Origin of the sequence: Moraxella sp. VT-16-12, from assembly GCF_002224245.2 — a bacterium.
Taxonomy (GTDB): Bacteria; Pseudomonadota; Gammaproteobacteria; order Pseudomonadales; family Moraxellaceae; genus Moraxella.
Window position 1 is genome coordinate 57,672 of sequence record NZ_NKHK02000005.1, and the last position, 115,343, is coordinate 173,014.

100 protein-coding genes and 1 pseudogene (1 of these 101 only partly in view) are annotated in these 115,343 nt (G+C 44.7%); 28 read left to right on the forward strand and 73 right to left on the reverse strand.

Annotation, left to right across the window (positions count from 1 at the left end):
• Positions 1 to 1,209, forward strand: the 3' portion of a protein-coding gene (panF, locus tag CEW93_RS05735) for a sodium/pantothenate symporter (RefSeq protein WP_089539493.1). The gene continues 216 nt to the left of window position 1, outside the view; the window shows 1,209 of its 1,425 coding nt (coding positions 217–1,425); the start codon falls outside the window, past its left edge; its stop codon occupies positions 1,207 to 1,209.
• 16 nt (positions 1,210 to 1,225) lie between these two features.
• Here panF and CEW93_RS05740 read toward each other — a convergent pair whose 3' ends face one another.
• The 6 genes from CEW93_RS05740 to CEW93_RS05765 form a co-directional block, all read right to left on the reverse strand.
• Entirely contained in the window at positions 1,226 to 1,735 is a 510-nt protein-coding gene (locus CEW93_RS05740; RefSeq protein ID WP_089539494.1) for a hypothetical protein, read from the reverse strand.
• Positions 1,732 to 2,487, reverse strand: coding sequence for an ABC transporter ATP-binding protein (locus tag CEW93_RS05745; RefSeq protein WP_089539495.1), 756 nt, complete (start codon positions 2,485 to 2,487; stop codon positions 1,732 to 1,734). The genes CEW93_RS05740 and CEW93_RS05745 overlap by 4 nt, the downstream gene beginning before the upstream one ends.
• Before the next feature lie 9 nt (positions 2,488 to 2,496).
• Positions 2,497 to 3,498: an iron chelate uptake ABC transporter family permease subunit gene (locus CEW93_RS05750; RefSeq protein ID WP_089539496.1), complete on the reverse strand. Its 1,002-nt coding sequence runs from the start codon at positions 3,496 to 3,498 to the stop codon at positions 2,497 to 2,499.
• Between the two features lie 8 nt (positions 3,499 to 3,506).
• Positions 3,507 to 4,034 carry a hypothetical protein gene (locus CEW93_RS05755; protein WP_089539497.1) on the reverse strand — a complete coding sequence of 176 codons (528 nt, stop codon included), beginning with the start codon at positions 4,032 to 4,034 and terminating at the stop codon, positions 3,507 to 3,509.
• An 8-nt stretch (positions 4,035 to 4,042) separates the two neighbouring features.
• Positions 4,043 to 5,032: an ABC transporter permease gene (locus CEW93_RS05760; protein WP_370511939.1), complete on the reverse strand. Its 990-nt coding sequence runs from the start codon at positions 5,030 to 5,032 to the stop codon at positions 4,043 to 4,045.
• A gap of 201 nt (positions 5,033 to 5,233) precedes the next feature.
• Positions 5,234 to 6,232: a siderophore ABC transporter substrate-binding protein gene (locus CEW93_RS05765; protein ID WP_089539499.1), complete on the reverse strand. Its 999-nt coding sequence runs from the start codon at positions 6,230 to 6,232 to the stop codon at positions 5,234 to 5,236.
• A gap of 251 nt (positions 6,233 to 6,483) precedes the next feature.
• Between CEW93_RS05765 and CEW93_RS05770 the strand changes: the two genes are divergently transcribed.
• Positions 6,484 to 7,569, forward strand: coding sequence for a YjgN family protein (locus tag CEW93_RS05770; protein ID WP_089539500.1), 1,086 nt, complete (start codon positions 6,484 to 6,486; stop codon positions 7,567 to 7,569).
• 4 nt (positions 7,570 to 7,573) lie between these two features.
• Positions 7,574 to 8,578 (forward strand): M48 family metallopeptidase, encoded by a 1,005-nt coding sequence (locus CEW93_RS05775; RefSeq protein WP_186727906.1) that lies wholly within the window; start codon positions 7,574 to 7,576, stop codon positions 8,576 to 8,578.
• Between the two features lie 31 nt (positions 8,579 to 8,609).
• Here the strand turns inward: CEW93_RS05775 and CEW93_RS10985 are convergent.
• The 21 genes and pseudogenes from CEW93_RS10985 to sdhC all read right to left on the reverse strand — a co-directional run.
• A pseudogene (locus CEW93_RS10985) lies at positions 8,610 to 8,729 on the reverse strand (UDP-glucose 4-epimerase GalE); the annotation flags it as partial.
• Positions 8,730 to 9,025: 296 nt separating this feature from the next.
• Entirely contained in the window at positions 9,026 to 20,380 is an 11,355-nt protein-coding gene (locus CEW93_RS05785) for an Ig-like domain-containing protein (protein ID WP_089539503.1), read from the reverse strand.
• A gap of 133 nt (positions 20,381 to 20,513) precedes the next feature.
• Positions 20,514 to 21,548: a UDP-glucose 4-epimerase GalE gene (gene galE / locus CEW93_RS05790; protein ID WP_089539504.1), complete on the reverse strand. Its 1,035-nt coding sequence runs from the start codon at positions 21,546 to 21,548 to the stop codon at positions 20,514 to 20,516.
• Positions 21,549 to 21,583: 35 nt separating this feature from the next.
• Positions 21,584 to 22,864, reverse strand: coding sequence for a UDP-glucose 6-dehydrogenase (locus CEW93_RS05795; protein WP_089539505.1), 1,281 nt, complete (start codon positions 22,862 to 22,864; stop codon positions 21,584 to 21,586).
• 15 nt (positions 22,865 to 22,879) lie between these two features.
• A complete protein-coding gene (gene pgi, locus CEW93_RS05800) occupies positions 22,880 to 24,505 on the reverse strand; it encodes a glucose-6-phosphate isomerase (RefSeq protein WP_089539506.1) in 1,626 nt (541 codons plus the stop codon).
• 1 nt (position 24,506) lies between these two features.
• Entirely contained in the window at positions 24,507 to 25,370 is an 864-nt protein-coding gene (locus tag CEW93_RS05805) for a UTP--glucose-1-phosphate uridylyltransferase (RefSeq protein WP_089539507.1), read from the reverse strand.
• 11 nt (positions 25,371 to 25,381) lie between these two features.
• Positions 25,382 to 26,491, reverse strand: a complete 1,110-nt coding sequence (locus CEW93_RS05810) for a Stealth CR1 domain-containing protein (RefSeq protein WP_089539508.1) — start codon at positions 26,489 to 26,491, stop codon at positions 25,382 to 25,384.
• Positions 26,492 to 26,840: 349 nt separating this feature from the next.
• Positions 26,841 to 30,659, reverse strand: a complete 3,819-nt coding sequence (locus tag CEW93_RS05815) for a CDP-glycerol glycerophosphotransferase family protein (RefSeq protein WP_089539509.1) — start codon at positions 30,657 to 30,659, stop codon at positions 26,841 to 26,843.
• A gap of 60 nt (positions 30,660 to 30,719) precedes the next feature.
• The gene (locus CEW93_RS05820; protein ID WP_089539510.1) at positions 30,720 to 31,904 is read right to left on the reverse strand and encodes a DegT/DnrJ/EryC1/StrS aminotransferase family protein; all 1,185 of its coding nucleotides are present in this window, start codon (positions 31,902 to 31,904) and stop codon (positions 30,720 to 30,722) included.
• A gap of 22 nt (positions 31,905 to 31,926) precedes the next feature.
• On the reverse strand, positions 31,927 to 33,390 hold the full coding sequence (locus CEW93_RS05825) for a nucleoside-diphosphate sugar epimerase/dehydratase (protein WP_089539511.1): 1,464 nt from the start codon (positions 33,388 to 33,390) through the stop codon (positions 31,927 to 31,929).
• Positions 33,391 to 34,136: 746 nt separating this feature from the next.
• Entirely contained in the window at positions 34,137 to 34,784 is a 648-nt protein-coding gene (locus CEW93_RS05835; protein WP_089539513.1) for an ABC transporter ATP-binding protein, read from the reverse strand.
• A gap of 5 nt (positions 34,785 to 34,789) precedes the next feature.
• The gene (locus tag CEW93_RS05840; RefSeq protein WP_089539514.1) at positions 34,790 to 35,587 is read right to left on the reverse strand and encodes an ABC transporter permease; all 798 of its coding nucleotides are present in this window, start codon (positions 35,585 to 35,587) and stop codon (positions 34,790 to 34,792) included.
• The gene (locus CEW93_RS05845; protein ID WP_089539599.1) at positions 35,580 to 36,695 is read right to left on the reverse strand and encodes a hypothetical protein; all 1,116 of its coding nucleotides are present in this window, start codon (positions 36,693 to 36,695) and stop codon (positions 35,580 to 35,582) included. Before CEW93_RS05845 ends, CEW93_RS05840 begins: the two co-directional genes overlap by 8 nt.
• Positions 36,696 to 36,705: 10 nt before the next feature.
• On the reverse strand, positions 36,706 to 37,845 hold the full coding sequence (locus tag CEW93_RS05850) for a polysaccharide biosynthesis/export family protein (RefSeq protein WP_186727907.1): 1,140 nt from the start codon (positions 37,843 to 37,845) through the stop codon (positions 36,706 to 36,708).
• A gap of 214 nt (positions 37,846 to 38,059) precedes the next feature.
• Entirely contained in the window at positions 38,060 to 39,505 is a 1,446-nt protein-coding gene (gene lpdA / locus CEW93_RS05855) for a dihydrolipoyl dehydrogenase (RefSeq protein WP_089539516.1), read from the reverse strand.
• Positions 39,506 to 39,575: 70 nt separating this feature from the next.
• Entirely contained in the window at positions 39,576 to 40,787 is a 1,212-nt protein-coding gene (gene odhB / locus CEW93_RS05860) for a 2-oxoglutarate dehydrogenase complex dihydrolipoyllysine-residue succinyltransferase (protein ID WP_089539517.1), read from the reverse strand.
• 67 nt (positions 40,788 to 40,854) lie between these two features.
• Complete coding sequence (locus CEW93_RS05865) at positions 40,855 to 43,713, reverse strand: 2-oxoglutarate dehydrogenase E1 component (RefSeq protein ID WP_089539518.1); 2,859 nt, start codon at positions 43,711 to 43,713, stop codon at positions 40,855 to 40,857.
• A gap of 478 nt (positions 43,714 to 44,191) precedes the next feature.
• A complete protein-coding gene (locus tag CEW93_RS05870; RefSeq protein WP_089539519.1) occupies positions 44,192 to 44,902 on the reverse strand; it encodes a succinate dehydrogenase iron-sulfur subunit in 711 nt (236 codons plus the stop codon).
• A gap of 67 nt (positions 44,903 to 44,969) precedes the next feature.
• The gene (gene sdhA, locus CEW93_RS05875) at positions 44,970 to 46,823 is read right to left on the reverse strand and encodes a succinate dehydrogenase flavoprotein subunit (protein ID WP_370511941.1); all 1,854 of its coding nucleotides are present in this window, start codon (positions 46,821 to 46,823) and stop codon (positions 44,970 to 44,972) included.
• A gap of 39 nt (positions 46,824 to 46,862) precedes the next feature.
• On the reverse strand, positions 46,863 to 47,222 hold the full coding sequence (gene sdhD / locus CEW93_RS05880; protein WP_089539521.1) for a succinate dehydrogenase, hydrophobic membrane anchor protein: 360 nt from the start codon (positions 47,220 to 47,222) through the stop codon (positions 46,863 to 46,865).
• Entirely contained in the window at positions 47,222 to 47,611 is a 390-nt protein-coding gene (sdhC, locus tag CEW93_RS05885; RefSeq protein WP_089539522.1) for a succinate dehydrogenase, cytochrome b556 subunit, read from the reverse strand. The genes sdhD and sdhC overlap by 1 nt, the downstream gene beginning before the upstream one ends.
• Before the next feature lie 517 nt (positions 47,612 to 48,128).
• Between sdhC and gltA the strand changes: the two genes are divergently transcribed.
• Complete coding sequence (gene gltA / locus CEW93_RS05890) at positions 48,129 to 49,406, forward strand: citrate synthase (protein ID WP_089539523.1); 1,278 nt, start codon at positions 48,129 to 48,131, stop codon at positions 49,404 to 49,406.
• A gap of 133 nt (positions 49,407 to 49,539) precedes the next feature.
• Positions 49,540 to 50,874, forward strand: coding sequence for a beta-ketoacyl-ACP synthase II (gene fabF, locus CEW93_RS05895; RefSeq protein ID WP_089539524.1), 1,335 nt, complete (start codon positions 49,540 to 49,542; stop codon positions 50,872 to 50,874).
• Here fabF and CEW93_RS05900 read toward each other — a convergent pair.
• The 18 genes from CEW93_RS05900 to grpE all read right to left on the reverse strand — a co-directional run bounded on the left by CEW93_RS05900 (position 50,871) and on the right by grpE (position 65,182).
• The gene (locus CEW93_RS05900) at positions 50,871 to 51,677 is read right to left on the reverse strand and encodes a PP2C family serine/threonine-protein phosphatase (protein ID WP_222432725.1); all 807 of its coding nucleotides are present in this window, start codon (positions 51,675 to 51,677) and stop codon (positions 50,871 to 50,873) included. The genes fabF and CEW93_RS05900 overlap by 4 nt on opposite strands.
• A complete protein-coding gene (locus CEW93_RS05905) occupies positions 51,620 to 52,096 on the reverse strand; it encodes a hypothetical protein (RefSeq protein WP_089539526.1) in 477 nt (158 codons plus the stop codon). The genes CEW93_RS05900 and CEW93_RS05905 overlap by 58 nt, the downstream gene beginning before the upstream one ends.
• 9 nt (positions 52,097 to 52,105) lie before the next feature.
• Positions 52,106 to 52,630 (reverse strand): hypothetical protein, encoded by a 525-nt coding sequence (locus CEW93_RS05910; RefSeq protein WP_089539527.1) that lies wholly within the window; start codon positions 52,628 to 52,630, stop codon positions 52,106 to 52,108.
• Positions 52,631 to 52,729: 99 nt separating this feature from the next.
• Complete coding sequence (locus CEW93_RS05915) at positions 52,730 to 53,920, reverse strand: CynX/NimT family MFS transporter (RefSeq protein WP_089539528.1); 1,191 nt, start codon at positions 53,918 to 53,920, stop codon at positions 52,730 to 52,732.
• Positions 53,921 to 54,016: 96 nt separating this feature from the next.
• Positions 54,017 to 54,283: a (Na+)-NQR maturation NqrM gene (nqrM, locus tag CEW93_RS05920; protein ID WP_089539529.1), complete on the reverse strand. Its 267-nt coding sequence runs from the start codon at positions 54,281 to 54,283 to the stop codon at positions 54,017 to 54,019.
• Positions 54,284 to 54,435: 152 nt separating this feature from the next.
• Positions 54,436 to 54,606: a hypothetical protein gene (locus CEW93_RS10795; protein WP_186727908.1), complete on the reverse strand. Its 171-nt coding sequence runs from the start codon at positions 54,604 to 54,606 to the stop codon at positions 54,436 to 54,438.
• Positions 54,599 to 56,032, reverse strand: coding sequence for a cell envelope integrity protein CreD (gene creD / locus CEW93_RS05925; protein WP_089539530.1), 1,434 nt, complete (start codon positions 56,030 to 56,032; stop codon positions 54,599 to 54,601). The genes CEW93_RS10795 and creD overlap by 8 nt, the downstream gene beginning before the upstream one ends.
• A gap of 103 nt (positions 56,033 to 56,135) precedes the next feature.
• Positions 56,136 to 57,596 carry a two-component system sensor histidine kinase CreC gene (creC, locus tag CEW93_RS05930; RefSeq protein ID WP_186727909.1) on the reverse strand — a complete coding sequence of 487 codons (1,461 nt, stop codon included), beginning with the start codon at positions 57,594 to 57,596 and terminating at the stop codon, positions 56,136 to 56,138.
• On the reverse strand, positions 57,590 to 58,309 hold the full coding sequence (locus tag CEW93_RS05935; RefSeq protein ID WP_089539532.1) for a response regulator: 720 nt from the start codon (positions 58,307 to 58,309) through the stop codon (positions 57,590 to 57,592). Before CEW93_RS05935 ends, creC begins: the two co-directional genes overlap by 7 nt.
• An 84-nt stretch (positions 58,310 to 58,393) precedes the next feature.
• The gene (locus CEW93_RS05940; RefSeq protein ID WP_186727910.1) at positions 58,394 to 58,585 is read right to left on the reverse strand and encodes a zf-HC2 domain-containing protein; all 192 of its coding nucleotides are present in this window, start codon (positions 58,583 to 58,585) and stop codon (positions 58,394 to 58,396) included.
• 44 nt (positions 58,586 to 58,629) lie between these two features.
• Positions 58,630 to 59,223 (reverse strand): sigma-70 family RNA polymerase sigma factor, encoded by a 594-nt coding sequence (locus tag CEW93_RS05945; RefSeq protein WP_089539534.1) that lies wholly within the window; start codon positions 59,221 to 59,223, stop codon positions 58,630 to 58,632.
• Between the two features lie 89 nt (positions 59,224 to 59,312).
• Positions 59,313 to 60,053 carry a DUF2063 domain-containing protein gene (locus CEW93_RS05950; RefSeq protein ID WP_089539535.1) on the reverse strand — a complete coding sequence of 247 codons (741 nt, stop codon included), beginning with the start codon at positions 60,051 to 60,053 and terminating at the stop codon, positions 59,313 to 59,315.
• A gap of 2 nt (positions 60,054 to 60,055) precedes the next feature.
• Complete coding sequence (locus CEW93_RS05955; RefSeq protein ID WP_089539536.1) at positions 60,056 to 60,964, reverse strand: DUF692 domain-containing protein; 909 nt, start codon at positions 60,962 to 60,964, stop codon at positions 60,056 to 60,058.
• A 19-nt stretch (positions 60,965 to 60,983) separates the two neighbouring features.
• Positions 60,984 to 61,370, reverse strand: coding sequence for a rhodanese-like domain-containing protein (locus CEW93_RS05960; RefSeq protein ID WP_089539537.1), 387 nt, complete (start codon positions 61,368 to 61,370; stop codon positions 60,984 to 60,986).
• Between the two features lie 63 nt (positions 61,371 to 61,433).
• On the reverse strand, positions 61,434 to 61,808 hold the full coding sequence (locus tag CEW93_RS05965; RefSeq protein WP_089539538.1) for a hypothetical protein: 375 nt from the start codon (positions 61,806 to 61,808) through the stop codon (positions 61,434 to 61,436).
• Positions 61,809 to 62,044: 236 nt separating this feature from the next.
• Positions 62,045 to 63,970, reverse strand: a complete 1,926-nt coding sequence (gene dnaK, locus CEW93_RS05970) for a molecular chaperone DnaK (RefSeq protein ID WP_089539539.1) — start codon at positions 63,968 to 63,970, stop codon at positions 62,045 to 62,047.
• Between the two features lie 178 nt (positions 63,971 to 64,148).
• A complete protein-coding gene (locus tag CEW93_RS05975) occupies positions 64,149 to 64,649 on the reverse strand; it encodes a hypothetical protein (RefSeq protein ID WP_143822762.1) in 501 nt (166 codons plus the stop codon).
• A gap of 2 nt (positions 64,650 to 64,651) precedes the next feature.
• Entirely contained in the window at positions 64,652 to 65,182 is a 531-nt protein-coding gene (grpE, locus tag CEW93_RS05980; protein ID WP_089539541.1) for a nucleotide exchange factor GrpE, read from the reverse strand.
• 128 nt (positions 65,183 to 65,310) lie between these two features.
• Between grpE and rlmB the strand changes: the two genes are divergently transcribed.
• The 3 genes from rlmB to CEW93_RS05995 all read left to right on the forward strand — a co-directional run bounded on the left by rlmB (position 65,311) and on the right by CEW93_RS05995 (position 68,900).
• Positions 65,311 to 66,129, forward strand: coding sequence for a 23S rRNA (guanosine(2251)-2'-O)-methyltransferase RlmB (rlmB, locus tag CEW93_RS05985; RefSeq protein ID WP_089539542.1), 819 nt, complete (start codon positions 65,311 to 65,313; stop codon positions 66,127 to 66,129).
• 179 nt (positions 66,130 to 66,308) lie between these two features.
• Positions 66,309 to 67,910, forward strand: a complete 1,602-nt coding sequence (locus CEW93_RS05990; RefSeq protein ID WP_089539543.1) for a carbon starvation protein A — start codon at positions 66,309 to 66,311, stop codon at positions 67,908 to 67,910.
• A gap of 129 nt (positions 67,911 to 68,039) precedes the next feature.
• On the forward strand, positions 68,040 to 68,900 hold the full coding sequence (locus CEW93_RS05995) for a hypothetical protein (protein WP_143822763.1): 861 nt from the start codon (positions 68,040 to 68,042) through the stop codon (positions 68,898 to 68,900).
• Between the two features lie 12 nt (positions 68,901 to 68,912).
• Here CEW93_RS05995 and xerD read toward each other — a convergent pair whose 3' ends face one another.
• Together xerD and tusA are read right to left on the reverse strand one after the other, a co-directional pair.
• Positions 68,913 to 69,845 (reverse strand): site-specific tyrosine recombinase XerD, encoded by a 933-nt coding sequence (gene xerD / locus CEW93_RS06000; protein ID WP_089539545.1) that lies wholly within the window; start codon positions 69,843 to 69,845, stop codon positions 68,913 to 68,915.
• Between the two features lie 8 nt (positions 69,846 to 69,853).
• On the reverse strand, positions 69,854 to 70,090 hold the full coding sequence (gene tusA, locus CEW93_RS06005) for a sulfurtransferase TusA (RefSeq protein ID WP_089539546.1): 237 nt from the start codon (positions 70,088 to 70,090) through the stop codon (positions 69,854 to 69,856).
• Positions 70,091 to 70,173: 83 nt separating this feature from the next.
• On the opposite strand from tusA, the gene CEW93_RS06010 reads away from it, so the two are divergent.
• Complete coding sequence (locus tag CEW93_RS06010; RefSeq protein ID WP_089539547.1) at positions 70,174 to 70,788, forward strand: HEAT repeat domain-containing protein; 615 nt, start codon at positions 70,174 to 70,176, stop codon at positions 70,786 to 70,788.
• Position 70,789: 1 nt separating this feature from the next.
• Here CEW93_RS06010 and CEW93_RS06015 read toward each other — a convergent pair whose 3' ends face one another.
• From CEW93_RS06015 to recN, 4 genes are read right to left on the reverse strand one after another with little or no spacing between them, the layout of a single operon-like run.
• Positions 70,790 to 71,242 carry a hypothetical protein gene (locus tag CEW93_RS06015; protein ID WP_089539548.1) on the reverse strand — a complete coding sequence of 151 codons (453 nt, stop codon included), beginning with the start codon at positions 71,240 to 71,242 and terminating at the stop codon, positions 70,790 to 70,792.
• Positions 71,239 to 71,730: a Holliday junction resolvase RuvX gene (gene ruvX, locus CEW93_RS06020; RefSeq protein WP_089539600.1), complete on the reverse strand. Its 492-nt coding sequence runs from the start codon at positions 71,728 to 71,730 to the stop codon at positions 71,239 to 71,241. Before ruvX ends, CEW93_RS06015 begins: the two co-directional genes overlap by 4 nt.
• A gap of 11 nt (positions 71,731 to 71,741) precedes the next feature.
• Positions 71,742 to 72,299 (reverse strand): YqgE/AlgH family protein, encoded by a 558-nt coding sequence (locus tag CEW93_RS06025; protein WP_089539601.1) that lies wholly within the window; start codon positions 72,297 to 72,299, stop codon positions 71,742 to 71,744.
• 7 nt (positions 72,300 to 72,306) lie between these two features.
• Positions 72,307 to 73,983 (reverse strand): DNA repair protein RecN, encoded by a 1,677-nt coding sequence (gene recN / locus CEW93_RS06030; protein WP_089539549.1) that lies wholly within the window; start codon positions 73,981 to 73,983, stop codon positions 72,307 to 72,309.
• Positions 73,984 to 74,146: 163 nt separating this feature from the next.
• On the opposite strand from recN, the gene CEW93_RS06035 reads away from it, so the two are divergent.
• The 6 genes from CEW93_RS06035 (at position 74,147) to CEW93_RS06060 (ending at position 79,586) form a co-directional block, all read left to right on the forward strand.
• The gene (locus CEW93_RS06035) at positions 74,147 to 75,064 is read left to right on the forward strand and encodes a LysR family transcriptional regulator (protein WP_089539550.1); all 918 of its coding nucleotides are present in this window, start codon (positions 74,147 to 74,149) and stop codon (positions 75,062 to 75,064) included.
• Between the two features lie 325 nt (positions 75,065 to 75,389).
• Positions 75,390 to 75,641 (forward strand): hypothetical protein, encoded by a 252-nt coding sequence (locus CEW93_RS06040; RefSeq protein WP_089539551.1) that lies wholly within the window; start codon positions 75,390 to 75,392, stop codon positions 75,639 to 75,641.
• A 198-nt stretch (positions 75,642 to 75,839) separates the two neighbouring features.
• Positions 75,840 to 76,958: an RNA-guided endonuclease TnpB family protein gene (locus CEW93_RS06045; protein ID WP_089539552.1), complete on the forward strand. Its 1,119-nt coding sequence runs from the start codon at positions 75,840 to 75,842 to the stop codon at positions 76,956 to 76,958.
• A 177-nt stretch (positions 76,959 to 77,135) separates the two neighbouring features.
• Positions 77,136 to 78,332, forward strand: a complete 1,197-nt coding sequence (locus CEW93_RS06050; RefSeq protein ID WP_089539553.1) for an amino acid aminotransferase — start codon at positions 77,136 to 77,138, stop codon at positions 78,330 to 78,332.
• A gap of 113 nt (positions 78,333 to 78,445) precedes the next feature.
• Positions 78,446 to 78,979, forward strand: a complete 534-nt coding sequence (locus CEW93_RS06055) for a hypothetical protein (protein WP_143822764.1) — start codon at positions 78,446 to 78,448, stop codon at positions 78,977 to 78,979.
• The gene (locus CEW93_RS06060; protein WP_089539555.1) at positions 78,972 to 79,586 is read left to right on the forward strand and encodes a hypothetical protein; all 615 of its coding nucleotides are present in this window, start codon (positions 78,972 to 78,974) and stop codon (positions 79,584 to 79,586) included. Before CEW93_RS06055 ends, CEW93_RS06060 begins: the two co-directional genes overlap by 8 nt.
• A gap of 12 nt (positions 79,587 to 79,598) precedes the next feature.
• Here the strand turns inward: CEW93_RS06060 and CEW93_RS06065 are convergent, their stop codons facing one another.
• Complete coding sequence (locus CEW93_RS06065; RefSeq protein ID WP_089539556.1) at positions 79,599 to 80,222, reverse strand: PH domain-containing protein; 624 nt, start codon at positions 80,220 to 80,222, stop codon at positions 79,599 to 79,601.
• A 451-nt stretch (positions 80,223 to 80,673) separates the two neighbouring features.
• Between CEW93_RS06065 and rpmI the strand changes: the two genes are divergently transcribed.
• The 6 genes from rpmI to CEW93_RS06095 all read left to right on the forward strand — a co-directional run bounded on the left by rpmI (position 80,674) and on the right by CEW93_RS06095 (position 86,782).
• Positions 80,674 to 80,868: a 50S ribosomal protein L35 gene (gene rpmI / locus CEW93_RS06070; RefSeq protein WP_089539557.1), complete on the forward strand. Its 195-nt coding sequence runs from the start codon at positions 80,674 to 80,676 to the stop codon at positions 80,866 to 80,868.
• A 14-nt stretch (positions 80,869 to 80,882) separates the two neighbouring features.
• Complete coding sequence (gene rplT / locus CEW93_RS06075; RefSeq protein ID WP_089539558.1) at positions 80,883 to 81,239, forward strand: 50S ribosomal protein L20; 357 nt, start codon at positions 80,883 to 80,885, stop codon at positions 81,237 to 81,239.
• A 190-nt stretch (positions 81,240 to 81,429) separates the two neighbouring features.
• Positions 81,430 to 82,812, forward strand: coding sequence for an oxygen-independent coproporphyrinogen III oxidase (hemN, locus tag CEW93_RS06080; protein ID WP_089539559.1), 1,383 nt, complete (start codon positions 81,430 to 81,432; stop codon positions 82,810 to 82,812).
• 116 nt (positions 82,813 to 82,928) lie between these two features.
• A complete protein-coding gene (pheS, locus tag CEW93_RS06085) occupies positions 82,929 to 83,966 on the forward strand; it encodes a phenylalanine--tRNA ligase subunit alpha (protein WP_089539560.1) in 1,038 nt (345 codons plus the stop codon).
• Positions 83,967 to 84,068: 102 nt separating this feature from the next.
• Positions 84,069 to 86,465 (forward strand): phenylalanine--tRNA ligase subunit beta, encoded by a 2,397-nt coding sequence (gene pheT, locus CEW93_RS06090; protein ID WP_089539561.1) that lies wholly within the window; start codon positions 84,069 to 84,071, stop codon positions 86,463 to 86,465.
• A 23-nt stretch (positions 86,466 to 86,488) separates the two neighbouring features.
• Complete coding sequence (locus CEW93_RS06095; protein WP_089539562.1) at positions 86,489 to 86,782, forward strand: integration host factor subunit alpha; 294 nt, start codon at positions 86,489 to 86,491, stop codon at positions 86,780 to 86,782.
• Positions 86,783 to 86,829: 47 nt separating this feature from the next.
• Here the strand turns inward: CEW93_RS06095 and CEW93_RS06100 are convergent, their stop codons facing one another.
• The gene (locus CEW93_RS06100; protein ID WP_089539563.1) at positions 86,830 to 88,608 is read right to left on the reverse strand and encodes a DEAD/DEAH box helicase; all 1,779 of its coding nucleotides are present in this window, start codon (positions 88,606 to 88,608) and stop codon (positions 86,830 to 86,832) included.
• A 408-nt stretch (positions 88,609 to 89,016) separates the two neighbouring features.
• Here CEW93_RS06100 and CEW93_RS06105 point away from each other — a divergent pair, with 408 nt between their 5' ends.
• Genes CEW93_RS06105 through mutM form a run of 3 tightly spaced genes read left to right on the forward strand, consistent with a single transcriptional unit; the run spans position 89,017 to position 93,105 of the window.
• Complete coding sequence (locus tag CEW93_RS06105; protein ID WP_089539565.1) at positions 89,017 to 91,392, forward strand: bifunctional (p)ppGpp synthetase/guanosine-3',5'-bis(diphosphate) 3'-pyrophosphohydrolase; 2,376 nt, start codon at positions 89,017 to 89,019, stop codon at positions 91,390 to 91,392.
• Between the two features lie 37 nt (positions 91,393 to 91,429).
• Positions 91,430 to 92,278: a hypothetical protein gene (locus tag CEW93_RS06110; RefSeq protein WP_089539566.1), complete on the forward strand. Its 849-nt coding sequence runs from the start codon at positions 91,430 to 91,432 to the stop codon at positions 92,276 to 92,278.
• 14 nt (positions 92,279 to 92,292) lie between these two features.
• On the forward strand, positions 92,293 to 93,105 hold the full coding sequence (gene mutM, locus CEW93_RS06115) for a bifunctional DNA-formamidopyrimidine glycosylase/DNA-(apurinic or apyrimidinic site) lyase (protein ID WP_089539567.1): 813 nt from the start codon (positions 92,293 to 92,295) through the stop codon (positions 93,103 to 93,105).
• 1 nt (position 93,106) lies between these two features.
• On the opposite strand, the gene CEW93_RS06120 is transcribed toward mutM, so the two are convergent.
• From CEW93_RS06120 to CEW93_RS06185, 14 genes are all read right to left on the reverse strand, one after another.
• Positions 93,107 to 93,826: a nitroreductase family protein gene (locus tag CEW93_RS06120; RefSeq protein ID WP_089539568.1), complete on the reverse strand. Its 720-nt coding sequence runs from the start codon at positions 93,824 to 93,826 to the stop codon at positions 93,107 to 93,109.
• A complete protein-coding gene (gene tatC, locus CEW93_RS06125) occupies positions 93,823 to 94,542 on the reverse strand; it encodes a twin-arginine translocase subunit TatC (protein ID WP_089539602.1) in 720 nt (239 codons plus the stop codon). The genes CEW93_RS06120 and tatC overlap by 4 nt, the downstream gene beginning before the upstream one ends.
• Positions 94,543 to 94,589: 47 nt before the next feature.
• A complete protein-coding gene (locus tag CEW93_RS06130; protein WP_089539569.1) occupies positions 94,590 to 95,063 on the reverse strand; it encodes a twin-arginine translocase TatA/TatE family subunit in 474 nt (157 codons plus the stop codon).
• A gap of 6 nt (positions 95,064 to 95,069) precedes the next feature.
• Positions 95,070 to 95,294, reverse strand: a complete 225-nt coding sequence (gene tatA / locus CEW93_RS06135) for a Sec-independent protein translocase subunit TatA (RefSeq protein WP_089539570.1) — start codon at positions 95,292 to 95,294, stop codon at positions 95,070 to 95,072.
• 45 nt (positions 95,295 to 95,339) lie between these two features.
• The gene (gene hisIE / locus CEW93_RS06140) at positions 95,340 to 96,098 is read right to left on the reverse strand and encodes a bifunctional phosphoribosyl-AMP cyclohydrolase/phosphoribosyl-ATP diphosphatase HisIE (RefSeq protein WP_089539571.1); all 759 of its coding nucleotides are present in this window, start codon (positions 96,096 to 96,098) and stop codon (positions 95,340 to 95,342) included.
• A 235-nt stretch (positions 96,099 to 96,333) separates the two neighbouring features.
• The gene (gene mraY, locus CEW93_RS06145) at positions 96,334 to 97,443 is read right to left on the reverse strand and encodes a phospho-N-acetylmuramoyl-pentapeptide-transferase (RefSeq protein WP_089539572.1); all 1,110 of its coding nucleotides are present in this window, start codon (positions 97,441 to 97,443) and stop codon (positions 96,334 to 96,336) included.
• Between the two features lies 1 nt (position 97,444).
• Positions 97,445 to 98,941, reverse strand: a complete 1,497-nt coding sequence (gene murF / locus CEW93_RS06150) for a UDP-N-acetylmuramoyl-tripeptide--D-alanyl-D-alanine ligase (protein WP_089539573.1) — start codon at positions 98,939 to 98,941, stop codon at positions 97,445 to 97,447.
• Positions 98,942 to 98,949: 8 nt separating this feature from the next.
• The gene (locus CEW93_RS06155; protein WP_186727912.1) at positions 98,950 to 99,372 is read right to left on the reverse strand and encodes a PIN domain-containing protein; all 423 of its coding nucleotides are present in this window, start codon (positions 99,370 to 99,372) and stop codon (positions 98,950 to 98,952) included.
• Complete coding sequence (locus CEW93_RS06160; RefSeq protein WP_143822765.1) at positions 99,362 to 99,577, reverse strand: hypothetical protein; 216 nt, start codon at positions 99,575 to 99,577, stop codon at positions 99,362 to 99,364. The genes CEW93_RS06155 and CEW93_RS06160 overlap by 11 nt, the downstream gene beginning before the upstream one ends.
• A gap of 63 nt (positions 99,578 to 99,640) precedes the next feature.
• The gene (locus CEW93_RS06165) at positions 99,641 to 101,167 is read right to left on the reverse strand and encodes a UDP-N-acetylmuramoyl-L-alanyl-D-glutamate--2,6-diaminopimelate ligase (protein ID WP_089539576.1); all 1,527 of its coding nucleotides are present in this window, start codon (positions 101,165 to 101,167) and stop codon (positions 99,641 to 99,643) included.
• 11 nt (positions 101,168 to 101,178) lie between these two features.
• Positions 101,179 to 103,164, reverse strand: coding sequence for a penicillin-binding protein 2 (locus CEW93_RS06170; protein ID WP_089539577.1), 1,986 nt, complete (start codon positions 103,162 to 103,164; stop codon positions 101,179 to 101,181).
• Positions 103,161 to 103,526, reverse strand: a complete 366-nt coding sequence (locus tag CEW93_RS06175) for a cell division protein FtsL (protein WP_089539578.1) — start codon at positions 103,524 to 103,526, stop codon at positions 103,161 to 103,163. Before CEW93_RS06175 ends, CEW93_RS06170 begins: the two co-directional genes overlap by 4 nt.
• Positions 103,523 to 104,494 (reverse strand): 16S rRNA (cytosine(1402)-N(4))-methyltransferase RsmH, encoded by a 972-nt coding sequence (gene rsmH / locus CEW93_RS06180; RefSeq protein ID WP_089539603.1) that lies wholly within the window; start codon positions 104,492 to 104,494, stop codon positions 103,523 to 103,525. Before rsmH ends, CEW93_RS06175 begins: the two co-directional genes overlap by 4 nt.
• A gap of 80 nt (positions 104,495 to 104,574) precedes the next feature.
• Positions 104,575 to 105,396, reverse strand: a complete 822-nt coding sequence (locus tag CEW93_RS06185) for an FKBP-type peptidyl-prolyl cis-trans isomerase (protein WP_089539579.1) — start codon at positions 105,394 to 105,396, stop codon at positions 104,575 to 104,577.
• 203 nt (positions 105,397 to 105,599) lie between these two features.
• On the opposite strand from CEW93_RS06185, the gene ykgO reads away from it, so the two are divergent.
• The 4 genes from ykgO to CEW93_RS06205 all read left to right on the forward strand — a co-directional run bounded on the left by ykgO (position 105,600) and on the right by CEW93_RS06205 (position 107,855).
• Entirely contained in the window at positions 105,600 to 105,740 is a 141-nt protein-coding gene (ykgO, locus tag CEW93_RS06190) for a type B 50S ribosomal protein L36 (RefSeq protein WP_062500454.1), read from the forward strand.
• A 218-nt stretch (positions 105,741 to 105,958) separates the two neighbouring features.
• Positions 105,959 to 106,360 (forward strand): hypothetical protein, encoded by a 402-nt coding sequence (locus tag CEW93_RS06195; protein WP_089539580.1) that lies wholly within the window; start codon positions 105,959 to 105,961, stop codon positions 106,358 to 106,360.
• Positions 106,361 to 106,576: 216 nt separating this feature from the next.
• On the forward strand, positions 106,577 to 107,410 hold the full coding sequence (gene asd / locus CEW93_RS06200) for an archaetidylserine decarboxylase (RefSeq protein ID WP_089539581.1): 834 nt from the start codon (positions 106,577 to 106,579) through the stop codon (positions 107,408 to 107,410).
• Positions 107,391 to 107,855, forward strand: coding sequence for a hypothetical protein (locus tag CEW93_RS06205; RefSeq protein WP_089539582.1), 465 nt, complete (start codon positions 107,391 to 107,393; stop codon positions 107,853 to 107,855). The genes asd and CEW93_RS06205 overlap by 20 nt, the downstream gene beginning before the upstream one ends.
• A 6-nt stretch (positions 107,856 to 107,861) precedes the next feature.
• Here the strand turns inward: CEW93_RS06205 and CEW93_RS06210 are convergent, their stop codons facing one another.
• The 6 genes from CEW93_RS06210 to CEW93_RS06235 all read right to left on the reverse strand — a co-directional run bounded on the left by CEW93_RS06210 (position 107,862) and on the right by CEW93_RS06235 (position 115,285).
• Positions 107,862 to 108,737, reverse strand: a complete 876-nt coding sequence (locus tag CEW93_RS06210; protein WP_255503976.1) for a pseudouridine synthase — start codon at positions 108,735 to 108,737, stop codon at positions 107,862 to 107,864.
• 17 nt (positions 108,738 to 108,754) lie between these two features.
• Positions 108,755 to 109,411, reverse strand: coding sequence for a lysophospholipid acyltransferase family protein (locus CEW93_RS06215; protein ID WP_089539605.1), 657 nt, complete (start codon positions 109,409 to 109,411; stop codon positions 108,755 to 108,757).
• Between the two features lie 2 nt (positions 109,412 to 109,413).
• Complete coding sequence (gene parE / locus CEW93_RS06220; protein ID WP_089539583.1) at positions 109,414 to 111,312, reverse strand: DNA topoisomerase IV subunit B; 1,899 nt, start codon at positions 111,310 to 111,312, stop codon at positions 109,414 to 109,416.
• Positions 111,313 to 111,928: 616 nt separating this feature from the next.
• The gene (locus CEW93_RS06225; protein ID WP_089539584.1) at positions 111,929 to 112,567 is read right to left on the reverse strand and encodes a histidine phosphatase family protein; all 639 of its coding nucleotides are present in this window, start codon (positions 112,565 to 112,567) and stop codon (positions 111,929 to 111,931) included.
• On the reverse strand, positions 112,564 to 114,837 hold the full coding sequence (gene parC / locus CEW93_RS06230) for a DNA topoisomerase IV subunit A (protein WP_089539585.1): 2,274 nt from the start codon (positions 114,835 to 114,837) through the stop codon (positions 112,564 to 112,566). The genes CEW93_RS06225 and parC overlap by 4 nt, the downstream gene beginning before the upstream one ends.
• 112 nt (positions 114,838 to 114,949) lie before the next feature.
• Complete coding sequence (locus CEW93_RS06235; RefSeq protein WP_089539586.1) at positions 114,950 to 115,285, reverse strand: zinc ribbon domain-containing protein YjdM; 336 nt, start codon at positions 115,283 to 115,285, stop codon at positions 114,950 to 114,952.
• Between the last annotated feature and the right edge of the window lie 58 nt (positions 115,286 to 115,343).

Genomic DNA, 115,343 nt, shown 5'->3' on the forward strand with positions numbered 1-115,343 from the left:
TACGGCTTAGGCTGGGTACTACTGTCCATGATACAAATACCTGCCATTTGGCTGACACTTGGCACACTCGGCAAAAAGTTTGCCATACTAGCACGCCAAACAGGCAGTATCACCATCAATGATTTGCTCTTTGCTCGCTATCAAAACAAAGTGGTGGTATGGCTGGCTTGTGTCTCTTTATTATTGGCGTTTTTTGGCATGATGGTGGTGCAGTTTATCGGAGCAGGTCGGCTTTTGGAAGCCACACTCGGTCTGCCTTATGCGTGGTCGGTGGCGGTTTTTGCACTGGTGATAGGGCTTTATACTTTTATTGGGGGCTTTCGTGCGGTGGTTTTAACCGATACGGTACAAGGATTGGTCATGCTGGTGGGGGTTGTGCTGTTATTAGGTGGTACGCTTGTTGCCACAGGTGGCATTGATAACGCCATGAACACCTTACACACCATTGACCCACGCCTTTTGACGCCCACAGGTGTTGATGACAAACTCTCGGCAACTTTCATGCTGTCATTTTGGGTGTTGGTGTGCTTTGGTTTGATTGGTCTGCCCCATACTGCCGTGCGTGCGATGGCGTATAAAGACAGCAAATCTTTGCACCACGGCATCTTGGTTGGCACAATGGCAATGACGGTGCTTGTGTTGGGCATGCACCTAGCAGGCGTGCTGGCTCGTGCGGTCGTACCAGAGCTTGATGTGCCTGATAAAGTCATTCCCACACTGATGATGACAGTACTACCGCCTGTGGTGGCAGGGGTATTTTTAGCCGCACCAATGGCAGCGATTATGTCGTCTATTGATTCCATGCTCATTCAATCATCAAGCACGCTGATTAAAGATTTGTATTTATCCATCAAACCTGACGCCATTGGCAATGAAGCCAAAATCAAACGCTACTCCACAGGCATTACCCTTGGTTTTACGGTCATTTTGGCAATCGTTGCCATGCTCAATCCGCCTGAGATGCTCATTTGGCTTAATCTGCTGTCCTTTGGTGGACTGGAAGCCACATTTTTATGGGTGCTGGTGTTTGGATTATATTACAAAAAAGCCAATGCCACAGGGGCGATTTGCTCTATGGTGGCAGGACTGATGAGTTATGTCATCATTGCTTATTTTAAAATATCACTGTGGGATTTGCACGCTGTCGTACCTGCGTTAGTGATTGGCTTGGTGGGGTTTTTGGTGGGCAATGTGGCGGGCAAAAGATAGGTTTACAAAACCGCCATCAGCCTGACAGCTCTTTTAATCTTTTTATAAAATTATCATCGGCTTGGCTGTGGGGGATATAAAGCACTTGATTATCGCTAACCAATTTAATAAAACTGATGGTTAAAATTGGGTCATTATCATACAAGAACCAATGTTTTTTAACTTTAAAATCCCAATCCGCCACGATGGGATTTGTCATGCTGATTTTTTGATAAAGAAAATTTTTGCCAATCAATGTATTATCCATCACACCAATTTGTTGAAAAGATTTGACACCATAATTTTTCATTAAACATATATTTTCATACAAAAGTGGCAATGTAATCACCACAGGTGGCAAATAATAAGTAGCAATATTCAAACCAAACAGAGAAATGCTCCACGCATTTGCAGTAAACACATAATAAGAAAAAAAGCACACTTGAATTAAACAAAGCATTGTTGTGATATAAATTCTTTGTAGTCGCTTTTTAAAAACATGACTGATGGCAAATTCATAAAACACCGCTTGTTGAGATGTCATCATACCGTATCCACAATAATTGGTTTATCATTGTGCATCAAAACCGTTACATCCACATTATATAACAGCTTCATATTTTGTGCTGTCAATACGTCTTTTGGTGTGCCAACAGACACCACTTGACCGCTTTTCATCATCACCACCGTATCGGCAAATTGGGACGCTTGGTTGATGTCATGTAGCACGATGACCACCGTTTTGCCATGATTTGCCAGCACTTTCATCTGTCGCATGAGCCGTCCTGCATGATACATATCAAGGTTGTTAAGCGGTTCATCAAGCAAAATATAGGGCGTATCTTGACACACCACCATCGCAATCAGCACTCTTTGACGCTGACCACCTGACAAATCAGACAAAAATCGGTTTGCCAATGGCTCTAATTCAAAAGCAGTTATCATTTCATCAACTTTGTCTTTATCCGCCTGCACAGGTCTGCCCTGATGATAAGGGTAACGTCCAAACATCAAAAGCTCATGCACCCTTAGGCGACCTTGAATGTGGTTTTCTTGGGCAAGCATGGCGACCACTTTTGCCATGTCGCTGTCAGTGGCGGTGTTGATGTCGTGATTATCAAAACTGATGTTGCCTGATTGCAGTGGATTCATGCGAGACATCAGGCTAAATAACGTACTTTTGCCCGCACCATTTGCTCCGATAAGTGCAATGATTTGTCCTGTGGGTAGCTCAAAGCTGACGTTTTTTAAAATGGGTAACTCACCAATCGTGTGGCTGACATTTTGTACTTTTATCATCAATCGCCCCTACTGTCTTTTTGTTTTGTATTGTGTAAAAATAAGCAGCAAAAATGCCACGCCACCAAACAGCTCAATCACCACTTCAAGCACGCCTGCCATTTTAAACAAATGCTCAAACACCGCCTGCCCCACAATCAATGTACTGCTGGCAATGAGCGTTACCAAAATCAGTCGTTCACCATGAGCCATTTTGGTGCAAAAACGGTTGGTCAAAGCACACACAAGCAAACCAAAAAAAGTAACAGGACCAACCAAAGCGGTCGCCATAGACACCAATAACGCAATGGTTATCAAAATGCCAAGCGACAGCTGACGATACGGCACGCCAAGCGAGATGGCACAGTTTCTGCCCAGCAGTAGCACGTCCAAGGCAAAACGTTGCCGCCACACATAAATAAACGTTGCCACCGACAGCACCACAGCCACCATCAGCAGATTAATATTAACCGCCGTAAAACTGGCATAGCTTTGGGCTTGCACAGTAACAAATTCATCAGGATTTATCATGCGAGCCACCATATATGACAAACTGCGAAACAAAATCCCAAATATCACCCCCACCAAAATCAGCCGTGTCAAATCCTGATTGTGCTTGGTAAACAAAAAGCGAAACATCAGTACCGACATCACCATCATGACGGCAACTTCAAAAGCAAATTTACCCACCGAAGGCATGGTTACATAACTGACCATGCCCAAAAAAAACAACATCAGGCTTTGAATCAGCACATACAAAGCATCAAAACCCAACAGGCTTGGTGTCAAAATCGGATTGTGCGTGAGTGTTTGAAACAACATCGTGGACACGCCCACCGCATAGCCCACCACCAAAAAAGCGACCAGTTTGCGTGTGCGTAGTGGCAAAGCAAAATCCCAGCTTGTAACATTTAAGGTCAGATATAACACACAACCAATCAGCAAAACAAGGCTTGCAATGAGTATGGGGCGAGCAGTCAGCCGTGCCAACCACAACGATAAAAAATTAGGGGTAATATCTTGATTTGTCATGTGTCATGTTACCAATTTTGCAAAATAATTTCATCAATTTGCATGGGTTTGTCTGGCAAAACCAGCATGGGTTGCCAATTTTGCAAATCTGGCATCTGTCTGTCAAATACACCATCGCCCAAGCTATAAGCCATAGCCACCAAAATGCTCTGCGATTTGACAAAATCAGGTGATAGGGCTTGGACGTTTTGGGTGATTTGACGTATGATTTTTTCGTCTATTTTTTTATCAAAATCAAACCAAACACGGCTTTCGCCCTTATCATTCAATGCTAAGATGACAAAGCCTTGATTGACATAATCGCTTGGCAAGTTATCAAATTGGACATCAATGATGTTTTGTACATTACTTAAATGACGAGACAACAAAGAGGCTTCCAATACTCGCTTGCTCACAAGCTCATCAGGCTGTAACAGCATGACATACTGCATTTTATTTACGGTCATTTGTCTTGTTAAAGATGATTGTGCTATGTTGGCATGGCATGACAGCCCAAAAGTAACAAGCACTGCCACAAGAATGATACGCCACTTCATCACGCCCCCTATTTCGCTCTTGATAACAACCACAAAAACAGTGCCGACCCCAGCACGCCAAACACCACATAGACAGGAATCTCAAAAGGATAACGTATCACTCGCCCAATAATATCACACAATAGCACGCAAGATGAGCCAAGCAAGGCCACCGCAGGCAAAGACACCCGCAAACGGTCGCCCACCAAACGGCTGATGATGTTTGGCACAACCAGTCCCACAAAACTAATCGCCCCCACCGTAATCACCACCACCGCACTTATCATCGCCACCATGGCAATGGCAAGCCACATCACGGCATTTTTATTGACCCCCAAGTTTTTGGCAATGCCATCACCCAGCCCAATGATGGTCAGCCTATCTGCCATGACATACGCCATCACCGATAAAATGCCAACCAACCATAAAGTCTCATACCTGCCAGCCAGCACACTTGAAAAATCACCAAATCGCCACACTGACAACATTTGCACCGTCTCAGTTTGATATGCCAAAAACAGCGTCAATGAGTCAATAATCCCCCCAAAAACAATCCCCACCAAAGGTATCATCAAAAAATCAGTTGGTGGCAAGCGTTTAATCAGTTGCATAAATATCATCATGCCAACAAATGCCATGACGGTCGCCACGCTCATTTTACCCAGCATGGGCAGTGTTGGCATGTACAAACTTGTCAGCAAAATTCCCAATACTGCCGACTGTGTTGCCCCCACCATGGACGGCTCAACAAAGCGGTTTTTAAGCACCACCTGCATCATCATACCAGCAATCGCCATACTCGCCCCTGTCAATATCAACGCAAGCGTACGTGGCAGACGGCTGACAAAAAACAACTGCAAACTATCATCTGTGCTATCAAAAAGTTTCGCCCACGAAAAATCTGCCACGCCCACCGAAATACTGATGATAATAAGCAGTAGCAAAAGCACAAACGCACCAAGATTGACAAAACTTGGGGCAAGACCGTGTGGCGATAAACTCGCTGTCGTTGTGGTCATGAAGAGCATTTCCTTGGGTTTACGATGGGATTAAACACCCAACCATCATGCTAAAATGAATCTTTATTTTGGCGTTTTATTAACGGATAAGGCTTTAATAAATATGGTGATTGGTTGGCAAATCTTTATCAGTTTATCCTACAAACACACAAAAGGCGAATATCATGTTCATTCGCCCTTGATGTTCATCACCACAAAAGATTAGTTGGCAGATTTGGCATTAAATGCGTCTGCAACAATTTTGGTGTCTTTTAGCCATTGATAATAACCACCAAACGCCAAATAAGAATCTGGGCTGACATAGACGATTTGGTTGTTTTTGTAGGCTTTGGTGTTGTGCATGAGTGGGTTGTTTAACACTTCTTTGGCAGACACCCCTTCTTCACCAACAGCAGATGTGCGGTCAAGCACAAACAGCCAATCAGGGTCTACTTTTTGTAGATACTCAAAACTGATGGGCTGACCGTGGCGAGCTTCTTGGATATTTTCGTCCGCCATTGGAATGCCAAAGGTGGTGTGCAAATAGCCATAGCGGGAGTTTTTGCCATAAGCACTCATTTTGTTGCCGTTAATCAAAATCGCCAAACCATTACCCTTACCTGCAACGGCTTTTTTGACTTCTTCAATGGCACTGTCTATCTCAGCTTGGGCTTTGGTGGCTTCGGCTTCCTTACCAAAAATACGCCCAAAATCCGCCAGTTGCTGTTTGCTAGACTCATAAACATTATTGGTGTCAATGGTTAAATTATAAGTTGGGGCAACTTTGGCAAGCTCGTCTATTTTTTCTGCCATGCGACTGCCCACAAAAACCGCTTGGGGTTTTAGGGCGTGCAGGGCTTCTAAATTTGGCTCAAATAGCGTGCCAACAGGCGTACCATCTGGCGTGCCGTCCGCTTTTAGATTGAGCATGGCAATGCGTTCTGCCGTCATCTCCGCCGATGGCATTCCCTGTACCGCCACACCCAGCATCTTTAAATTTTGTAAAGCGGTCATGTCATACACAGCAATCGGCATGGGATTGGCGGTGATTTCTTGGTCGCCTGTGGCGGTTTTGATGGTCAGCTTGTCATTGGCAGTTTTGCCATCAGCAGAAGATTGGGGAGTGGTTTCGGCAGGGGTTTGGGTGGATTGGTTGTTGCAGGCGGTTAATGACAGCCCCAAAACAGCCACCAAACCCAAACTTAATGCGGTTTTTTTCATGATGTTTCCTTGTTAAAACTGGTCTTGTATTTTAGATGACCATCATACCACCTAAAACCAAATCATCGCATTATAGCAAAAGCAAGGTTTTTTTTCAATGGGAATGAGAATTTTTATATTTTAAAAACATTGTTTACCATAAAAACACAAAACCGCTTGTTTTTCAATCAGTTGCTAATAAAAAACGTTTTCTTTTTAATACATTTTTGATACAATGGCGAAATATTTTAGTATTTACAATCATTCACATCATGACCGACATCCATCTATCCAAAAGTACGCCACCACCCATAAATCCCTACCACACACCCCATCACGAGCCTAGTGTGCACGATTTTTATTTTTATGGCACAGGCACAGAGTATTTTAAAATATGGATTGTAAATCTGTTGCTCACCATCATTACGCTGGGGATTTATTCACCGTGGGCAAAAGTGCGTCGGCTGCGTTACTTTTATGGCAACACCCAAATTGATGGACAGGCATTTGATTTTACTGCCAACCCCAAACGCATTTTGGTTGGGCGATTGATTGCTCTTGGGATTTATTTGCTCATTACAGTGCTAGGGCGGTTCTCACCCGATGTGGCAGTGGTAGGCTCACTGATTATCTTTATCATCATGCCTTGGATTATGCGTTCTACCTTGCGATTTCGGGCAAGAAATAGCCAATATAACAACGTATCTTTTGCTTTTGAAGGCTCGCTTGGGTCAGCATATCTCATCATGCTCGCCTTTATCGCAATATTTTTTAGCAGTGGTCTGCTTACTCCTTGGGTGTGGTGGCTGTTTAAACGCTATCAGTTTGACAACACCTATTTTGGGCGATTAAAATTTAACTTCAACACCAGCATTTGGGACATTTATAAAGCCACGATTGTCCCCATACTGCTACTTATCATGGTATTTGTGGCAGGTGTGCTGCTATTTTTGGGAGTGGGTACAACTGGTGAGAATAATGACGCTGTTCTTGGCTCGGTTGTTTGGATAATGATTGGGGGGTTTTATTTTGCTACCTTATTGGTGCTGCCACTCATGCAAGGCTATATCCATCAGGCGATTTGGAGCAAACTGACACTTGGCGATAATGGGTTTGAGCTTGTTGATTTTAGCCCTTTAAAATTTGCACTTATCCAACTGACCAACTACATCGCCATCGTGCTAAGCTTAGGACTGCTTTACCCTTGGGCGGTTGTGCGTATGCACCGCTACAAAGTTGAAACACTAAGTCTGATTGCTTATGATAATTTTCATGCCATGACCACGCCAAGCGTTGAAAATGTCTCACCACTTGGCGAAGAGATTGGTGATGTGTTTGATTTTGATGTGTCGTGGTAAAAATATGATGGAACAACACACAAAAATTCGCTACTTTGATGGCAAAACCAGCACCGCTCATGTTGCTCATATCACGCCTGTTTATTATCAAGGCAAGGTAGATGGCTTTATTGTCAGCTATCTTGGGCATGAAAAACGCCATTTTAACAAAGACTGCGAATATTTACCTGCGGTGGCTGGCTCGCCCCATGTCCTGATGATGAAAGATGGGGCTAGGATAGAATTTATCGGCGATGTGCCTACATGGTTGGAACTTGACAATCATTCGCTATTTACCAAAATCTCACACATGGAAAATCGCTGGACGTGGATTGGTGCCAGCGTCATTGTGGTGTGTGTATTTGTGTTTGGTATGTTTAAATTTGCCATACCCTTGGCATCACACCACATCGCCCAACAACTGCCTGCTGATACCTTGATGACGGTGGGCAAACAAGCCGAAAGCTATGTGATGGACATGACCAAGCCTAGCACCCTACCCAAAGCTCGCCAAGATGATATTATCGCCTTGTATGATAAGCTAGATGGCAATCCAAAAGCCAAAGTCATCGTGCGTGGTGGGGGCGAGATTGGTGCAAACGCTCTTGCCATTCCCAATAATACCATCATCATCACCGATGAGCTTATCAAGCTGACTGATGATGACAACCAAATTCTGGCGGTACTGGCTCACGAACAGGGGCATTTGGTACATCGCCACAGCCTAGAACAAGCCATCAACAGTCTAGGTGTCAGCGCGCTAATTGTGGTCATCACAGGTGATATGTCTGATATGCTGTTGACCTTACCTGCCTTACTGACCACCGCCAGCTACTCCCAAAAAGCGGAGATGGAAGCGGATAAATTTGCCATTGATGAGCTAAAACGCCTAAATATTTCGCCCATTCATCTTGCCAATTTCTTTAAAAAAATGCAAGAAACAAACGGTGGCGATGAAGGACATTGGTCAATACTTTCAACTCACCCCCAGATAGATAAAAGAATCGAGCAAGCTCATCAGCATCAGTAAAACGCCAATTTAGCAGTTTTGATAAACATCATCAAGACGAATAACCCCTTGGATTTTGACTTTGCCAACGCCATGTGTCCACACACATACGTTCAATGTCAAACTCAGCCGTCCAGCCAAGCAAGGTTTTGGCTTTGTTAGTGCTGGCAAATACGTTCTATACACTGTATCATGTGCCAGCCAAGATTTATTGGCAACAAACCATCGGGCTGCTTCAATAAAACTTATCATCAATTCATTGTTTGTTCTCTGATGTCATCAGTAAATTTTTTAATATGGCAGATTGACCATACTTCGCCATTGCTTGCTTTTGCTCACACCATTTTGATTGATAAACACAAAACAATGATGTTTTTAGTTGTTATTTGTTTTTAATAAAACAGTCATCATTTATCAAGTGGTGAGTTGAAGTTGAATTTTTGGTTATCAACATGACACTGATACAAGCTAGATAATGTTGTTATCTTTATCCACATAGAATGGGTGATTATTATTTGTATCATCCCAATAGATGTGGCGGTCAAGGTCATCTTTTTTATCAGCTTTGTCATTAAAATCACCCAAACCATCATTATTATTAACAGCAACATCATTGTCTGCAATAAATAGCTTGTCTGTGGCATCTTCTATCAAATCAGACAAAGTGTTTTTAGTGATGTCAGCCGTGTGATTGCTTGAATTTTGCATTTGATTACCATAACTTTGGGCAGTTGTGCCACTCAAATCAGCCACACCCACATCAAAATTCATCCCATGACTGACCAAGCTTGATAAAGTTACAAAATCAGTAGTATCGCTAATATTTGTTGATGTATGGTCAATGCTACTAGTGGCTTTGTCCGCACCTTGCTTGGCATGAATGCTTATGGGGTTGCTTTGCATATTAAGCACATCAGCACCCAGATTTGTGCCATAAGCAGTTACTGCGTCTTGAATTGGTTGTAAAGCGGTTTGATTGCCAGCAGCAAAACCATCAGGCATATCTTTATCATTTTCAAGATTGTCAAGGTTAAGTTTAGACTTCTTAGCAAGCAAAAACTTGGTATCGGTAACACTTTTTTCTGACACAGCTACAATAGTTGCAGTTGCATCAACCAATAGCGCATGAGTGTTGGAGACGGTGGAGATGTCCTTACCATTACTGTCGTATTTGGCAACGATAAGATCAAGTTCACGCACAAAACTAGCACCCGCACTATCAGTAACTTCAATGGCAAGAGCAACCTTTTTTTCGTTAGCATCATCAATACTAATACCATCTTTCAGCTTTAACACACCAGCAACGATCTCGAAACGCTCATCGCTGACTCGATAAGTGAAGGTTTCGCCGGGGTCGGGGTCGTGCACGCCGAATTTGCCGATAACATGCCCGGGCGTTTCGTCGGCGATGTAGTTGCCCCGAACGTACGCCCATTGCGGGGCGTGGTTGGGCTGCGGGCTGCCGACGGGGTTGGTTTCGGCGCTGGTGACGCTCTCTTTTTCGTCTGCGCCGTCGGTAAATTCGACGTGCACGCTGATGCGCTTGCCGTTGTTGGCATCGGTGAGACGGTAGCTGCGGCTTGTGGCGCCGTCAATGGCTTTGCCGTCGGCCCGCCATTGGTAGCGCACGTCGGCGGAGACGATGTCGCCGTCGTAAACGTGGGCGGTGAGGGTTTCGCCGCTTTTGACCAGGCCGCGGATAAAGACGTCGGCTTTGTAGTCGTTATTGCGAACGATGTTGTTTTGACCGAGGTTTTCGATGCCGCCGCCTTCGATGAGCTTGCCGTGTTCGGTATAACCGTGCGGATAGCCGCCGCCGTAGATGGTGTTGTTTTCGACGACGATGTCGCGGCTCATGTCGTCCAGACGCAGTTTGCGGATGCCGCCGGTGGGTCCGCCGGCGACGTTGGCGTAGTGGATGGTGTTGCCCGCCACGCGCCCGCCTGCCAAACCGCTGATCCAGATGCCGTCGCTATTGCCGGTGAAGGTGTTGTCTTCAACATTGATGTTTTTGGTGACGGTGTCGGCATGGGCTTTGCCGTAGTTGGTGTCTTTGCGGTTGAACTGGCTACCTGAAACCACGACGCCGAAGCCGGTGTTGCCTTCGAAGCGGTTGCCGCGGATGTCGATGTCGGTGGTGCTGCGGCCGGGGTTGGGCTCGACGTCGATGCCGGATTGCGGCATATGGCCGCTGGTGTTTTTGAACACGGAATCCAGCACTTTCACGCCTTTGGCATCGGTGATTGACAGGCCCTGGCGGCGGTTGTTGTCGGCCACGACGTTGTAGAAGGTGACGTTCTGGCTTTGCGGATCGGCGCCGCTGTTGATGCCGACGTAGAAGCCGTCGCCCCAGAAGTCTTTGGCGGTCACTTTTTCGATCACCACGTCTTTGGAGGAGATGACGCGCACGCCGTAGCCGTATTGCCCGGTGAGACCCTTATGCTGGTCGCGTTCGCCGATCAGCGTACCGCCGATGAGATGGGCGTTGTCGGCTTTGTAGAAGGTGATGAGGTTGTAGCGCTCCTGATCGGTGGGAATGGCTTTGAGCACGGTATCGTCGGCAAGCTTCAAGATAACGTTGGGCTTCATCATCAGCCCGCTCGGGTAGTTGCGCGACAGGCTGTGCGGCCCTTGTTGCGCCGTGGCGTCAATCATATAGGTGCCGCCCGGCATTTCCACCACGCCGCCGCCCTGCTCGGCCACGGCATCGATGGCTTTCTGGACGGCGAGGGTATCGTCGGCCTTGCCGTCGCCTTTGGCGCCGTAAGCGGCGTCTTTGACATTGGCGACGAAATCCGTGGTCGGCTTGGGCACATGCACGCCAAGTTTGCCGTCCCCCGGTGGATTGGGAGCGGGCGGTGTGGGCGGGGTGCCGATATTGGGATTGTCTTTCACGGCGACGCTAAAGGGTTTGCTCAGTTCGTTGCCGGCGCGGTCGGTGGCAGTGATGGTGAGGTCGATATTTTGTTCTTTGCCATAGTCCAGCGTTTCTCCGCTTTTGAGCTTGAGGTGGCCATAGGCATCGATTTCAAAGCGGTTGTCGCTCACGGTGTAAACATGATCGTCGCCGCGGTCGCCATCCACGGTGCGCACGCGGCCTGCGCTGGCGCCTGCCTGGCCTTCGTCCACCAACAAGGGGCGGTCGGCGCGGATGTCTGTGGGCGCGGCGTTGTTGGTCAGGCTGTCGATGGGCAGGGTGGGTTTGCTCACCGCGGTTTCGGTTTGTTTGCTGCCGTCGGGGAATTCCACGCGCACGCTCAAAGATTTGCCGCTGTCTTCGGGGCGGATGGTGTATTCGCGGTTTGTCGCTCCTGCAATGTCTTTGCCCTCAATCTGCCATTGGTATTGGATGAACCGGGCAAGCGGCACGCCGTCGCCGTCTTCCACCTGGGCAAAGACGGTGGCGCCGGTTTTGAGCGCGCCTTTGACATAAACGGCGGCGTGGGTTTGGTTGTCGGCGGTGGTGATGTTGTGGCTGTCGACGCCAGTATTTTGCGCCTCGCTGCGCATTTTGCCGCCGTACATCACGTTATCGTGGATATGGACGTCGCGGGTGGCATAGGTTTCGATGTCGAAATAGGGAATGCCGCGGCCGTCATCGTGAATGGTATTGCCCGCCACTTCGCCGCCTTTGAGGCCGTTAAGCTTGATGCCGTCGCGGTTGCCGTGAAGCTGGTTGTTGAGGATGCGCACGTTTTCGATCACTGCATCGCCGTTGGCAGAAACGATGATGCCTTCGGCAGCGTTGTTTTCAAACACGGAATCGATGATTTCCACATTGGTCACTTTGCCGGGGACTTTCGTCTCGCCATCCGGACCGACCACCGGCGAATGCGCGCTGGGATTGGGTTCGATATCGATGCCAGCCTGCGGCGACACGCCGAAGGTATTTTTGAAAGTGGAGCGGATGACATTGATATTGTCGCCGTTGGTGATCGACAAGCCCTGGCGGGTGTTGTTGTCGGCGGTCACGTTGTAGAACACCACGTCTTTCGGCGTAGGTTCGCGGTACTTGTCGCGTCCCAGATAGAAACCATCAGTGAGGAAATCCTTACTGGTGACATTTTCAATCACCACATTGCGCACCGAATACATCAGCACGCCGTAACCGCTGCCAACCGCGCCACTGTCGCGCGTGCCCTGCAAAGAGCCGCCGAGAATATGGCTGTTTTCCACATCGCGCAGGCGGAAAATGACCGAATTGCTGCCCGTCTGCTGATTGATGTCGGCCTGCATCAAGGTATCGTCCGCCATGCGCACGGTGACGTTGCTGCGCAGATGCACGCCTTTGAGACCGTCAATGCGGTAAGTGCCGCCGGGAATATCCACCACGCCACCGCCCTTCTCGGCAGCGGCATCAATGGCTTTTTGGATCGCGGCGGTGTCATCGGTTTGCCCGTCGCCTTTCGCGCCGTAGGCAGCGTCTTTGACATTGGCGATGAAGTCGGTGGCGGGTTTGGGCACATAGACGCCGAGTTTGCCGTCGTTGGGCGGTGTGGGCGGATTGGGTGCGGGATAGTTGGGGTCGTCTTGGACTTGTAAAGTAAAGGTTTCGCTGTATTTTTCACCGCCTTTATCGGTGGTAGTGATTTCCAGGGCGATGGTTTTTTCCTGCGCGAATTCGACTTTGACGCCGTCTTTGAGCTTGAGGTTGCCCTGGGCATCGACTTCAAAGCGCTGGTCGTTCACGGTATAGGTGTGGCTGTCGCCTGCATCGGGATCAACGGTGGCGAGTTTGCCGATCACCGCGCCGGCCTGGTTTTCAGGTAGCCTGTCGGCAGAGAGTGTGATGTCGGTGGGGGTTTGGTTGCGGATGTTGTCCACCGGCGGTGTGGCGTCGCTTTCGGCGCTTTCCGTTTGCCCCGCGTTGTCGGTAAAGCTCACTTTGACGGTGAGGGTTTTGCCGCGATCGGCGGCACTCGGCGTATAACGCGCCGCCGTTGCGCCGCCGATGGGCACGCTGTCGGCCAGCCATTGGTATTGCACATTCGCGGCTTTGCTGGTGCCGTTGCCGTCATAAAACTGCGCGGTGAGTTCTTCGCCGTTTTGCGCGTTGCCGCGGATAAAGACTGCGGCTTTGAATTGGTTGTCGGCAATGGTGTTGCCACTGGTGTCGCGCGGCATGATGGTACCGCCGTAGAGGGTGTTGCCAGTGATCTCCACGTCGCGGGTGGGGCGCGGATCGGGGTTTTTCACGGCATGATAATCGCCGTTGTAAAGACGGATGCCGCCGGAGTCATGATGATGGGCGTCGGGGTCGATGTGGATGGTGTTGCCTTTGATGCTGCCGCCTTCGAGACCGCGCAAGATGATGGCGTCGCGCGGGTTGCCGCTTAATGTATTGTTTTCAAATACAACATTTTGCACGCGACTGCCCGCCGAGTTGTTCGCCACCAAAAAGCCAATGTGGTTATCGAGGAACTGGTTGCCGCGGATTTCCACGTTGCTGACGTCCTGCCCTGCATTGGGTTCAAGATCAATGCCCGCGCGCGGGTCGGTGCCATCGGTATTTTGGAAGATGGAGTTTAGAATTTTGATGTTTTTTCCGTGGGTAACGCTCAGTCCTTGGCGGCGGTTGTGATCCGAGGTGACTTGATAGACGGTAACGTTTTCGTTTTGCGTGGGGTGGGTGCTGTCTTTGCCGAGATATATGCCGTCGCCCCACATGTTTTTGAGGGTAACGTTTTCAATGGTGATATTGGTGGCGGCCATCAAGCGAATGCCGTGTCCAGCTTCGCCGTCGATGCCGGTGTGTGTCTCGCGATCGCCCTCCAGCGTACCGCCGATGATGTGGGCGTTGTCCACATTGCGGAAACGGATGAGATCGTAATGGGTTTCGCCGTTGGTGATGGCTTTCAGTACGGTGTCGTCTGTCAGACGCAAAATCACATGGCTTTTCATATGCAAGCGATTATTGACGGCGTCCACCATATAGGTGCCGGCCGGAATCTCGACGATGCCGCCGCCTTTTTCGGCCACGGCATCGATGGCTTTTTGGATCGCGGTGGTGTCGTCGCTTTGCCCGTCACCTTTGGCGCCGAACTCTTTGGCATTGGCGATGAAATCAGTGATCGGCTTGGGGACGTGGACGCCGAGTTTGCCGTCATTCGTGGGCGGATTGGGCGTGCCGGCAATGGGCAGGGTCGGCACTTCGTATTCGGTGGTTTCGCGCACGCCGCCGTCTTTGTCGAAGCTCGCTTCCACGCTGATGCGTTTGCCCGCGTCTTCGGGACGCACGGTGTAGGTCGCGGCGGTCGCGCCATTGATAGGCTTGCCGTCGGCGAGCCATTGATAGCCCAAGTTGCGCGGCGCGCCGTCGTCGTTGTGCACTTCGGCGGCAAGCGTCGCCCCTACTTTGTTTTCTCCGCGCACAAAGGCTACGGATTCAAAGATGTTGCCCGAAACGCTGTTGTTTTGCCCGGCATCGATGATGCTGCCGGTTTTTACGGTGTTGCCGGTAACGGTGTTGTCATGGCTGTTCGCGTTCAGCGCCAGCGAGTGCTGGCTGCCGTAGTACCAGCCTTTGCCGATGTCGCTGATGTGGTTGTTGGTGATGGTGTGGCCGCCGGTGTTGTTGACCACGATGCCCGCGCCGCCGGTTTTGATGGTATTGCCGTCGATGACAATGTTGCGGATGTCGGCGTTTTCAACGTCCGCCCTCTCCAGCAAGGCGATGCCGTAGCCGGTGTTGTTGTCGAATGTCGAGTTTTTGATGGTGACGTTGCTCACCTGTTGCTGGCTTTCCGGCTCAATGTCGATACCGGCCATCGGCGGCGTGCCGCCCTGTCCGCCGGTGTTTTTGAAGGCGGAATCCTCAATCAGCACTTTGTCGGCAGAGGTGATCGAAATGCCCTGGCGGCGGTTGCCGTCGGCAGCGAGTTGATAGATGGTGACGTTTTGGCTAGGCGTGCGCGGCAGGCTGCCGCTGTCGCTGATGTGCACGGCATCGCCCCAAAATTCGCGTGCGATGACCTTCTCAATGACCACGTTTTTGGCGCTGGCAATCTTGATGCCCGAGCCCCATTCGCCTTGGTCATTCAAATGGCTGTGGCGGTCGCCCCGTAAAGTACCGCCCATGATGGCGACGTTTTCGGCGTTGTAAATATTGAAAATATCGTAGTGCTTCTCGCCATTGGGGATGACTTGCATCACCGTGTCGTCCGCCATGCGGATGATGACGTTGCTTTTCACCTGCAAACCGGAAGTGCGAGGCACATCGCCCGGCCCGAGCACGCTGGTCGCCGCGCCGTTAATCATATAGGTGCCCGCCGGAATCTCGACGATGCCGCCGCCCTTGGCAGCCACGGCATCAATGGCTTTTTGGATCGCGGCGGTGTCATCGGTTTGCCCGTCGCCTTTCGCGCCATAGGCAGCGTCTTTGACATTGGCGATAAAATCAGTGGCGGGTTTGGGCACATAGACGCCGAGTTTGCCGCCGTTGGGGGCGGGGTATGTGGGATCGTCTTGGACGTTGAGCGTGAAGGTTTCTTGATAAGACGCGCCGCCTTGGTCGGTGGTGGTGATGTTGAGCTTGATGTTCGGTTCTTGGGCAAAATCGACTGTTTCACCGGCTTTGAGCTTGAGATTGCCCTGGGCATCTACTTCAAAGCGTTGGTCGCTCACGGTGTAAGTATGTTTGTCGCCTTGATCGGGGTCGGTGGTGGTCAGTTTGCCCACAATTGCGCCCGCTTGGTTTTCAGGTAGCGTGGTGGCGGAAAGGGCAATGTCGGTCGGCGCTTGGTTGGGTGTCGGTTGCGGTGCGGGATAGTTGGGATCGTCCTGCACGTTGATGGCGAAGGTTTCGCTGTATTTTTCACCGCCTTGATCGGTGGTGGTAATTTCCAAGGATATGGCTTTTTCCTGCGCAAATTCGACTTTGACACCGTCTTTGAGCTTAAGATTGCCTTGGGCATCGACTTCAAAGCGGTTGTCGTTTACCGCGTAAGTGTGGCTGTCGTTTGCATCGGGATCGACGGTGGCGAGTTTGCCGACAATCGCGCCCGATTTGTTTTCAGGTAGCCTGTCGGCGGATAAAGTAATGTCGGTGGGGGCATGGTTTTGCGGCGTGGGTGCAGCATCGATGACGAGTTCGAGGTTGGCAAGTTCGTTGGGGTTGTCGGCAAGATCGACAAAAGCATCATCGGCCACGGTCACGCTGGCTTTGCCTGCTGCGCCTGCGGTGAAGGTGGCAGTGAACGTTTTGGCATCCACTTGGCGGAAGTTGGAGAGCGTGCCGCCTTGGACGATGACATCATCAGCAGTGAAGCCTTTGACGGCTTCGCTGGCTTTGAAAGTGAGCTGGGTGCTGCTGCCGGGCATCAACATGGACGGCGTGGCGCTGATGGTAAGCGTCGGCGCGGTAGTGTCGGCAGCGGGTGGCGGCGGTGCGGGCGTGTCTTCGGTAACTTGGGCGGTGGCGGCGCTGGTCGGCGCTTCCAGATATTGTGTGCCATCGCTGAATTTGGCGCGCACGGTGATGGATTTGCCTTTATCCGCATCAGTCAAGGTGTAGGTTTGCGCGGTTGCACCGTCAATCGGGCGGTTGTCGGCATACCATTGATAGGTGATGCCGTCTGCGGGCAGTCCGTCGGCATCGGCGGCTTTGGCAGTGAGCGTGGCGCCCACTTTCGCTTCGCCTTCGATGGTGATGGTGCTGTTACCCAGATGCGGGCGGCCTATCCAGGTCAAATTACTTTTTAATAACGGGTTTAGCGTTTCTATTACCACGCCGTTGCCATGATAAGTACCCGCCGAATGCATGATTTTGCCGTTGCCGATGTAAATCGCCGAGTGGTAGACGTTCATGAAGAAGTTGCCGCCGGTACCTGCACCTTCGGGGTCTTGCTTGGAGAAGAAGAGAATGTCGCCGACGCGGTAGTTTTCTTCGCCGCCGCTCTTGCCGTTATAAAGGGCGACCTGGTTTTTCCAGTACATCCATTTGAGCTGGGCGTTGGCGCTGTAAGGGCCTTTGTCGCCTTGGGGTTTATCTTGGAAGTCGATGCCCCAGCCGTAGGAGGAGGTGTTTTGGTTGTTGGCATAGGTGGTGTCTTCGAATTTCCAGCCCGCCATAACCATATTGATAAAGGCCGAACAAGTGATGGCAAAGGCTTCTTTGCCACTTGGTGTTTTCACCATTTTGGGCGTACCCGAAACGTAAAGCGGCGTTTCACCATTGCCGTCCCAGACGAGTTTGTCGCCGGCATCGAGGTAGGTTGTCGCCACTTGCAGCATGGCTTTGGTATTGGCGGCGCTGTTTTCGACGGGCAGAGTGTAGTCATCAAGCTGCGGCAGGGCGTATTTGCCGTTGGCAAGGGGTACGGCGACGCGGTTCAACAGCCCTTGTGCCGCATCGGGCAGGGTGTCGCTGATAGTGTAGCGGATGCCAATGTTGTCGTTGACGTGGTTGAAATCGGTGATAAGCGCTTTGTCGTCGGCTTTGAGCGGCGCAGCCATGAGTTCGGCGATATTGGCGAAGACGTGCACATTGTCGCCTTGCACGGGAGCAGTGGCATCACTGGTGACATCTTCGGAGAAGTTTTCGCCGTCTTGATAGATGACGCGCACACTGATGGTTTTGCCTGCGTCTTCGGAGCGCACGGTGTAGGTGGCCCGGGTGGCGCTTGTAATTGCTTTGCCGTCGGCAAGCCACTGGTATTGCACAACGCCAGGTACGCCGTTGTCGTCGGTGATGCTGGCGCTGAGGTTTTCGCCCACTTTGGGCAGGCCGTTGATGACGACGTTGCCCGGCACGGAGAGCGGTATGCGCAGGCCGGTTTCAGCGTTCTGGTTGAAAGCGAGATCGGAAAATGCGCCGGCGGCAACGCGAATATCGCCACTGCCGACACCGGTGTAGGTAGCGGTGTAGGTGGTGGCGTCAACCTGGACGAAGTTGTCGATACGGCCGTTATTCACTTGAATATCATTGGCAGCGAAATTCTGCACGGGTTCGCTGAGTTTGAAGGTGAGCTGCGCGCTTTCGCCCTTGCCGGTGAGGAAGGGTTTGTCGGCGCTGATGGTGAGCACGGGGGCTGTGGTGTCCGGTGTGTTGTCGTTGCCGTCATTGAGACGTAATGTACCGCTCTCGCTGATGTTGTATTCGGAGGCGTTTTCCGCACGCACTTCACTGCCATTTTGCAGGGCGGAGGCGGCAATGCGGATGATGCCGCTTTGTGCATTCAGTGTGATGCCCGCAGGAGGATCATTTCTGAATTGCCAAATGTGGCGGCTGCTGTCGAAGTAGGATTCCATGCTGTGTGCAGTACCGCTTTCGTCGTGAAAATGCACGGTGAGCGCTTGCGTACCGGCTTGCGGCGTAATCACGGCGCTGCCTTTTTCACTGCCGGCTTCCAGTTGCGGCGGCGGGGGAGGATCGTTGTCGGAAATGGCGGTGACGGTGCTGTTTTCTTGCGCGTCAATTTTCGCGCCTTGTGCGTTGGCAATTTCCACGCGGAAGGTTTTGCCGTGGGCAAAGCTGTTGTTGTCCAGCGTGGGGATTTGCAGAGTGGTGCTGTCTTCTCCGGCGGGGATGGTAACAGTGTACGAGGTGGCCTGTACGTCGCTGCCGTTGCTCTTCTCATGTACGACGTGCACGGTGAGGGTGATTGCCTGCTGGGCGGGTTTATCGAGCACCAGATTGTAAGCGGCGGACTGCCCTTCTACAACTGCCACATCACCGCGCAGTGAAACCGTCGGCACATCGGCGGGCAGCGGCGGTGCATCTTTAATGGACAAAGCAAGTTCGGAAGCCTTGTCATTCTGGTTCCACGCCAGATCGGAGAATGTGCCGGGGGCGACGGTGAGGCTTGCCTGCCCAGCTTTGTCTGCGGTGTAGGTGGCGGTGTAGGTGGTGTCGTCGACTTTGGTAAAGCCGCTGAGCGAGCCATTTTTGACAACAACATCATTGCTCTCGAAATTCTGCACGGGTTCGCTGACCTTGAAGGTCACCAGCGTGCTTTCTCCAGCGAGCAGATCGCTTTTGGCAATGCTGATGGTCAGGGTCGGCGGGGTGGTGTCAGCAGGTTCGGCAATAGGTGCAGTAGCGATACTGACAAGCTTCTCAATATTACCTGCATTATCCTTATAAGTGGCTTGAACACTGATGGTGGCATCTTTGTCATCCATGATAAGAACATAAGTGTTGCCCGTTGCCCCCTGAATGGCTTGCCCACCTCTAAACCACTGGTAAGCGATAGAATTTGGGACACCATCACCATCAGCAACCGTAGCAGTTAGGGTTTGACCAACTTTAAGGGCGCCTTGTATGTTAATGACACCCACTTGATTGAGCTGGGGAGCCGGCTGAATATCATCACTTATGCCATTTCGGTGATCTTTGGCATAATCTTTTAGGGCAACGCCAGCACCGGCAACAGCAAATGCACCAACAGCAAAAGGAGTGAGACTTATTTGCGTTGAGATGGCACTAGAAACCCACCAAGGGCTAGGCATGGCAAAACCACCCAAGGCATGACCTTGAATGGCGTTATCATCCAAATTAGTAATATAATCAACAACTTCGGCGCTATCAGGAATATAGTAATAATATTGACTGTTTTCAGCAAAACCGACAAGTCCAGTATCATCATAATTATAAAAGCCTTCAATGATCACATCAGGGCTGTGTGCCATATCATAAGTATAGATATGCAAATCTTTACCCCGACGCTGAGCAATGATGTAGTCAGGAGCATGATTGGTTTGGGGATTTAATAGTTCATAATTAACCTGCGGAATGGCTCGAATGATGTGGGGAGTATTCGCTCTTGTGGGAATGGTTTGACTGTGGATTAAGGCTTGATTATTGTGAATGTTAATGGTGAGCATGGGGCAACCTTAATTAATATTTTGGCAATATACTTATTGTATTACTGCAAGAATCATGCCTTTATCAAGTGGATTCACCCACCGTCAACACCTTTAAATATCAGGATTTAAGCGTTTTTGCCTAGGTCTAGGTCTAGTTTGAATGATAACCCTGTGGATTTTGACTCTGCCAACGCCATGTGTCCACACACATACGTTCAATGTCAAACTCAGCCGTCCAACCAAGCAAGGTCTTGGCCTTATCAGCACTGGCATAACATGTGGCAATATCCCCTGCTCGTCTTGGAGCAATCACATAAGGCACGTTTTGACCAGTGGTGCTGACAAAGGCACCAACTAGCTCTAACACACTGGTGCCATGTCCTGTGCCCAAATTTATCGGCTCAAAGCCAAAGGCAGACGTTTGTTTGGCGATATATTCAAGCGCCTTAACATGCCCTTTTGCCAAATCCACCACATGAATATAATCACGCACCCCCGTGCCATCAGGCGTGTCATAATCATCGCCAAACACAGAGAGTTTTTCAAGTTTGCCCACCGCCACCTGCGAGATATAAGGCATTAAGTTGTTGGGAATGTCGCTTGGGTCTTCGCCAATGGTGCCTGATGCGTCCGCCCCAATGGGATTAAAATAACGCAAGCTGATGATGTTCCATGATGGCACACGCTCCGATTTTGCCAAGTCTTCTAAAACATACTCCACTGTGAGCTTGGACTGCCCATAGGGGTTAGTGCAAGAGCGTCTGGCGGTCTCCACAATCGGCAACATCTCAGGGTCGCCATACACGGTGGCTGATGATGAAAAGATGAAGTTTTTGACACCAAAGTCTGTCATCACTTCTAAAAGATTGAGCGTGCCTGATACATTGTTTTGGTAGTATTTTAAGGGCTTTGCCACGCTTTCGCCCACCGCTTTTAAACCAGCAAAATGTATCACCCCAAAAAACTCATGCTCGGTAAATACTTGGGTTAGGTGCGTTTTGTCTAGCACATCACCCTTAATAAAGGCGATTTTTTGATCAACAATCTGCTCCACTCGCTCTATCGCCACAGGGCTAGAATTGGATAAATTGTCATACACCACTGGCTCAAAGCCTAATTTGATAAGCTCAATCAACGTATGTGAGCCAATATAACCCGCCCCACCTGTTACTAAAATTTTTTTCATGGTTATCCCCTTGTCCGTTTGCGTGGGCTGGCGTGTCAATTTTTTCGCCCAATACCAATATAATCGCCCGTCAAGCACGCCACATCATCATCAGATAAGATATTTTTGGCATCAAAGATTGGCACGCTTGCTTTATTTAACTCATGAACGTCAGGTTTAGCCAGCCCTGACCAGTTAATGATAAACAAACCATCAACATCTGCCAAGGCTTGATATGGATCATCTGTCAGATGAAATAGCGGCTCATCGCCATAACGTGCCTTTAACTCAAAGGTGGTTTGATTGGCATAAACCACTGTCTTGATTTGATACGACCACAACAGTGCCAATAGTGGGTGAATGGCACTGCCTGTGCTAATCCCTGCCCCACTACGATAGCCCGCCCCCCAAATCAGCACTGTTTTATGCTCAATAAAGCCATTAAAATATCGCCAAAATTTACGAAAAATCAGCTCTTTTTGATCTTCGTTAATTTGCATCACCGCATCAAGCACATGCGATTTGACCGCTTGGTCATCAAATTGGTGTTTTAATAAGTCAAGCTCACTCGGCAAACTTTTGCCACCAAAACCCCAGCCTGCCCCCAAATAGCTATGTCCCACACGGCTGTCCGAGCCTATGATGCGTTCTATGTCTTTGATGTTGATGTTTTCTTTATCAGCAAGACGTGCCATTTCATTCATAAACGACAAACGTGTGGCAAGCTGTGCCATGATGGCGGCACGGGCAAACTCTATGGTCTTGATGGGGGCGATTTGATGGGTTGTTGCTTGGGATTTTAAAAAGGAGAGTATCTCACATTGCCCCACGCTGTTTGGGGTTTTTTCGCCAATCAGCACCAAGTCCGCTTGATAAAAACTGCTAAAATTTGCTCCATCTTTCATAAACACAAAGGGCAAATAATACACCCATTTACTAATGAATTTATCGGCAAATTGTTGTATGCGACCCATCGCCCCAATGCCACTAATAATGACTTGGGTGTGTGGGTTATCCACAATTTTGGCAATCAACGCCAGCTCATCACAAGTGCTATGCTCGTCAATAAACACCCATAATAGCTTGCCTTGGGCGTTTTGACAAAACGCAATCACTTCATCACGATGGTGTTTGGGATAGGTGGTGATTTTGTCCTGACGATAAAGCGACCAAAGTGCGTGGATTTGGCGGTCAAACTGATAATGTGCCAAAGTATCATCAAGGGCATCAGGCAAGGCTAAAAAATGTACGGCTTTATGCAAACTGGCAAGCAAAATCCCTGCGTTAATCGCTTCATGATTTGCCCCAATGATATAAATGTCGTGATAATTTTTCATAACGTGTCCACATGGTTATTTGGCAGTTTTGGCTTTTATCTTGGTAAGCAAAGTGCAGGTTGATGAATCAAAACCGCTCACATCATCACCTATCAAGGCATCATACACCCGATTTGCCATCACTTTGCCAATCTCCACACCCCACTGGTCAAAGGGATTAATTTGCCACAATACGCTCATCACATAGACTTTATGTTCATACAAAGCAATCAAAGACCCCAAAGTTTTGGGGGTCAGACTATCAAGTAACAAGGTGGTGGACGGCTGATTGCCACGATACTGCTTAAATTTGGCAAATTCATCGTCATGCTGATAAGATGCTGGCAAAGCGTGGTTGCCAAACGCCAACACTTGGCTTTGAGCCAGACAATTTGACAAAGACAGCTCATGCTGATAGGACAGATGGGCATAGGCAGTTTGCCTGTCATCATAGCGACGAATTGGTGTGATAAAATCACAAGAAACTCGCTGCGTGCCTTGGTGCAAAAGCTGATAAAAAGCGTGCTGAGCGTTTGAGCCAATATCTCCCCACAAAATCGGACAAGTGGCATAATCTACCTGCTCGCCCGCCCTATTGACGGATTTGCCGTTGGATTCCATTTCAAGCTGAGTCAAATAGCTGGGAAAATGGCTAAGCCTACCATCATAAGGTAAAACAGTGTGAGCATTGATTCCCAAAAATGTGCTGTTCCACACACCAATCAGTCCAAGCAATACGGGCAGATTTTGAGTAAAATCTGCGGTGGCAAAATGCTTATCCATGTCATTTGCCCCAGTGAGCAGCTCATAAAAATTTGCCATACCAATTTTAATGGCAATGGCAAGTCCAATGGCTGACCACATAGAAAAACGGCCACCCACCCAGTCCCACAATAACAGCTGATTGTTTTTATGAATGCCCCACTGGCTCATCTTATCAGGACGAGTGGAAATGCCAATAAAATGACGGCGTAAAATGGCGTCTTGATTATCGCAAGCGGACAACAGCCAACCCAAAGCAGTTTTGGCATTGGATAATGTGTCAATCGTCCCAAAAGACTTGGATGAAATGATAAACAGCGTGGTTTGCGGACTGAGTATTTTTAATAACCCATCAAGCTGGGTGCCATCCATATTGGAAACAAAATGCACACGAATGCTTGTGTCCGCCCACTCTGATAAGGCGGTGGTCGCCATCAAAGGCCCCAAATCCGAGCCACCCACACCGATATTGACCACATCTGTGATGGCATGTCCTGCAAAACCACGCCATACGCCTGTGCGGATACGGCGAACCATGTCATCGGCACGAGCCAAGCTGTCATGTACTTGGACGTTGACATCCATGCCATCAACCATCAGTGGTGTGTCTTTGGGGCTACGTAAAGCAGTGTGTAGTGCGGGGCGATGTTCGGTGTCATTGACCTTTTCACCCATCAGCAGAGCATGAATTTTGGCGGACAACTCATAGACGTTGGCAAGCTCAATGAGTTTGGCAAAAATTTTATCATCTATGGCCTGTTTGCTAAAATCCATATAGATGTCGCAGGCAGAGGCACTAAATTTTTGTCCACGCTCGTCATCATCAGCAAACAACTTGGTCAAAGTCTGATTATTTTGGGCAAGTGTCTGTAAGGCTTGCCAAAGCCGGCATTTATCCATGTCAAATCTCTTTGCCAAGATGCTTGGCAAAATACATAAACGCCTGCATATAAGTTGTCATGTCGCCAGCATCAAAGCTGTTGCCCTTTAAGGTAACCACGTCCATGCCCTGCTCACTAATGAGTGCATCAATAGCATCGGTCAGCTGAATCTCACCACCCACGCTTGGTTTGGTTTTTGCCAAAAAGTCAAAAATCCTTGCTGAAAACACATATCGCCCCACCACCGCCAAATTGGACGGTGCAACCTCCAAAGATGGCTTTTCTACAAAGCCAAGCACATCAAAAGACTGATTGGTATCTGATTTTTGTATGGTGAGTTTATCGTTGAGCTTAGCAATGCCGTATTTATGCACTTCACTATCCGCCACAGGGTCAACCAAAATCTGGCTACGCCCTGTTTGGGTAAATTGGCTTAACATATACGCCAAATTATCCACCCTAAAATCTGTGTTAAAAGGGTCAAGCACCACATCAGGCAGCAGTACGACAAAAGGATTATCACCAACCACGCTTGCTCCTTGTAATACCGCATGCCCTAGCCCCAAGGGCTTGCCTTGACGCACACTGATGATACGCACACCCTCTGGTAAAAAGTTCAGACTGTCCGCTAAACTGTCTTTACCTTTACTGCGAAGCTGACTGTCAAGCTCGGCATTGATATCAAAATAGTTTTCAATCGCTTGCTTTTGGGCATGATTAACAAGCACAATGTTTTTAATACCAGCACGTACTGCCTCCATAACCACATAATGAATGGCAGGTTTATCACCTAGGGGCAACATCTCTTTGGGCACTGCCTTTGACAGTGGCAACATACGTGTACCAAAACCTGCGGTGGGGATGATAGCGTGGGTGGGGGTCATGGCGCACTCTTTTAAACAGTATAATATTTATTCAAAAATTGAATGAGTTTTTCTTTGTAGTCAGGAATTTGACTATTATTATCAACATAAAAATCATTGGCGCAAAACGAATGTGGTAATAAACTCTCATCTTGTTGCTTCAATAATTTATCATAACAAGTCAAGGCTGTTCGTGAACGAATATTAAAATAATAACAAACATCTATCTTTTCTACCGATTGTTGTTGACAATACATCAGCCATGGCACAAGAAAAGTTGCCATATTTAAATCGTTATTAGTACGAAATTTATTCGGTAAAAACCGCACAATCTCTTCTTTAAACATTGTCCACGCTTGTTCATAAGCACTCTTTTTGAGGGGATAGTAAGTATGCACTAAGGTATTATCAATCTTGATAGGAAATTGGTTTTGAAGTAACGATTGGACACTCATGCAGGCACTAAGTGTGGGGGTGTCCAATCCTCTTTTTTGTATATCACTTAGCCTCTTAGCGGATACAAAAAGCGATGCTACGCCATTGGCTGAGAAAAAATGTGATTTTTTTAGTGGCTTAGCCACAAAAACATCATCATTAAAATACAAAAAATTCTCAGATAATTCTGGGATACGATATAAAAATGCTTCGATTACATGAGAATTAAATGTGGGCAAATATTGCCCATCAATAATTTGATGATGAAAAACTAATATTACATCCTGAAAGCCACCAATCCATTTAGGCACTTGATTATCTGTAACTAGATAAATATTTCGTATCCATGGCATATTTCTTTGCACAGATTTAATGGAATAGTATAATTCATCATGATTTTCAAATCGTGCGTCATTAGTAGCAAATTTCCCCAATGATTGATGATTGTTTTCATAAATTGATTTATGAAATTGATATCTTTCTTGCCACAAAGGATCGGTATTATCAACCCAAGTGTAAACCACATCTACTGGACATTCCTTAGATGAAAAAACCCTACTATCCTGCTCACCAAGCAGAGTTGCAACTTCTTTATTTTTACTCATTTGCAACTCTGTATGCGTAAAAGGATATCGCTTATCAAAGTAGTCCCTAAAAAATATGCCGGGGGTTTTGATAAGTTTTCTTATCTTACGCCAAATTTTCATGCTATCATATATCGCCAAATGCGTTTAAAAGGAATTGAAGTTATCACCACTTCATATAGATGATTCAACATCCCTGATTACTATTTACTACAATTGCCAACTCAATTATCAAAATACCACTAATATACCCATCTCTCATTCTAGAACAAAAACAAAACTAAAGTAGCATAAGACATTTAAGCCAACAAGCTTTGTCAAGACGCCTTATATCACTTAACTGTGATTGCAATACACTCATCAAGCATCACCTTCAACGTTATTAGACACTAAAGATGATGCACCTGATTAACAGCACAACCGCATAATTCAAGTGTTCAAACAACCAAAAATATCAAAAACTCAGATGCTTTTAAGACGATACCTGCATATCAAGCAGTTTTTGTAGATTGCGTTCTTTATTTACATTAGGAAATACAGCGACCATGCCACGGTAACATTGTTCTGCCAATACCCTATCCCCCACCACCAATGCAATTTCTGCAACCAACTCCCAATAGTCATAACCATCATCCACCTGTGGCTTACGAATCAATTGATATGCCTGATCAATCAATGCCATACGATAATGCGCCAAAACAATCATAGGTGCAAACTTTGTCATTTGCTCACTACGCATTCGCTGAGTCACTGTTAAAATTTCCCGCCATGCACCACACTGTGTAAACATCGTGATACACAACTCAAGCAATACTTCATCACTCACAACAACATCAAAATCACCATTAAGATAGGCAGTAAACGCATCCATGCGTTTTAAGTGGCACAGTGACTTTAAATAATTCAGCACATCATTAGGCATCAGCATTGCGCCCATTTGTATGAGAATATCACTATGCTCCACACAATAGTGATAGCTTGCCTGCGCATAATCCATCTGAGCACTCACAACATGACTGGCATAGTCTTTACTTGTCAAACAGGCATTATGCCTTCTAATGTAATGGTAACAAGCTGCGTACGCTTCATCCTGTATGGATGCCATGGCGGCAATCAGTTGTGGCTTATATAATCGATGCTCATCCTCTGTCCACACAGAATGCAGAATAGATTCATCTATTAGCTGGCAAACAGAAGCATAGTCTTTTTCAAGCAATGCACTAAAGACATCAACTAATATTTTTACCTTCTTATTCATTACAGTGCCATCTATCAAGTTGTGATATTGCTTTAAAAATGCATCATTATCACCCACATAGGCACAGCCTAATAAGTACAACATTACATCACTTATCTGTTTGGGTTTGTTTTTAGAAAAATAAGCAATAGCCGATTGATAGTCCTGCAACCAGAAGTTTGCTTTTATCATCCAATATGTTTGCTCTTTTTGAGATAAACCTGATGTAGGCAAATACTCCATTAGCTTTTGATATTTGCCCTGCATATACATCGCTTGAGCGATCTCAGTAGTGCTCTGTTCTTCCTGCTGCATCAGCAATTGCTCTAAAAGCATCCATTCCTGATTGTCTTTTGCATAGCCCAAAGCTTCTGCGATGAAGTCATTACCATCTATCGATACACCAGCTTTAGGACTATCTAGTGCGGTAATAGCCTGGTATACACGTTCACAGTTTTGACAGTCACGATGTGCGAAAGTATTGTCTAAGCGCGCCTGATATTCAGGCAGTGCCTTGCCATTATTTTTTAAGATTGCCTCTAAATCTGCAAGTAGCGCAGATTCATTATACGATACAGCTCCAAAGCCATGAGTTTTATAATCAAAATACCCTCTTTGCCATTGTTCAGAAAAAAACTCATCAAAATCAAACTGATAATACAAAACTGCCTTACCTAAATAACCCATCTCAAATGCAACGCTTGAATAATCCGTAATCATTAAATCTGAGGTCTGGAACAATGTTTGAATACTTTCATCGGAACTGGCTTGCCATATTTTAATATTTTTCGGCAATTTAAACTGATCTAAATAGGTTTCTACATTTTTATGGGGAGCAAACACAATTTCATACTGATAAGTCTCAATCAGTCGCTGCAATGTCTCACTGACCAAAAATGATCGCCATTTCTGTGCATACTCAGATGCCATAAAGTCAGGATTTCTCAAAAATACCCCATGTGTCGTATCATACCTGCCAAGTAAGTATTTACGCCAAGTTGGCATCACTACAATGCGCTTAGTATTTTTCACATTCCCTGCTAAAAGCACATCATGCCGTGGAAATCCCGTTAATTTAATCTCCTTTTTCCCATATTTATAATGATTATCATCTCCTGCAATAGATTGATATTCATCATGTGTGGACACAATCATCAGCGTCATGTACTGAATCTTTGAATTATACCAAGCATATAAATCGTTTTGGGTGACACCATGCGGCAAAAAAACGAAGTCTTTTCCAACCAACCCTTTATCGCCAAAATAGTCCACAATATAATCATCAATATGGGAGCTGATGATTTTTGCACAGTTCTTTAATTCAGTCTCAAAGTGCACCGACCCAAAATCCAGCAACTGAAAGCCTTCTGCTTTCAATCTATCCCAATCATGGGAACTTCTACGCAGTGCAAAATAGGCAGGCTGCGCTGGATGCTGGGTCATTAAATAACGATAGAAATGCTCAGCATTATCATCCGCCTGAACATCTCGATCCATAATAATCCATGTATTATTTTTTACTGGATATTTAAAAAGTTTTGCATAGTAATTCTTAATCTCAGTGGTCTTAATAGGTGTACGAACGTGCTGACCCGCGAAACCTATCTTAGCTTTATTACCATCTATCGCCACTGAAATATCGCCATCATCAGACAAAGGCAGCCAATAGCGATACTCATAAATAAAAGTGTGCTCTAAAAAATTATGACGCAGAATTTTTTTATGTGTTGGCTGCACTATACTATCATGGTCAAAAAACATCGCATGACTGTCTTTTGGTGCAAAATAATATATCAGAACCTCATTTTTTACCACATCGTATTTTTCAACATACGCAATCTGCCTATCCTTGTTAGGTGCTTGATTTTTATATAAATTTAGCATCCCTGACTTTTCATAAAACCATGTGCCTGCAAGACTAAAAGCATCAATGGCATCTTCATCAATATAACTAAAGACTTCTTTCAATAAGGACACATAAGTGTCTTTTTGTGCCTGACTAAGAAAATTTAACGCATCATGCTTATTTACAATACCTTTTATTTGCCAAATATGGTAATACATCACTGAGTTTTGGATAAATTTTGGAACATAACCTAGCGCTTCTTTATAATTCTTTAATGTCTGTAGGCAACCATAACGTAGCACCTCATCATAGCCTGAGGGTTTCGCCCAGCCTGTATCCAGCGTACTGCTACCATCCTCTCTTTTGCGATAATAATATTTTGCATCTTTAATAAACGCCACCCTACCCTGCTGCTGATGTAATGCCAAGGCATAGTTCATCATAAAAGTTGCATCCTCAAACGAGGGCTTAATTCTAGTATCAAATCTTAGATTGTTTTCTTTAATGATTTTGCTATTTAGGATTGCTAAGCTTACCGAAAGTTGAATGTATTGATTTTCATCTTTTACATCAAAACAGGTAATATTTTGCTTAAATTTATAATTCTGAGGATGCGTATCTTTGTACTGTTTACTTTGTTCATAATAGAAAATTAAATTACAAGACACCATCCATAAATCTTTGTGTGTTTCAATGGCATTGTCAATATTTTTAAAATAATCTATATCTAAAAAATCATCTGGATCAATAAAAGTACACCAATCTGTCATAATATAATCAATGCCCATACTGCGAGCAGACGCCTGACCACCATTTTTTTTGTAATAATAATGAATATTGTTAGGGTATTTTTTTTGCCATTTTTTGATGATTTTTGCGGTATTATCCGTAGAACCATCATCCACTAAAATCACCTGAATATGTTTTTTAAAATCCAGCGTCTGACTCACCAGTGAACGAAAATATTCATCAAGGTATTTTTCCACATTATAGGCAGCAGAAACGACCGTAAACTGATTTTTTCCCTCATATCTGACAGGGATTTTTCCGATGAACTGCTTGCTTCTTTTTTGATACATATCCTTAAAAAATAGCTCTGGATCGCGCTGTAGTTTTTTAAGCTTTCGCACCACAGCATCTTTATTTTTTGCCATACTTTTTAACGAAGCTTCTACATCATTGCGATTTAAGTCTTTTAGTAATTTCATGTTATGCCTTTCATGGATTTAGCAATAAATAAGATAATGGAAGAGTCTCAAAGACTGATTTTAAGCAGCGCCATCACCACTTAAGATTTTTTTTAGGCTATTTATGATACGACTCTGATCTTCTGTGGTCATTTTTGTAAATAGCGGGATAGACACTTCATGAGCATATAACTGCTCTGCCACTGGGAAATGCTCAGGCTGTAAATGATACATGTCTCTCCATACAGGGTGTTTATGTAGTGGAATAAAATGCACAGAACAACCGATGCCAAACTTCGACATCTGTATAATAAAATCTTCTCGTGATATGCCTGCTCCAGCCGTTAGTTGAATGGGGTACAGGTGCCACGCATGTTGATGTCCTGCCTCTTTATTCGCAACAAATGGTAGAATGATGGGGAGATCTTTTAGTGCTTCATGGTACGCCTCTGCGAGCAGCTCTCGCTTTTTTTGAAACTCGTTAATGCGTTTTAGCTGCTGCACACCGATCGCAGCACAGATGTCTGGTAGATTATACTTATACCCTGGCTCAATGACTTCATAAAACCATGCTGGTGTTTTTGATTGGTAACGATCGAAAGCATCTCGACTAATACCATGCAGTCTCATAACTTTAGCGCGCTTAATCAACGCTTTATCTCTTGAAACCAACATACCGCCTTCACCTGTAGTCATGGTTTTATTTGCATAAAAACTAAAGACCGTGGCATCACTCTGGAGTGTGCCGATTAAATCACCTTTGTATTTTGTTGGAAAGGCATGAGCGGCATCCTCTATGACTTTTAGCTTGTGTTGCTTAGCTATGCTTAAAATAGCATCCATATCCGCAGACAAGCCCGCAAAATGCACAGGGATGATTGCCTTCGTTTTGGTTGTAATCGCCGCTTCAATCAGCACAGGATCAATACAGTAAGTGTTGGGATCAGAGTCCACGAACACAGGGTGCGCACCTAAATAACGCACCACTTCTGCAGTAGCAGTAAACGTATAGGTGGGTACGATCACCTCATCACCCGCTTGCACCCCCACTGCTTCTAGTGCAAGATGCAATCCTGATGTGGCAGAATTTACTGCGATCGCTTCAAGAGTCTCATCACCTAGGAATGTGATAAAATCTTGTTCAAATTGCCTCGCTTTTGGGCCCGTCGTCACCCAGCCAGAACGCAAGGTTTCGACCACCTCTTGAATTTCGACCTCTGTAATGTCAGGCAAAGAAAAAGGAAGAAATTTTTGATCATGAATCATAGTAGTTTAGCACCTAAAAAAATTAATATGCTTGAATAAGATGGCTTTTGATATAACCATCAACAAAATAGCTTAGTTGATTAATCAACCATAGAATATTATTATCCTCGTAAGCTTTTAATAAATTCGATTCAAATATTTCTATCTCATCAATTGGGAAGCTTTTTTCCATTGCTTTTATAATCAAGGGGTGTTCTGTTTTTTGCAAACCCTCTCCCGAAATAAGCAGTTCTTCATACAGCTTTTCACCAGGTCTTAACCCTGTATAAATAATATCAATACCATCAGGATTGGATTGATTCTTGATGGCATGGCCACTTAGTCGAATCATTTTTTGAGCCAGATCATTAATCTTCACAGGCTTACCCATATCCAATAAAAAAACATCGCCACCCATCGCCATCGCCCCTGCCTGAATCACAAGCTGGGATGCCTCAGGAATAGTCATAAAATAACGGGTAATTTCAGGATGTGTTACAGTGACAGGTCCACCCTCTTGAATCTGTCGCTTAAACAAAGGGATGACTGATCCAGATGATCCTAAAACATTGCCAAATCGCACCATAGAGATCTTAGTCTTATGATTTGGATTGGCGGCTAAGCCCTGACAAACAATTTCCGACAGTCTCTTACTGCAACCCATAATGTTGGTTGGGCGAACAGCCTTATCTGTCGAAATCAAAATAAAGGTATCTACACCCGCCTTGATAGCTGCTCTTACGCAATTTGCTGTACCAATAAAATTATTAATCACACCCGCAAAAGGATTATGCTCAACCATTGGCACATGTTTATAAGCAGCGGCATGATACACAGTATCAACATAAAATTTAGAATAAATGTGGCTGAGTACAATGTTGTCCAACACACTACCTATCATAGAAAAAATAGGTAATGCATCATTGCCTTTTTTTAATTCAGTTTCTATGGTGTATAGTGCATATTCAGATACATCAAACAAAATTAGTGTTTTTGGATTTAATTTCACCACCTGTCTGGCAAGCTCACTACCAATTGAACCACCAGCTCCTGTAATTAATACAGTTTTATTTGTGATATTTTTATTTAGCAAATCACCTAATGGCTTCACTACATTTCTACCCAACAAATCCTCTAATTGAATGTCATAAATTTGTGACGTATTTGCACGCCCTAGCAAAATATCAGTTAAGTTAGGCAAAGTGAGTACTTTTACTGGAAATTGATTTAAAAACCCATAAATCTCCAAGCGTCTTTTTTGTGGCAGTGAGGGGATGGCCAAAATGACAATCTTAACACCATACTGATCAATGATGGATTTAAGATGGATTGGCTCATAAATGCCCACCCCTTCAATATTGTCGTCATCAAGTGTCTTATTATCATCTATAAAGCCCGCCACATGATATTCATTTTTATTACATAGATGATAAAACAACTCTCTACCACCAGCACCCGCACCATATATCACCACTGAATCTTTACGTACACTGTTTTGTTGCTCCATTATCTCACCTTATATATGCCAAGTTGCTAAACGCATCCTTAATATCTATGTTTTCGTACCTGAAAACACCACTAACCCACATTATTAACTAACATCATTGCATTAACATATCTCTTCATCTATGACGACATGCTTGGTTTTTTTCACAAAAAAAAGTAAGTGTCATGATTCCATACCACCAAACCTAAAAAATTAACCAAATCCCATAAATAATGTTGCAGTTTATCAACATCTTTATTTCAACACTACTCGCATTCTTTTAAGTGGAGCTCAAAGTTGACAGTTATACCATTAAACTTGGCTAGTATGACAGCCCATAGATAGACCCCATCATCTCTTTCAAAGATGCTAAAAAGGTTTTTAGTACACCACGATCACGCTTGAGCTTACCATGAAAGTTACGTTGGCATTTAGCACCAAAGTAGCTTTTGTCAAGCTCTATTTCACATATAATAATATTTTCTGACTTGGTACTTATAAATTTCTTGACGAAAGATGTTGTATCGATGGTTAATTGTATTACGCTTAATGCTAATCAAAAGCATTATTTTGACAACATCCGCATCAACACAAAACAATTTAATGATTTTTTTGACTTTATAGGCACTTAATTGACCGTTGTATTTCATATAGCCAGTCTAGTATTGGTTGGGTTGCTGGTCTAGAGCCTCCAAATATCCAACAATTACAATTTTATTCATTTTACACCCATGTACCAACAGATAAGTTAAATTATTTACCAAAAATCACAAACCACGATAAACCCCAAACGCCTCTTCCATATCATCAAATACTGTCATCACCCCAGCATCTAAAATGGCGGCTTTATCACAATATTTTTTGACCAGATTTAGCTCATGAGACACCAAAATCATCGCTTTATGCCCACGTTTTTCAAACAGCTCAGTTTGGCATTTTTGTTTAAAACTGGCATCCCCCACCGAAATCACTTCATCAATCAAATAACAGTCAAAATCAATCGCCATAGAAATGGCAAAGGCCAATCTTGCTTTCATGCCTGATGAATAGACTCTAACAGGCTCATATAAGTATTTGCCCAATTCAGCAAAGGATTCCACCATCACCATCGCTTGATGATAATCTGTGTTATAAATGCGACAGACAAAACGAACATTATCCGCGCCGGTCAGACTGCCTTGAAACGCTCCACTGAATGCAATTGGCCATGAAATGTTCATGTCTTTAATGATTTTGCCTGAAGTGGGTTTTTCCACACCACCTAATAATCTGACCAATGTGGATTTGCCCGCGCCATTTCTGCCCAATATACCAACTTTTTCACCGTTGTCAATGGTGAGATTGATGTCTTTTAGTACTTCTCTTTTGCCTTTGCCAAAGGGGTAAACTTTGGTAACATGTTCTAATTTAATCATATTTTTTATATTTCTGCTTTATGGCTAATATGTCTGATTAACATCAAACCAACAAAAGACAAGATAATATTACAAGAAATCATATAAGCAATACTTTCATAAGTGGGAATCACATCACCATAATACCCATGACGAATCATTTCGGTAAAATGTACCATGGGCACATATAAAATATATTCTTTAGCAATCTCAGGCAGCCAATGCACAAAAAATAACGCCCCTGAAATGGGAAACATGACAAAGCTAATCATACCCCAAAGGCGATTTACCAAATCTGATAATTCACACAGTGATCCCATTACAAATGAAAACGCCACGGTAAACCACACCAACAATGCCCCACCATAAACCATGTATAAAAAATCATTGGGTAAAGACATCTCGCCGAGCACATAAAAAATAAAAGACAATAATAAAAATGAAATCAGCGCCCCAAAAATCTCCAACCATATTCGCGCCAAAAACACGTCCAAAATGGTCACATTACGATGATATAACAACCCTGAATTGGCGCCTATGGCTTTGGTGACTTTGCTGGCACTATTACGCCAACATAACACCACCGAATAACCAATCACTGCAAACGGAATCATTTCTATGCCATGCTGTCCCGCTCGAACCAGTCCCCAAAATAAAGAAATGAAAGCCACAAAAATCGTTGGCTCAATAAAAAGCCACGCAAAACCAATATTATGTCGTCCATAGCGCGTGATAATCTCACGCATGAGCAGGGCATAAACCACTCTAAACTGAATTTTTAAAGAATGACCAAATGCCTTAAAGGACGATAAATAATTAGTCATTATGCTCTTTCACCCCAGCGATGAACAAACGCAGTGTCCCCCACAACAAAAGACAGAACACCAATCCCGACACCGCATTTTTAAAGCGTTCAGGCTTGGTGGCTTCATCAGGCAGTGAAGGCGCAGCTAAGGTCTCTAAATACAGCTGTTTTTGATTAAAATCAATTTTGGCCTGCTCATAGCTTGCCATCGCAGACACCAGTTGTTTGTCCGCCAGCTCTTTTTCTAATTGCAAGCGCTGAAACTCCACCGAGCGATTAGAAAGCGACACGTCTGTGGGGCCAGTCACCAGTTTGGATTTTTCGGCGATGTTCTTTTTTAGGCTTTTAATGCGCGTTTCCATCGCTTTGATTTGTGGGTTTTCTGGGGTGATTTCTTTGGCTTGGGTTAATTGCGTTTCGGTCTGAATGAGTGCATCTTGCAATTTTGAAATCTCTTGCAGCACAATGGCAGACTGTCCTTCTGGATTAAAGACTTCATTTTTTACCCGATATTCTGCCAAATTATTGGCAGCAGCCGATGATTTGTCTTGGGCTTCTTTGACTTCTTTTTCAGAGGCGACCAAAATGTCATTTTTGGCATTATTGTTAATGCGGTTAATGACGTCTTCGCTCATCTTTAATAAGGCCTGATTGATTTTTTGAGCGTCATCGGCAGTATAAGCTTCTATTTGTAAGGTGGAAATGGAAGACGCTGGGTCATAAACCACTTTGACTTTTTTATCAAAATATTCATAAAAATTCTCAAAGGTGGGTTTTTTTATCACCCCAAAACGGCTGACAATGTCCACTGACTTATCAGAATATTTATTTTGAATGTCCAGCTCGTCTTTTAGATTTTGGGTAGCATCACGACTGGTCAAATAATCACGCACCAAATAACTGTCATCAGATGAAGCACTAAATCCAATATTTTGTAGCATCATGCCCAATCCTGAGGTGGATTGCTGATTAGGGCTTCTGATGACAAATTTAGATTCTGACGTATAAACATCAGAGGCAATAAATCCATAATAAATAGACAGCAGTAGTGTTGGCACAACCACACACAACCAAAATAAAGGGTCTAAATATGTGGTGATTTTTTTAATTTTTGGTTTTTTTAACATATTGTCCCCATCATTCATTTAAATTATCTATGGTGTTAATAATAAATGCTCCTTGTCCTATCAAAGTAACAAATTTACGAAACTCCACGGCTGGGGCATTAGACACATAAATCAAATCTTTGTCCTTAACGGCAAAGTTTTGAGCGACAATATAGTTAATGGGGTCTTTAAGATTTAAGCGATAAATAACAGGCACAATAGACTGGCGACGAAACTCTGGGGGCAAAGCTTGGTATTGCTCAGCATTTAAAACATTAATGGATTCTTGACGAAAAATAAACACACCACGAGCATCTGCCCGACTGTCATTTAAACCACCTGCCCGAGCCAATGCTTGCATGAGTGAGATGCCACCTGTCTCAAAGCTAATCTCATCATTTTTGGCGACCGCTCCTAATACGGTAAAACTTTTGGTTTGATAATGCACCGCCACCACGTCGCCTTTTTGTAATAAGACATTTTGGGCAGGGTCGCTCATCACCTTATCAAAGGGCATCTCCACCGATTGTCCACGGCGGTTGAGCTGAATGGTTACACGGCTAGATGGGTGCTTTGTACCACCTGCGGCAGCAATGGCATCTAACAGTCTCTCTCCTTTGCCTGTCAATGGCATGCGAGTACTGTTATTGACTTCGCCAATGATGGTGATATCAGCAGTATTATTTTTGGCAATGCGTACGACCGCACTTGGGTTGTTAGCCTTTTTGTGCAAGCCTTTAACAATCATGTCCTGCACTTGTTGTGGGGTTTTGCCCGAAACAACCAGTTTACCCACAAAAGGAATGGTAATCTGTCCACGATTATCCACCATCTGTTCGGGTAATTTCACTTCTTTTGAACCTGTTAAAGTGGCAATATCGCTGGCAGAACCAAATAATAAGGCAGGGGGTGCTTCCCAAATGGACACATCCACCACATCGCCTGCATTGATGGTGTTATTAAAGCCTGATGACGTACGAAAATAATCGGAAAAACGCCTGTTTGGGCTTACATCTGTGGTCCGATGAGTGATTTGATTGTCAATATCAATGATGGTTAGACCTGTGCCTGCGGTATCTACCTGTTGTTCTATGATTCTTTTGCTAGGACCTGATGCGGGCTGCCAGTTACTGATGGCTTGGCAGCCTGATAAGGCAGTGATAAGTAACATACTACTCATCGAGTAAAGAAAGGGAGTTTTCATTATAACTGCAAAGTTATCATCATTACATTTTATTATAACATAAAAACCACTTTAATACCAATTGTTTACCCTTGCTTACAAACAACATACCCGACATAAAAAATAGATGGCAAAATACCATCTATTTTTATATGACATGCAATTTTTAGATATAGCTCAAAAATTAAAGCATGTAAATGACCTAGCGTTTTTTGCGTTGAATGGCATGAATCGCCCGACCATCAGCCGATAATGCTGCTTCATGTACTGCTTCTGACACCGTTGGGTGAGCAAAGGTCATCAGCTGCAAATCTTCAATGCTAGACACAAATTCAAGAGCAATCATGCCTTGGTGAACAATATCACCAGCACCCACACCCACCATGTGCATACCAAGCAAGCGGTCAGTTTTGGTATCAGCCACCACTTTAATCAGTCCCACACCTTCGCCTTGTGCCAAAGCACGACCATTGGCAGCTAGGCTAAATGAGCCTGTTTTGACTTCATGACCTTTTTCTTTGGCTTGCTCTTCGGTCAGACCCACCCACGCAATCTCTGGGTGTGTATAAATCACGCTGATGATGGTGTCGTAGTTGACTTGGGCTTTTTCGCCATGCAGACGCTCCACCGCCATCATGCCTTCTTCCATCGCTTTATGAGCCAGCATTGGTCCACGCACCAAATCACCAATGGCATACACACCATCTAGATTGGTTTTGCATTGGTCATCAACTGCCACCAAACCACGCTCGGTAAGCGTAATGCCACAGCCTTCTGCCAATAGCTTTTCGCTGTACGCACGACGACCCACACAAACGATGAGTTTGTCAAAGACTTCTGTTTTGGTTTCGCCTTTGACATCGGTGGTTACCACCACTTCACCATTGACCACTTCAGCGTTGGTTACTTTGGTGTCCACACGAATATCAAGCCCTTGTTTTTTCAAAAGTTTGGCAGCTTCTTTTGAAATGTCTTTGTCAGCCGCAGCCAAGAAAGTTGGCATGGCTTCATACACCACCACTTCACTGCCCAAACGACGCCATACCGAGCCAAGCTCCAAACCAATCACACCCGCACCAATCACACCTAGACGCTTAGGGGCTTCGCTAAACTCTAACGCACCTGTGCTATCAACAATGTACTCACCATCGGTTTTGGCAACAGGAATCTCAATCGGCACAGAACCTGTCGCCAAAATGACATACTTAGTAGTAATAACGGTTTCTTCGCCATCATGATTGGTAAATTTGACTTGTTTTTGCTCACCTTTGCCATCAAGCAGCGTACCCACGCCTTGTAGCCAGTCCACGCCATTGCCTTTTAAAAGTCCTGCCACCCCAGCGGTCAAACCCTTAACAATGCTGTCTTTACGTTCAAGCATTTTAGCAACATCAATGGCAACTTCACCTGTGCTGATACCATGCTCAGCAAGCTCATGTTTGGTCGCTTCGTAGCGATGTGAGCTGTCTAAGAGTGCCTTTGATGGAATACAGCCGACATTCAGACACGTGCCACCCAAAGCAGGCTCACCTTTGTGGATACGTTTTTCAATACACGCCACAGAAAAGCCCAGCTGAGCCCCACGAATGGCAGCTTCATAACCGCCCGGTCCGCCACCGATGACCACTAAATCATAAGAAGTTTTCATAATTTTACTCTCTTGGTTTTTCTTGTTTACATGATAAATGCCTACCTTGCGATAGGCATTGTTGTTTTTATTACAAATCCAACAGCAAACGTGCAGGGTCTTCAATCAGCTCTTTGATGGTTACCAAAAACTGCACCGCATCTTTACCATCAATCAAACGGTGGTCATAAGACAATGCCAAATACATCATTGGCAAAATCACCACTTGACCATTAACCGCCATTGGACGTTCATTGATGGCGTGCATGCCCAAAATGGCGGTTTGTGGTGGGTTGATGATTGGGGTAGAAAGTAGCGAGCCAAACACACCACCGTTGGTAATGGTAAATGTACCGCCTGTCATCTCATCAATAGATAATTTGCCTTCACGGGCTTTGATGGCATAATCACGGATACCACCTTCAATGTCAGCCAGTCCCATGGTGTCAGTATCACGCAGCACAGGCACAACCAAACCACGGTCGCTAGATACTGCCACGCCCACATCATAATAACCATGATAAATGATGTCATCGCCATCAATAGACGCATTCACCGCAGGGAAACGTTTTAAGGCTTCAGTGGCAGCTTTAACAAATAGCGACATAAAGCCAAGTTTTACGCCGTGGCGTTTTTCAAATTGGTCTTTGTATTTGGCACGCAAGTCCATAAGTGGCTTCATATTGACTTCGTTAAAAGTCGTCAGCATGGCGGTTTCTTGGGTGGCAGACAACAAACGCTCAGCGATACGTTTACGCAGACGTGTCATTGGCTCACGTTTTTCAATACGCTGACCGACCGCAGTGGCAATTACTTGACCATTGTCCGCTTTTAGGGTGGGGTTTACCATGTCTGATTTGGTAACACGACCACCACGACCAGAGCCTTGAACGTCCGCAGGATTTACGCCTGTTTCTTTGGCAGCTTTGCGTACTGCTGGGGCTTGGTCTTTATAGTCAGCTTCGGTTTGGGCTTTTGGTTGAACAGGGGCAGCAACAGAAGCTGGGTCAATGGTGGTGCCTTGTTCAGCTTCGTCTTTTGATAGCTGGGCTTTTGGCTCAGCAGTTGCACCTGCTTCAAACTGAGCGATTGGCTCATCAGACAATACAGTGCTGTCCACGCCCTTGATGATGCTTGTTACCACGCCATCATCAGGAGCAACCACTTCTAAAACCACTTTATCGGTTTCAATCTCGGCAAGCAACTGGTCTCGGCTGACCTGCTCACCTTCGGCAACGTGCCATTCTACGATGGTGCCGTCTTGTACTGATTCTGGAAAAACGGGGGCTTTAATTTGAGACATACAAAACTCCAATATTTTTAAGTATTAAAACAATGCCAAAAGCCCATCAGCTCTTGGCAAAATTAAATTATTGCAACGCTTCAACAGACACATTCAAAGCGTTGGCAATGAGTGCTTTTTGTTGAGCGTTGTGCATTTTTGGTGAGCCTGTCGCAGGAGCGGCGGCTGATGGACGAGCTGATGGCTTGATGACTTTGGCATCGGTCAAATGTTCATCAACCAAACCATACAAATGCGGAGCCAGATATAGCCATGCACCTTGGTTAAGTGGCTCTTCTTGTGTCCACATGATTTGCTCTAAGTTTGGATATTTGGCAAGTTCAGCCACGATACGCTCTTTGGGCAGCGGATATAGCTGCTCAATACGCACAATCGCCACATCATCAATGCCAAGTTTGCGGCGAGCTTCTAGTAGCTCATAGTACACTTTACCACCACATAGCACCAAACGCACCACTTTGCTGTTGTCGAGTGCATCAATCTCAGGCAGCACCGTCTCAAACTTACCATCTACCAACTCATCAAGCATGGATGTGGCTAATGGGTGGCGAAGTAGAGATTTTGGCGACATCACCACCAATGGTTTGCGGATTGGGCGTACCACCTGACGGCGTAGTGCGTGGAAAATCTGTGCAGGGGTGGTTGGGGTAATCACCTGCATGTTGTCTTCGGCACACAACTGTAAAAAACGCTCCAAACGTGCTGATGAATGCTCAGGACCTTGACCTTCAAAGCCGTGTGGCAATAGCATGGTCAAACCACAAACACGTTGCCATTTGGTCTCGCCAGATGAGATAAACTGGTCAATCACCACCTGAGCACCATTAGCAAAATCACCAAACTGAGCTTCCCAAACAATCAAAGCGTTTGGCATGGTGGTGGCATAGCCATACTCAAAAGCGAGCACCGCTTCTTCGGACAGTAGCGAGTTGTATGTGGCAAAGCGGGCTTGGTTTTCGCTGACGTGTTGTAGCGGAATGTACATACTGCCGTCTTTCATGTTAAACAGCTCTGAATGACGGTGGCTAAATGTACCACGACCCACATCTTCGCCCGTGATACGCACCAGCGAGCCTTCGTCCACAAGACTGGCGTACGCCAAAGTCTCAGCAGCTCCCCAGTTGAGTGGCTCTTTGCCAGTTTGCATGTTAAGACGCTGCTCTATCACTTTGGCAACTTGGCGTTGTAGCTCAAAGCCTTCTGGGATTTTTGCCATGGCATGAGCATAAGATTTTAGTTTTTCGGCAGGCACGCCTGTTTGCCAATCATCTTCTAGTGTATGACCCAAGTACGGCTTCCAATCCACAAACAGCTTGGTATCAGGCTCTTTGGCAAGCCCTTGTGCCACATCATCACCGTTGTCTAGGGCAACACGATAAGCGTCTTCTATTTGACTTGCCTCTTCAGCAGTCAATACGCCTTCATCAACCAATTTTTGAGCATATTGGGTGCGAGTGGTGGGCAGTTTTTTGATGATTTGATACATCAAAGGCTGTGTTGCCATTGGCTCATCAGATTCGTTATGACCATTACGGCGATAACACACCAAATCTAGCACCACGTCTTTACCAAACTCAGTGCGATAATCTAGCACAAGCTGGCTGGCAAACACCACCGCCTCAGGGTCGTCGCCATTGACGTGCAAAACAGGGGCATGCACCATTTTGGCAACATCTGTACAGTATTCAGTAGAGCGAGCGTCTTCGGGGCGAGAAGTGGTAAAGCCCACTTGGTTATTGATGACAATGTGTACTGTGCCGCCTGTTTTGTAGGCACGAGTTTGCGACATTTGGAAGGTTTCTTGGTTGACACCTTGACCAGCAAAAGCAGCATCACCATGCACCACGATAGGCAACACGGTACTGTTGTCAATGTCATAGCCATATTTTTCACTACGGCGAGCTTGTCTGGCACGCACCGAACCAAGCATCACAGGCGAGACGATTTCTAGGTGAGATGGGTTGTAAGCCAATGCCAAATGTAGCTCACCGCCTTTGGTGATGACGTTTGAGCTAAATCCGTTGTGATATTTAACGTCGCCTGAACCTGTGGTGGGCTGAATTTTGCCATCAAACTCATCAAACAGCACTGATGGATTTTTACCCATGATATTGACAAGCAGGTTTAAGCGTCCACGGTGAGCCATACCAATGACCACTTCTTTGGCACCATAAGTACCCACACGTTGAATCATCTCGTGCACTGATGGGATAAAGCTCTCGCCACCTTCTAAGCCAAAACGTTTTACGCCTGTATATTTACGAGCCAAATACTTTTCTAGCCCTTCGGCAGCGGTCAGGCGTTCTAGGATTTCAAGTTTCTTTTCTTTGTCAAACTTGATGTAGCCTTGGTTGGATTCAATGTATTTTTCAATCCATTTTTTTTCGGTGGCGGTAAAGACGTGCATGTACTCATAGCCAATACTGCCACAATAAATCCGCTCACACACTTCAATGATTTCACGCAACGTGGCTTCGGATTTGCCAATATGCATCAGCGTGGTCGGAAAAACGGCATCTAGGTCAGACTCAGACAAGCCATGATATTGTAAAGTCAAATCTTCAATGGCTTCACGCTTTTGTAGTCCTAATGGGTCAAGTTTGGCTTTGCGATGACCACGGCGGCGATAGGCACTAATAAGCTGTTGCACTGCCATTTGTTTAGGATCGCACTCACCAGTACCAACAGTCTGCACGACAGGACGAGCATTGGTTTGGTTACGTGCCAAAAGCAAAAACTGCTCTTTGATGGCATTGTGTGGGGCATCGCCTGCTTGCTCATATTGAGCAAAATATTGCTGCCATTCTTCGCTTACGCTGTTTTTATCCGCCAAATAGTCTTCATAAAGCGTCTCAATGTACGCAATCCCATCTGCGGTCAGCTCAGTATTTTTATACGCAATGGTATCTTTACTGCTGTTTGTCATAATACTCGCCATATTGGTGGTTAATCTATCATTTGGTCAATCATAAACCAAACAAATCATCTGTCTGCGTGTACAATACGCACATCTTGCATAGTGTACGCCATTTAACAAAATATAACAAGTTTCAATCCCCATAAAAACACGCCCTGTTTAAAAATTTTACCACCACCATCCCACAATAACCATAAATCAAGTAAAATTTAGCCTTATTCTATTAATTTCATCAATATTTTTAATTAAAATTTTTAATGACATAATCCAATATCTCACCAAAAATCAATGTTCATTTATTTTAAAAAATGATGATTTTTCAAATAGATGGTGCAATATTTATTAATAATTATTCCATTCACTTCCCCATGCTTAACTTGGGCTTTTTAAAGGTTTTGCTAAAAATGTTACGCCATTATTTCATCTGTTATTTTATGTTTAAAATAAAAAAAAGACCTTATGAAAAGGTCTTTTTGTTTGCCACAAATCAGCTAGCGGTTTCTAAAAGCATGTTGCGAATATGTCCGATGGCTTTGGTGGGGTTTAGACCCTTAGGACATACTGACACACAGTTCATGATACCACGGCAACGGAACAAACTAAACGGGTCATCAAGGCGAGCCAATCTGGCACGAGTATCCGTATCGCGACTGTCAATGATAAAACGATAGCCGTTTAGCAGTGCTGATGGTCCCAAAAATTTGTCTGGATTCCACCAAAATGATGGGCAAGACGTTGAGCAACACGCACACAAAATGCACTCATATAAGCCGTTGAGTTTTTCACGGTCAGCCTGAGATTGTAGGCGTTCTTTGGCTGGTGGTGGCTGGCGGTTAATCAGATATGGGTGCACTTTTTCGTACTGAGCATAAAACTGGTTCATGTCCACCACCAAATCTTTGATGACAGGCAGACCTGGCAATGGACGCACCACGATTTTATTTGGCAAGGTATTCATGTTAATCAAACACGCCAAGCCATTTTTACCATTGATATTAACGCCATCAGAGCCACAAATTCCCTCACGGCAACTACGACGAAAAGTCAAAGTTTCGTCCATTTTTTTTAGGCGTAATAGCACATCAAGGAGCATACGGTCAGAGTCTAACAGCTCAATCTCGTATGTCTGCATATAAGGGGCTTTGTCTTTATCAGGGTCGTAACGATAGATTTCTACAATGCGAGTTCCACGACTCATAATTCTTCTCCACAGGCGTGTGGCTAGTCTATTTGGCGACACGCCTTTTGTTAGTTTTAATTAGAATTTAGAATGTACGCACACGGGGGACACAGTATTCCACCGTCAAAGGCTGTTTACGCACAGGCTTATAAATCACACGGTTGCCCTCAGAGTACCAAAGCGTATGTTTCATCCATTCATGGTCATTACGCCCAAGCGGTGCGTATGGGTCATCTTCTGGACGCTCATAATCAAGCACACTATGAGCCCCACGGCACTCATGGCGTAATGCTGCCGACAGCATGGTCGCTTTGGCAACTTCATACAAGTTTGCCACTTCCAAGGCCTCAATACGAGCAGTATTAAAGACGGCTGATTTGTCTTTTAGGTGGATATTAGCAACTTTTGGTGCAAGTGCCAAAATCTTCTCAACACCTTCATCCATCAAGGCTTGAGTGCGGAACACCCCAGCATGAGCCTGCATGACAGCACGAATCTCATCAGCCACTTCTTGGGCGTTATAGCCTTCAGTGGAGTTTTGAAGTTTGTCAAGGCGAGCTTGGGTAAAGTCCAGCACACGTGGATTCATTGGTTTATAACTGTGGTCAGATTTGGCAAACTCGTCCAAAATATGCTGACCTGCCGCACGACCAAAGACCACAAGGTCAAGCAATGAATTAGTACCTAAGCGGTTTGCCCCATGTACTGACACACACGCACACTCACCAATGGCATACAAACCTTTCACGATACGACCTTCGGTATATAGGCCTTCTTCGTCAACATGACCATCTAGCACAGGCACGGTTACTTGACCGTGAATGTTGGTGGGAATACCGCCCATCATGTAGTGAATGGTTGGCACAACTGGCACTGGTTCTTTGGTGATGTCCACGTTAGCAAAGTTATGACTAATCTCAAACACCGACGGCAGACGTTTCATAATCTCAGCATGACCTAGGTGCGTCATATCCATCACGATATAGTCGCCATTAGGACCACAGCCACGACCTTCTTTGATTTCTTGGTCCATAGAACGAGACACGAAATCACGGGGAGCAAGGTCTTTTAGGGTTGGGGCATAACGCTCCATGAACGGCTCGCCATGTTTGTTACGCAAAATTGCCCCTTCACCACGACAGCCTTCGGTCAAAAGCACACCCGCTCCTGCCACGCCTGTGGGGTGAAATTGCCAAAATTCCATGTCCTGCAAAGGAATGCCAGCACGCACCGCCATACCCAAACCATCGCCTGTGTTGATGTAGGCGTTGGTTGATGCACGGAAAATACGTCCTGCACCACCTGTGGCAAGTACGGTTGTTGGTGCTTGGAAAACAGAAATGTTACCTGTTTCTTGGTCAAGTGCAATCACACCATTGATGTTGCCTTCCAAGTCTTTAATCAAGTCAAGAGCAATCCATTCAATATAAAACTGTGTGCCTTTTTCTAGGTTTTTTTGATAAAGGGTGTGCAGTAGTGCATGACCTGTACGGTCGGCTGCCGCACAAGCACGTGGCACTGGCTTTGCTCCATACTCAGCACTATGACCACCAAAAGGACGCTGATAAATCGTACCATCGGCATTACGGTCAAAAGGCATGCCCATATGTTCTAGCTCGTAGACCACTTTTGGGGCTTCACGGCACATATATTCAATGGCGTCTTGGTCGCCCAGCCAGTCAGAACCTTTAACGGTGTCATAAAAGTGAAAATGCCAGTTGTCAGGACTCATGTTCCCCAAAGAGGCTCCGATACCACCTTGGGCGGCCACGGTATGTGAACGGGTTGGGAAAACTTTGGTCAAAACGGCAACTTTCATGCCACCTTCAACCAACTGTAAAGATGCTCGCATGCCCGAGCCACCACCACCAACGATGACCGCATCAAAGTTTAAGGTGGGGATATTGTCAATTTTTTCTTGTGCTAATGCCATGTTAATTCCTATCAGATAGTTAAATGATTATTGGGAAAATTTTGGTTAGCCCCAAAAAATAATCACGCCCCAAACCAAATATACCAAAATCGCCGCTACGGTTACAATTTGTAAAACCAAACGCAACCCTGACGATTTGACATAGTCAGTAAAGACCGTCCACATACCCACCCACGCATGAAACACCAGCGATAAGATAGACACCAAAGTAAAAATTTTCATGGGCAATGATGTCATAAAACAATGCCAAGTTTCATAATTAACATCATTAGTCAAGAAAAAACCAATAATGACCAAACTATAAACTGCCAACACCACCGCACTGGCACGTTGCAAGAACCAATCACGAGAGCCTGAACCTGTCAGACCTGACGCACTTTTTACGCTAAAACTATTTCTTTGCATCAGAACATCACCCATATCAATGAAGCCACAATCAAGATAACAGCGATGACAAAGCTGACAATTGCTGCTGTCTTACCAGAGTTGAACTCTTCGTTCATGCCCATATCAGCAAGTAGATGCTTGACACCCATCACAAAATGATAAGCCGTGCCTGCCACAAAAATCCACGCCACAAAACGCAGAGCAACGTTATCAAATACAGTATTAAATCCTTGTTCTGATGACAAGGATGTCTGCAAGACACAAAGCATCACAGGCATAAGCAAGAACAGCACCACACCTGACACACGGTGCAAGATTGAAGCCATAGCGATGGGTGATTTTGAGTTCACCGCAAGCACTTGACCCATAGACAAGTTAATTGGTCGGTTGCTTTTCACAGCGGGCATCCTTATAAAAAATTACGCCTAAAACGGCAAGGAGAGCTGGCTGGCTGTCGGGTGTACGTTTTTAATACACACTAAGAACTTCCTTAGCACTTAGCACAGCAAATACCAAAAATCAAAAATTTTACAAAATCATCACTAAAAATCACAAGTGATTATCATTTATAAAATTAGGTAAATAAATCCTTGAAATTATAAAACGCTTAGCAAAATTTTACAAATGAATTTAGTGGTTTTGTGTAAAATTTCATAAATATTTATAAAAATCCATCAGCATTTTAGTAATATTGTTACAAATTATTTCAAATAACAGTATATGATAACTATTTACAATAAACTTATGAAATTTATTTAAAATGGGCTTGTAAGTTTACCAAAGTTTTTGTATCATCATAACGCTTGGAAAATTTACAAAGTCTCCATGCACAAAAGGAGTTTGTATTTTGATTGCCAAGGCTGGTCATCAAAATATGTTTATGTCTTATTTAGGAATAGGACACCACCAACCAATGAGGTTATTATGTCAAAACAAGTCAAATTAGTGGTAGATGGTCAAGAATATGAGATGCCTGTGCTAGAAAGCACCCTTGGTCGTCCCGTTTTGGACGTAAGTGCAGTAAACAAAGCAGGATTTTGGACGTATGACCCCGGCTTTATGGCGACAGCACCCGTGGAGTCTAAGCTGACCTATATCGACGGCGACAAAGGTGAACTGCTGCACCGTGGCTATGCCATTGATGAGCTGGCGGACAACGCCGAATATCTAGAAGTTTGCTACGCCCTTTTGTATGGCGATTTGCCAAATGCTGAGCAAAAGGCAGCGTTCTATGAGCGTGTTTCTAGCAAAATGGCAGTGCATGACCAATTGCGTAAATTCTTTGAAGGTTTTCGCCGTGATGCTCACCCAATGGCGATTATGGTCGGTGTGGTTGGTGCGTTATCTGCATTTTATCACAATCACCTTGACATCTCTGACCCTGCTCACCGTGATGAGACAGCGGTAGATTTGATTGCCAAAGTACCAACACTTGCCGCCATGAGCTACAAATACTCCATTGGCGAGCCTTTCTTGTATCCAAGAAAAGATTTTAGCTACGCTGAAAACTTCTTGTATATGATGTTTGCTACCCCTGGCGATGTCGATTATAAGCCAAACCCTGTGTTGGTTAAAGCGATGGACAAAATCTTTACCCTACACGCTGACCACGAACAAAACGCTTCTACTTCTACGGTGCGTCTGGCAGGTTCAACAGGTGCCAACCCTTATGCGTGTATCGCCGCGGGTATTGTAGCACTATGGGGACCTTCACATGGCGGTGCTAACGAAGCGGTATTGACCATGCTAGATGAGATTGGCACGATTGACAATGTCGCACCATTTATGGAAAAAGTCAAAACCAAAGAAGCCAAATTGATGGGCTTTGGACACCGTGTTTACAAAAACTTTGACCCACGTGCCAAAGTGATGAAAGAGACCTGTGATGAAGTACTAGGTGCATTGGGTGTTAATGACCCCAAGCTACAACTGGCGATGGAATTAGAAAAAATCGCCCTATCTGACCCCTACTTCATTGAGCGTAAGCTCTATCCAAACGTGGACTTCTACTCTGGCATTATCCTAAAAGCCATTGGCATTCCAACATCCATGTTTACTGTCATCTTTGCCCTAGCTCGTACAGTGGGTTGGATTAGCCATTGGATTGAGATGCACTCAGAGCCTTTCAAAATCGGTCGTCCACGTCAGCGTTACACAGGCGAAACACACCGTACATTTGTTAAGCTTGAAGACCGCAAATAATATTGGTCAAACCTTCAAATTTCCCAAAGTTCGCTTTGGGAAATTTTTTATACCGTTTATAAATGTACACTATAAATTCGTAAAAAATCATGATAATATAGGCTTTATCAATATAAATTTTTATGGATAAGCCATGACCCAAACACCAAACAGCCAATCCACTCGCCAAAAACCCCCACATTTTGAACGCCCTGACCATGAACGTGTTGTCATCACAGGCATGGGCGCCATCACACCAATTGGCAATGATTTAGATGGTCTATGGGCAAACCTGATGGCAGGCAAAAGTGGCATTGATGTCATTGATGGTTTTGATGATGTTGATGGCGATATGAGTGAATTTCGCTCACGCATTGCAGGACGCATTAAGAATTTTGATGCCAAAACCCATCTTAATCCCAAAGACGTTCGCCGTTATGATGAGTTCATGCACTATGCCCAAGTTGCCAGTGCCCAAGCCTTGTATCATGCAGGTCTGATAGATGGCATTCAGGGTGATAGCTTGCCCATCAATGTAGATAGCGAACGCTTTGGGGTCATAATGGGCTCAGGCATTGGCGGACTACAAACCATAGAAAGCAGCCGTGATACTCTGCGCGCACATGGTGCTAAAAAAGTCTCGCCCTTTATTATCCCAGGCACGATTGTTAATATGCCCGCAGGTCTTATCGCCATTCGCCACAATCTGCGTGGAGCAAATCTTGCCACTGCCACCGCCTGCACCACATCCACACACGCCATCGGTCTAGGGGCAAGACTCATCGCCTATGGAGATTTGGATGCTGTGGTGGTGGGCGGCAGCGAAAAAGGCTCAACGCCCCTAGGTATGTCAGGCTTTGCCGCCATGCACGCCTTGTCCACACGCAACGACGAGCCAACTCGTGCTTCTCGTCCTTTTGACAAAGACAGAGATGGTTTTGTGTTGGGAGATGGGGCAGGTGCTTTGGTGCTAGAAAGTTTGGCACACGCCAAAGCTCGTGGAGCGACCATCTTAGCAGAAGTGGCAGGTTTTGGCATGAGTGATGATGCCAGCCACATCACCGCACCGCCCACTGATGGCAACGGAGCAAAAAGAGCCATGCAAAATGCCCTAAATGATGCAGGCATCAGTCCTGATAAAGTTGGCTACATCAACGCCCACGGCACTTCCACCCCCGCAGGAGACGTGGCAGAAAGCCATGCGATACAGGCTTTATTTGGCGATGATATTTTGGTCAGCTCCACCAAATCCATGACAGGGCATTTATTGGGTGCAGCAGGAGCGGTTGAAGCCATCATCAGCGTGCTGGCTCTGCAACACCAAATCCTACCCCCCACCATCAACCTAGACAACCCAGACCCTGATTGCACATTAGACTATATCGCCCACACTGCTCGCACCGTCAGTGATGTTGATTATGCGGTGTCTAACAGTTTTGGCTTTGGTGGGACAAATGGGAGTTTGGTGTTTAGACGGTGGGATAACTAAGCCCAGCTTGCCACCACAACCGAACAATCATCATACCCTACACAAGCCTTAACCGCTTGACGTAGGGTTTCTAATTTTTCACACAGACCATCGCCACATTGCCAAAGCTTGGATAATGTTTCATCATCTAACTCATCGGTCAATCCGTCTGTACACAATAGCAAACTTTCGCCTGGTTTTAATGTGCATTTGGCTCTATATACACTAAAATCATATTCTTCACTATCAGCGATTAGGCATTGCGACAGGGCGTTATACATACTGGCGTAATTCCCATCAGGCTTGGCAAGCCCTTCGGCTATCATGTCATTGAGTACGGTATGGTCATGACTTAGCTGGGTAAATTTACCAGCATTATCAATAAGATAAATACGACTATCGCCAATATTAAAAAACCGACATGCCCCACACTCATCAATCACCACCCCTGCTAATGTCGTACTAGACCCATACGCCACAGGGCTGATTTCTTCACAAAATTGCTCAAAATTTCGCTCAAAAAAGTCCCTTGCACCTATTTTATCAAGCGGTGTCTCGGCGATTTTTTGTAACCAAAAACGACTGGCAAGGTGCGAGCTTGGGCTATTAGACACGCCATCTGCGACCGCCAAACAAAATCCGCTTGATGGAACTTCCACCAAGCGAGCTTTGTTGAGTTTGGCAAATTTGACTTCTACCCCAGCAAACAAGGCATCTTGATTGCGTGCTTTGCCTTGTCCTACCATCTGGAAGTAGGCGACTTCCATCATACCGGCAACGCCACACCACGAGCAGTCATCATTGTGGCGACTTTTTCGTACCATTCCTTGATGATTTGTGTGGTTTCAGCGTGGTCATTGGTACAGCGGTTTATTGCACCCATTGGAGCAGGGCATTCACGCACTTTTTTACCATCAATTTCCCAATCTAATATTCGTATGGGTCGGCGGTTTTCTATCCACTTAGTGCGTGGGTCGCTGTCATTCTTGATTTGATATGCTCCACCAATCACTTGCACGAGGGCAATAAACTTTGCTCCATCACGAATAGCAACAATGTCATTGACTTGCATTTTGTGGCGAAACCGCTCAATTTGCTCCTGACCGCCTTCCCATTCGCCAAGCCCAATAAATCTGCATTGTTCCAAAATATACGGAATATTTGGTGCAAAATCGCCTTGCTCGTCTGTTGGGTGCATTTGCATGTGCCAAAAATTGTTTGGGGTGAAAGTTTCGTTAGTCATGATAGCTCCTTAGCTACTGATAGTGATGGTGATATTGCTTTCGCTTACGCCAAGTGTCAAAGCCAGACGGCGTTTAGCTTCGCTGATGGTCAAAGTTTCATCTATGTTAGACGGACTTTGTATTTGTCTGGGTTCAATCACGGGATTAGTCGGGATAACAGCATGAAATTCCAACTCATCTACATTGATACCAAAATCCTGCAAAGTGTAATAAGCAACAGGATTTGCATTACCTTTAATTTTCTCTCCATTAATTGTTAATATATGAATATCAGCATACTCACTAATATATACTTCGTAACGGTCGCCCTTAGAATTTGGCTTAATATCACTGATTTTGCCAAGCAAAAAAGCAGTATGCGAAGGAGCTTCTGGTTCGCCCCAATTTCCAATAAGTTGTATGCAAATCAAATATTTGCAACGATTAGCACGGCGTACATTAAAACGCCAATCACCACTGCAACCCACTTCTAAAATTTCGCTTTTGCCATTGTAGGTAAAAACAACCAAGCATTCATCATGTTTAGTACTCATAAATAATATTCCAATATAAATGTTATTATATGATAATATTTGAAGAAATATATTGCAAGTAAAATTTATAAAAAATTGATAGCTAATTGATTTTAAACCCTAATCCACCTTATTCCCCCGACCTGCCAACCAACCAAAACCAATATTGACGCACATCAGCACAAACAGCACCTGCAAAGACAGCTCCCAAGTCCCTGTTTTTTCATACAATTTACCAAGCACCAATGGACCAAAAAACGCCACCACATAACCCACCGCCTGCACCATGCCTGATAAATCTCGTGCAGTCTCCGTGCTGGTCGTGCGAATGGAAAACAGCATGAGCGACAGCGTAAAGATGGATGCCCCACCAAAACCCATCAACGCCGACCACACATACAAATAATCAGGCAGCCACAACAATCCACCCGCTCCGATGGCATTGGCAAAGCTTGCACATAACGCAATGATTTTAATAGAAAAATTACGCTTAATCAAAAAGGTCAGCAAAAATATAGCCACAGGTGCAGCAAACTGAAACGCCAAAGCCAGCAAACTGCTTTGTGCCAAATCCAACCCATAACTCATACCGATGGACGGCAAAAAGCTTGCCACCGTATAAAATAGCAAAGACTGTATCCCCATATACACGCCCATATACCACGCATCACGATTTTGCCACACACGAAAGTTTTGGTCGGTATGAGCATGGGGGACATTTTGGAGATTTGATGGGATTTTATTTGCCTTTGATGACTGGTAAATAAACAGCAACATCAGCCATGCCAGCACCGCAAACACACCCCAAGATGATAAAGCCACCTGCCATGACACCACCGTCATCACCGGCACAACCACATAAGCACAAAATCCTGCACATACCGACATGGATAAACTAAACACACCTGTGGCAAGAGCAATGTTGTTTGGGGCGTGTTTTTTGATAAAAGGAGCAGTCAGGGCATTTAACAGCCCAATGGCAAACGACAACGCAACTGTCAAAGCAAACAGACCGACCACACCCGCCCACACCCGCCCCAGCACGCTCACAGCAAGCACGCCTGTGCTGATTATCATCATCTGCTCCAAGCCAAAACGCCGAGCAAGAGCAGGAGCAACCAATGCCCCAAAAGCAAACATTGGCATGGGCAATGCCCCAAGATAACCAATGGCAGACACCGACAAACCGAGAGCCTCTGTCAGCGTAGATGCCAGCGAGCCTATCATCACAATGGGCGAACGCATATTAACAGCCAATAAAATCAGCGTGATGATAAGCAAGGTTAAAGATGTGGTGGTTTTTTTGGACATGGCGGTTTTTAGCTACTAAAAACTAAATTTTAGCAAAAATTTCAGTATGGCAAAATAAAAAAGAGCGATGACTCGCCCTTGTTGTTGATTTTTTGATTAAGCTTTTTTGGCAATCTTATCAAGTGTCGCCTGATTGGCAAGCATGGCTTTTTTGTCATCTTCGCTCAGACTGTCGCATTTGTTTGGGTCATTACCACAAAACTGGCAATACTCATCACCCATCAAGTTGGCAACGCCCCCACACGAGCCTTTGAGTGGCTGTTTTTTAACCAAATAACCCACACCCATAAATAAAAAAAACAACAAAAACACCCCAAAAGTTACCACAAACATGGGAACAAACTGAGCAACAACATCATTCATGGCTAATTACTCCAAATGGCTGAGAAAATGAGTGGCTTTTGTTCACCATTATAAATCTTTTTTAACAAAAAATCAGCTTATCGTCTCATTTTTGCCAAAAATCTTAAATCCAACAATAAAAACAAGGTGCACCGTTGGCACACCTTTTTTAATCATAATTTGCCAATTTGACAGCAAACCTGCTTATCAAAACTTAGCACCACGCCTAATTTTGGCACATACAGCCAATGCAAAAACTCCACATAATCGCCCAAATGTTTGATGATGACAGATTTGGACTTGCCCAAAAAATGATGGTCTGCTTTGTGGTTGAAATTATTCATCACGCTCTCCTTGCAAATCTAGGGCAGACTGATTTAAAACATCAGGCTTGTTTTCAGCGCCCACGCCATACCAATCCACATGGCGAGTTGCCACCATCACCACCGCAATAAATACAAAACAAAATACCGAGCCAAGCAGTAAATTTAGCCCATTTGCTGACATGATGACATAAAGAGCAATATACAGCGAACCTAGCACTGCCCCAAACGCCACGCCACGTAAGGCAGAGCCGAGCATATAACAAGCATACCACCCAATCAAGCTCACGCACGCAATACTGGCGATGACATAAGCATACAAAAAGGCGATTTGCTCAGCCAAGGATAACAAAAGCAGATAAAACACCAATAAAGCACTGGCAACCAGCAAATACTGCACAGGGTGAATGGGGCGAGCTTTAATGACTTCAAACAAAAAGAAAGTTCCAAATGACACCATGATGATAAGCAGTGCGTATTTGATACTGCGGTCAGTAAGCGTATAAGTGTTGCCTGTTTGGACAAATTCACTCATCAATGCAAGGTGCGAGTATTGAGACACATCACTCATTGAATTTGCACCCATCTGCACAAGCTTGCTTTGGTTTTGTTGGCTAAGCATGGGGCTGTGCCAAGTAGCACTAAAACCATCTTTGGTAAATGATTTTTGGGCAGGTAGAGCAATGCCGGTAAACTTAGGATTTTGCCAGTTGCTACTTAATGATACTTTGACATCCTGACCCACAGGCATGACCCCAAAACCGCCAATGCCTGCCACATCAAGCGTAAAACGAACATCCAAAGGCTGACCTTCTAAAAACTCACGCTCGCTGATGGGCAAATCCACTTGCAAATAAGACAGTTGTAACGCCCCATCAGAGCTAAATTTGGCAGGATATTTCTCACCATTAACCACAACATCAGTTGGGGTAACACCACGCAAATCACTCATGGCAATGATGAGTTTTAAAGGATGACCAGACGGCTTGTGTGGTGTAGGTTTACTTGGTGTTAATAACACTGGGGGCACATGATGAGAAGCGGCATTGGCATCATCTAAAACAGGAGCTGGGCTGGCGGTATCTTTGGGTTCATCTGGAATATGCACAGTGGCATTTTTGGGGCTAAATGTCTGATGAACCGCTACTTTTGAGCGAAAACTGACCGCCTGATAGATTCCCCGTTCATATTCATCATCACGCACAAGTGCTTGGGTGCTGATGTCGCTGTTTTGGGCGAAAATATAGCTTTGAGTGTCATCATGTTCCACCAACAAAAATGGCGTAACCAAAATCTGCTCGCCCACATAGGACGATTTGATGTCATCAATCACATCTTTATGGTAGGCTTGGCGTTCATGCACCAAACCACGAAGAAAAAACATACCCACCGCAAACAGCAGGCACATCGCCCCAATAATCACAATTTTTGCACCAATTTTTTGCATAATCACCCCGTTTTGGTTTATCAATCAAGGGTATTTTAAAAACCTTTTATGGAAAAATGATGGAAAAATGCGGATAAATGATGAAGATTGTGTGAAAAAACCATCAAGCATTTGGTAGCACCAACACCACCTTCACCCAATTTTCTGAACTCTCATCAAACTGCCCAAATGTCGCCGTGCCACCATGCAACTCCACAACTTGTTTGACCAGTGTCAATCCTAGCCCTGTGCTTTTTTGGCGATTTGCATGACCTACGCTAAAATACCTATCAAAGGCTTTTTTAATAATAAAATCGTCCAATTTTTCACCATTATTGATGATGGTGATGGTGGTATTTTTACTGTCTTGCGTGATGTTAATTTTAATCGTGTTTTTGCCATAATAAATGGCATTATCTATGATGTTTAACACCGCTTGACTTAGCCAAAACTCATCGCCTTTTATCACCACACCGCTTTTATCAAATAGCACCGTTTTATTTAACTGTTTGATGTTGGCTGATTTTAAATTTAAGCAATGCGTTATCATCTCATCAACATCTATGCTTAATTTATCGAGTTTAAAATTGGGCTGTTCTAGCTTGGCAAGACTAAGTAGCCTATCCACCAAAGCGGTGAGTTTATCAGCTTGGGTTAAGATGATGTTGGTAAATTGTTTTTTCTCATCAGCCGTCAAATCATCCGTCAATATCTCGGCACTTGCCCGAATGGCAGTCAAAGGCGATTTCAGCTCATGGGTAAGTGTATGAACGTACTCGGTAACGTAGGCTTTGTTTTCAATGGTGTCTTTCATGGCGTGAATGCTTGCCATCAGCTCATTTAGCTCACGTCCTAGATAAAAATGTGGCGGTGCAGTACTGGCAAGCCCCTTAGTATAGCGATTGACACGCTCTATGCCGTGTCGCAACCACCATGCCATAAATGTGGCGGTGGCAAGCGTTATCACCATGATGGTTAAGATGATTTTGATGATTTCATCGGTACTTTTGTTGATATATGGCACAAGCGTTTGGGTGGGTTTGCCTACCGACAATACGCCTATTAGTTTATCTTGATGAATAATCGGACTTGCCACATACATGACAGAATGCCCATCCACATCGGTACTTCTTGCCCCATATTTGCCCTGCAAAGTCAGATAAACATCGTTCCAGCGACTAAAATCTGCCCCCACGCTGGCATTTTTGCTGTCATAAATGACCACGCCTTGTTTGTCAGTAATGTACAAATGATAGGTACTTTTGTCTTTTTGGTGATACCACAATAAATCATCAGCACCAGTAAACACATGGGCAAGATGTTTATTAAATGATTGATTTAACTCATTTTTATCAAGCGTTGCCACGTCATCTGCCACCATCACCGCCAACAGACGAGACGTGTCCACAAGACTGTCTTCCACCACTCTTTTGGCAGATGGTCGCACGGTTTTTTGAATGTGATACAACGCCAAGCCCATAGACAGCAACGTGATAAGCACAAAGGTCAGCCATATTCGCACAAAAATGCTAAAACTTAGCTTTTGTTTAAATACTCTATCAAGCAAATGATGAAAATTTAGCACAATCCATACCCCAAGCCACGATGTGTCAAAATCAGCTCATCATCACAGATGGCAGAAAGTTTTTGGCGTAGCGTTTTGATATGACTGTCAATGGTGCGAGATAAGCGGTGTTCTGGGTGGGGGCTGATGCTTGCTAAAATCTGCTCACGGCTTAAAATGTGGGTGGGATGATTTAAAAATGTGAGCATGATAGACAGTTCGGTTTTGGATAGGTTGAGACTGACATTATTTAAAAACAGCGTATAATCACAGGCTTGGTAACGCCATATATTTCTTCCTACCAACTTGGTAAAACTGTTGGCAGTTAAGCGATTGGCATTATCGGTGGCAGGTTTTGAAGCCAAAAAACCGTCTCGTCGCCAAATGGCTTTGAGCCGTGCGATGAGCTCTCGTGGACTAAACGGCTTGGCGATATAGTCGTCCGCCCCCAATTCAAGCCCCAAAATGCGGTCTATCTCATCTGCTCGTGCCGTCAAAAACAGTATCGGTACATGAGCATGACATTTGTGTGAGCGTATCGTTTGGCACACACCAAAACCATCACCATCTGGCAAACCCACATCAAGCACCACCGCATCAAGGTGCGACACCGCAAGGCATGGAGCAACTCTGGCGACAGTATCCGCCCACGACACCACATACCCTTCACGCTCCAAAGCAAAGCGTAAGGTGGTGGCAATGGCAGGGTCATCTTCAATGATGAGAATGTGCATGGTGATATTTTGTGCAAGTTAATACTAAATGTACTAATTTAGCACAAGATGGCTTGGGCAACAAGTCAGATTGTTTGATTTGGGTTATTTATTTAAGGTTTTGTGCTTGGCGATGAGCTGTTTTAGGAGATGATTATTTTTGTCAAAATTACGACAGTTGGTACAAATCAACAAATGCGATTTAACTGCCATACTTTGTGATGCCGATAACGACCCATCATAAGACTGGCTCACCCATTCGGTGATTTTTTGGCAGTTTTTAAAGCGTTTAAGCATGGTATTTCCATTTGATAGGATGGCATCAAAAAAATCATTGGTTTTTAATGATTTAGCCATTTAATAGATAAACAATTTTGCAATCTTAGTCTTGCTCTGTGCATAAGTACATAAAAATTTTGCCGACTAATATCCAACTCACCGCAAATCACATCGGTATCTAATTCAACATATTCTTTCATCAAAAACGCTCGTGCTTGCTCTTTGGGCAGATTATCCAAGCACAGCTCCAATATTTGCCAAAAACTGTCCTGCTCAGCCAGTTGTGTGGGGTCGCCCAATGATTTATCAAACGCACAGATACCACTATCAGTGTGCCAATGCCCATCTTCATCAAACAAACATTCTAAAAACTCTGTGTCATCATTATCATCATCGATCAAATCGCTAAGCGTGATGTATTTTTGATTTTGGCGGATAAAATCGCTGATTTTGTTTTTTAAAATGGCAAATACCCAGCTTTTGAGTGCTGATTTTCCCTGAAAACTGTCGGCATATTTTAGGGCATTTGCCAATGCTTCTTGTACCACGTCCCGAGCGTATTGCTCATGACCTAGCTGATTATAGGCAAAACGATACATTGGCGTGTATAATTCGCTAAGATTGTCATCATCAAATAAAGCGTTGTGATTGGTCATGGGGTATTTTAGCCTAAAATTCGCGTATTGTAACAAATAATCCCTACCAATAAAACACTCCGTATGATTAAATTATCATTAAATAATAACTATTTATGATTAAACATCACCTGATTTTCTATTAATGTGTCAAATAAACTTTCCATATTATCTAGCAAAGCATTATCCAACTTAAAATATGCCACAATGTCATTTTTTAATGTCATCATATTATCATAAACTTTATCACTTTCTTGAATAAAGGTCAAAATAATAAAACTTATCACATTAATCGTCATAAAGGCGGTTTGGTGTTGATTGTCTTGTGATTGGCGATACACCAAAATAAATGTTTCTTGACAATCATCTGGCAAATAATCCACACTCATTTTATCTACCGCATACTGATAATGCAGCACCTGCAATGTGCCATTTAATGACAAACCATCAGCCAAAAACAGCTTTGGCTCTACGTTGGGCAGATTGTCCACATACAGCTCTATCCACTCATAATGAGCCAGCTCAGCGATGAATGCAGGCAAACCAAGCAAATCAATCACATCACCATTTTGCAGATAATCCACAAATTGCTGATTAATCTCACTAAAATAAGGGCTTGCCATATCGCCATGTTTGATAAATGACAATAACAGCTTTTGCCAAATATCATCATCCATCACTTGCTGACAGATGGGAAAGCATTGACTGATAAAGCCTGAAATGTTGTTATAAATCAAACGTTGGTATAATTGCCCAACTCGGCTTGGCATATTGTCGCCATCATCATGCGATTGTTTGCGGATATATTCGCCAAATTTATGCTGAAAGCTTTGTAAATGAACTGCATTCATGATTAAGCGGTTTTGTGATTGAGTGATTTTTGGGCGTGCGTTTGTTGTAATTCACGGATAAATTTGACTTCATGAATAAGCTCGCCAATATCAGGAAAATTAAAATCACGCTCCAAACAAGTAGGAATTTTGTCAGCAGTTTTGCCCGTACGCTGATAAATCTCATCATAAGCAACCGTTAATAATTCCCACACTTGCTCAATCACGCTCTCACCATGCGTGTCAATAATCAAACCATCCGTATCTACATAATGCCCCGCCACGTGTAAATAACAGGTACGTTCCAGTGGCAACTGACGCAGGTATTCATGTGGGTTAAATCCAAAATTTTGGCTATTGACAAAAATATTATTAACATCCAAATGCAACAAACAGTCCGCTTCTTCTACCACTGCTTTGATGAACTGAGCATCGCTCATCTCACTGCCATCAGAGCGATAATAATAAGAGGCATTTTCTAAGCCAATTTGTGTACCTAAAATATCTTGCACTTGTTTAATGCGATTGGCAACCCACATGACCGCTTCTGATGTACAAGGAATGGGCAACAAATCATACAAATGCCCTTTTTCATCACTACACCACGACAGATGTTCGGTAAATAAGCTCATGCCGTGCGACTGCATAAATCGCTGAATGTTTTTAACATGATTGATGTCTAACTCTTTGGTGCTGCCAATGGATAAAGATAAGCCATGACAGATAAATTCAAAACGCTCGGTATAAGGACGTAACATATCATCAAAACGCCCACCAACAATTCCAGATGAGTTTATCCAGTTTTCTGGGGCAACTTCAAAAAAATCAATATGCTGATTGATGAGCATTTGATTGTCTTGCATTTGCGACAGTAGTTCACGGCGAAAGCCCAAGCCTGCACCACAAAGAGTGCCTTTTGCATGATGTGTCATGATATGATTCCAATATTAATCATTGATAGCCTTGTCTGATGAGCTCATCATAACCGCCGTGATTGACAACATGAGTATAGCCCATATTTGTCAAAGTTTGGCGAGCGACTTCGGCACGGTTGCCACTGCGACAATATAGATGAATGGGTGCGTTTTTGTTAGGCTCAATGTCAGCGATTTTGTCAGCAATCATCTCTATGGGGATGTTTAAACTGTCTTTTAAATGTCCTGATTGGTACTCATGAAAAGTACGTACATCAATCCAAATGCCTGCCTGTTTTGGCTGGCTTTGCTGTTGTGTTTGGCTGTTTTGCTCTTGTTGAGCGGTTTGTGTTTCATGACTGGCAGAGCTGGTGCAAGCGGTCAATGCCATCAACATCGCCAAAATCATCGTCAATCGTTTCATGCCATACCTTAGATAAACAAGATGACAAAACCAAAAAGGCTTTGCCATCGTCAGACAAATCAATTATTTTGCACCACCACAGCTGGCGTTGGCGTTTTTATTGGCATGACCACCACAGCTGGCAGTTGCTGATTTTTCAGATTTTGCCCCACAACTGGCGTGAGCATTTTTATCTGCATGTCCGCCACAGCTGGCATGGGCAGTTTTGCCACCACATTTAGCCTCTCCGCATTTGGCTTCGCTAGATTTTGCTCCACCACATTTAGCCTCTCCGCATTTGGCTTCGGCAGATTTATGGGCATGGTTTTGATAGCCTTGTGCCATAGGTTTGGCGGTGGCCTGATTTTCCATTTGAGCACCGTTAGTTGCACATGCAGTCAAGCCAGTTGCCAATACGCTTGCCATGGCAAGACCTGTGATTTTTTTGGTGTTTGACATAAGTTGTCCTTACCTTAACATGAGTGAAAATTAAAATAACCATTGTATCACAAGTTTGTGATAAGAGTTAGACAATGCATGAGTGGGAAATCTTACAAAAAAATTAAAAATTTTTTAGCAGTTATCATTAAGTCCAAATACTCTAAATAATTTTTTAGATTTTTAATGGTTTTATATAATATAAATCTAAAAAAACACCGCCCATCTTTGAGCGGTGTTTTTGATTAAGACTAAGATTATTTGTCTTTGACTTCGGTAAACTCAGCATCCACCACGCCGTCATCTTTGGCTTGGCTTTGGCTTGCTCCTGCCCCTTGGGCAAAGTCTGTTGGGTTAGCTCCGCCTTGTTCTTGACTATAAATCTTAGTGCCGATTGGCAAGAAGGCGTTGTCAAGTGCTTCAAGTTTAGACTTGATTGCGTCCACATCGTCTTCTTTGGTGGCAAGTTCTAGCTCGCTGATGGCAGTTTCAACCGCTTTTTTCTCGTCATCAGTGGCTTTATCGCCATTTTCTTTGAGAGCTTTTTGAACGGCGGCAATGCGACCATCGGCTTCGTTACGAGCGTTTGCCAGCTCAGCAAATTTCTTATCCGCTTCGGCATTGGCTTCGGCGTTACGAATCATCTCTTCAATCTCGGCTTCGGACAGACCGCTGTCAGCTTTGATTTGGATGGATTGTGATTTGCCTGTGCCTTTGTCTTTGGCTGAGATATTCATGATACCATCAGCGTTGATGTCAAAGGTAACTTCAATCTGTGGTACGCCACGTGGTGCAGGCGGAATGTCAGTCAAGTCAAAGTTGCCCAAAAGTTTGTTTTGGTTGGCAATTTTACGCTCACCTTGATACACCTGAATGCTTACCGCAGGTTGGTTATCAGCAGCCGTTGAGAACACTTGTGATTTTTTGGTAGGAATCATGGTGTTCTTTTCAATAATCGCTGTCATCACACCGCCCATGGTCTCAATACCTAGGGTAAGTGGGGTAACATCAAGCAAAAGTACGTCTTTTTTGTCGCCAGAAAGTACCGCACCTTGAATGGCTGCACCTATTGCCACCGCTTCGTCAGGGTTCACGTCTTTGCGTGGCTCTTTGCCAAAGAATTCTTGCACTTTTTGCTGAACCAATGGCATACGGCTTTGACCGCCCACCAAAATCACATCATCAATGTCGCTGGCAGAAAGCCCAGCGTCTTCTAGGGCAATCTTACAAGGAGCGATGGTGCGAGCCACCAATTCTTCGGTCAAGGCTTCTAGCTTGGCACGGCTGATGGTAACAACAAGGTGCTTAGGACCTGTGGCATCTGCGGTAATATAAGGCAAGTTTACTTCAGTACTGGTCGCAGATGATAGCTCAATCTTGGCTTTTTCAGCAGCTTCTTTTAGGCGTTGCATTGCCAAAGGGTCGCCTTTTAGATTGACGTTTTGCTCTTTTTTGAACTCATCTACCAAGTAATCAATCAGAGCAATGTCAAAGTCTTCACCACCCAAGAAAGTATCCCCATTGGTAGAAAGCACTTCAAACTGCTGTTCGCCGTCCACATCAGCAATCTCAATGATAGACACGTCAAAAGTACCACCACCTAAGTCATACACAGCGATGGTGCGGTCGCCTTCTTTTTTGTCCATACCAAAAGCAAGGGCAGCAGCGGTTGGCTCATTGATGATACGTTTAACGTCCAAACCTGCGATTTTACCGGCATCTTTGGTGGCTTGACGCTGAGCGTCATTAAAATAAGCAGGTACAGTAACGACCGCTTCGGTTACAGGCTCGCCCAAATAATCTTCTGCGGTTTTTTTCATTTTTTTCAAAACTTCAGCAGAGATTTGTGGTGGAGCTTGTTTTTTGCCATTGACTTCTACCCATGCATCGCCGTTGTCAGCTTTGACGATTTTGTAAGGCACAAGTCCGATGTCTTTTTGCACCGCTTGCTCATCATAACGACGACCAATCAAACGCTTAACGGCAAATAAGGTGTTTTGTGGGTTGGTAACCGCTTGACGTTTGGCAGCTTGACCAACCAAGGTTTCACCGTCTTTAAAAGCGACAATAGATGGGGTGGTGCGAGCGCCTTCAGCGTTTTCAATCACTTTGACGTTGCTGCCTTCTAGGACTGCCACACAAGAGTTGGTTGTACCTAGGTCAATACCAATAACTTTACTCATAGTTTTTCTCCGATTTTCGTTTAGATTTTGGCTTTTGCCAAACTTGTTTGTTATATCTGTATCAAATTTTGCTTTTCAAGGGAAAACTTGACAAATTTTTAAAAATTTTTTTGGGAATTTTTTAGTTTTAAGCCATTGAAAATTAAAATAAAATCCCAAGGTGTTTTTTTTGATTTTGTCAAGGCGTGCATACTTTGCCATCAAAAGTGGCATGGCGGTTTAGGGTGTATTGTTTGCCATCATACCGCCACACCCCAAAGCAAAAACCACGTCCGCCCACCATCACATCAGGATAGCCATTTTTGCCCCGTGTGGATAAAGACTGATAAATGCCTGCCATCTCACCAATCAGCACCTGATAACTTGATTTATTTTGGCTCAGTAGGCTAAAACCTGTGCCTGTTACCCCATATTTAAAGACATTGCTGTCAGTGATAAGTACTTCGGGGGCGTTGTCGCCATTGATGTCTTTGACAAATTCAATGTTGTGTTTAGTCAAGGTGCAATCTTGTTCATCCCCCAAACAATTTACATCATAAAAATCGTATTGTTTGGGGCGGTATTCATAGCCCACGACATCAAAGATGGCGATGATGTCTTTTTGGGACAAACAATGCTCGCCCACAGCAAAACCGCCCAAGGCTTGACACATCATCAGTCCTATGGACAGCTCTCCCACCGTTAAGCCCCAACCATCACCATCGCAGGTCTTAGGGTGCGTTCGTTTAGGGTGTAGCCTTTTTGCAGCACTTGCCCAATCACGTCTTTTTCGGTGTCAGGCAGTACGCCTACCGCTTCATGGACATCAGGATTAAAGGCGTCGCCCACCGCCCCAACTGCCACCACGCCATTTTTTTCTAGCACGCCAAGCAAAGATTTATAGGTCAGCTCCACGCCCTCTTTGGTGGCGTCATCGGTGATGTTGGCAATGGCACGCTCTAAGTTGTCCACCACATCAAGCAGCTCTTTGGCGAATTTTTGTAGGGCAAACTTTTTGGCTTTGTCGGTTTCTTGCTCCATACGGCGTTGGGCGTTGTAGGACTCAGCATTGGCACGAGCTTGTGCTTCTTTGGCTTGTTTGACGTCGTTTTCCAAGCCTTCAATCTTAGCAATCAGTGCTTCTAGCTCGCTGGCGGTGGTATCAGCATTTTCGGCACTGTCGTTTTGGGTGTCGGTGCTTTGGGGGTTTTGGGATAATTCTTGCTCGCTCATGACATTTTGCTCACTAAAAATAAAATCCCTATCTTGATAAAGGTTCGGTGTGAAAATTTCAAGGCAATCATGAAAATTCTCACAAAACTGGGGTAAAATAAACACCACAAGCGTATCGGAAAACTTTTATGACCACCAAACACAAATCCAAAGCCACCCCAAAAAAATCCCAAAAGCATGACAAAAAAAAGCCTAGCACGCCCCATTTTTATGGCATTCACGCTGTCAAAGCGATTTTGTCCACACGTCCGCACGATGCTTTGGCATTGTTTGTACAAAGCTATGACAACCATACCAATCGTGAGCATGATGAGATTGTCGCCCTTGCCAAATCTGCTGGCGTGTCGGTACAGACTGCCCACAAAGACAGCCTAAATGAGCTGTGTGGTAGCACCCAACATCAAGGCGTGGTACTGTCGGCTCGCACCCGTCCTGTGCTAGATGAGCATACTTTGGACGATTTTGTTAGCGAGGACTCTGTGTTTTTGATACTTGACCAAATCACCGACCCACACAATTTTGGGGCAATCCTTCGCACATCTGCCGCCCTTGGTGTATCAGCTGTCATCACGCCACGTCATCAAAGTGTGGGACTAACACCTACCGTCGCCAAAGTGTCCGTTGGTGGGGCAGAAAGTGTGGCAGTGGTGGCAGTAACCAATCTGGCACGCTGTATTGAAACACTCAAAGCAAAAGGGGTGTTTGTGTTTGGTACGGCACTTGATGATACCGCCAAGCCCCTACAACGCTGTGATTTTAGCGGTAAAATCGCCATCATCATGGGCTCAGAAGGTGAAGGGCTTAGACGACTGACAGGCGAGCTGTGTGATACGCTCGTTTATATTCCGATGACCGACAGCACCCACCGCCCCCAAAGTCTTAATGTCAGTGTGGCAACAGGTATGGTACTGTGGGAGGTGATGAGAAACAGACACCCAAATCATTAAATATTTGCCATAAAAATCATGCTCATAAAAGCCGTAATCACCCACCAAATACCCCCTTGACGATGGGCTTTTAACATGACAAAATGAGATGATTTTTAGCAAAAATCTCACCTTCAACCCCAAAAAAACAACCGTCCAAACAGGGCGGTTTTATCAAACAACAACCCAAAGGAGCGGTTATGTTGTGGTTTTTCTTTTGTGTTGCCGTTTTGGTAACAGGTTATTTTGTTTATGGCAAAATTATAGAAAAAATCTTTGTCATCAACCCCAATAAAAACACGCCTGCCTACACCATGGCAGACGGCGTGGACTATATACCCATGTCCAAAGGACGCATTTGGCTCATTCAGCTACTTAACATTGCAGGCACAGGTCCGATATTTGGACCTATCTTGGGAGCGTTATACGGTCCTGTGGCAATGTTGTGGATTGTGCTGGGCTGTATCTTTGCGGGGGCAGTTCATGACTATATGTGTGGCATGCTTTCAGTACGCAACCGTGGGGCAAGTATGCCTTATTTGACAGGCAAATACCTAGGTCAACCCATCAAGCATTTTATCAACCTATTGGCGGTGGTTCTGCTGATACTGGTCGGTGTGGTTTTTGTGGCAAGCCCTGCCCAACTGCTTAGCTCCATCACCATGGACACCTTTGGTAGCGGTGCCACTGGTGCAGTTTCGGTGAACAATGCCGAAGCCATCACCCAAGCCACCCAAGCTGCCACCGATACCGCTTTTGGCATGACCAAAGAGATGATTATTGTGGTGTGGACGGCGATTATTTTTATTTATTATATCATTGCCACCTTGCTACCAATTGATAAAATCATTGGCAGAATTTATCCTTTCTTTGGTGGGCTACTGCTCTTTATGTCGCTGGGCATGACTTATGGTTTGGTCAAAAACGAGCTTGGCGGACAAGGCGATTATTTCTTTAATAGCATGGGCGGTCTTAGTGTAGAGAGCTTTTTTCAAAACTTACAACCTAAGGGGGATTTGCCCATCTGGCCTTTGCTGTTTTTAACCATCACCTGCGGGGCATTGTCAGGCTTTCACGCCACCCAAACGCCCTTGATGGCAAGATGTGCCATGAATGAGTCCGAAGGTCGCTTTATTTTTTATGGTGCCATGATTACCGAAGGCATCATCGCCCTGATTTGGTGTGCGGTTGGTATGTCTTTCTATCCTGATTTACCCAGCTTACAAGAAGCCATCAAAGCAGGCTCACCCTCAAAAGTGGTCTATGACAGCTCCATCGCTTATCTTGGAACAATCGGTGGCATCTTTGCAGTTTTGGGCGTGGTGGTACTGCCGATTACCTCTGGCGACACCGCATTTAGAGCAGCACGGCTTATCATTGCTGAGTTTTTAAACATGGAGCAACGCACGCTACTAAAACGTTTGTGGATTGCCATTCCGCTATTTGTGATTGGCTTTATCGTCTCAAAAGTGGATTTTCAGATTTTGTGGCGGTATTTTAGCTGGGCAAACCAAACCGTTGCGGTGGTCATGCTGTGGACGGCAGCAGGATATTTGTACCGTTATCGCAAATTCCACTGGATTTGCACGCTCCCTGCCATCTTTATGAGTACGGCGTGTTACACCTTCCTTGCTTATAATAAAATCGGCTTTGGGCTGGATTACACCCTATCGGTCTATATTGGTATTGGACTGACTGTTTTGACGGCATTGGCATTTTTTATGCTGGTCAAACGTGAAGCGGTGGCAGGCGACCCTGATGCCCTCGTGGTAGAACAAAAAATCTCCCACATCAAAGCCTAATATCCACCAACAAAAAACCGCTCTTTTGGGCGGTTTTTTATACACATTATGAAAATTTTTTATCAGTCAAACACACACCTTATTTTAAGATATAATCTAAAAGATAATGCAGCAAACCAAGGGCAATTCATGATACACAAACAACTCATCAAAGCCACCAACATCATTGCTCTGACAAGCATTTTATTGCTCATCTATTGTGTGTTTGCAATCATTTTGATTGTAGTATTTGACTTAAAAATATCTCAAACCAACATCAAAAACATCTTTGAGATGAGCCTTTTTGGCATTTTAATCATGTTGGTGGGGTCATTTATTTTAAATGTCATGCTCAACCTAACTTATATCGCCAAACAAAAAGAGTATCTCGCCAAGATAACCAATGACACTCAGCCCACTCAAACTTCGCTAAAACGCTATGTTGGTGCAATAATTATGGTGTTTTTGTTGCTTGTAGTTGGTCTGTTTTTTGGTGATTATTCCCTGCAACACAAAAGATTTGCACTCATGGAGCAATCAGCCCAACAACTGATACAAAGCCATCATGACGGCTTGGCGTTTTTGGAAAAATACCGTTTTGATGAAGCATGGATTAAACAAGTTTTGTTGCAAATTGAAATACTGCAAGCCACCAACACCAACATCAGACAAACCACCATCATCACCCCTGATAAGATTGGCGATAACAGCGTTTATCTTGCTTTTGGTGAATCAAAATCTGTACCCACGCACACAGGCACGCCCAGTCAAATTGATATTAGCAATCACAACATCACCTATTTAGACACACAGACCACAGATGGCACAAAAGAATATCTAAAAAAATCCGATTTTATTTTTACTACGGATACCACCACAAAAACCATCTTAGATGAAATGTTTGACGGTCGCACCACCCCGCACCAAAGCTTACAAAATGGCGATTATGAAATGTTTTATCCTTATCAAATCAATGGTAAAACCGTGGCAGTATTATATTTCTATGACTAAATGGAGCAATAATCAGCCCCTAGGGTGATGCTCTTCATGCAAACTTTGCAATCTGGCGGTCGCCACATGAGTATAAATCTGCGTGGTGGACAAATCACTATGCCCCAACAGTAACTGCACACTACGCAAATCCGCCCCATGATTGAGCAAATGCGTGGCAAAAGCATGACGAAGTGTGTGTGGGGATACATCGGTTTGAATGTCAGCAAGAGCAGTATATTTTTTAATCAAATGCCAAAAATTATGGCGAGTCATATAGCCACCCTGCTCAGTCAAAAACACCGCCTGACAGTCTGCTTTGCCAACAGGTTGTAGCTCACCACGGCGTACCAAATAGGATTTTAGGGCATTTAGGGCATATTCGCCAAGCGGTATCAGTCGCATTTTATTGCCCTTGCCAGTGATTTGTAGCCAGCCTGATGACAGATTCACCTCATCAAGCGACAGATTAACCAGTTCTGACACACGCAGTCCGCAAGCATACATGACCTCCAACATGGCTTTGTCACGCAGTCCCAAAATCGCTGTCGTATCAGGGCTGTCCAAAAGACGAGTGATGTCATCTTCTGAGAGTGTTTTTGGTAAGGGCTTGCCAACTTTGGGGTTTTTGATGTGCTCACAGGGATTATCCTCTCGCAAACCATCGCCCACCTGCCACAAAAAAAACTGTCGTAAACTTGCCAACATACGAGCTTGGGTGCGTGGAGACTTGTCTTGAGCGGTCAGATAATGCAGGCAGTTAATCACATCACTTTCTTGCCATTGGTTTAAGGGTTTGTCCGTGCTTTGCATACACACTCTTAAATCACGGATATAGGCATTGCGTGTGCGTGTCGCCAATCCCCGTGCCAACATGGCAATCCGAAACTCAGTCAAAAACGGTGGGTCGTCATCGGTGATGGTCAAAGATGGCAGGCGGGGTTTGGTGGCTCGGGTTTTACTCATGGCTGACCTTATTTTTTAGCAATCAAATAATGATACATCTCACCCTCTTGACTGTGTTCAAGCAGTTCATGCCCCAAATGACGACAAAAATTGGGAATGTCTCTGGTGGTGGCAGGGTCGGTCGCCAAAATCTTGATATGCTCGCCACTTTTGGCTTGGCGTATGGTTTTGTGCAGTAGCATAATCGGCTCAGGACATATCAGTCCTGTGGTGTCTAAGGTGTGGCTGATGGTTTGGGCGGTCATAAAATGTCCAAAAATGTTTTATCCAATAAAACATACATTATAATACATCACACCAAGCAAAACCATGACCATCAAAACACGCCATGAAACACACACCCATCATTCGCCTAAATGACAAATCCCTACCTGAACTTTTGGCACTGTTTATGGTAGAGATTGCCAATGACAGCGAGTATTATGATGAGTTGGCGTTTTGTCTGTTAAAAGACCATAGTCAGTGGACGCTTGAACACTTTGACAGCTTTTCATCAGTACGCCAATGTGCCATCATTCGGGCGTTATCTTGGGCGGATAAGGACATTGATTTTGATGGACTGGGCATTGACAGACAAGCGTTTTTATTGCCCTTACTAGACCGCTTTGATGACTGGGTCATATTTGCCACCATCAACTCACTTAGTGGTATCAGTCAGCCCCATTTGGATAAAATCGCCCCTTATCTACATCACGCCAATGCCTATGTACGCAGTGCCAGTGTGATTTATTTTGCCAAACGGCTGGGAATGGCGCACAAAGACGCACTCATCGCTTATCTTGACGACCCCCACCCGCTCATTAGAGAGACCGCCCTTGATGAGCTGGACGAGATGAACGAGCTTGGTGATGATGAGCTTATCAAGATTGTCAGTAACTGTCTCAATGATGACGACAACACAGTTAAAGATTTGGCAGCTTATATCATTGGTAGCAGGCGATAACTTAGGGCGTGGTGGTGTCTTGTAAAAATTTTAAAAACTTTTTTAAATTGACCCGAAATAGATAAGGCATACCAAACCACGCCATCATGGTCAAAAACACACTCATAAAAAATCGTGTTCCCACACCATCCACAGCATAAAACACCGCACTGATGATGCCACCGCCCACCCCTGTGGCTAAGATGAGTAGCAATATCCCCGCCTGCACCACTTTATAGCGTGAAAGTAGCCACCACAAATACACGCTCACAGGCACAGAAAAACCTATCAACACATAGGGCAAATAATGAAAGGCGACATAAATCAGCTGACTGTCTTTAAAACTTGCCATGCTTGCCAAAGTACCAAACACACAAAACGCCATCACTGCCATCAGCCCCAGATACACACTGATGTTAGCTAGCTTGATGGCATGGCTGATGAGTGCGATAAGGCGTTGTTTGTTGATGTTCATGGCTTATCCTTATCTGTACCAGCTTGGTCGTGATAGTTGCCCACATAAATGGCAAATTGTGGGGCATAAAAATAACCATCTAATAACACACAGGCTGCCACATCATCAATGGGCTGTTTTTCGTCTGTTATCCAACCACGCTCCCACGCAAGCGATTTGGCTTCTTGGGAACTAAGACGCTCATCATACAAAAATACTTTGGTAGGGATATGACGCTCACCCAAGCGGTGCGACAAACGCCGAGCAAACTTAGCAGCACGTTTGGTGAGCATGGATTGACTGCCGTCCATATTTAACGGCAAGCCCACCACAATCAGCCCCACCTGCCATGTCTGTATCATGCCAAGCAGATTTTCCCAATCAGGCTGACCATTATCCATCGCCAAAATATCAAATGGCGTAGGCTCTTGGGTCAGCGTATTTGCCATTGCCATGCCCATTTTTTTTGTGCCATAGTCCAGCCCTAGCACAACGATTGGTTTATCCATCTTGTTATCCATCAAGCCCGCCCAATTTGGTCGGTGTATTTATCAAGGTTAATGCCCAGCTTTTGATACGCCAAAGACAATCTGTCAGCAAAGTCCGCCCCAAACAAAATCTGTAAATCAGACGGACAAATCAGCCAATCTCCCTGCCTGATTTCTCGCTCTAACTGTCCTGCTTGCCAATTACAAAAGCCCATACATAGCAGATAATGAGACAACTCATCACAAGATAGGCGTTGCAAAATATCCTTACTGGTGGTCAAGCACACATTTTCACCAATCACAAAAGACGAACGATATTCAGGCAATCCTGTATGTAGCACAAAACCTGCCTCAGGTCTGACAAAACCGCCATGCATGGCAGGCGTGTTCATGTTTCTTTGGGAGCTAGGCAAATCCAGCTCATCTAAAATTGACCCCACCGAACCGATGTTTAATGGTTGATTGATGATAAAACCCCATGCCCCTTGTAAGGTATGCCGACACACATAAATGAGTGCATCAAAAAACCGTTCATCATTCATCGTGGGGCTAGGGATTAAGAAGTGGTGGGTAAGATTTTTAAAAGTCATGAGATTTTTAGGTTTTGGGTTTATTGATGTCATCAACCAAACTTTTTACATGAGCCAAAGTTGCATCTGTGATATTGACACCACCTGACATACGAGCCAGCTCTGTTAGTTTTGTGTCGTCATCTAGCACGCTGATTTGACTGGTGGTTTTTTCGCCATGTTCTTTATAAACCAACAAATGACGATGGGCAGCGGCGGCAACTTGGGCTTGATGTGTGATGGCAAGCAGTTGCTGATGAGCACCCAAACTGCGAAGTAGCTCCCCCACCACCTGAGCGGTCGCCCCACTGATACCCACGTCCACCTCATCAAACACCAATGTCGGACAAGCAACGTTCTCTTTGCCTGCCACCAACACTTGCATGACCAACGCCATCCGAGACAGCTCACCACCTGATGCAACTTTATGCAAAGGTTGAGCGGGCATACCGACATTCGCACTAAACAGCAAAGAAATGTCATACATGCCATGTGTGCTGTACTGCTCTTGGGGTTTTTTGACAAAGACAAACTCACAATGAGCATTGGGTAGAGCAAGTTTGACAAGTTCTTGTTGGAGCTGCTGACAGACCACAGGGGCAGCCGTTTGACGAGCGGTGTTTAACTTGTTGGCACACGCCACATATTGTTCATAAGCTTGCAAAACTTCTTTGTCTAGTGTGTCGCCATCTGGCATATTTTCTAAGCGGTCAAGCTCATCTTGCCAATTTTTGGCTTCATCAGACAGCTCATTAGGCAGTAGCTGATATTTTTTTGCCAAGCGGTGCGACAGTCCCATGAGCGTATTTAGCTCATCTAGGCGTGCCTCATCAGGCAAAGACTGCTCAGCATAATCACTCAGGCGTGAGATAACATCATCTATTTGCTCGCTGGCAATCATCAACGCTTGACTGCATTCATCAAACACACGGCTTGTATCAGCATGATTATCACAGATTTTCATGGCTTTGGCAAGCAAGTTTCGCACGCTTGGCACATCATCATTATCTAATGCCACCACTGCTGATACGGCATCTTGCATGAGATTTTCAAGGTTGGACAGCTCATCGTATTCGCTTTCTATTTCGTCCAAATCCACACCCAAAAGTGGCTCTACATCACTTAGCTTGCTGCTAAGTAGTGCCATGCGGTCAGCACGTTGGGCGGACATGGCGTGTGTTTCATCAGCTTGTTTTTTTAGAATTTGCCAATGATGATGGCTGTCTTTGGTGGCTTGTTTTTGGGTGGTTAGTCCCCCCATGCTGTCCAACCAATCCACCACAAATTGCGGTTTTAATAATGCCAGTCCTGCATGCTGTGAGTGAATATTTACCAAAATATGACCCAAAGATTTAAGCTCACTGATACTCGCTGGCACACCATTTATCCATGATTTTGAGCGTCCATTTGCCCCCACTTTACGGCGAATGAGTAAGGTGTCATCAAACTCTCGCTCATGTTGAGCAAACCACGCCTGCACCACAGCATTATCCGTTACATCAAACTCACCAAACACGTCCGCTTCATTTGCCCCATGACGCACAAGCCCTGCGTCCGCTCGCTCCCCCACACACAAAGATAATGCATCTAAAATGAGCGACTTACCTGCACCTGTCTCGCCTGTGATGACATTAAACCCCCCATCAAAACTGACTTCGTGGCGGTCTATGAGTGCTAGGTTATTTAAAGTTAAAGATATGAGCATGAATAACTCTCCAAAGTGTTTGCCCCATCATGCAAAAATCAAGCCGTTTATCATAATGCACCAAGATGATTTTAGCAAATGAAAATATCAACCGCCAAAAACACTTGTCAAGCAAAAATTATCATTTATAATATCTACTTATATATTTATCAAGGTAAATAATATGAGTACCACCCTACGTCAGCTAAAAGCCTTTGTGCTTGTTGCCGAACAAAACAGCTTTACCAAAGCCGCCGAGTCTTTGTGCCTGACCCAATCTGCTTTAAGCGGACTGATTAAAGAGCTAGAACAAAACCTTGATGTCAAGCTGTTTGACCGCACCACACGCAAATTACACCTGTCAGATGCAGGGGGACGACTGCTCCCTCAGGCTCGCCGTGTGCTTAATGAGATGGCGGTACTCAACGAACAAGTTGCCAGCCTAAAATCATTGCAACAAGGGCACGTTCATTTGGCGGTCTCTCAGCAGCTGTCCGCATCCACCATGCCAAAATTTATTGCCAAGTTTTGTGAATTACACCCAAATATTGAAGTAACGCTCACCGACTGCTCGGTAGACGATGTTGTGCGTCATATTGAAAACTTGGAAGCGGATTTGGGCATTGCTCCTGAGCGGTCATATAGCGATGATTTGCACGCCGATACTTTGTTTAGCTCACCGTTTTATCTGGTGCTACCAACCAGCCACCCATTCGCCCAAAAAGATGAGCTGTCATGGACTGATTTGTTAAATGAACGCCTGATTACCTTAAATGGTCCTTTTATCAAGGCATTACAAACAGAACTACCATCGGACATTTCTAGCCATATTTTTAACTCAGATTTTGAAGTAAACTTCTTATCTACCGCACTTGGCATGACACGCATGGGACTTGGGGTAACGCTATGTCTTCTGTATGCTGCCGAATGGGTGGAGCAAAATGGACTGACCATGCGACCGATTACCGACCCTGTGGTGGAGCGTAAATTTTTACTTTATACCCACAAAAACCGCTCGCTGTCGCCTGCTTCTTTGGCATTTAAAGAGTTTTTGATTGCCAATGCTCATGAGTTTTTGGTCAGCCAACCCAGCACCATCTGATGATACTCAATAATTATACAATCTCATAAAAAAATTTAGCAGAAAATCCTTGATACTAATGTGGTATTATGTTAATCTATCTGTATAGAAACTAATCAATGCCAAGATTGCCAACCATAAATGACAACGCCCCTAAGTTCACAGACGATGGTTGGATTGACATGAAAATACTCAGAAAATTTGTTTACGAGAAAGAAAAGGCAATCCGAACATTATCAATATGCTTGTCAAAGACATCATGACAATGCCAAAATTTTTAGAGTATGTCAAACAAAGACAATCATCAGATGATTTAAACAACCGCCCCAATGATAAGGAGTAAATCATGAGCGACATCAACCATCAAGAGTTTTATGAGTTCTTTCAGCAAAAAGTGGCAGAAAATCCACAAATGAGCATTGAACAAGCAATGACTGAGTTTCAGGCAAGTCAGCAGTTAAAAAAAGAAACTCAATCTACCAATGAAGATGTTCACATTGAACCTAGTGAATACATCAAATCAAACCTAAATCAAGAGCAGCTTGACAGATTTATCACTACTGACATTCAAAAGCAACAAGGCGTGCCAGTACACTAATCTCAAAACCCATCTGATGATGGGTTTTTTAATGCATTGTTGATATAAAGACGGATTAAATTTTTATTAAATTTTATCATCCTTTGCCGTAAAACCACCAACTTTAGGCAGTGGATATAAGGCAACTTCATAGCTATGCTTACGCATGAATATTGTTTGGTGTTGTACTCTTACATTTTTAATGATAAAATGTAAGGCATGAAACATCGTGCTTATAAATTCCGCTTTTACCCAACCGATGAACAAATAAAACTGCTTGCTCAAACCTTTGGTTGTGTGCGGTTTGTCTATAACACGATTTTGCGTTGGCGTACTGATGAATACTACCAAAGCAAAGCCAAAATTGGCTATATTCAAGCCAATGCTAGATTGACATGGCTTAAAAAACAGCCAGAATTTGCTTTTTTGAATGATGTGTCCAGTGTTGCTTTGCAGCAAGCTCTTAGACACCAACAAACGGCTTTTAAGAACTTCTTTGAGGGTCGCGCTAAGTATCCAACATTCAAAAAGAAAACTCATAAGCAATCGTCAGAATTTACCAAAAGTGCCTTTAAATACACAGACGGCAAAATCTACATTGCCAAAAGCAAAACACCGCTTAATGTTTGTTGGTCTAGGCAACTGCCAAGTAAGCCTAGCACCATCACCATTTCCAAAGACTGTGCAGGACGCTATTTTGTATCGTGCCTGTGCGAATTTGAAAACCAAATTTTGCCAAAATCTGATACCGTCGTTGGTATTGATGTTGGCGTTAAACACCTGTTTGTTGCCAGCAGTGGTCTCAAAATTGACAATCCTCGCCTGACAGCCAAATACGCCATCAAACTTACCAAAGCCCAAAAAGCTCTGAGCCGTAAAAAGCTCGGTTCGGCTAATCGTGCCAAAGCTCGTTTGAAAGTAGCTCGTATTCATGCCAAAATTTGTGATTGTCGGTTGGATAACTTGCACAAGTTATCTCGTAAATTAATCAACGAAAACCAAGTGATTTGTGTTGAATCGCTGCGTGTAAAAAACATGATTAAAAACCCCAGATTAGCCAAACACATTGCTGATTGTGCTTGGGGAGCTTTCTTAACCCAATTAGAGTACAAAGCCGATTGGGCAGGGCGAACACTTGTCAAAATAGACCAGTTTTTCCCCAGTTCTAAACGTTGCTGTAATTGCGGTTTTACTTTGCCTTTTTTAAGCCTTGATACTCGCCATTGGGATTGCCCTGAGTGCAAAACCACACATGACAGAGACATCAATGCTGCTAAAAACATTTTAACCGCAGGGCTTGCGGGGTTAGCCTTTGGAGAGAATGTCAGTCTTGTGTAGTCAGTCTGCATAAGCAAATCTCGTTGAATTAGGAAATACCTAGTAGTGATACTGGAAATCCCCGAACGATAGGGAGGGGAGAAGTCAAAAAAAATTCCTGCACAAAAAGGCGATTTTACGTTATACTGATGAGATTTGGTATCTTGTGTTTTTTCACTCACAACCTAAGGAAATCCTATGTTTGAACACGTTACCCCCTACGCTGGCGACCCAATTTTGGGCTTGATGGACAAATTTGCCAATGACCCACGCACCGACATCAAAGTCAATCTTGGTGTGGGCGTGTATTATACCGAAGATGGCAAGCTGCCCGTGCTTGAATGCGTCAAAACCGCCGAAAGCCAAATTGCCAACCCACCCCGCCCCCGTGGCTATCTACCAATGGATGGCTTGGCAGGCTACAAAAAAGCGTGCCAAAACTTACTGTTTGGGGCAGACAGCGACGTACTCAAACAAGGACGTGTGGCGACCATTGCCACTTTGGGGGGTTCTGGAGCATTAAAAGTGGGGGCAGACTTTATTCACGAGTGGTTCCCATCTGCCAAATGCTATGTGTCTGACCCGACATGGGGCAACCACATCAGCATCTTTGAAGGTGCAGGCATTGAAGTGGGCAAATATCCTTATTATGATGGGGCGACCATTGGTGTCAAATTTGATGACATGTGCAAGTTTCTTAAAGACTTAAACAAACATGATGTGGTACTTTTACACCCATGTTGCCACAACCCTACTGGCGTGGATTTGACTAATGAGCAATGGGACAGCTTGCTTAGTATCATCAAAGACAAAGAGCTTATCGCCTTTATGGACATCGCCTATCAAGGCTTTGGTGAAGACATGGAAGGTGATGTGTACGCCATTCACCGTGCCGTAGAGATGGGTTTGAACATTTTTGTTTCCAACTCATTTTCCAAAAACCTATCACTTTATGGTGAGCGTGTTGGCGGTCTGTCAGTGGTCTGTCCCACCAAAGAAGAAGCAGATACTGTCTTAGGTCAGCTAAAATTTACCGTCCGCCGTATCTATTCTAGCCCACCAGCTCATGGTAATGCGGTGGTGGATATTGTGATGAATGATGAAACGCTTTATAATCAATGGGTTGGTGAAGTCTATGAAATGCGAGACCGTATCCGTGATATGCGTCAAAAACTCCAAGACACCCTAAGTGCCAAGCTGCCCGAGCGTGATTTTAGCTATTTTACCAAACAACGTGGTATGTTTAGCTTTACAGGGCTAACCAAAGAGCAAGTCATTCGCCTAAGAGACGAATTTGCTGTTTATATGGTAGAAAATGGGCGTATGTGTATTGCCGGCTTAAACAACAAAAACGTTGAGTATGTCGCCAATGCCATGGCAGAAGTGCTAAAATAAACCCAAAAAAGCCATTTGCGTATGCAAGTGGCTTTTTATTACAAGCAATTTATCACGAGCGGATTGATTGCAACACCAATTTATCACCACTAATTATCGCAACTTAAGTTTACATGGCAAAATTACCGCCTACGCTTTGCCGTCTGCTTATGGCACTGACACGCCGTTTATTGCGTTTTGGCGTATTTGTATTGTGCTGGGCATTATGTGCCACGCTGTATTATCAGTTTGCCAAGCCTGATTTTAGACCTGCCACCCATATAAAACATTTTGGTATTTGTGCTGACAAAATAAGTGATAGCCCCAGCGATTATCCCATCCATCCCTTAGAGCAAATCAGACAAAACCCCAACGCTTATCGGCTGTGTGATACACCTAGGCAATGGCAATCTGACAATGTCTTACGCATGGAGCTTAGCCAAAACAGCGATGGCAATTGGCATTTAAAACAGTGGACGGATAGCATGGGCGATCCGTTTGAAACCATCTATCTCCTAGATGGCAATGCCATCACCCCGTTGTTTTATCGTACAGGCACACAGATGACACAAGCAATGAGCATATTTTTTGGGTTGTTCTTAGGTTTGGGGCTAAGCAAACTTTTTTGGTGGTTTTGGTATAACTTTTATAAAAAATCTGATGAATAACCTATCTTGCTTTTTACAAAAACAGTGGCAAAGTCTTTGGCAGGGCGATGATTATACTGTCTTGTTTGATACACTCATGACACACTACCAGCAAAGCCACCGTCATTATCACAACCTAACACACTTGCATGAATGTTTTGCTTATTTTGATGACATCAAACATCAACTAAAAAGCCCCAAAGTGGTCGCTTTGGCACTGTTTTATCATGATGTCATCTATCAGCCCAAAAGTAGCAGTAACGAACAAGACAGTGCCAACTTTGCCAAATCTGCATTATCTGGTAAAGTGACCGAAAATGAGCTAGACACAATCTATCATTATATCTTAACCACTCAAGATCACAAAAACACCTTGGGCGATGGCGATTTGGATTATCTATTGGATATAGATTTGGCGATTTTGGGGGCGGATTGGCAACGTTTTATGCAATATAATCACCAAATCCGTCAAGAATACAGCCATGTTCATACTTGGTTTTATACCCTAAAACGCCGCCAAATCCTCAAAATGTTTTATCAGCAATCACCACTATTTTTGACACCCTATTTTTATCAGCTCCTTGAGCAAAAAGCAAAAGCCAATCTAAAACACGCACTCACCACCTAAACAAACCTCCAATCAGCCACGCAAATAATGCTCAAATACTGCCCCAAAATCATATTGGCGAATGTGTAACAAACGCTCATGATAGCTTGATTCTACTTGGTGTGTGGTTTGATTGATGATGTCAGGCAAATTTAAAATCACCGTTTCAGGCAACGCTTTTAGACCAAACATCCCCACCACACTATCAAAGGATTTGTTTAAAATATGCTCATTTTGCTTGATGGTGGCACATTTATCAGCGATGGCACTTAGGGCTTTATAAATATCACGCACGCCTTCTATTTGGGCTTTATCAATATCAATGCTAAACGCCATACCACCCAAACTAAATTTTAGCTCCACATCCAAATCCATCGTGCCTGCGGTCTCTATCATCACATCACTTGGGGCATAATGGCGGTAGGGATAGCGTTTGAGCAAGCGTTTTTTGCTTGTGGCAGACTGTCCGTCCAGATGGATAAACGCCAAATTGGTAAAGCAATATTCGTCTGATTTGGATTTGATGACAAAATAAATTTTTTCGTTGTCTTCATGAAAAATATAATCATCAATGTCAGTTTGGTTAAACTGGCTTGGCGGTATGATTTTACCAATATCGGATAAACCTAAGGCATCTGAGGCAAAACTTTTAAACATAAAATCTCTCCTGTGTGATTAATACAAACCATCATATCAATCTTAAAAATAATTGTAAATACCACAAATCAGCTCCTAGACACACACTCATCACATCAAGCCCAAAAATTCACCTAATTTATGTTGTGATAACCAAAACATTATGTGCATAAGGATAAATGCACATCAAAATTGGCAATAATTTACCCATACTGCCATTAATAAAATTTTATTGATGACTAATAAAGCCATTAAAAAGCACCAACACTCTCTTGTCTGTTTTTAACACCACAAAACACTCAATGCTCATCAGATACAAAATGATAATCAGCTCGTTTAAATACAAACAACCAACAGTAAACAATTCTTGCAATTTGCTCAATAATGCCCTATAATAGCCGTCCCACCTTCCGCTAATCCAAATTAGCAAAAAGGTTGATAATCGGATAACCGATTTTTATTTAAAGAGGCTATTATGAAACTAAAAACCAAACGTGGTGCGGCAAAGCGTTTCAAAAAAACCGCAAACGGCTTCAAACGCAAGCAAGCGTTCAAACGCCACATTCTCACCAAAAAATCTCCTAAGCGTATCCGCCAACTTCGTGGTTGTGTCATGGTTCATGTCGCTGACGTTCCATCAATCCGCCGTATGTGCCCTTATCTATAATTTAGGAGAATAAAATGGCTCGTGTAAAACGTGGTGTACAGGCAAATCGCCGTCATAAAAAAGTACTTGCTCGTGCAAAAGGTTACTACGGAGCTCGCTCTCGTGTGTATCGTGTTGCCGTTCAAGCCGTGATGAAAGCAGGTCAATATGCTTATCGCGACCGTCGCAACAAAAAACGCTCTTTCCGCCGTCTGTGGATTGCTCGTATCAATGCAGGTGCTCGCCTAAATGGCTTGTCTTATAGTCGTCTTATCAATGGCTTAAAAAAAGCAAATGTTGAGATTGACCGCCGTATCCTAGCAGACATTGCCATGCATGATGCAGCAAGCTTTACTGTCATCTGCGAAAAAGCAAAAACTGCTTTGGCATAATCTGCCACACGCATAAAACCTGCCTTTGAGCAGGTTTTTTTTGTTGAACAGTCCGACCCATCAAAACTGACATCACAAAATCATCATCAATGCTGGCTGATGTTTATTTTATTTATACTACTGAAAATTAATGGTTTTTGTAGTAAAATAGACTAAAACAAACATACCCCACAGCCATCATTTGACAGCCATGAACACAGCCCATTTTGCGTCCGTTAGTTTTGATGAAGCCCTAATTCAAAAATACAACCATCAAGCCCCACGCTATACGTCCTACCCCACCGCCTTAGAATTTGCTCCGATGGCAGATGGGGCAGAAGAGCAGATTTTACAAAATCGCGACCTTGACACGGCTTTGTCGCTGTATGTCCACATTCCATTTTGTCGGCATTTGTGCTATTACTGTGGCTGTAACAAAATCATCACCAAAAAAAACAGTGATGCTGGCGACTATTTGGATTATTTATTTGCTGAAATTTTGCACAAAAAATCGCTCTTATCAGGCACGCCAATTGTCAAACAAATCCACTTAGGAGGTGGCACACCCACTTTTTTAAGCGATGATGAACTCACCAAACTTTGGCAGTTTTTACAAACACATTTTACACTTGACCCAAACGGCGATTATTCCGTTGAGATTGACCCCAGAGAACTTCGCCCTGACACCTTACCCATATTAAAATCATTGGGGGTAAATCGCTTGTCTTTTGGGGTGCAAGATTTGGATGAAACGGTACAAATCGCTGTCAATCGTGTTCAGCCTGTCGCTTTGATTAATGCGGTTATGGCAGATGCAAAAGCTCTTGATTTTGGTTCTATCAATGTAGATTTGATTTATGGACTGCCCCATCAAACCCCCAAAAGCTTCGCCCAAACGCTAGATGCCATCATCGCTTTATCGCCTGAGCGTTTGTCGGTGTTTAACTACGCTCACCTGCCTGAGCGTTTTGCTCCCCAAAAACGCATTCGTGGTGATGACCTACCAAGCCCCAACGACAAACTTGCCATGTTTAAAAACGCCATTTTAAGCCTAACATCAGCAGGTTATCAATATGTGGGTATTGACCATTTTGCCAAACCAGATGATGAGCTGGCGGTCGCTCAACGAGCTGGTAAGCTTCACCGCAATTTTCAAGGTTATACCATCTTGGGCGAGTGTGATTTGTTAGGATTTGGCGTGTCGTCCATCAGCCAAATCGGTCAGCACATCACCCAAAATCCCACCGCCTTGGCAGATTATCAAGCAAAAATCAATGCCCACGTCCTGCCTGCGGTCAAACACATACAAAGCAATGACAAAGATGCTCTACGCAAAGATGTGATTATGGGTTTATTGTGTCATGACCGCTTGGTATTTGATGACTTAGACGCACGTTTTGGCATAGACAGCAGACAGTATTTTGCCAAAGAGCTGGCACAACTGCAAAAAATGGCAAACGATGAGCTACTGAGCATCAGCGATTGGGGCGTGCAAATCCTACCCAAAGGGCGTATTTTGGCTCGTCATGTGGCTGCTGTTTTTGATGAATACTTAACCCACAAATCTCCCCAACGTTTTTCAAAAGTCATCTGATTGCCACCATTTCGCCTAAAAATCCGACAAAATGTTGAATTTTTCAGATAAAACATTGCTAATACGTTGATAATTCTTTAAAATATCGTGAATTTTTGTAAACTTTTAAGCCAAATATGAATACAATAACCATTCCTAACCTAGCCAGCGAACAACTGACTAAGCTGACCGAACAAGACTTTACTCAATTTGGTGAGCGTGTGCTTGAACTGATTGCCAATACTCATGATGAAAAAAGCCTGTCAGAACTTCGTGCATTATTACAAGGCAAAAAATCCCCCATCAGTGCCTTATCTAAACAAATGGGGTCGCTAGACGCTGACGGCAAAAAACGCTATGGGGCATATCTGCACGAGCTACGCACACGCATCGGCAGTGCCTTTGATGAGCAAAACGACAAACTTGCCAAACTTGCCCTACACGCCAAACTTGCCAGCGAGCAGATTGACATCAGCCTGCCAGCTCGCCACATCACCCAAGGCGGACTACACCCCATCACGCTCACCACCGAACGCATGAAACAGTTTTTTGTCCAAGCAGGATTTAGCGTGGCGACAGGTCCAGAAGTAGAGAGCGATTATTATAATTTTGAAGCACTCAATATCCCAAGCCATCACCCTGCTCGTGCCATGCATGACACGTTTTATTTTGATGCCCATTATTTGCTACGCACGCACACCAGTAGTGTTCAGATTCGCACGATGGAAAACAGCGAGCCACCTTTGCGTATCATTTGCCCAGGACGAGTGTATCGATGCGACAGCGACCAAACGCACTCACCCATGTTTCACCAAATGGAAGGACTGATGATTAGCAAATCCAGCAGTTTTGCCGAGCTCAAAGGGGTGATTCATGAGTTTTTAAATGCGTTTTTTGGCAAAGAGCTGACCGTACGTTTTCGCCCTTCGTTTTTTCCATTTACTGAGCCGTCCGCCGAAGTGGATATTTTATCCGATACTGGCAAATGGCTAGAAGTGCTTGGCTGTGGCATGGTACACCCCCAAGTGCTACGCAACTGTGGCATAGACCCTGAGCAGTACACAGGCTTTGCCTTTGGGCTGGGGATTGAGCGATTTGCCATGTTGTATTATGGCATTGATGATTTAAGGGTGTTTTTCCAAAACGATGTCCGCTTTTTAAAACAATTTGCCTAAACAGCAACCGAAGCGAGCATCAACATCACAAAAGCTATCAGCTTGCTAAAATTAGATTAAAATTTGAACAATTTGGCAAATCGCCACCAATTAGAGTTTATTATGAAAATCAGCGAAAACTGGCTAAGACAATGGGTAAACCCCACCAACACCTCAGAAGAACTGGGCGAACAGCTCACCATGCTTGGGCTAGAACTGGACGATATACAAATGATTGCCCCACCCTTTACAGGTGTGGTGGTCGGTCAAGTCATCAGCTACACCGCTCACCCTGATGCTGACAGACTAAAAGTTACCACCGTCAATATTGGTGCGGATGAACCTTTGCAAATCGTCTGCGGTGCACCCAATGTGCGTGTGGGACTAAATGTGGCAGTTGCTACCATAGGTGCTGTACTACCCCCGATTGATGGCAAGCCCTTTACCATCAAAAAAGGCAAATTGCGTGGCGTAGAAAGCCAAGGCATGCTTTGTGGCGCTTCCGAACTTGGGCTGACAGATGAGATTGATGGGCTGCTCGAACTGGATGATGATGCTCCCATTGGCACAGATGTGCGTGAGTATTTGGGACTAAATGGACAGATTTTTGATGTGGCAATTACCCCCAACCGTGGCGATTGCCTAAGCGTGTTGGGTTTGGCTCGTGAGATAAGCGTGGCAAATCAGTTGCCCCTAAACCGCCCAACCATCAGCACCACCGCTCCCACCACCGATAAAGCTGTCGGCGTTAGCGTGGCAGATGATGATGCTTGCCCACGTTATCTTGCTCAATATATCACGGAGATTGACCGCACCGCCACCACACCAAAATGGCTCAAAGACGCACTGATTTCTAGTGGTTTACGCACCCATGATTTTTTGGTGGACGTTACCAACTATGTGCTTTTAGAGCTAGGACAGCCCTTGCACGCTTTTGATGCCGACAAAATCGTTGGGGATATTGTGGTGCGTTTTGCCCACAAAGACGAGACCGCCAAGCTACTAAATGAGCAAACCATCACGCTGACAGGCGATGAGCTGGTGATTGCTGATGATGTTGGTGTGCTTGCTTTGGCGGGCGTGATGGGTGTTTTACGCTCAGCCGTAACAGACAGCACCACAAATATCGTGCTAGAATCAGCTCATTTTAATCAGCTTGCCATCGCAGGGCGTGCCAGACGTTTTGGGCTACATACAGATGCCAGCCAACGCTTTGAACGTGGGGTGGATTTTGAGCTACCAAAAATCGCTCTTGACCGTGCCACCACGCTGATAGCACAGATTGCCAAAGGGCAAGTCGGTCAAATCACTTGCGTAGAAACTGTGGACAAACTGCCAAAACGACAACTTATCAATGTGCCGTTTAGCAAAGTTGAAAACCTGCTTGGTATTACACTTATCGCCAATGATGTGGTGGATTTGCTAAATCACCTAGAAATCCACACCACCTTTGATGGCAAACACCTAAAATGCCTGCCCCCAAGTCATCGTTTTGACCTAAACATCGCCGAAGACATCATCGAAGAGATAGCTCGTGTGTATGGCTACAACAACATCGCCCCACGCCTGCCAGAGTTTGCGGTGGATATGCGTTATGATGATAGTGCTGACCTGACACATACGCTCAAACTCAAACTGGCAAATACAGGGTATTTTGAAGCGGTGAGTTTTAGTTTTTGTGATGAAAAACTAGAAAAACTGCTTGATGATGACAAATTGGGTGAGATTTTGGCACTTGCCAACCCCATCTCATCTGAGCTTGCAGTGATGAGACGTACGCTGTTGTCAAGTTTGTTGCCGATTGTGCAATACAACCTAAATCGCCAGCAGTCATGTGTGCGTTTGTTTGAGACCGGTTTGAGCTTTGTGGGCAAAACCGTTGCCAAGCTACAACAAACCCCAAGTCTTGCCCTGATTGCCACGGCAAACGCACCAAACACCATGCACAACACGCCAGCAATGGACTTTTTTGACCTAAAACGCGATGTGGAAAACCTGCTCCCCAGCCATCTTAATACAGCCAGCATTGACTATCAGCGTGCTGATTTGGCATTTTTGCACCCCGGTCAAAGTGCCAATTTGTTTGTTGATGGCGAGCATATTGGCTATTTTGGTCAGCTACACCCTGCCATCTGTGATGAGCTTGATTTGCCTGTGATATGGGTGGCTCAGTTTGAGCTTAACAAGCTCATCAAACTCCATCAAAGCATAAAAGCCATTGCTCTACCAAGCAAATTCCCAAGCGTTCATCGTGATTTGGCATTTTTGGTGGACACCTCTTTGTCATGGCAAGATGTCGCTCAGACGGTTTGGCAGTCAGTGGGTGAGCATTTGACCGATTTGGTGCTGTTTGATGTCTATCAAGGCGACAAACTGCCACAGGGCAAAAAATCTTTTGCCTTTACCATGACCTTGCAAAACCCCAATGCCACGCTTGATGATGATGCCATCAAACACGCGATGGATAAAGTGATTGTTGCCTTGACTGATACATTTAACGCCCAGCTTCGTGATAGCTAGTCATGCCAAACTAAGGAAATCTCATGAGTACATTAACCAAAGCCGACATGATAGACCACCTTACCATTCGTCTGCGTATGCCTCGCCAAGATGCTCGCTTGATTGTGGATACTTTTTTTCGTGAAATCAGCCAAAGTCTTGCTGACGGCAAAGAAGTCAAGTTGTCAGGGTTTGGCAATTTTGAGCTCAAAGACAAAAAATCCCGCCCCGGTCGCAACCCAAAAACCGGCGAAGAAATCCCCGTCAAGGCACGCCGTGTGGTTACTTTTAAGGCAGGTCAAAAGTTCAGAAGTGAGATTAAGCCCAAAAAGGACTGACCCAATCAAAAATCCTCCTTTGGGCGGATTTTTAATATCAAGCAAAGCTACAAATCGCCAAAACGTCTGCTTTTTTTGGCTTGGCGTTTGTTAAAAAACACTTCTTCTATGGGTTTTTGTTTTTTGGCGTAAGACGCATGAAAAGATTTTTTGCCAACGCCATCGCCCCTGACTTTTTTGCCAGCCCCATCAACATCACGCTCGGCACGGACAAATGATGACCCCAAAGACCTGCCCTTAAATCCATCATCACGCTTAGCACCTTTGACATGACTGGCATGACTTTTGGCTTGGTATACTCCACCATCGCTGACCGCTTGTCTGGTCTTTTTGCCATACAGTCCGCTTTTGGGGTGATAACCATGTTCTGTACCATCAAAGCCTTTATCTTTTTTGCCAAAATGCTCAGATTTTTCGGTACACTCCAAGCGACCAAAACGCTCATAGGGGCTGTCAATTTTGCCAAATTTATCAAAAGCACGCTCGCGAGATGTTTGATAAAAATCACCTGATTTGTCTGCACGTCTGCTGAAACGCTCATTTTTATCAAATTTTTTGCGGGTATTTTTGCGTTTATCATCGCCTTTTTTGGGGGTAAATTTGGGTTCTAAGCCTGTGATGACACACGTTTTCATGTCTCGCCCCAAATAGCGATTAATGTGGCTTAGCTGGCGGTGGTCATCACGACTGCACAAATTCATCGCCACACCTGTACGCCCAGCTCGCCCACAACGCCCAATGCGATGTACATAATCTTCTACCTGACGGGGCAAATCGTAATTAACCACATGACTGATGGTAGCAATATCAATACCACGAGCGGCGACATCAGTGGCAATCAAAAAATCACATTTGCCTGTTTTTACGTCCGTGATGATGCGGTTACGCTTGCCTTGTGGCAAATCGCCATGCAAATAGCGAGCAGATAAGCCTTGGTCATTTAAGGTCTGTGCAAGCTGTTCGGTGCTACGTTTGGTGGCAGTAAATATAATCGCCTGCCCGATGTTTTCATCAGATAAAAGTGCAGATAACAGCTTGTTTTTATGATTAAAATCATCACAAAAATACACACTTTCATCAATATGTGCCGACTGCACCTTGATGGAGACACGCTCTGGATTGTTTGTAAAGCTTTCAGCGATTTTACCAACTTGTCCATCCCATGTGGCAGATGACATCAATGTTTGGCGGTCGGTTGGCACTTGGGCAAGAATCGTCTCTATCGCATCAGCAAAACCCATGTCCAACATACGGTCAGCTTCATCAAGCACCAACACATCAAGCTCTGACAAATCCACGCGCCCATCATTGATGTGGTCAATCAGTCTGCCAGGGGTGGCGATGATGATTTGCACACCCTTAGTTAAAGCTCGGATTTGTCCACCATAAGGAGCACCACCAACAAGCGGTACGCTAAACACGCCTTTCATACAGCTGCTGTATTTACGCACATTGTCTTGAACTTGCATGGCAAGCTCACGTGTGGGTGTTAATATCAAGGCTTTGATGGCAACTTTTTGGTGCTTGCGGTGGGATTTTTGGCTAAAATCCCCTGTGTGTTCAGGTTTGGCTTTGGGGGTTTTAGCCAGCTTATCCAAAATCGGTAGCACAAAGCTTGCCGTCTTGCCTGAGCCAGTTTGAGCGGACAGCAGTAAATCTCGTCCGCCTAATGCGTGTGGTATCGCTCCTGCCTGAATGGGTGTGGGGGTGGTGTAGCCTGATTTGCTAAGTGCCTTTAAAATCAATGGATGCAAACCCAATTCATCAAAAGTCGTGGCAGTTTGGGGGTGTGTTTGTGTGCTAAAATTGTCGTGGTGATGTGTCATAAAATACCTAATCAAAAAGCCCCTTGATGAAATTATTTTATGAGCAACAAAAGACCCTAATACACCATGCAACCAGGGTATGCCATAAAAATCAAATATTTTGAAGGGGTGGGTTGTCGCTGTTTTGTTTGTCATTTTAATCACATGACTAAAATCAAACACCAAAATCATCGCAACAAAATATTAGGCAGGGTAAACCAAATGGAATGTAAGCTTGTGCCGTTGGTAAAAACCAAAACAAAAATAGCGATGTCATCAAAAGCGAAAGAGTGTTATTGTAACACAGTTTTTGATATTTTGGAAATTTTATATTCATCATGCAACTGGCAAATTTTATCTGTTTTGGCTTTAAAAATACCCCTAAAAATGCCATAATGTCTTTATAGCTTGATAAGACAAGGATAAAGCATGGTACAAATCAGAGACAGCTTGCCACTACTTAGCGATAAGGGTCGCGGTAGCACCGACCAAGACAGTGCAAGCATGGCAGCAGGGCTTGTTGCCCAAATCCAAAATGCCCTACCCCCTGATGTCAAAGCCCAGCTTAGCACACGCAAACTCGCCACCACACATGACCACACCGACACCAAAATCACCCCATCAGCTTTGTCCGAAGATGACATTGACATAGATGCGTGGCTTGCCAGTGTCGCCAAACGCATTGGCAAAGATGAGTTGCCTGTACTAAAAAAAGCCTGCGATTTTGTCAAAACCCAAGTAAACCGCCCCCACATTACCCGCTCTGGCACATACATCACAGGCGTGGGCATGGCAGATATTTTGTGCTACCTATTTCAAGATGAAACCGCCCTTGTTGCCGCCATGCTTTATCGCACCGTCCGCCGTGAGATTGTCAGCTTAGAAACAGTGGCTCAGCATTTTGGCTCGGAGATTGCTCAACTGGTTGCTGACACCTTGGCGATGGGCAAACTGTCCGAAACCATAGAAGAAAACAAACGCTTAGAAGATTATTTTAACAGCAATAACAAAGAGCAATTATCCACCATCTATAGCATGCTCATCAGCACCACCAATGACGTGCGTGCGGTTTTGATTAAACTTGCCGAACGCACCTTTGCCATGCGTGAGTTATCCTTTGCCAGTGCTGACCGCCAAAAACGGGTGGCTCGTGAAGTGATGACCATCTATGCCCCACTGGCTCACCGCTTATCCATCGCTCAGCTTAAATGGGAGCTTGAAGATTTGGCGTTTCGTTATCTTGCCCCTGATGAGTACAAACAAATCGCCAACTTACTTGCCGAAAAACGCAGCGAACGTGAGTTGTACATTGAACAAGTCAAACAAACACTCACAGATGAACTTAAAAAAGTTGGCATAGAGTGTGAAGTTTCAGGACGTGTCAAACACATCTACTCCATCTATCGCAAGATGAAAAAGAAAAACCTATCTTTTGACCAGCTCTATGACATCAGGGCATTGCGAGTACTTGTTGGCACAAACGCCCAATGCTACCACACGCTTGGGGTGGTGCATGGCTTATGGCGACACGTGCCTGAGCAGTTTGATGACTACATCACCAATCCTAAGCCCAATGGCTACAAATCACTACATACGGTTGTCATCGCCCAAAACCGCACCCTAGAAATCCAAATTCGCACCTTTGATATGCACTTTGAAGCTGAACTTGGTAAAGCTTCCCACGTCAATTACAAAGAAGGCTTAAAGGGCAAAACCGATGATTATTTGACCGCCAAAATCAGCTCATTAAGACAGCTTTTAAGCAATGACAAAACCGCCACCGATGAAGAGCTTGACCTTGAAAACACCGAACAAATCTATGTATTTAGCAGAGATGGCGACATCATAGAGCTTCCCAAAGGGGCAACGGTGCTAGATTTTGCTTATTATGTACACACAGGTGTGGGCAATACCGCCCAAGGAGCAAGGGTGAATGGTCGCTATGTACCACTGACTCACCAGCCCAAAACAGGCGACCAAGTAGAGATAGTTACTCGCCCAAGCCGTGAGCCAAATCGTGATTGGCTGGTGCCAGCTTTGGGCTATATCCATACCGCTCGTGCCAAAAGCAAACTGCGTCAATGGTTTAATAAACAAGACAAAGACAAAAACATTCAAATCGGCAAAGCACTCATCATCAAAGAGTTTGAACGGTTGGGCATCAATCTTTCACAAGTGAATTTGGGGCAGATTTGCCGTGAATTTGACCGCCACAACGAAGATGAATTATGTTTGGCGGTGTTTATGGGTGAGCTTGGGGCAACGCAAATCGCCACCAAAATCATGGGGAGCATTCAACCACCCACGCCCACACCTGCCGAAACCACCATTCACATCAAACAAAGCACTCGCCCCAACAAATACAAAATTGACCTTGATGGGCTAGACAATGTTGAGATACACCTTGCCAAATGTTGCAACCCCGTGCATGGTGAACCTATCGTGGGTTTTATCACCCAATCACAAGGGGTCAGTATCCACCAAAAAGACTGCCCTGAGTGTCTTCGTCTTGCCCAAAAAGACAGTGAACGTATCGTAAACGCAAGCTGGCAAAGTGAGTTTGGGCGTTATCAGCCCATCACCATCATGGTAGAAGCCCTACCCAGAGATGGTTTGTTACGTGATTTGGTCAATACCATTGACAAAGAAAAGGTGAATATCCACCGAGCTGAAACGGTCTTTGCTGATGACAGTGCTTGCCACATGAAATTTTTTGTAGAAGTGGCGGGTATTGCTCATTTATCACGCCTGCTTGCCAAAATAGAACAGCAGCCAAGCGTACTGCACGCCAGAAGAAGTGCCTAAATACAGGAAAAATCAATAAAAACATGAAGGAGCCATCATGAAAAAACGATTTTTACTCCTATGCTCTATGCTAACATTTGTTTTATCAACATTAACTGTCCAACCTGCTTGGTCAGCGTTTTCTGCTCACAAGATGGCACAGGTGCGTGTTGATAGCTTGGAATTTAAGCACATCATGCGTGCTTTATATGCTGGCAAGATGGTGCAGTATTATGTTGATGACGATGATTTAACCGCCTATCCGCACATCGGACTGACAGAAAATTTTGATGACGGCAAAACCTTAGCACTCATGCACCCTGTTGTAACTTATCAAAACCACCAAGGTCAAACCCGTCATCTGGTGGTGATTGAAAAAGTTGCCATCAATGATGATGGAAATTTAATTAGTGGTCATGTTGGTTATGCCAAAGCGGATTTATACATCTTTAAGCAGGTGGCTGGTGGGTATCAGTTGGTCAGCAAAAGCAATAAAGATGATGAATTTACAGGCAGTTGGGGGCGATTAAATTTGGACTTAACAATCGTTGCAAAAAACATACAGCCCCTTGGCAAAAATTTAACAGGCAGCCTGATTGACAATGGTTATTGCAGTACAGGGTCTTGTGAGATGTGGTGGGAAGCTTTGTTCTTAGCTGAAAATGATTATGTGCGTACAGTATTTGTCGCCGAAGCAGGGGGCAATAATGCAGGCATGTATGAAGAAGGCAGTCCATTGTCTTATGACTTTGACAGCACGTTTAAAGTGGTGAATGATGGCTCATCTTATTATCCCATTGCCATCCACTATACAGGCGAAAAACCAGATGATGTTTATGAACACATCAAACCCATCAATCGTGAGCAAATCTTTCGCTTTTCACCCACTGAAAACCAATATCAATAACCAAAGACAACACCATGCCCGAATTACCCGAAGTAGAAACCACCAAAGCCAGTCTAACACCCCTGATTGGCAAAACCATCAATGACATTTATCTCTCAGGCTGTCGTTTGCGTGAGCTGGTGCCTGATGATTTAGATGAGATGGTGGGGGCGACCTTTGTTCGTGCTGTCCGCCGTGCCAAATATTTGATATTATCTTTTGATAAAGACGGTCAAATGTTGGATTTGCTTATCCATTTGGGGATGTCAGGTAGTCTGCAACAACACCCAAACACCACCCCACGCAAACATGACCATGTGATTTTTGGCTTTGGTGATGTCCGTTTGCATTATCACGACCCTAGGCGATTTGGCATGGTGATGTGGGCAAAAGATGGTCAGCGATATTTGGATAAGCTGGGTGTTGAACCCCTAGATGACGCCTTTGATGTGAAGTATTTGTTAAAATTTACCCAAAAAACCCAAAAGCCCATCAAAACACTCATTATGGAGCAATCAGTGGTGGTGGGCGTAGGCAACATCTATGCCGTAGAAAGCCTTTTTTTATCAGGGATTCACCCTGCCACACCTGCCAACACACTCAGCCAAGACAAACTTGCCATGTTGGTAGAAAATATCAAAATGATACTTGCTCGCTCCATAGAACAAGGTGGCTCAACGCTCAAAGATTTTACAGTGGGGGCAGGCAAAACGGGCTATTTTCAGCAAACTCTGCTGGCTTATGGGCGAGCAGACAAACCCTGTGTCAATTGCCAAGAGCCACTACAAAACATCAAAATCGGTGGACGAGCCAGCGTGTTTTGCCCTATTTGTCAGCCCCTAACCTAACTCACAAGGAGCGATACACCACATCAAATGGCACACGGTATCGCTCGCCCCATACGCCATGCTCACTACGCAGCCCACAAGAGACGACCATTGTTATTTCAGCCTCTTTTGGCAGTGCCAAAATCTCCTTGACATACACTCCATCAAAGCCCTCCATCGGACAAGTGTCTAGCCCCTGCTCTGCCATCGCCAGCATAAAGGTTTGAGCCACCAGCCCACAGCTTTTGTGCATGACCACTCTCATGTCATCATAGGACAAATCAGCCTGCATGGGGCGAAGTTTTTGCACCACACACGCCAACGTGCTACGAGCCACAGGCACAAAGGGTTTTTGGGAGTAGATGAGTGGCATCAAATAATTGTAATACTGGTCAAATTTTTTGATGCGTCCTGCCACCTTATTGGCAGGACTATAAGTGGCAACGTTTTGTTTTTCAAATTCAAACACGGACTTAGCACGCACTCGGTGCAAATCAGGACGCACCACAAATACCACCATTTGATCAGCCGTTGTGGCAGATTTTTGTGATAGGCAGGCTTTGGCAAGGCGTGTCAAAATCGCCTTATTGGTGATGTGATACAGCTCATACAGTTGCATATTTGAACTGGTGGGAGCAAGCGTGGCAAGTTTTAAACATTCTTTGACAACATTTGGGTCAATCGGCGTTGGCAAATATTCACGCACCGCACGGCGGTATTCTAGTGTGGTCTTTAAGGTCATACAATCTCCTTGGTGGTAGGTTTTTTGAGCATTTTTGCCATCAACAATCCAAATTCAAACAAAATACACATGGGTATGGCAAGCATGAGCATACTTGCGCCATCTGGGGGCGTGATGATGGCAGACACAAAAAAACAGCCCACAATGATGTACCGGCGTTTATCAGCAAGCTGTTTTGGGCTGACAATGTTCAGTAGCACAAGCAGCAAAGTCGCCACAGGTATCTCAAACATCAACCCAAATGCCAAAAATAACTTTACCACAAAATCCAAATAGCTCTCAATGTCTGTCATGGGCAAAACATTATCCGGAGCAAACAACACCAAAAATTTTAAGGCAGGTATCAGCACCACAAAATACGCAAACGCCACCCCTACATAAAACAAAATGATGGCAGACAACAACAATGGCACGACAGCACGTTTTTCGTGCTTATATAAAGCAGGCGACACAAAACCCCAAAGCTGACCCACGATAAACGGCACACAGATAAATATCGCCACAAAAAACGCCAATTTAATCGGTGCTAAAAATCCAGACACCACTTGGGTGGCGATGATACTGGCATTATCTGGCAATAACGCCACCAAAGGGTTGGAGATGGCGTCATAAAGTGGACGGCTAAAATACACAAGCGACAAAAATACCACACCCACGCCCAAAAAAATACGGATAAAGCGAGTGCGAAGTTCGGCAAAATGTGCCATCAGTGGCATATCGCCATCATCACTGACAGCTTGGGATTTATCAAGGTTTAAATCGCTCACACGCCCCCCTGATGTAGCAATTTATCAGCTTTATAGTTGGGCATAAAAGGTGGCGGGGGCAGACGGCGTTTTTTGTCATAATCGCCCAACAAAAAAAAGCGATACGTTAAGGGCAGATTGTCAAAATGGGGCGGATTGTTATGGCTATCTTTGTCGGTTTGGCGTTCTTGTTGGTTGTGCAAAATGGTGGTTTGGTCGGTTTGGCGGATTTTGGTTTGTAGCTCTTGCATTTGGGCTTTCATGCGAGCCTCAGACGCACGAATTTCATCAATCTCAGCTTTTAGGGCGTTTTGCACTTCGGCAAGCTCCAGCTCGCTGACCAGCTCACTTTGTAAGCGTGCTGACATACGGCGAAATTTGCCATACCACCGACCAAGCGTACGAGCGGTAGTGATGAGCTGTTTAGGCCCTAGGACAATCAGTGCAATCACCCCAAGCAGCCCAAGCTCAAACAGCCCCAAATTAAACATAAGGTCTTAAACCGAATCGTCTTTTTTAAGCTTAATGTCTTCTACTTGTGCTTTTTGGGCGTTGGTGTCATCTGTGGTGAGTTTGGGTTTGTCTTCTTCTTTGACAGCGTCTTTAAAGCCTTTGACGGCTTGCCCTAGGTCTTTGCCTGCGTTTTTTAATTTGCTTGTGCCAAACAAAATCACCACCACCACAAGCAAAATCAGCCAATGCGTGATTGAAAAACTGCCCATACACTACCCCCTTTGACGTATCTAAAAATGATATTCTAGCACAAATCAGCCCATACGTGCATTTTTCTCATCAATGCCTGACAAACCAAAACGCCGACCAAGCTCATCTAACACGTCCGCCCCAGATAAACCTAGCTGATGTAGTGCTACAAGGCTGTGAAACCACACGTCCGCCACTTCGTACACCACATCTGATTTTGCTTGGGTGTCATCTTGGTGCTGACTTTGTACAAGCTGTAATTCTTTGGCAGCGATGATGGCTTCGGTGGATTCTTCACCCACTTTTTCCAAAATCTTGTTTAGCCCTTTGTGATATAGACTTGCCACATAAGAGCTGTCTTTATCAGCAGATTTACGCTCATCTAAAATGCCATCAAGCTGACTGATAATCATACTGTTTGCACAAGACTGATTTGCCTTGCCGTAAATCTCATTTGGGTCTTTAATGATGTCATCCACCGCCTGCCAGATACCACGTTTGCTGTCTAATTTTTGATAAAAACAGCTTTGTCGTCCTGTATGACAAGCAATGCCCCCCACCTGTGTGATGACGAGTGTGATGACATCCATATCGCAGTCGGTATAAATCTCATGAACGATTTGAAAGTGTCCGCTTGTTTCGCCTTTGTGCCACAGTTTGCCACGAGAACGGCTAAAATATACCGCCTGTCCTGTTTGAATGGTCAATGCCAACGCTTCACGGTTTTGCCATGCCATCATCATGATACGCCCTGTATCACGGTCTTGGGCAATGGCAGGAATCAGTCCATCTGCGTTAAAATTTAAACCATCAAGATAATCCATAGACACTCCTAATAAACGATGTGTTTGACCTTTGTCATGCTTTAAAACAATCTGTGATGTGAACTGGCGTATTTTTAAACAAGCTTGCGGTTATTTTTTAAATTTTATCAAGATAATCACAATGTTAATATTTAAAAACATGGCGGTCTGACATCTTTAAATTTTACCATAAAATCGCCAGATTCGGATTTAAGTAGCGAACAAAAAAGCCATTCAGATTGAACGGCTTGTTTGATTATCTTAATTTTAATGTCATCAAACCAAGTACCACCAAAATAATACACACAATCCAAAAACGTATCACCACTTTGGTTTCTTTGAGTCCTTTTTCTTCAAAATGGTGGTGCAAAGGCGCCATGAGCAAAATGCGTTTTTTGCGAAGTTTATAAGAGCCCACCTGCCCGATGACCGACAGAGCTTCTGCCACAAAAATCCCCGCCATCAAGATAAATGCCAACTCTTGACGTGTCATCACCGCCATCGTGCCAAGCATGCCACCTAGCGACAACGCCCCCACATCACCCATAAATACCTCAGCAGGGGATGCATTGTACCACAAAAAGCCCAAACACGCCCCAATGATGGATGCACAAACCACCACCACCTCGCCATTATAGATGATGTATGGCACAGACAAATAATGAGCCCACTCCATATGACCTGACACATAAGCAAATACCCCAAGCCCTGCTGATACCAAAACCACAGGCAGTGCCACCAAGCCATCTAAACCATCAGTCAGATTAACCGCATTAGATGTGCCATTGATGGTAAAATAAGTCAAAATGATGAACCCAAGCCCAAATGGCATGGCAGACAAAGGAATGACCCAATTTTTAAAGACAGGCATGAGCAAATCTTGCATGGCGTGCATGGTGGCGGTGTCTTGTTGCAGTGCAATATAATACAAAGAGCCACCAGCGATTAACGCTCCGACAGATAGCCAAAAATATTTTTTGCGAGCGATTAAGCCTTGGGGGTTTTTATGTTTGATTTTTAGCCAATCATCTGCCCAACCGACCGCCCCAAAAATGACCATCACCACCATCAAAATCCACACATAAGGATTGGACAAATCCGCCCAAGCCAGCGTTGAAATGCCAATCGCCGCCAAAATCAGCACGCCCCCCATGGTTGGTGTGCCTTGTTTGACAAGATGCGTTTTAGGACCGTCCGTGCGTACTGCTTGACCGTATTTTAAATTACGCAGATAGGCGATGACAGGCTTGCCCATAACAATGACAATCAAAAAACTGCTCACTACCGCCAACAAACTTCGCAAACCCAAAGATGCGATGGTATCACTTCTTAAAATATCAAAAAAATCAATCAGCCAATATAACATATCATTTGCCTTGTTGCTTTGTGTCTATCAAATCTTGGATGAGTGTTTCCATACGAGCGGTGCGTGAACCTTTAAATAGCACGCTGGCAGTATCCTTTGTTAATAATTCTTGTAAACGTGTCAATAATTGAGCTTTGGTCGCAAAATGCTGTGCCAACTCTGCTCGGACTTGATTGGCACAACTGACACAATGTGCCATCAGCTCACCCACCGCCAAAATATGGTCAATCTGTAAGCCCGCTAATGCTGCTCCCAGCTTGCCATGCTCACTGACCGCTTCATCGCCCAGCTCACCAATATCGCCCAGCACCAAGATTTTTTGAGCCGTTTCGGCTGTCAAGACCTGTGCTGCCGCCAAAATGGAGTTGGGGTTGGCGTTGTAGGTGTCATCAATGAGTGTATGCTCACCAAACACCATGCGAGTTAGGCGTCCTTTGGGGGGCGTGGCAGTTTCTAGTCCTGATTTTATCTTGTCTATTGGCACGCCCAAAGCGATGGCACAACTTGCCGCTGCCAAAGCATTGCCGACATTATGCTCACCCACAAAGGGCAGATTCACATTTGTACTGTCAATCTCATCTACCGCCAAATTTGCCACCAGATCAAAAGTGCTGTGTGTGGGGTGCACTTCTATGTCATCAGCAAACACATCGCCCATAACCAACACGCTATCTAAAGTGGATAATTCATCAATCTCGGCTTGGGATAATTTATTAAAATCTAGGGCAACATCAGGGCGTTCAGCACGCTCACCAAAGCTGATGTATTGCTTGGTAAATTTATCACTTTCGCTTTTTAAAAAGTCAAAAAACTCATCACCAAAGGGCAATACCGCCACGCCATTTTCACCAAGTCCTTGAAAAATCTCGGCTTTGGCACGGGCGATATTTTCTCGTCCGCCAAACTCGCCCAGATGAGCCGTGCCGATATTGAGTACACACGCCACATCAGGACGCACCAAAGATGTGGTATAAGCAATCTCACCCACATGGTTTGCCCCAATCTCCATCACAGCAAATCGATGCTCATCAGTCAGCTCAAGCAGCATCATCGGCACGCCAAGGTCATTGTTAAGATTACCACGTGTGATGAGCGTGGGGGCAAACTGCCCAAAAATCGCCCCAAGCATTTCTTTGGTGGTGGTTTTGCCTGATGAACCCGTCAGAGCAATGACTGTCAAATCAGGATGAACATCACGGCGATATTTGCCAAGTTTTCCCAAAGCTAGGCGAGTATCACTCACCACAATTTGAGCAAACTCACCCACCTGACGACTGGTAATCGCCAAAGATGCCCCTTTGTCAAAAGCGGTTGCGACATAATCATGTCCGTCAAAGTTTTCGCCTTTTAATGCCAAAAAAATATCACCTTGATTGATACTGCGTGTGTCAGTGGCGATTTTTTGGCTGCGAGTAAAGTGATTGGCATGATGCCAACTTGGGTTTAGGTCAGCAAGTGCTTGTGTTAGGTTGTCGGTTTGCCAAAGGTAGGGGGTCATAAAGAACTCTATTTATTTAATTGCTGAAATTCAATGATGGATGTCATGCCTGCTTTTTCATAGGCAGTTTTGTCAAAAGTAACAGTGTTATTACAAGAAAAAGTTTTATTGATTTGACAAATAACCAAATCAGAATAGTCAGCTTTGGTTGTTTTATATAGGTGCAATGCTTGCAATAACACTTGGCGATTTTCAAACTCAAACACAGGTATGGATAAAATCTCATCTAAAATCATCGCAATCTGTGCTCGTGATTTTTTATAAGCACGACTAAGCACCCAAACCACTTCCACCATAACCACATGATTGATAAATCCTTGGTTTTGAGTCGTTAAGCTCTCTAAAAAATCGCTGGCAATCTTGGATTGATCATCATCTTGGGTGATATAGCGTATAAGCACATTGGTATCAATGCCAATTTTATTCACCATGTATCGCCCCATCAACAATCGCTTCATTGATTTGTTCAAGGCTCATGACCACATCACTTTTAGCAATGCCTTTTAAGCGACGAATATCACCCTTAGGGTAGGTATCTACAAATTTTTGACTAATCAAATCAGCAACGCTAATGCCCTTGATTTGTGCTTCATTGATAATGATCTGTTCAATATGTGGTGGCAAATCAATAATCATAAACAATCCTTTTTTATTGGCTGATACAACGTTTTTGGTCTGATTTTTATCCATTTAAGCTTATTAACTTAAAAACCCTTGCACCACTGCCACATCATCAAAATCATGACGCACGCCTTGGATTTCTTGATAAGTCTCATGCCCCTTGCCAGCAATCACCACAATATCGCCTGCTTTGGCATTTTGTACGGCGTGCTGTATCGCCAATCTGCGGTCAGGCTTAATGATGGTGCGGTAATGGTCATCGCAAGTCATGCCTGCTTGCATGTCATTTAAAATGGCGTTGGGATTTTCGCTTCTGGGGTTATCACTGGTCAAAACCACCTGATTTGCCAAACTAAGCCCTGCCTGTGCCATCAAAGGGCGTTTGCCCTTATCCCTGTCGCCCCCACAGCCAAACACCGCCCACAGCTCGCCTTGGGTGTGAGCTTTTAGGCTGGTGAGCACTTGGGTCAAGGCATCAGGCGTGTGAGCATAATCCACGATAAACACCGCCCCTGCCCTGCTTGTGCCGACCACCTGCATACGCCCCCTTGCCCCTTGTAGCTTGGGAATGATGGTGGTTAATGTGTCAAATTTATCAGGAAAAACCGCCAAAAATCCTGCCACACTTGCCAGCAGATTGCTGACATTAAACTGCCCCAATAGTGGACTGACCACCTCCACCTTGCCAAAAGGTGTGTAGAGCTGCAAGCCCACCCCATCTAGGCTTGGCGTGATGTTATCAGCAAAAAAGTTGGCGGTGCGGTCAGTGGTGCTGTATGTCCAAAGGGTCAAATCATCATTTGGGGTCTTGTGCTGCAAATCATGGGCTATTTTTTTTCCAAACTCGTCATCAAGGTTGATGACAGCGCATCTAAGCTCTTTAAAATAGCTGTTATCAAATAGGCGTGCCTTTATTGCCCCATACTCGTCCATATCCGCATGATAGTCCAAATGGTCTCGAGATAAATTAGAAAACACCGCCACATTGACGCCCACACCTTGTAAGCGGTGCTGATGAAGTCCATGACTGCTGGCTTCTAGGGCAACCATCTCCACGCCATCTGTCGCCATCTGGTGCAAAAACTCATGGACTTTGACCACTTCGCTGGTGGTGTGGGTGGACTGCACAAGTTGTCCAAGTCGCCCGTTGCCTGCCGTTCCCATAATGGCTGATGGCTTGCCTGACAGCTCACCAAGCTGAGCGGTAAGCTGACTGATGGTGGTTTTGCCGTTGGTGCCTGTTACTGCTAGGATTTTAGGTGATGAAACTGGCTGTTTTTTATTTAGATGAGCTTTGATAAAATCACCCAAAGTCAAACGCAAATCAGCGATATGAATGATGGGTGCTTTGGGTGGATTTTGTTCATCATAACCCATCTGGCTTGCTGAAATCTCAGACAGCACCGCCACAGGACTGATGCCATCAATATAGCTTTTGGCTTTGTGTTTGGTGTCAGGATTGATGGATAGCAACGCAAATACTTCACCATTTGTTACCATTCGGCTGTCAGTCACAACGCCTGTGATGGGCAAATCCTTGACACGCTCCCAGTCGTCTTGACCAATATGAGGCATCAACACATCAGCAAAATCAGCAAAAATCATACAAACTCCATCTATTTTTGGGCGACATCAAGTGGTTTATCAAATGGCACATTATACAAACGCAACACTTCTTTCATCACTTTGGCAAATACGGGGGCGACTGTCTGTCCTGCGTATTTTTGTTTTCGGGGGTCTTCTGCCACAATCACCACCGCAAATCGCGGGTTACTTGCTGGGGCAACGCCAGCAAAAATATTACGATACTGACCTTCGGCATAGCCCCCTTTGACAGGGTCAATACGTCTTGATGTGCCTGTTTTACCTGCCACATGATAGCCATTAATCGCAGCATCCAAAGCCGTACCGCCTTGTTCAGTAACCGTACGCATCATAGCAACAATGCTTTGAGCGTGCGACTCACTAATGATACGTTTAGATTGGGGAGCAGGGTCATCTTTAATCAAACGCAACGGATGCATGACCCCATTATTACCAAGCGTTGCATAGGCTTGGGCGATTTGAGCGAGCGTTACTTCCTGACCATAGCCATACGCCATGGTCGCTCTTAGGGCAATCTCACCACGTTTGGGGGTACGCACCACGCCTGCCACTTCACCTGCCATATTTAAGTTGGTTTTTTGACCAAACCCAAAACGTGTTTGAATCTTGGCGATGGCATCAGCAGGTAAACTTAGGGCGATTTTGGCAGAGCCGACATTGGACGATTTTTGAATGAGTTTTGCCATCGTGATGGAGCCATAATTCGCCGAATCTCTAATCACACGCCCATCACCAACAGATAAAGTACCGGGGCTTGTGTGAATCAATGTATTAAGGTTATATTTGCCAGAATCCAAAGCGGCCGCCACCGTAAACGGCTTCATCACCGACCCCGGCTCAATGGCATCCATCACAGGTCGGTTGCGTTCATTGGTGCCATTAAGCTCAGATAAATTATTGGAATTATAAGACGGCCAAGAACTCATGGCAAGCACATCACCTGTCAAAACATCAACCACCATGCCTGATGCCGAGCGCACTGACTGTATCCGTGCCAACTCTACCAGCTCCTTATACAGTATGTATTGCAAACGTGAATCAATGGTTAATGTGAGATTTTCACCATCTGTTCTGGGCTTAATTTCTTTGACTTCTTCAATCTGCGTGCCAAAGCCACGAAGCATGAGCATCTGCCCGGCTTTACCCGATAAGTACTCATTGTGCGTCAGCTCCAATCCAGAACGCCCTGTATAAACACTCTTTTTTCCTTTGGTAATTTGCGACATATAGCCCAAAATATGAGCATTTGGCTCAGGCTGTAAATAAAATCGCTGTTCGTGTTTTTCAACACTAATCCCCGCCATGTTTAAATCAATAACGGTTTGAGCAATTTCAGGCGTGGTTTTGTTAAAGACCACCACACGTCTTGACCCTGTGCCTTTTGGCAGTGCTGCTTTGATTTCTTCTTCTTTTTTAACATTGACCTTGTCATCAATTTTTACCATCGCTTGCAACGTCTGTTTTGGGATATTACTGACACCCGCCAAACGAGTTAAATCCATATTTTGCAAGGCTTGACTGTAACGTTTTTTGGCACTTTCGCTTTGGGCTTCTTGTAAAAAGCGTTTGTTGGTATAATACGCATTTGCATAATCATAAGGGCTAAACACCACCGTCATCAATGGGGCATTTGCTGCCAAAGGTACGCCATTGGTATCTAAAATCATGCCCCGTTGCACAGGCAAGTTTTGGCGAAAGGTGATAAATTCATTGGCTTTTTGAATATAAAAATCGGCGTTATGCACCTGCAACCACCACGCCCTGCCAAATAAAATAGCCAAAAATATCACCATGATGACCCAAATCGCCTGAAAACGCTGAACATCGTGCAGCCCTCCAATCAACACCACGCCTTGATGAGATTTGTTTTTTTTGGGAAGTTTTTTTTGGCTAGATTTATCGGTTTTTTTGCCCAAACTGCCTAATTTACCAAGTTTATCTGCCAAATCAGACTCTTGGGATTTTTTTTTGGGTTTTTGTGGCGTTGGTTTTTTCATGGTGTCATCTCCCCTTGTTTGGGGGGTTCAGGTGTCAAAGTGATGACTTGACGATGTTGTTTGGTGGGGTAAAACATGCCCAATTTATCCACAGACAATCTGACCACCTGTGATGTGGCACTAAATGTCTGCTGTTCTATCATTAGGCGTTGTTGTTCACTTTTTAAGGTGGCGTGCTCACGTTTTAGGGTCTGCAATGTGCGATAAGCTTCATGGCGTTCTTGGGTTTGTAGAGCAATGGCTGCCCCTGTCAATAAAATCAGTAGCGACAACAAAATCAGTATCAACCAATAAACTCCCACAGGACGTGTGCTACTGGCAAAACTTTCTATGTCAAAATTTGGTAGCTTGGGTTTGCTCATTGGTCTGCCTGCTCATCAAGTCGTTTTGCTCCACGCAAATAGGCACTTCTGGCTCGTGGATTGCTTTTTATCTCATCATCAGTTGGTGCAATGCGATATGGCTTACCAAAGTATTTGGGACGTGCTGGTGGTAATGGTAGTTTATCATCACCATCATGTCGCCCACGACTGTGGTTATTTAAAAATTGCTTGATAATCCTATCTTCTAGCGAATGAAAACTTATCACCGCCAAAATCCCACCTGCCTTTAATGCTGTCAAAGTTTCATCTAAAAACTGTTTGACATCACCAAGCTCATTATTAATAAAAATCCGCATCGCCTGAAAACTTTGTGTCGCAGGGTGTTTGCCCTTTTGCCAAGCGGGGTGAGCTTGTTTTATCACTTCGGCAAGCTCTAAGGTGGAATGATAGCTTTCCATGGATTTGATGGCACGAGCAATGCGTCTGCTGTGGCGTTCTTCGCCATATTCATACAAAACATCCGCCAAAGTCGTCTCATCAACAGTTTTTAACCACTCACCCACGCTCTGCCCACGACTGGTGTCCATACGCATATCTACCACACCATCACGCATAAAACTAAACCCACGAGACCCATCATCAAGCTGGGGACTGGACACGCCCAAATCTGCCATGATACCGTCCACTTGCTGCATGCCAAGTTTGGTGAGATTTTTTTGCAAATGAGCAAAACTGTCATGCACCACTTTAACACGCCCATCTGCCTTGGCAAGCTCTTGTGCCACTTGTATCGCTTGGGGGTCTTTATCAAACACAATGAGCGTGCTGTCATCGCCTAGATGATTTAACAACAAGCGACTATGCCCCCCGCGCCCAAATGTTGCGTCCACATAAACGCCCGTCTTTGGGGCGGTCAAATCTGCCAAGTTTGCCACACCCAACAACAAAGCAACCGTTTCGTTCAGCAAAACAGTTTCATGGACAAATGAGATGACGGGCATATTCATGGTGATGGCGTTTTTAATTTGATGAATGATAATAACACCAAAACCAAGTGCGAACACTTGGCTTAGTGTTCACCGACAGCTTACTGTTTGGGCTGGTCTGCTGTGGCAGTTTGGGCTTGTTTTTGCAGTTCTGCTAGCTGAGCTTGCATTTTTGCCTGAGCGTCTTGGGCGGCTTTTTTGGCAGCAGCTTCATCTAATAGCTCCACGGTAAAAATCAACACGCTGTTTGGCTCAATAGATGGGTTACCCGCTTCGCCATAAGCCAGCTCTGATGGGATATACAGCTCATACTTACTGCCTTCACTCATCAACTGCACACCTTCTGTCCAGCCTTTGATGACTTGATTTAATGGGAACTGCACAGGCTCACCACGCTCATAAGAGCTGTCAAACACCTTGCCATCAATGGTCTTGCCTTCATAATGCACAGTAACCGTATCGGTGGCTTTGGGTTTTTTGCCCGTACCTTCGGTAATGACTTTGTATTGCAGTCCTGATGCGGTGGTTTGTACGCCATCTTTTTTGGCATTTTCAGCCAACCATTTTTCGCCTGCTTCTTTGTTGGTTTTGGCTTTTTGCTCTATCTCTTTCACCATCTCTTCTTGGCGTTTTTGTTGGTAGGCTTCCAAAACTTTTTGCATTTGCTCTTCGGTTAAGGCACGCTTTTTCTCATCGCCACTGTAACCATCAGCAAACCCTTTTTCAAAGGCTTGTAAATTTAGGTCAGGTATGTCTTGTTTGCTACCACTTGCCATAAAATAACCAATGCTATAACCCACCTGTTCAAGCTCAGGGCTTTTGTCGGTGATGGTGATGTTTTTTTGTTGGTTGGCAGAGTTGCAGCCCGCCATCGCAAGCGTAGATACAGTCAGCATACTCACCAAAAGGGTACGATATTTCATAAATGTCTCAATGGGTAAAAAATAACAACCTATAATAACAAAAAATTAACACAGATACCATGCACCCAATAAGAAAATTTTTAAGAGATTTCAACACTTTGGTAAAAAATTGTTATTTTAAATAAATTTTTACGAAAAATACTTGGATTTTTTATAAAATTGTAATATTATAACATTATATTTATTTTCAGGAATATTCACTCATGCAAGTCCTATCATCGCTAAAATCTGCCAAAAACCGCCATGAAGATTGTCAAGTGGTTCGTCGTCGTGGTCGCACCTTTGTCATCTGCAAATCCAATCCCCGTTTTAAAGCGGTACAAGGTGGTAAAAAACGCAAATAAGCATGAGTGTGCCTAATTTTTGTTGGTGATGTCTCAAAATTTGCTCATCAATTAGGCAGTATGCTCCATAATCACCAAACTGGGATTTGTGGTTTACGCCTTATCGGAAAAACTTACCGTTGATATAGTTTGATGACATTTTGGCTTGCCAAAGAACATCAAACTTGCTTTAATAGTCTTATTATTTGGGTAATCTGCCCCAACAAAAGGAAAAAACCATGAAAATCAACCATCTAGCCCTTGCTGTGGTGGCAAGTTTGAGCATTCATGCCTATGGTGCTACTGAGATTAACGAAAATCATTTTGGTCCAAATTATGGCACGGCTGCTGCTGATTTGATTGTCGCCAAACCCTTACAACTGGCAGGAGCGGTCGCTGGCACTGCTTTGCATGTGGTAGGTCTGCCATTTTCTGCGGCATCTGACAGCGTGGAGACTTCTTATGAAGTGCTAGTCAGACAGCCTTGGGAAAAACTCAACCGTGGCGTAGGATATAGCGAAGAGTACGACACCCACATCAAAAATCAATACACCAATCCCAATGAAGTGCGTTTTGTGGTGGACAGACCCTCAGAGATTATCATCAACACCGACCAAAGCGTACAGGTCAATCCCTACTAACTGCCCAAAATAAAGCCCCGTTTGGGGTTTTATTATTTGGCTTTTAAGTTCAAACTGACACCCAAACATTAAATCAAACCATCACATTTTAACCCATCAAAATGGCTTTTGGCACAAATCCCTTCAATACCCCACTTTAAAAATAAAACACTCATGATAGCCAATTTGGGCAAATATCGGTTAAAATGGCGTTTATTTTACCAATCTGGAAACATCATGAACCTATTTACCTTAGCTCAAAATCTTGCCCCCCAACAAGCCCTATCACAGATGGCAGGTCATCTTGCCAAAAGCCAAAACCCCTACATCAAAAAAGCCTTTATACACAGCTTTGCCAAGGTGTATGACATTGATTTGGCAGAATATCAGCGTGGCGATTTGAACGATTATGTCAGTTTTAACGACTTTTTTACTCGTGAATTAAAAGATACTGCCCGCCCCATTGATAAAACAACAAACAGCATCATCAGTCCTGCTGACGGCAAAATCAGCCAAATTGGCAACATCAAGCATGGACAGCTATTACAAGCTAAGGGGCGTGATTATGACGTGGGACAACTGCTGGCAGATTTTGAGCTTGGCAAAAGCTTTTTAGATGGCTCATTTGCCACAATCTATCTTGCCCCCACCAACTATCACCGTGTACATATGCCCTTTGATGGCAAACTGATTGCCACTCGCTATGTGCCTGGCACGCTGTTTTCGGTCAATAACACCACCGCCGAACATGTGCCTGACTTATTTGCCCGTAATGAACGTTTGGTGTGTGAGTTTGAGAGCGATTTTGGGCGTGCGTGCGTGGTTTTGGTAGGGGCGATGATAGTCGCTGGCATTGAGTGCGTGGCAACAGGTGCCATCAAACGCACGCCATACATTCAACACCGCACGCATGATTTGACCCTACAAAAAGGTGATGAGCTTGGGCGGTTTTATCTGGGCTCTACGGCGATTATTGTCCTGCCAAAATCGGCACAAACAGCATGGGGCGATGATTTTGTGCATGGCAAAGTCGTCAAAATGGGGGAGAAAATTGGTCAATTTTACCAGTGATAACTCTGACACTTATCCGATTGGCTCGCTATTATTGAATGCCATTGGCTCTGTGCTGATGGTTTGGGCGTGCTTGGTAGTGGCGTTTTTTATCAATAGCATCAATTTTGGCTTATTTGCTGGCACAATGTTGGCATATCTTGTTTTGATTATGCTCAAATCACAAAAGCCCATTTGGTCTGTGGTGCTGTTAATCTATTTGATGGTCAATATCTTGGCAATCATCACACTATCATACCATGACAACACCCATGATGATTGGTACATGGCAATGGTGGTTATTAACTTACTTGTACACACCATCACTGCCGTCAAGCTATTTAATACCAATGCCCACCAAGTGCCAAAACAAATGGGCATGAGTTTATTGTTTTTGCTGCGTTATGGGCTGCCAAGTTTGTTTGGCATGGCGGTCTTTTTGGCGATAAGTAATGTTTCTGTTTAAGACTAGCTACCACTGCAAAGACAAAGCTGACTCAAAACAAAACATCTCACCAGTAACAGGGTCAATGAATGACAGTGTTTTGGCAAGCAGTTGTAAGGGTGAGCTAAAATCACCCGCTTGGCGATGGCAAACTTTGGGATAATAAGGGTCATTTTTGATGGGGATACCCAAGTGCGACAGATGAACCCGAAGCTGATGAAGCTTACCAGTGGTGGGGGTTAGCTCATATTTTGCCCATTTGCCACGCCTATCTAACAAACGAATATTCGTACAAGTATTGGCAGGTTTGTCAGGATTGACACGCATGGTATAAAACGGCTCGCCCCGCTCTAAATGCAGGCACAAACTGGCAGGCAACCACTCACGATAAGGGGCGATGGCGTGGTAGGTTTTTTTGATGGTTTCATGAGCAAATAACGCATGATACAGATGACGACTGGCAGGATTTTTGCTGATGAGTATCAGTCCTGCGGTGTCTTTATCCAAACGGTGAAGCGGCGACAGATGAGTGTTGCCTGTATGGTTTTTTAGGCGGGTAAGTAGGGTTTGTTGAACGTGTTGTCCTGCGGGGGAAACCGCCAAAAAATGCGGTTTATCCACCACCAAAATGTCCTGATTTTCAAAGAGTACTTGATGAGCAAACGGCACAGGCATCTCTGTACTAAGCTGTCTATAATAATAAATACACCTACCATACTCATAAGGCGTGCTGACTGGCAAAGGCTGATGTTTATCATCTAGCACTTGGTTTGACTTAAAACGCTCTTGCCAAACATCACGGCTGATGTGCAAAAATTTTTGGCACAAAAAATCAATGAGTAGCTTTGGCGGATTGGGAAGCTTTTCAAGATAAAGCACGCTTGGCGAGACGCCATTTTTCATGGGGGGCTTCATGGTCATCAAGGATTGTGATTGGTCATCAGCTCTTTTAGGGGCTTAGAAAGGTTTTGGCGGTGCTTTGGCACCACCCCAACAAAATACTGATAAATCTTTGGCAAATCTGCATCAATATCACCTGTGGGATAAAACGGCGTCATAAAACGGATTTCTTTGGTAGCATAATCCATCGCCACAGGAATGATGGGCACGCCTGCTTGCCATGCCAAATAATAAAAACCCGTCTTCCAACTTTGCGTATAACCACGAGTGCCTTCTGGAGCAAGTGCCAAAAATAGCGGTTTGCCAGTGTTAAAACGGTCAATGTTTGCTTGTAGCACCGAGCCTTTTTTGTCCCTATCAATGGGTATCACGCCTGCCCAACGCAAAAACTGCGACAGCAAAGGCACGGCAAACAGCTCTTTTTTGCCCATAATACGCGCGTCCAAATCTAAACCAATCACCATCGGAATGGCGTATAGCCCATCAATGTTGGATGTGTGTGGCACACCAATCAGCACTGCTTGGCTGATGTTGGGAAGCTGTCCAACAGTTTTCCAGCCACACCACCGATAAAACCACCCTGCCAGTCGTTTGCTGATGTTGCCATGTCTGCGTGGCACTTTATCACCGAGCATATCAGCGGTCAAGGCGGTGTTGGTGTAATGAGTATTTGCCATCATCACGCCCCCAAATCCGCCAAATCTCCCTTATCTTCTAGCCACACTTTTCTGTCTGATGCACGTTTTTTGGCAAGTAGCATGTCCATCACACTGGTAGTGGTCTGTAAATCGTCCAAATCCAGCTGCACCAAACGGCGTGTGTCAGGATTCATGGTGGTTTCACGAAGCTGCACAGCGTCCATCTCGCCCAAGCCCTTAAAGCGAGTGATTTGTGGCTTGGATTTGTTTTTGCTTTTTTTCAAAATGGCAGCCAGCTCAATATCATCTAGGGCATAATGCACTTCTTTGCCAATATCAATGCGATACAAAGGCGGCATGGCAACAAACAAATGTCCTGCTTCCACCAAAGCACTAAAATGCTTGACAAATAAGGCACAAATCAAAGTGGCAATATGTAGCCCATCGCTGTCAGCGTCCGCCAAAATGCAAATTTTTTCGTATCTTAGCTCAGACAAATCATCAGAAGCTGGGTCCACCCCAATGGCAATGGCAATGTCATGAATCTCTTGACTGGACAGCACCGTATCGTGTGAGACTTCCCATGTGTTTAAAATTTTACCACGCAATGGTAAAATCGCCTGAAAATGGCGGTCTCGGGCTTGTTTGGCAGACCCACCAGCACTATCGCCTTCCACCAAAAACAGCTCCGCACCATCTTTAAACTCCCCCTTACAGTCTGCCAATTTACCCGGCAGAGCAGGGCCTTGGGTAATTTTTTTGCGGGCGACTTTTTGGGCAGATTTTAGGCGTTTACCCGCTTTGGTGATGGCAAGCTCAGCAATGGTTTTGGCGGTGTCTGGATGAGCGTGCAGCCACAAGCTAAATGCGTCTTTGGCAAGCGTTTGTACCAAGGGGGCGGCCTCACGACTGGACAGACGCTCTTTGGTTTGTCCGCTAAACTGCGGTTCGGCAAATTTTAAGGACAACACAAAACACACACCATCCCACACATCATCTGCCGTCAGGCGAACGCTTCTGGGCAATAGATTATGAATGTCACAAAATTCTTTTAATGCCTCAGTGATGCCTGTACGCAGCCCATTAACGTGCGTTCCCCCTTGGGCGGTGGGGATAAGATTGACGTAGCTTTCAGTGATGGGCGTACCACCCTCAGGCAGCCACGCAATGGCAAACGTTGCCCCACCACGCTCGCCTGTTTGTGGCTCAGCACTAAAATAAAATGGCAACTCAGGCAAAATCGCCATATCACCCAACTCATCGGTCAAATACTGCACCACGCCATCACTGTATTGCCAGCTTTGGCTGTCATTTGGGTCAATTTCACTCACAAAATCAATTTTTAGCCCTGCTGACAGCACCGCTTTGGCTTTTAGGCTGTGTTTGAGTGCTTTGATGGCAAATTTGGGGCTGTCAAAATACTTGTCATCCACCCAAAAACGCACCTGAGTACCACGTTTTTTCTTGTTTGAACTTGGATTTTGGACAAGGGGCGTGGTTGGTACACCTTGCTCAAAATCCATAGTAAACTGACTGCCATCACGCCAAACAGTTACTTCAACACGCTTGGATAAAGCATTGACCACACTAATGCCCACCCCATGCAAACCGCCACTGATGGCATAATTATCGGTGCTAAATTTACCGCCTGCGTGTAGCCGCGTCAAAATCAGCTCCACGCCAGACTGCCCAAACTCTGGGTGAATGTCGGTCGGCATACCTCGCCCATCATCAAGCACAGACAGCGAACCATCGTCATGCAATGTAACCACAATATGCTTGGCGTAGCCTGCCAAAGCCTCGTCCACTGAGTTGTCTATCACTTCTGCCGCCAGATGATTGGGGCGGGTGGTGTCAGTGTACATACCGGGGCGGCGACGGACAGGTTCTAGTCCTTCTAGAACTTCTAAGTTTTGGCTGGTGTAGTGCTTGGTACTCATCTTGGCTTTATCAATAAAAATAGGCGTCTATTGTACAACAAAGGCAAGATTTTGAAAATGCACCTTGATTGATGGCAGTTAAGTGAATAAATAACTATTTTCAAATCACAATTTGCCATCTAAACGCTTATCTTGGATAAAAATAAACAACAACACGAAACATCATCAAACATTGAGAGGTTTAAACATTAAAATACAATAACAAAATGATTCACCCAAAGACAGATTTAAATCAATTAAATGGGTGCAAATTGGCGTGTTTAAAAATAACATTTGGATAAAAACCATGAATTATTTTTGGATTGTTATCAATCTTAATAGTTGTAATGATGAGGGTGATTTTTGGTCATTATCTTTTTATATGGATAGCTTACAAAGCTAATACAAACACGATAAAACCGCAAATGGGGGATTTGCGGTCTATCGTAGGAGGCTGTCGCTTCTTGCTATGTCCATACCTGTTCTGTCCATGATAACAGCGTTCGTCCTTGTGGCATTCCTACCTAAAACTGCTAGGGCTTTTTGCCTATCCTGTGCTGTTGGGTGTATTATGCCAAAATTGATAAGTTAAGAAAATACGCCAATGTCGTCAAATTTTGTAAGCAAATGCTGACATTTACTCACCAGTACGTACCCTAAGCTTGCTTATCCCGCAATATGTCTCATCCATTGTAAATACAAATACTTCACAATTTTTGGGACGAACAGACAGTTCAAACTCACGAAATTTTTTCATATCAAACACCCTTGGGCTGTCGCCGTGCATCAGCTGCCACATGAGCATACCTAGCCACATACCATGTGTAAACACCACATAATCACCATCTGGCAAACGCCCAAACTCATCACGCACCACTTTGACACGAGCCACTAAATCAGCAAAGTTATCCGTTGCGGGACTGTCTGCATATTCACTGTCTGCTTTTGCCCAAAATTTATCTGCCATGTCCGTGATTTGAGCAAAGGTTAAGCCTTTGATATGCTCATAATCCAAATAATTAAATTCACGAAGCTCATCCATTTGTGTTGGTGTCATACCAATTTTATCCAAATAAGGGTAAGCTGTTTGGTGTGTGCGTACATAAGATGACACAAACACCCCATCTGGCGTGGCAATGTGCTGATAGAGCCAATCAGACAGTTTGACCGCCTGATGTCTGCCAAGCTCAGTCAAGGCAATCTGATGATTTGGGCGAACCATCAGCCCAGCATTAGACTCAGACTGAGCATGGCGAATCAGATAAAATTTTTTCATACAAGCGTATCCGTATTTGACATGACTGCTGTGGGGACAGATTGAGTTTTGTCGGCAGTTTGTTCAGTACTGAGCTTTATCACCGTCATAAACCCTTTGGGCAACACACCGCCACGCCCTGCTCGTTTGCCTTGATAATTTATCCAATCAGATGGTTTTAAGGTCAGTTTACGTTTGTTGGTATGTACAATCAAATTATCCGTCTGACCCAAACCACAGACCGCAACCACCGTTTCATTATCCTTTAAATTGATGAGTTTGTTGCCCTTACCCTTGGCAAGCACAGGCAACTCATCACGGGCAAAGATGAGCAAATGACCGCCACTGCTCACCACAGCAATATGCGTGTTGTCTGCCACAGGTACTAAGGGGAGCAAACTGGCTGTACTGTCCAAATTCACCACCACCTTGCCTGATTTTTGGGCGGTATCCATATTGATGACATCACCGATAAAACCATAACCCAACGAACTGGCAATGATGACAGGATTTGGTTGATAAAACATCATTTGTTCAATTTTGGTGCCATTGGCAAGACTTAGCATACTAGACACAGGCTCACCTTGACCACGAGCAGATGGCAAATTGGCGGTATCTAGCCCATAACTACGCCCTGTATTATCCAGCAAAATCAGTCGCTGATTGGTTTTACCCAAAGCGTGTGTGGCGTACTCATCGCCAGTGCGGTAATTTAGGGCAACAGGGTCAATCTCATGACCTTTTGCCATGCGTATCCAGCCTGCTTTTGAGACAATCACCGTTACCGCTTCGCTTGGGGTCAGCTCCGATGCTTTGACCGCCACCGCTTCATCACGCTCCACCACGGGCGATTTGCGTTTATCACCATGGGCTTTCATATCGGCAGTCAGCTCACTGATGAGTAAGGCAGTCAAACTGTCAGGATTGTTGATTTGGTCAGCAATGATGGCACGCTCTGCTTTGAGTGCATCTTGCTCGGCGTTTAGTTCAATCTCTTCTAATTTAGCCAACTGACGCAATTTAATATCCAAAATCGCATCTGCTTGTAGCTCTGACAGGCCATAACGGCTCATCAGTACCGCCTTAGAGTCATCTTCACTACGAATGATGTGTATCACTTCATCAATGTGCAAATAAGCAATGAGCAAGCCTGCCAAAATATGCAAACGTCTATCAATCTTATCTAGGCGGTTTTGCAGTCGCCTTAACACGACCGTTTTGCGTGATTGTAGCCATTCAGACAAGATTTGTTTTAAATTTTTAACGCTTGGCTTGCCGTTTAGCCCAATCATATTCATATTAACACGATATGATGTTTCTAAATCGGTGGTGGCAAACAGATGCGTCATGATTTTATCAATGTCAATTTTGCCTTTTTTAAACTCAATGACGATACGACAGGCGTTTTCGTGGTCAGACTCATCATTGATGTCTGTTATCCAAGGCAGTTTTTTGTCGCTCATCAAACGAGCGATTTGCTCAATGATTTTATTGCCTGATACCTGATACGGCAAAGCATCAATGATTACGGTATTTTTATCAGTGTTATCAATATGATAAGTCGCCCGCATTTTGTAGTTGCCACGTCCTGTTTCGTACAGTTTGATAAGCTCATGGTGGGGCGTAATAATCTCAGCCGATGTTGGCAAATCAGGGGCAACAATAATTTTGCACAGCTCACCAATACTAATGTCAGGGTTTTTTAAAAGTTTGATACACGCTTTGACAGTCTCTGTTAAATTATGGGGTGGAATGTCAGTCGCCATACCGACAGCAATCCCTGTGGTGCCATTTAATAAAATGTTTGGCAAACGAGCAGGCAACGTAGCAGGCTCGCTCATCGTGCCATCAAAGTTGGGGATAAAATCTACCGTACCATCGTTAAGCTCAGACAGCAATGTATTGGCATAGCTACTCATCTTAGCTTCGGTGTATCGCATGGCAGCAAAGGATTTGGGGTCATCAGGGCTGCCCCAGTTGCCTTGACCTGACACCAGTGGATAGCGATAGCTAAATGGCTGAGCCATCAGCACCATCGCTTCATAACAAGCACTATCGCCGTGGGGGTGATATTTGCCCAACACATCACCAACCGTACGAGCAGATTTTTTGGGTTTGGCAGTATGGCGAAGTCCCAACTCATTCATGGCGTAGATGATACGTCTTTGAACAGGTTTTAAACCATCTGCAATGTGGGGTAATGCCCTATCCATGATGACGTACATGGCATAATTTAGATAGGCAGATTCGGTAAATTCAGCAATGGAGCGGGTGTCAAACTCAGATTTCATGACTTATTTTAATGACAAAAAGCGTTATGATAACAGCTAAACTCCCCAAGCACAACACCCACAAAAAATCTCCTGACAGCACCAAACTGCCAAGAGATACTGGTTTTTGGAACTAGGCTTTTTTGACCACACTAGATTTTAGTTTCATCGCCCCAAAACCATCAATTTTACAATCAATGTCATGGTCATCAGGCGCATCATAAATCACGCGAATGGATTTGACTTTTGTGCCAACCTTGATGGGCGTGGATGAGCCTTTTACCTTTAAATCCTTAATCACCGTAACGCTGTCGCCATCTGTCAGCACATTGCCCACCGCATCTTTGATGATGGGTGTCTCATCACCATCGTCCGCTCCCCACTCATGACCGCACATGGGGCAGATGTATAAACTGCCATCTTGGTAGCTAAAATTTTCATCACATTTTGGACAATTTGGCAAACTCATCACTTTCTCCAATAAAAAAGTGTATTATAAACGATTTTTCCAACTTATCATTGAAAAA

What these genes read in the sequence shown, in the direction of transcription:
- CEW93_RS05740 (WP_089539494.1), bottom strand. Translation starts at nt 1,735, where the DNA reads ATGATGACATCTCAACAAGCGGTGTTTTATGAATTTGCCATCAGTCAT.
- CEW93_RS05745 (WP_089539495.1), bottom strand. Translation starts at nt 2,487, where the DNA reads ATGATAAAAGTACAAAATGTCAGCCACACGATTGGTGAGTTACCCATT.
- CEW93_RS05750 (WP_089539496.1), bottom strand. Translation starts at nt 3,498, where the DNA reads ATGACAAATCAAGATATTACCCCTAATTTTTTATCGTTGTGGTTGGCA.
- CEW93_RS05755 (WP_089539497.1), bottom strand. Translation starts at nt 4,034, where the DNA reads ATGAAGTGGCGTATCATTCTTGTGGCAGTGCTTGTTACTTTTGGGCTG.
- CEW93_RS05760 (WP_370511939.1), bottom strand. Translation starts at nt 5,032, where the DNA reads ATGACCACAACGACAGCGAGTTTATCGCCACACGGTCTTGCCCCAAGT.
- CEW93_RS05765 (WP_089539499.1), bottom strand. Translation starts at nt 6,232, where the DNA reads ATGAAAAAAACCGCATTAAGTTTGGGTTTGGTGGCTGTTTTGGGGCTG.
- CEW93_RS05770 (WP_089539500.1), top strand. Translation starts at nt 6,484, where the DNA reads ATGACCGACATCCATCTATCCAAAAGTACGCCACCACCCATAAATCCC.
- CEW93_RS05775 (WP_186727906.1), top strand. Translation starts at nt 7,574, where the DNA reads ATGATGGAACAACACACAAAAATTCGCTACTTTGATGGCAAAACCAGC.
- CEW93_RS05785 (WP_089539503.1), bottom strand. Translation starts at nt 20,380, where the DNA reads ATGCTCACCATTAACATTCACAATAATCAAGCCTTAATCCACAGTCAA.
- galE (WP_089539504.1), bottom strand. Translation starts at nt 21,548, where the DNA reads ATGAAAAAAATTTTAGTAACAGGTGGGGCGGGTTATATTGGCTCACAT.
- CEW93_RS05795 (WP_089539505.1), bottom strand. Translation starts at nt 22,864, where the DNA reads ATGAAAAATTATCACGACATTTATATCATTGGGGCAAATCATGAAGCG.
- pgi (WP_089539506.1), bottom strand. Translation starts at nt 24,505, where the DNA reads ATGGATAAATGCCGGCTTTGGCAAGCCTTACAGACACTTGCCCAAAAT.
- CEW93_RS05805 (WP_089539507.1), bottom strand. Translation starts at nt 25,370, where the DNA reads ATGACCCCCACCCACGCTATCATCCCCACCGCAGGTTTTGGTACACGT.
- CEW93_RS05810 (WP_089539508.1), bottom strand. Translation starts at nt 26,491, where the DNA reads ATGAAAATTTGGCGTAAGATAAGAAAACTTATCAAAACCCCCGGCATA.
- CEW93_RS05815 (WP_089539509.1), bottom strand. Translation starts at nt 30,659, where the DNA reads ATGAAATTACTAAAAGACTTAAATCGCAATGATGTAGAAGCTTCGTTA.
- CEW93_RS05820 (WP_089539510.1), bottom strand. Translation starts at nt 31,904, where the DNA reads ATGATTCATGATCAAAAATTTCTTCCTTTTTCTTTGCCTGACATTACA.
- CEW93_RS05825 (WP_089539511.1), bottom strand. Translation starts at nt 33,390, where the DNA reads ATGGAGCAACAAAACAGTGTACGTAAAGATTCAGTGGTGATATATGGT.
- CEW93_RS05835 (WP_089539513.1), bottom strand. Translation starts at nt 34,784, where the DNA reads ATGATTAAATTAGAACATGTTACCAAAGTTTACCCCTTTGGCAAAGGC.
- CEW93_RS05840 (WP_089539514.1), bottom strand. Translation starts at nt 35,587, where the DNA reads ATGACTAATTATTTATCGTCCTTTAAGGCATTTGGTCATTCTTTAAAA.
- CEW93_RS05845 (WP_089539599.1), bottom strand. Translation starts at nt 36,695, where the DNA reads ATGTTAAAAAAACCAAAAATTAAAAAAATCACCACATATTTAGACCCT.
- CEW93_RS05850 (WP_186727907.1), bottom strand. Translation starts at nt 37,845, where the DNA reads ATGTTACTTATCACTGCCTTATCAGGCTGCCAAGCCATCAGTAACTGG.
- lpdA (WP_089539516.1), bottom strand. Translation starts at nt 39,505, where the DNA reads ATGAAAACTTCTTATGATTTAGTGGTCATCGGTGGCGGACCGGGCGGT.
- odhB (WP_089539517.1), bottom strand. Translation starts at nt 40,787, where the DNA reads ATGTCTCAAATTAAAGCCCCCGTTTTTCCAGAATCAGTACAAGACGGC.
- CEW93_RS05865 (WP_089539518.1), bottom strand. Translation starts at nt 43,713, where the DNA reads ATGACAAACAGCAGTAAAGATACCATTGCGTATAAAAATACTGAGCTG.
- CEW93_RS05870 (WP_089539519.1), bottom strand. Translation starts at nt 44,902, where the DNA reads ATGAGTCGTGGAACTCGCATTGTAGAAATCTATCGTTACGACCCTGAT.
- sdhD (WP_089539521.1), bottom strand. Translation starts at nt 47,222, where the DNA reads ATGCAAAGAAATAGTTTTAGCGTAAAAAGTGCGTCAGGTCTGACAGGT.
- sdhC (WP_089539522.1), bottom strand. Translation starts at nt 47,611, where the DNA reads ATGCCCGCTGTGAAAAGCAACCGACCAATTAACTTGTCTATGGGTCAA.
- gltA (WP_089539523.1), top strand. Translation starts at nt 48,129, where the DNA reads ATGTCAAAACAAGTCAAATTAGTGGTAGATGGTCAAGAATATGAGATG.
- fabF (WP_089539524.1), top strand. Translation starts at nt 49,540, where the DNA reads ATGACCCAAACACCAAACAGCCAATCCACTCGCCAAAAACCCCCACAT.
- CEW93_RS05900 (WP_222432725.1), bottom strand. Translation starts at nt 51,677, where the DNA reads ATGGTACGAAAAAGTCGCCACAATGATGACTGCTCGTGGTGTGGCGTT.
- CEW93_RS05905 (WP_089539526.1), bottom strand. Translation starts at nt 52,096, where the DNA reads ATGACTAACGAAACTTTCACCCCAAACAATTTTTGGCACATGCAAATG.
- CEW93_RS05910 (WP_089539527.1), bottom strand. Translation starts at nt 52,630, where the DNA reads ATGAGTACTAAACATGATGAATGCTTGGTTGTTTTTACCTACAATGGC.
- CEW93_RS05915 (WP_089539528.1), bottom strand. Translation starts at nt 53,920, where the DNA reads ATGTCCAAAAAAACCACCACATCTTTAACCTTGCTTATCATCACGCTG.
- nqrM (WP_089539529.1), bottom strand. Translation starts at nt 54,283, where the DNA reads ATGAATGATGTTGTTGCTCAGTTTGTTCCCATGTTTGTGGTAACTTTT.
- CEW93_RS10795 (WP_186727908.1), bottom strand. Translation starts at nt 54,606, where the DNA reads ATGAATAATTTCAACCACAAAGCAGACCATCATTTTTTGGGCAAGTCC.
- creD (WP_089539530.1), bottom strand. Translation starts at nt 56,032, where the DNA reads ATGCAAAAAATTGGTGCAAAAATTGTGATTATTGGGGCGATGTGCCTG.
- CEW93_RS05935 (WP_089539532.1), bottom strand. Translation starts at nt 58,309, where the DNA reads ATGCACATTCTCATCATTGAAGATGACCCTGCCATTGCCACCACCTTA.
- CEW93_RS05940 (WP_186727910.1), bottom strand. Translation starts at nt 58,585, where the DNA reads ATGCTTAAACGCTTTAAAAACTGCCAAAAAATCACCGAATGGGTGAGC.
- CEW93_RS05945 (WP_089539534.1), bottom strand. Translation starts at nt 59,223, where the DNA reads ATGACCAATCACAACGCTTTATTTGATGATGACAATCTTAGCGAATTA.
- CEW93_RS05950 (WP_089539535.1), bottom strand. Translation starts at nt 60,053, where the DNA reads ATGAATGCAGTTCATTTACAAAGCTTTCAGCATAAATTTGGCGAATAT.
- CEW93_RS05955 (WP_089539536.1), bottom strand. Translation starts at nt 60,964, where the DNA reads ATGACACATCATGCAAAAGGCACTCTTTGTGGTGCAGGCTTGGGCTTT.
- CEW93_RS05960 (WP_089539537.1), bottom strand. Translation starts at nt 61,370, where the DNA reads ATGAAACGATTGACGATGATTTTGGCGATGTTGATGGCATTGACCGCT.
- CEW93_RS05965 (WP_089539538.1), bottom strand. Translation starts at nt 61,808, where the DNA reads ATGTCAAACACCAAAAAAATCACAGGTCTTGCCATGGCAAGCGTATTG.
- dnaK (WP_089539539.1), bottom strand. Translation starts at nt 63,970, where the DNA reads ATGAGTAAAGTTATTGGTATTGACCTAGGTACAACCAACTCTTGTGTG.
- grpE (WP_089539541.1), bottom strand. Translation starts at nt 65,182, where the DNA reads ATGAGCGAGCAAGAATTATCCCAAAACCCCCAAAGCACCGACACCCAA.
- rlmB (WP_089539542.1), top strand. Translation starts at nt 65,311, where the DNA reads ATGACCACCAAACACAAATCCAAAGCCACCCCAAAAAAATCCCAAAAG.
- CEW93_RS05990 (WP_089539543.1), top strand. Translation starts at nt 66,309, where the DNA reads ATGTTGTGGTTTTTCTTTTGTGTTGCCGTTTTGGTAACAGGTTATTTT.
- CEW93_RS05995 (WP_143822763.1), top strand. Translation starts at nt 68,040, where the DNA reads ATGATACACAAACAACTCATCAAAGCCACCAACATCATTGCTCTGACA.
- xerD (WP_089539545.1), bottom strand. Translation starts at nt 69,845, where the DNA reads ATGAGTAAAACCCGAGCCACCAAACCCCGCCTGCCATCTTTGACCATC.
- tusA (WP_089539546.1), bottom strand. Translation starts at nt 70,090, where the DNA reads ATGACCGCCCAAACCATCAGCCACACCTTAGACACCACAGGACTGATA.
- CEW93_RS06010 (WP_089539547.1), top strand. Translation starts at nt 70,174, where the DNA reads ATGAAACACACACCCATCATTCGCCTAAATGACAAATCCCTACCTGAA.
- CEW93_RS06015 (WP_089539548.1), bottom strand. Translation starts at nt 71,242, where the DNA reads ATGAACATCAACAAACAACGCCTTATCGCACTCATCAGCCATGCCATC.
- ruvX (WP_089539600.1), bottom strand. Translation starts at nt 71,730, where the DNA reads ATGGATAAACCAATCGTTGTGCTAGGGCTGGACTATGGCACAAAAAAA.
- CEW93_RS06025 (WP_089539601.1), bottom strand. Translation starts at nt 72,299, where the DNA reads ATGACTTTTAAAAATCTTACCCACCACTTCTTAATCCCTAGCCCCACG.
- recN (WP_089539549.1), bottom strand. Translation starts at nt 73,983, where the DNA reads ATGCTCATATCTTTAACTTTAAATAACCTAGCACTCATAGACCGCCAC.
- CEW93_RS06035 (WP_089539550.1), top strand. Translation starts at nt 74,147, where the DNA reads ATGAGTACCACCCTACGTCAGCTAAAAGCCTTTGTGCTTGTTGCCGAA.
- CEW93_RS06040 (WP_089539551.1), top strand. Translation starts at nt 75,390, where the DNA reads ATGAGCGACATCAACCATCAAGAGTTTTATGAGTTCTTTCAGCAAAAA.
- CEW93_RS06045 (WP_089539552.1), top strand. Translation starts at nt 75,840, where the DNA reads ATGAAACATCGTGCTTATAAATTCCGCTTTTACCCAACCGATGAACAA.
- CEW93_RS06050 (WP_089539553.1), top strand. Translation starts at nt 77,136, where the DNA reads ATGTTTGAACACGTTACCCCCTACGCTGGCGACCCAATTTTGGGCTTG.
- CEW93_RS06055 (WP_143822764.1), top strand. Translation starts at nt 78,446, where the DNA reads ATGGCAAAATTACCGCCTACGCTTTGCCGTCTGCTTATGGCACTGACA.
- CEW93_RS06060 (WP_089539555.1), top strand. Translation starts at nt 78,972, where the DNA reads ATGAATAACCTATCTTGCTTTTTACAAAAACAGTGGCAAAGTCTTTGG.
- CEW93_RS06065 (WP_089539556.1), bottom strand. Translation starts at nt 80,222, where the DNA reads ATGTTTAAAAGTTTTGCCTCAGATGCCTTAGGTTTATCCGATATTGGT.
- rplT (WP_089539558.1), top strand. Translation starts at nt 80,883, where the DNA reads ATGGCTCGTGTAAAACGTGGTGTACAGGCAAATCGCCGTCATAAAAAA.
- hemN (WP_089539559.1), top strand. Translation starts at nt 81,430, where the DNA reads ATGAACACAGCCCATTTTGCGTCCGTTAGTTTTGATGAAGCCCTAATT.
- pheS (WP_089539560.1), top strand. Translation starts at nt 82,929, where the DNA reads ATGAATACAATAACCATTCCTAACCTAGCCAGCGAACAACTGACTAAG.
- pheT (WP_089539561.1), top strand. Translation starts at nt 84,069, where the DNA reads ATGAAAATCAGCGAAAACTGGCTAAGACAATGGGTAAACCCCACCAAC.
- CEW93_RS06095 (WP_089539562.1), top strand. Translation starts at nt 86,489, where the DNA reads ATGAGTACATTAACCAAAGCCGACATGATAGACCACCTTACCATTCGT.
- CEW93_RS06100 (WP_089539563.1), bottom strand. Translation starts at nt 88,608, where the DNA reads ATGACACATCACCACGACAATTTTAGCACACAAACACACCCCCAAACT.
- CEW93_RS06105 (WP_089539565.1), top strand. Translation starts at nt 89,017, where the DNA reads ATGGTACAAATCAGAGACAGCTTGCCACTACTTAGCGATAAGGGTCGC.
- CEW93_RS06110 (WP_089539566.1), top strand. Translation starts at nt 91,430, where the DNA reads ATGAAAAAACGATTTTTACTCCTATGCTCTATGCTAACATTTGTTTTA.
- mutM (WP_089539567.1), top strand. Translation starts at nt 92,293, where the DNA reads ATGCCCGAATTACCCGAAGTAGAAACCACCAAAGCCAGTCTAACACCC.
- CEW93_RS06120 (WP_089539568.1), bottom strand. Translation starts at nt 93,826, where the DNA reads ATGACCTTAAAGACCACACTAGAATACCGCCGTGCGGTGCGTGAATAT.
- tatC (WP_089539602.1), bottom strand. Translation starts at nt 94,542, where the DNA reads ATGCCACTGATGGCACATTTTGCCGAACTTCGCACTCGCTTTATCCGT.
- CEW93_RS06130 (WP_089539569.1), bottom strand. Translation starts at nt 95,063, where the DNA reads ATGTTTAATTTGGGGCTGTTTGAGCTTGGGCTGCTTGGGGTGATTGCA.
- tatA (WP_089539570.1), bottom strand. Translation starts at nt 95,294, where the DNA reads ATGGGCAGTTTTTCAATCACGCATTGGCTGATTTTGCTTGTGGTGGTG.
- hisIE (WP_089539571.1), bottom strand. Translation starts at nt 96,098, where the DNA reads ATGGATTATCTTGATGGTTTAAATTTTAACGCAGATGGACTGATTCCT.
- mraY (WP_089539572.1), bottom strand. Translation starts at nt 97,443, where the DNA reads ATGTTATATTGGCTGATTGATTTTTTTGATATTTTAAGAAGTGATACC.
- murF (WP_089539573.1), bottom strand. Translation starts at nt 98,941, where the DNA reads ATGACCCCCTACCTTTGGCAAACCGACAACCTAACACAAGCACTTGCT.
- CEW93_RS06155 (WP_186727912.1), bottom strand. Translation starts at nt 99,372, where the DNA reads ATGGTGAATAAAATTGGCATTGATACCAATGTGCTTATACGCTATATC.
- CEW93_RS06160 (WP_143822765.1), bottom strand. Translation starts at nt 99,577, where the DNA reads ATGATTATTGATTTGCCACCACATATTGAACAGATCATTATCAATGAA.
- CEW93_RS06165 (WP_089539576.1), bottom strand. Translation starts at nt 101,167, where the DNA reads ATGATTTTTGCTGATTTTGCTGATGTGTTGATGCCTCATATTGGTCAA.
- CEW93_RS06170 (WP_089539577.1), bottom strand. Translation starts at nt 103,164, where the DNA reads ATGAAAAAACCAACGCCACAAAAACCCAAAAAAAAATCCCAAGAGTCT.
- CEW93_RS06175 (WP_089539578.1), bottom strand. Translation starts at nt 103,526, where the DNA reads ATGAGCAAACCCAAGCTACCAAATTTTGACATAGAAAGTTTTGCCAGT.
- rsmH (WP_089539603.1), bottom strand. Translation starts at nt 104,494, where the DNA reads ATGAATATGCCCGTCATCTCATTTGTCCATGAAACTGTTTTGCTGAAC.
- CEW93_RS06185 (WP_089539579.1), bottom strand. Translation starts at nt 105,396, where the DNA reads ATGAAATATCGTACCCTTTTGGTGAGTATGCTGACTGTATCTACGCTT.
- ykgO (WP_062500454.1), top strand. Translation starts at nt 105,600, where the DNA reads ATGCAAGTCCTATCATCGCTAAAATCTGCCAAAAACCGCCATGAAGAT.
- CEW93_RS06195 (WP_089539580.1), top strand. Translation starts at nt 105,959, where the DNA reads ATGAAAATCAACCATCTAGCCCTTGCTGTGGTGGCAAGTTTGAGCATT.
- asd (WP_089539581.1), top strand. Translation starts at nt 106,577, where the DNA reads ATGAACCTATTTACCTTAGCTCAAAATCTTGCCCCCCAACAAGCCCTA.
- CEW93_RS06210 (WP_255503976.1), bottom strand. Translation starts at nt 108,737, where the DNA reads ATGAAAAATGGCGTCTCGCCAAGCGTGCTTTATCTTGAAAAGCTTCCC.
- CEW93_RS06215 (WP_089539605.1), bottom strand. Translation starts at nt 109,411, where the DNA reads ATGGCAAATACTCATTACACCAACACCGCCTTGACCGCTGATATGCTC.
- parE (WP_089539583.1), bottom strand. Translation starts at nt 111,312, where the DNA reads ATGAGTACCAAGCACTACACCAGCCAAAACTTAGAAGTTCTAGAAGGA.
- CEW93_RS06225 (WP_089539584.1), bottom strand. Translation starts at nt 112,567, where the DNA reads ATGAAAAAATTTTATCTGATTCGCCATGCTCAGTCTGAGTCTAATGCT.
- parC (WP_089539585.1), bottom strand. Translation starts at nt 114,837, where the DNA reads ATGAAATCTGAGTTTGACACCCGCTCCATTGCTGAATTTACCGAATCT.
- CEW93_RS06235 (WP_089539586.1), bottom strand. Translation starts at nt 115,285, where the DNA reads ATGAGTTTGCCAAATTGTCCAAAATGTGATGAAAATTTTAGCTACCAA.